We start from the raw sequence: 115,343 nt of genomic DNA on the forward strand, positions 1-115,343 counted from the left end.
AGCCTGCAATCGCTGCCGCGGCGCCTCGCACTTGATTTCCGCGACGTGTTCTCGGAGGGCTTTGCCTTCGACGGCGTGACGGCGACGGCGAACATCGCGCAGGGCGTGGCGAAGACCGACAACTTCAAGATGCGTGGCTCTTCCGCCACCGTGCTGATCGACGGCAGTGCGGACATCGACAAGGAGGTGCAGAATCTGCACGTAGTGGTGATCCCCGAGATCAATGTCGGTACCGCATCGGTGGTGTACGGCCTGGCCGTCAACCCGGTGATTGGCGTGGGCAGTTTCCTTGCGCAACTGTTCCTGCGCGACCCGCTGATGAAAGCCTTCACCTTCGAGTACCAGGTGACGGGGCCATGGAAGGATCCCGTGGTGACCAAGCTGCTGCGCAAGACGACTGCCCCTGCAACGGAAGCAGTCGGCAATTCCGGATAGGACGATCGAAACATGACGCTGAGCAATCCCGTGAAAGTCGCCGCCGTACAAATGGTTTCCACACCAGTTGTGGAAGAGAATTTTGCCGCCGCGCGCCGTCTGATCGGCGAAGCGGCTCGACAGGGTGCGGAGATGGTGCTGCTGCCGGAATACTGGCCGATCATGGGCATGAAGGAATCGGACAAGGTGGCGCATGCGGAAAAACTGGATGCCGGGCCGATGCAGGAATTCATGTCGGAAATTGCGCGCGAACACCGCATCTGGCTGATCGGCGGCACACTGCCCATGGTGGCGCCCGAAGCCAGCAAGGTGCTCAACACGATGATGGTGTACAACCCGGCGGGCGAACATGTGGTGCGCTACGACAAGATCCATCTGTTCAGCTTCGCCAAGGGCAACGAATCCTACGACGAGGCGCGTACCATCGTGCATGGAACGAAGGTCGCCACCTTTGAAGCGTCGTTCGGCAGGGTCGGCCTGTCGGTATGCTATGACCTGCGCTTTCCGGAGCTCTACCGTACCATGGGCGATTGCGCCCTGATCGTGGTGCCTGCGGCCTTCACTTACACCACGGGCAAGGCGCACTGGGAAATCCTGCTGCGCTCGCGTGCCATCGAGAACCAATGTTATGTACTCGCTGCTGCGCAAGGAGGCAATCATCCGAACGGACGCCGTACATGGGGCCACAGCGTGCTCATCGATCCATGGGGCGAAGTCAAATCGGTGTTGCCCGAAGGCGAAGGAATCGTCGTCGGCGACATCGACCTCGCGCATTTGCAGTGCGTGCGCGAGAGCTTGCCGGCCTTGAAGCATCGCAAGCTGTAACGCATTACCGCAAGAAAAGGATTTCAGTCCGGGCATCGTTTTTCGTCAGTATCGCCGCTGAAGAACCAGACGGCAGGCAGATGCTCTACAATCTACTGAATTTACCCATCCGAATTCGCGCCCCTGGCGCGCATCAATCACCATGAATCTGTTCGAACCGAATCTCCAGACCCTTGCTGCTGCCCGCGATATCCTGCTTGCGCCCTTCGGCCTGGACGAAGGCAAGCTGATCAAGGCGCTCGATGCAATTTTCACTCACCGCGTCGATTACGCCGATCTGTACTTCCAGTTCACCAAGAACGAGGGCTGGAGCCTGGAAGAGGGCATCGTCAAGACAGGCAGCTTCTCCATCGACCAGGGTGTCGGCGTGCGCGCCGTGTCCGGCGACAAGACAGCATTCTCTTATTCGGACGAAATTTCCGAAGACGCACTCCTGCAGGCTGCAGAGGCCACGCGCACCATCGCGCGCCAGGGCGCAGGCAAGATCCAGGTTGCATCATCGATACAGGCTGCGGGCGGACGTTCGCTGTACCTGCCGAACGATCCCCTGGCCTCGCTCGATGCCACTGCAAAAGTGAAGCTCCTCGAAAAGGTCGAGCGCATCGCCCGCGCGCGCGATCCTCGTGTAGTGCAGGTGATGGCTGGCCTGGCGGGTGAATACGATGTCGTGCTCGTGGTGCGAAGCGACGGCGTGCTGGCTGCGGATATCCGGCCGCTGGTGCGTGTCTCGGTAACCGTCATCGCCGAGCAGAACGGACGTCGCGAAATCGGCTCCAGCGGCGGCGGTGGACGCTACGATTATGCTTACTTCAGCGACGAACTGCTGGAACGTTATGCCACCGAAGCGGTTGAGGCAGCCATCGTCAATCTCGACGCGCGTCCTGCGCCGGCCGGGACCATGACCGTGGTGCTCGGGCCGGGCTGGCCGGGCGTATTGTTGCACGAGGCGATCGGCCACGGCCTGGAAGGCGATTTCAACCGCAAGGGTTCCAGCACCTTCTCCGGCCGCATTGGCGAACGCGTGGCGGCGAAGGGCGTGACCGTCGTGGACGACGGCACCATTTCCAACCGTCGTGGTTCGCTCAACGTCGATGACGAAGGTAATCCGACCCAGTGCACGACACTGATTGAAGACGGCATCCTGAAGGGGTATATGCAGGACACCATGAATGCCCGCCTGATGAAGATGGCAGTGACCGGAAACGCACGGCGCGAATCCTATGCGCACTTGCCGATGCCGCGCATGACCAACACCTACATGCTGGCCGGCGACAAGGATCCGGACGAGATCATTGCTTCAGTCAAGAACGGCCTGTATGCGGTAAATTTTGGCGGCGGCCAGGTGGACATCACCAACGGCAAGTTCGTCTTTTCCGCGAGTGAGGCCTACATGATCGAGGACGGCAAGGTGACTTATCCGGTCAAGGGCGCCACCCTGATCGGCAACGGTCCGGACGTCCTGAACCGTGTATCGATGATCGGCAAGGACATGCGGCTCGACAGTGGTGTGGGCGTCTGCGGCAAGGAAGGGCAGAGCGTCCCTGTGGGCGTCGGCCAGCCGACCCTGCGGATCGATGGCGTGACGGTGGGTGGAACGGCCTGACGATGAATGCCGTCAATTCGGCCCAGGTTCTGCCAGCGTTTCGGGGAACAGGAGCGGAAAGACGGCTCTCAAGACAAATTTCGCCCTGATCCCTTGCCAAAACCCTTTATTTATTGCACTATTCATCTAGATTTGCTGTAAAACCTCTGAAAAACATGACTTTCGCGCGCTTTTACTTTTATTTCCACTTTAGCTATTCCAGCCCCATGGCGGTGGAAAAGCGGTAAGCGCACGAATAAAAGAGAGCCCAAACCGAATTTCTAGAAAAAACCGCCAGCGATGGCGGTTTTTTCTTTTCAGCTTTATGTTTTGAAACTTTTGACCCGGAGAAAGAATCATGCCGCGCACAGATGACCTACGGATACGAGAATTGAAAGAACTCGCGCCGCCTTCACACCTCATTCGCGAATTTCCTTGCTCGGACAAGGCATCAACCACCGTCGCCAACTCCCGCACCGCCTTACACCGCATCCTGCACGGCCAGGACGACCGCCTGATGGTCGTGATCGGGCCGTGCTCGATTCACGATGCCAAGGCGGCAATGGAGTACGCACGCCGCCTGGCGGAGCAGCGCGAGCGCTTCAACGGCGACCTGGAAATTGTGATGCGAGTGTATTTCGAGAAACCGCGCACGACGGTAGGCTGGAAAGGCCTGATCAACGACCCCTACATGGACAACAGCTTCCGCATCAACGAAGGCCTGCGCATGGCGCGCGAGTTGCTGCTGAATATTAACGAGCTGGGCCTGCCGGCGGGTACCGAATTCCTCGACGTGATCAGCCCGCAATACGTGGCCGATCTCATCAGCTGGGGCGCGATCGGCGCGCGTACCACCGAATCCCAAGTCCACCGCGAACTCGCTTCCGGCCTGTCGTGCCCGGTCGGGTTCAAGAACGGTACCGACGGCAGCATCAAGATTGCAGTCGACGCTATCAAGGCAGCCTCCCAGCCGCATCATTTCCTTTCCGTCACCAAGGGCGGCCACTCGGCTATCGTGTCGACCAATGGCAACGAGGATTGCCATGTCATTTTGCGCGGCGGCAAGGCGCCGAATTATGATGCGGCGAGTGTGGATGCCGCATGCAAGGACATCGCAGCGAACGGGCTCGCGTCGCGCCTGATGATCGATGCTTCCCATGCCAACAGCTCCAAGAAGCCGGAAAACCAGGTTCCCGTCTGTGCCGATATCGGTCGCCAGATTGCAGGCGGCGACACGCGCATCGTTGGCGTGATGGTTGAATCGCACCTGGTTGGCGGGCGACAGGATCTGCTCCCCGGCAAACCGCTGACATATGGGCAGTCGATCACCGACGGCTGTGTTGACTGGGAGTCCAGCGTGAAGATCCTGGAAGGACTGGCTGAAGCAGTAAAGCAGCGCCGCCTTCATGAATCGGAGTAACTCGCTTGCGCAAGCGGCGCCGCATTGCTTGCAGCGCTGAAAAGCATGTCCCGGACTGCGGCGAAATTGCCTGAGATTTGCCTTTGATGATCGAAGCGGCTTTGCTATAACGGAGCTATTCGCTGCGTCAAAAGGAGGCAATCATGCGTCGCAGACTCTATTTCATGCTGCCTGACGTTCCCGGCGCCCGCAGCCTGCTGGATGAATTGCTGCTTGCCCGTATCGAGGAGCGGCATATTCGTTTCTGTGCCAAGGACGGAACGCCGCTTCCCGATATGCCGGAAGCTAACTTTCTGCAGAAAACCGATCTGGTACATGGTGCCGAGTCGGGCATGCTGGTTGGTGGCGCGATTGGCTTGATCGGCGGCGCGCTGCTTGTGATGTTTCCGCCCGAGGGAGTGCGCCTGCAGATGATTGTCGTGCTGGTGGCAGGCATTGTCGGTGCGCTGTTCGGCGCCTGGGCATCCGGCATGGTGGCAGCGGCCATCCCCAATTCTCGTCTGAAAGCTTTCGAGGCGGCGATGGAGCGAGGACAAGTCCTGCTGATGGTCGACGTACCGTACCGGCGCACCCAGGAAGTCGAGCAACTGGTGCTCAAGCGTCATCCGGAAGCCAGGTTCGGCGGCATGGAGCCACACATTCCCGCATTCCCGTGATGCTGTGATGCCGCGAAAGCGGCATTCAGAAACGCTTGGTCAGCACCATCTGGTCGCCTTCGCGACGCATCTCGGTGCGGTTGAGGAAGGACATGCCGAGCAGGATGAAGGGAAGGCCTTGCTCCTGCACGACGGCATCGACCTGGTTGATTTCGATATCGCCAACCTTGACCGTATTGAGTTTGACGACATAGGCCGGGGCAACACCATTGGCGGTGTTCATGTAGGCCGCGCGGCCTTTCTTGTAATCGATCCCGAGCCGCGTCGCATCGGATGCAGGAAGGGCGATCATGGTTGCGCCGGTGTCGAGCAGCATGCGCACGCTGCCGCCATTGATCTGGCCCTGCACCATATAATGTCCCTGACTATCGGACTTCAGAGTCACGCTGGCCCGTCCGGTCCCTGCGTTCCGGTTCATGTATTCACCAAGCGCAATGACTTGACGCTTTCCGTTGGCTTCAATGGTCGCTGAGGCCTTGTCGGCCGACACCAGGGTTACGCCTTCGGAAATGGTCGTGCCGACAGAATAGGTTTTCGGCGCGCCGCCATCCACCACCAGCACTGCCTTGTTGGGAAACAGGCCGACCACGTTGATGTCGGCGGCGTCTGCGTTAGCGGCAAGCAGGAGCAGGCTGGCTGCAAGAATGGTCGGGCGCATAGTAAGGAAAGTCAGTCGAACATGCCGGCGAAATGCCGTGAGGCAAATGTGTGTGAGCAGAATAGCACCTCCTGCTTCCGACAGACAACATCTATCCCGATGCGCCCAATGAGCAGACGATTTGTGTTGCGTCAGTCGCGGAAATTGTTGAATTCCAGCGGGAGGTCCGTCACTTCCTTGCGCAGCAGGGCGATGGCCGATTGCAGGTCGTCGCGCTTGGCCCCAGTCACACGCACGGCATCTCCCTGGATGCTGGCCTGGACCTTCAACTTGCTGTCCTTGACAAGGCGTACGATCTTCTTGGCAGCGTCGGATTCGATGCCGTTGCGGATCTTGATGATCTGCTTGACCTTGTCCCCGCCGATCTTCTCGATCTTACCGATGTCGAGGAAACGGACGTCGACATTGCGCTTCACCATTTTACCGGTCAGCACGTCGCGCACCTGGTTCAGCTGGAATTCGCTGTCTGCATACGCAGTGAGTTCGCGTTCCTTTTGCTCTACGCGGGCGTCGCTGCCCTTGAAGTCGAAGCGAGTTGAAATTTCCTTGTTCGACTGGTCGATGGCATTCTTGACTTCGACGAGGTTGGCTTCGGATACGACATCAAAAGATGGCATGGCTGATCTCTCTTTTCGCGTTTGGCAACAGGCCTGTTGTCATTCTTGTCTGGCAGGCCACGTTGTGGTTCGATTAACCGGGGCATTCTAGCCGACAAAAAATCGTGTGGCTAGGTTCTGTCCGCCCACGCCTATATAATGCCGCGCTATGACTCCTGTCCTTCCCATTCAGTACGATTTTTCCCTGCAGGGCCTGAATACCTTCGGCGTCGCTGCAACGGCCAAGGCTTACCTGCGCGTTACGTCGGCTGACATGCTGAGGCAGGTGAGGAACGACGATTTCCTTGCGCGCCTGCCACGTCTGGTGCTCGGCGGCGGCAGCAACCTGCTCCTGACGCGCGATTTTGCCGGCCTGGTGCTTCACATGTGCACTAGCGGCGTGGAAATCATCGGCGAGGACGCCGGCGCGAAGTACGTCAAGGCTGCCGCGGGCGAGAACTGGCACCAGTTCGTGCAGTGGACGATTGGGCAGGGAATGGGCGGACTGGAGAACCTGTCGCTCATCCCGGGCAGCGTGGGGGCTGCGCCAATCCAGAACATCGGCGCTTACGGTGTTGAAATGAAGGACTACTTTCACTCCCTGACAGCATTCGATCTCGACACGGGCGAAATCTTCATGCTCGACAAGGAGGCCTGCCGCTTTGCTTATCGCGACAGCATATTCAAGCACGCATTGCGCGACCGTGTGGTGATCCTCGATGTGACCTTTGCCTTGCCGAAAAAATGGCAGGCGCACACGCAGTATGCCGATGTCGCCCAGGAACTGGCCTCCTGTGCCATTGCATCCCCGGGGCCGCAGGATATCGCCGATGCGATCATTGCCATCCGTACCCGCAAGCTGCCGGACCCCGCCAAGATTGGCAATGCAGGCAGCTTCTTCCAGAATCCGGTGGTATCGGCTGACTTGCGCGACGCGCTGCTGGCCAGCCATCCGAAGCTGGTCAGCTATCCTCAGCCTGACGGCAGCTACAAGCTTGCTGCAGGATGGCTGATCGACCAGAGCGGATGGAAAGGAAAGAGCATGGGCGCCGCAGGGGTGTACGAGAAGCAGGCGCTTGTGCTGGTGAATCGAGGTGGCGCGACAGGGCAGGAGATCGCCGCGCTGGCCAACGCGATTCAGATGGACGTGATGTCCAGGTTCGGTGTCATGCTGGAACCGGAGCCGGTTTTCATCTGAGTATTCGGCAGCGCGCCGCGCACGCTACCGTCCGCGTCAATCAATCTGCGACAATCAGGCCACGACAATCAGGCCGCGATGAAGTGGCACACATAGTCCAGCGTCTCCAGCGTTTCGATATCGAAGCTGGAATTGCCCGGCACGTCAAAGCTCTGGCCGCCTTCGTAGGTCTTCCATGCGTCTTCGCCCTTCAGACGAATGCGGCATTTGCCGGCATTGAGTTCCATGCGTTCCGGCGCGCCGGTATTGAAAGTCAGCGAGGACGGGAAAATCACGCCGAGGGTTTTCTTCGTGCCGTCGGCAAACAGAACGGTGTGCGAGACGCACTTGCCGTCGAAGTAGATGTTGGCTTTCTTGACGGCGGAAACGTTGTCGAATTGCGTAGTCATGTCAGGTCCTATTCGGAAGATTGGAAAAAATCGGGCAATGCATAAAAAAGGACCCGGAGCGGGTCCTTGCATGCGGGGCATGGCCACGGCAAGTTCGCCAGGCCACGCATCTCGCGCAGGTCAAACCTTCAATACTGCCTGCAGGATCTCCTTGGCGACGAAACCGAACATGCCGACAGACAGCACCAGGAACAGGACAAATGTCCCGCGCTTGCCGGCTTTCGAACGCCAGGCGATTTCGCCGATGATGAACAGCATGAAGAGGATGAGTCCGCCAATGCCCCAAGTGGTACCGAAGTGCGCAATCTGGTCTTCAGTGAAGCCGAATACAGTTCCCATCCATCAGTCCTTCTTGTCGAGGCGCGGCAGTGCGACGGAAGAGCTGGCGGAGAGCAGGCCGGCCTTGCTGTAGATGCCAAGTTTTTCGCGGGTATCGGTGATGTCCAGGTTGCGCATCGTGAGTTGACCGATGCGGTCCTGCGGCGTGAACGCGCCTTCGCCTTTTTCCATCGTCAGGCGTTCCGGCTGGTAGGTCAGGTTGGGCGATTCGGTGTTCAGGATCGAGTAGTCGTTACCGCGGCGCAGTTCGATAGTGACTTCACCGGTGATGGCGCGCGCGACCCAGCGCTGCGACGCTTCGCGCAGCATGATCGCTTGCGGGTCGAACCAGCGGCCTTGGTACAGCAGGCGGCCGAGCTTGCGGCCGTTGTCACGGTACTGCTCGATCGTGTCTTCATTGTGGATGCCGGTGATCAGGCGTTCGTAAGCAATGAACAGCAGCGCAAGGCCGGGAGCTTCGTAGATGCCGCGGCTCTTTGCTTCGATGATGCGGTTTTCGATCTGGTCGCTCATGCCGAGGCCGTGACGGCCGCCGATGCGGTTCGCTTCCATCATCAGGTCGACCTGGCTGGCAAATGTGATGCCGTTCAGTGCGACCGGACGTCCTTCCTCGAAGCGCACGCTGACTTCCTCGCGCTTGACTTCGACGTCATCGCGCCAGAATGCAACACCCATAATCGGTTCGACGATCTTCATGCCGCTGTTCAGGTGCTCGAGGTCTTTTGCCTCGTGCGTCGCGCCCAGCATGTTGGAGTCGGTCGAATAGGCCTTCTCGACGGACATCTTGTAGTCGAAGCCGGACTTGATCAGGAACTCCGACATTTCCTTGCGGCCGCCGAGTTCCTGGATGAACTGCTGGTCGAGCCAAGGCTTGTAGATGCGCAGTGCCGGATTTACCAGCAGGCCATAGCGATAGAAACGCTCGATGTCGTTGCCTTTGAAGGTGCTGCCGTCGCCCCAGATGTCGACCTGGTCTTCCTGCATCGCGGCGACCAGCATGGTGCCGGTCACTGCACGGCCGAGCGGCGTCGTGTTGAAGTAGGTAACGCCCGCGGTCGAGATGTGGAAGGCGCCGCTTTGCAGAGCGGCGAAGCCTTCCGCGACGAGCTGCTCGCGGCAGTCGATCAGGCGGGCCTGTTCGGCGCCATACAGCTTCGCCTTTTTCGGAATGGCATCGTAATCGGGTTCGTCGGGCTGGCCGAGGTTCGCGGTGTAAGCGTAAGGAATGGCGCCTTTTTGGCGCATCCAGTGCAGGGCCGCACTGGTATCGAGGCCGCCGGAAAAGGCGATGCCCACTTTCTGATTGACAGGGACGGACTGAAGTATGGTCGACATGATTTTGCTTCGCTTGTGATTTTGGGAAAGACGATGAGGAACCGGTCAGGCTGTGTCAGATCAATCCAGCTTGCCCAGGACCAGGTATTCAAGCAGCGCCTTCTGGACGTGCAGGCGGTTCTCGGCTTCGTCCCACACGACCGACTGCGGGCCGTCGATGACTTCGGCGGAGACTTCCTCGCCGCGATGCGCGGGCAGGCAGTGCATGAAGAGGGCGTCGGGGTGGGCGCGCTTCATCTTTTCGCTGTCCACGATCCACCCGTGGAAGGCCTTCAGGCGCACCGCGTTTTCTTCCTCGTAGCCCATGCTGGTCCACACGTCCGTCGTTACCAGGTCCGCGCCGTCGCAGGCGTCGGCTGGATTGGCGAAGGTCGTGTAGTTCTTGTTGTCCGCCGCGACGAGCGACTGATCGATCTCGTAACGCTTCGGTGTCGACACGTTGACGTGGAAGCCGAACACCTGCGCTGCCTGCAGCCAGGAATACAACATGTTGTTGGCGTCGCCGATCCATGCCACGGTCTTGCCCGCGATGGAACCGCGATGCTCGATGTAGGTGAAGACGTCGGCCAGGACCTGGCAGGGATGGTGTTCATTGGTCAGGCCATTGATGACCGGCACGCGCGAATGTTTCGCAAAGCGATCGATGATGTCCTGGCCGAAGGTGCGGATCATGATGATGTCGCACATGCGGGACATCACCTGCGCGGCATCTTCCACCGGCTCGCCGCGGCCAAGCTGGCTGTCGCGGGTGTTGAGGTAGATGGCCGCGCCGCCGAGCTGGTGCATGCCCGCTTCGAACGACAGCCGGGTGCGCGTCGAATTTTTTTCGAACACCATCACCAGCGTGCGGTCAAGCAGCGGGTGGTAGGGTTCGTAATTCTTGAACTTGCGCTTGATGAGACGGGAACGTTCGATCAGGTACTCGAACTCTTCAAGCGTAAAGTCAGAAAACTGAAGGAAGTGTTTGATTGCCATAAATGAAAACGGCGGCAAGTTGGCGCCTGCCGCCGGACGGACGTTTGTAACTTGTTCAAGTATAAGGGATTTTTCCTGAAAAAGATAACCGTTGCCAAGGAATCGCCATTGCTTGGCGTGGATCAATATAGCTTCTGCGAGGATTCATGCACGAGCTGCTGGTAAAGCGCGTGCCGCATGGGGGAAATGGCTCCCGCGTCGACGGCGGCCAGCACGGCGCAGCCCGGTTCGTTCAGGTGATGACAGTTATAGAATTTGCAACTTCCAAGGTGTGGTCGGAATTCCCGAAAAGCACGCTCCAGCATGCCTTCGGTCAGGTGATACAGACCGAATTCCTGAAATCCGGGGGAATCGATGATCGATGTTTCCTCATCCAGCATGAACAGGCGGGTAAAGGTCGTGGTGTGCTTGCCCGAATCCAGCGCTGCCGAAATTTCCCGCGTGGCGAGTTCCGCGTCCGGCACCAGCAGGTTGATCAGGGAGGACTTGCCCATGCCCGACTGGCCGATCAGGATCGTCGAATGGCCTTTGAGCAGGGGATTGAGAATGGCGCAGGTCTTCTCGGGCATGGTGCGCGCCGAGACTTCGTGGACCGGGTAATCCAGTCCCGTGTACAGTGACAGGCGCTCGCGTGTCTTCGCCAGCGAGTCCGTGATGTCAATCTTGTTCAGGACGAGATGGGTCTTGATGCCCGCCGCTTCGGCCGCCACCAGGGCGCGAGAAACCAGGTCGTCCGAATAACCCGGCTCGGTCGCTACGACGATGAATAGTTGTGTGACATTCGCTGCGAGCAGTTTCGACTTGTACTGGTCGGAACGATAGAGCAGTGTCCTGCGTTCGTTGATCGCTTCGATCACGCCCTGGTCCGGCGAGGTCTGTTTCAGCCGGACGATATCGCCGACCGCGACATCGCTCTTCTTTCCGCGGGTAACGCATTGCAACTTCGCGTCACCCGCCTGGACCAGATAATGCCGGCCATGGGCCGCAATGACGGTGCCGTTGGTGTCGATACGCCCGCTCATCGGTCAGCGCGCGGCCTGCTGGAACACTGCATCGACCTTGGCGGCGCAGATGAAGTCGTTTTCCGATAAGCCGCCGCGCCCGCCATTGACCGAATGCGTGTCGAATTTCACCACGCAGCGGTTGTACGTCACGGCCAGTTCGGGGTGATGGTCTTCGGCATGGATGACGTAAGCAATCGCGTTGACGAACGCCAGCGTTTCGTAATAGTTCTTGAAGCTGTACGACTTGACGATCTTGCCATCCTCGAGCGCCCAGTCGTCCACGGCGGCCAGTTGTTCCTTGATCTCATTATCGGTCAATCCGGTCTCCAGATGCCGGCATTTCTTGTTCAGTAGTTCAGTGGCAGTCACCATGATTGACTCCTCATTGTTGTTCATTGGCCCGCCAGCAGATGCTGGATGCGCACTGTGGCAGGCGGGTGCGAGTCATAGAACGCGGAGTGCAGCGGGTCAGGCGTCAGTGTTGATGCATTGTCCTCGTACAATTTCACCAGCGCCGACACCAGTTCCTGCGCGTCGGTATGCTTCGCCGCGAACGCGTCGGCCTCGAACTCATGCTTGCGCGAGGTGACCGAAATCAGCGGAGAGAACAGAAAGGTGAACACCGGCAGCACCAGCATGAACAGGATCAGCGACATGGCGTCGTTGGCGCCGATCAGCAGCGGATCAACACCCAGCCCGGTGAAGAACCAGGTCTGTGTTTTCAGGTAACCGAGCAGGGCAAGGAATCCGAGCGAAAGCAGGAACATCATGGCGATGCGCTTGATGACATGCTTGAGCTTGAAATGCCCCAGCTCATGCGCCAGCACGGCCTCGATTTCCTGCGGGCCGAGACGCGCGAGCAGGGTGTCGAAGAACACGATGCGCTTGGCTGCGCCGAAGCCGGAGAAATAGGCATTGCCATGAGCACTGCGCTTCGAGCCGTCCATCACGAACAGGCCCTTGGACGCGAAGCCGACGCGATGCATCAGGCCCTCGATGCGGGCGCGCAATCCTTCATCCTGCAAGGGCGTGAATTTATTGAACAGCGGTGCGATGACGGTCGGATAAAGCACCAGCATCAGCAGCTGGAATCCGCTCCAGACGAGCCAGGCATAGAACCACCACAAGTTGCCTGATTTTTCCATGAGGGTGAGAATGACCCAGGTCAGGGGCAGGCCGATGACGATGCCGACCAGCGTGTTCTTCAACAGGTCGGAGATGAACAGGCGCAAGGTCATCTTGTTGAATCCGAACCGGGCCTCCAGCACGAACTGCTTGTAATAATCAAAAGGCAGGTCGACCGCCGCGGTGATGAATGCGAATGAGGCAAGCAGGGCGAGCTGGTATGTCATGCCCGACCCGAACAGCTTGAACAGGTTGACGGACAGCGCCTGCAATCCGCCCAGCAGGGTGAAGCCGATCAGCATGGTGGCATTGACCAGCATGGTCAGCACGCCGAGTCTCGTCTTGGCAACGGTATAATCCGCGGCCTTCTGATGGGCATACAATGGGATCTTTTCGGCGAATTCAGCGGGCACGGCGCTGCGATGTGCGAGCACATGACGGATGTGGCGCGAGGCAAGCCAGAAGCGTACTGTCAGGGTTACAACGAGAAAAGTGACAAACAAAACCGAAAACGCAAGTGATGACATTCTGTGCCTGTGAGAAAATGGCGGGTTTTGGAACGGCCCAACCGATTCGGATATCCGTTCATCCCCGGGGCGCATGCCGTGGGCCATTAATGGCATCGCAAGTGCCGGCTGGCTCCGTGGGCAGCACCCTGTGGAATGAACCCGGAGCGAACGGGTCGCATGCATTGCAGCCCGGCCTTGCCGGTGCGCGGCACTCCTGAATAAATTGATGGCAGCCCCCAAGGAAAACAATTATGTCACAAGCCACCGAATCTCAAGCCCCGATCAATGCGCCTGCTCGCCCGAACGAATTCAATCTTGTCTGGGTGGATATGGAAATGACCGGCCTCGACCCGGATAACGACCGCATCATCGAGGTTGCCGTCGTCGTCACCGACTCGGAACTCAATGTGCTGGCCGAAGGCCCCGTCTTTGCGATCCATCAGCCGGATGAAGTGCTGAACCGCATGGATGCCTGGAACAAGGGCACGCACGGCCGTTCCGGGCTGATCGACCGCGTGAAGGCTTCGACCATCAGCGAAGCTGACGCGGAAAAGGCCTTGATCGATTTCCTGAAGCACTTTGTTCCGTCCGGCAAATCGCCGATGTGCGGGAACTCCATCTGCCAGGACCGCCGCTTCATGGCACGCGGCATGCCGAAGCTGGAGGCGTTTTTCCACTATCGCAACCTTGACGTCTCGACACTGAAGGAACTGTGCAAGCGCTGGAAACCGTCCATTGCAAGCGGCTTCAAGAAGCACCAGAAGCACACGGCGCTGGCCGACATCATCGAATCAGTCGAGGAACTGCGTTACTACCGTACACACTTCATTCAGCCCTGATTCATCTTTCGGCCTTGTGCGGGAATCGGACATCCCCACATGATGCCAGTCAACCAGAACATTTTTTAAGGCGCAACATGGCCTCCGTAACAGATTTGCCGTCGAACGACACGCTCGACACCGCACCAGAAAACCGCAAGGTTCCGACCGAGCTGATTGCGCGCGAAGTCGCGCGCCGACGCACCTTCGGCATCATCTCCCACCCGGACGCGGGCAAGACCACTCTGACTGAAAAGCTGCTGCTGTTCTCCGGTGCGATCCAGCTCGCCGGCACCGTGAAGGCGCGCAAGAGCGGCCGCCATGCGACGTCGGACTGGATGGAAATCGAGAAGCAGCGCGGCATTTCGGTTGCCAGCTCGGTGATGCAGTTCGAATATCGCGACCACGTGGTCAACCTGCTCGACACGCCAGGTCACCAGGACTTTTCCGAAGACACGTACCGAGTGTTGACGGCAGTGGACTCGGCGCTGATGGTGATCGATGCCGCCAAGGGCGTGGAAGAGCAGACCATCAAGCTGTTGAATGTCTGTCGGATGCGGGCTACACCGATCCTGACCTTCATGAACAAGATGGACCGCGAAACCCGAGATCCGCTGGAACTGCTCGACGAGGTCGAATCGGTACTGAAGATCCAGTGCGCGCCGGTGACGTGGCCGATCGGAATGGGCAAGAACTTTCGCGGCGTGTACCACTTGTTGCGCGACGAGATCCTGCTGTTCAAGGCCGGCGAGGAACGCGCCGACCAGGAATTCGAAGTCATCAAGGGCATCGACAATCCGCGCCTCACGGAGATGTTCCCGCTCGAGATTGAACAGCTGAGAAATGAAGTTGAACTGGTGCATGGCGCTTCGCATCCTTTCGACCTCGATGCCTTCCTGGCGGGGACGCAGACGCCCGTGTTCTTCGGGTCAGCGATCAACAACTTCGGCGTGCGCGAAATCCTCAACGCACTGCTCGACTGGGCGCCGCAGCCACGCTCGCGTGACGCGACCGTGCGCGCGGTGGAGCCTGACGAAGCACCGTTTTCAGGCTTCGTGTTCAAGATCCAGGCCAACATGGATCCGGCGCATCGCGACCGCATCGCGTTCCTGCGCGTGTGTTCCGGGCGCTTTGAGCGCGGCATGAAGATCAAGCACCTGCGGCTGAATCGCGAAATCAAGGTATCGAGCGTGGTGACCTTCATGGCCTCCAGCCGCGAGCAGGTGGAAGAGGCTTATGCGGGCGACATCATCGGCCTGCCTAATCACGGCAACATGCAGATCGGCGACAGCTTTTCCGAAGGGGAAATGCTGCAGTTCACCGGCATTCCGTATTTCGCACCGGACTTTTTCCGCACGGTACGCATTCGCAATCCGCTGAAGATCAAGCAGTTGCACAAGGGATTGCAGCAGCTGGGCGAAGAGGGCGCGGTGCAGGTATTCAAGCCGGTGCACGGCGGCGACCTGATCCTTGGCGCGGTCGGCGTGCTGCAGTTCGAAGTGGTGGCGAGCCGCCTGATGAACGAATATGGCGTCGACGCGGTGTTTGAGGGCACCAGCATCAGCAGCGCGCGCTGGATCACCTGCGAAGACAAGAAGGCCCTGGCGGATTTTGAAAAATCTTCGGCTGGCAGCAACATTGCTTTCGACGCCGCCGGAAACATGGCCTACCTTGCGACCTCGGGCGTCAATCTCAAGCTGACGCAGGAACGCTGGCCGCAACTGACTTTCCACACGACACGCGAACACGCCGTCAAACTCGGCTGAGCAAGTCCCATCTCGTCCTTCCTTGCCCGGGGGTTGTTTTCCAAATGAAAATGATCCCCGGAAGCATTCATCTCCACTGGCTTTCCCATTGCTCCGCAGACCTTCTGTGATTGTCCGCGCATGTTGCGGTTTCGCTGCAGATAGTCCCAAGTTCGGTTCAGTAGATACGTCGATCGCCGCAATTCCAGGGGCTGTTTGAGAATTATCAATGGCCTCCAAAGACAAAAGCCTATACTCACCCAACACATTTTTTCGGCATCCTCTTCCCGGTTTTCGTGGTGCAGCCGTAGCGCCGCGTTCGGAATCCGACAAGTTCCGAAACGTTTCTTTGGCAGTAAAAAGATCAAGGAGCACTCATGCTGACTTCCACCTATTCGCTCGTCGCCATTGGCGCCGAACAGGACAAAGCACGAAGCATGCTTGGCCGTTTGAAACAGTATTTCCAGGCGACATGGCGCGGGCTGCAGGGCTTCGACTTCGCTTTTCTGGAAACGGCTTTCAACAAACTCGTGCAATTCGACAAGTTCTGCCGCAATCGCAAGATCGAGCTGTATCTCATTCCTGCGATGCACGGCGTGTCGCAGGAGGCTGAGGCATTGATCGAGGAAATCGAGGCCTTGAGCGCGAAGGCGGCACGCCTGCTTCATTTCGTGAGCGATCATCTCGCGGGCGCATTCGATCTCGGCAGCGCCAAGGTCAATGAGGTCTTCCATGCCATGGAGTCGTACTGCGAGAAGATCAGCATGCGGATCGACAGGGAAGAGAAAGAACTGCTTCCGCTGGCGCAGCGCCTGTTTTCCATCGAAGACTGGTTTTCGATTGCGGCAAAATTCCTCGCCGAGGACGCGGCCGCATTCGGCCGTCGGCGCCAGGTGATCCCGGCGCGCGTGTCGGCGCCGCCCAGGGCGTCTGCCCTCAATACCCGCTAACCTAAAGTCCTGTCGCCGCTCTCCCAGCCCTTGCGCCGCCGGGGATTTCTTGGCATGGTGTGACCGATGATTTCTATCGGGACACACATGCCAAAGATCCTCAAATTTTCCAGGTTTTCATTGCATGATTTGCTGGTCGCCGCCGGGCCGGCGGCCATTGCGATTGCCGTGACCTGCCTTCTTGCGTATTGGTGGGTCGATCCCTCTCCGCCACGGTATGTCACGCTCTCCACCGGACAGGAAAACAGCGCATATGAAGCCTTCGGAAAGAAATATGCGGCCGCGCTTGCGAAAGTCGGCATCAGCGTAACGCTGAAACCCTCGCTCGGTTCTCTGGAGAATCTGCAGAGGCTGAGGGATCCGTCGTCCGGCGTCGATATCGCCTTTGTACAAAGCGGCTCGACAGAGCAGGAGGAGGCGGAGCGCAAAGGCCTGGTTTCGCTCGGCAGCCTCTTCACCGAGCCGGTATGGCTGTTCCTGCGCGAGACAAAACATGTCCATCAGCTCACGCAACTCAAGGGCCTGAAAATCAATGTCGGGCCGGAGGGTACGGGCGTCCCGAAGCTGTTCAAGGAAATCCTGTCGGTCAATGGCGTTGAGTCCGCCGACCTGACGCTGGGCGCGCTGGAGAATACGCCGGCTACCGTCGAATTGCTGGCGGGCCGTATCGACGGCCTGGTGTTCAGCTCCGCGCCGGATGCGCCCCTGATTCAGATGCTGCTGCAGACGCCAGGCATCAGGCTGTTCGATTTCACGCAGGCCGAAGCCTACACGCGGCGCTTTCCTTTTCTCTCCCATGTGGTTCTGCCGCGCGGGATCGTCGACCTGGGGCGCGACATTCCGCCCAAGGACTACCATCTGATCGCGCCGATGGCGACGCTGGTGGCGCGCGAAGATCTTCATCCGGCACTGGTCGAGCTGTTCGTGCAGGCGGCTTCGGATATCCATGGCAACGCGGGGTGGTTCCACCGCAAGGACGAGTTTCCAACACCCAGTTATACCGAGATTGCCGTGTCGCCGGCGGCACAAAAGTTCTACAAGGGCGGGGCGCCGTTGCTGCAGCGTTACCTGCCGTTCTGGGTCGCCAACCTGCTGGAGCGGATGTGGGTGGTCGTAGTGGCGCTGGGCGCACTGATCCTGCCGCTGTCGCGCATCATTCCGCCGCTGTATGTGTGGAAGGTCCGTTCGCGCGTCTACCGCTGGTATGGGCAGTTGCGTGCCGTGGAGCAGGCGATCGAGGACGTCTCGCAGGAGAAGCGGGAGAGCGTGTATCGCGCACAGCTGGAACGGCTGAACGATATCGAGGATCGGGTGAACCGCATCTCGATTCCGCTATCGTTCGCCGACGAACTGTACGGGCTGCGCAGCCACATCAACTTCGTGCGGCGACGCATTGCCGGGCTCATGAAGCCGGAATAGGGGGAACGCCTCCGGTTTCGGGGGAACGCCTCCGGCTTTGGCGGGGCGTCTCAGGCTCCGACCCAGGGCAGGCCTGCCTTGCACCAGCCGCCGACCGTCTTGCGATGGCCTTCCGCGTCCTTGTCGCCCTCGAAACCTTCAAGGATATCGAAACAGTTCAGGTAGCCGTGCTCTGTCGCCAGCTTCGCGGCATGGCGCGAACGCACGCCGGAGCGGCAGAGGAAAAGCAGGACATTGTCTTTCGAGGCAAGCTGGGCCAGCTGGTCAAGGAAGTCCGGATTGGGCGTGCCGCCCGGATAGAGGTTCCATTGCACGGCAGCGTGCTGCGTATCGGGGATGGCGACGCGTCCCACCCAGTCGCGTTCGGCATCAGTGCGCACGTCGACCAGCTTCACCGTGCTGCTCTGCTGGAGCAAGGCATAGGCCTCGGCTGGCGTGACTGCGCCGGCGTAGGGCAACTGTTTTTCCTGCCCGCGCTGGCGGGCTGTTTCAAGAATATCCATCGGAATCTGCCTTCGAAAGTGGGATTGACAGCATTTTATCGCGCCACCAGGTGCCTGGGCCTAATGAAAGGCGATGCACCGGGTTGGTGCGAAAATTCCACCGAAGACTCGTGGAGCACTGGATTGGTGCGTTCGCTTAGATTTGCACTATTATGGTGCGTGATGTTAAGGCGCCTTTTTGCCCCAAATCCGTTTCAAATCCGCATTATTTCCGCGAATTCGGGGGCTTTGCCACAGAGTGGAGAGCTTGTGATTTCTCAAGGTGGTGGCATGGAATCTGCTATCATTGCCGGTTGAGTTTCTGGTCGCACTTCGGCATGTTTTGCATTCACCGTGATACGGCCAACACAGTCGGCTCAAACCAATTCCACAATATCCGTACCACTTCTCACATTAGGAGATTCGCATGGCAATGACGGCCGCAGACGTCTTGAAGATGGCGAAGGACAACGAGGTCAAGTTCGTTGATTTTCGCTTTGCTGACACCCGGGGCAAGGAGCAGCACGTTACCGTTCCGGTTTCGCAATTTGGCATGGACAAGTTCGAGTCCGGCCATGCGTTCGACGGCTCCTCGATCGCCGGCTGGAAGGGCATTGAAGCGTCCGACATGTTGCTGATGCCGGATCCGAACACTGCCAACATCGACCCGTTCATGGAAGAGACCACCCTCTTCATGCAGTGCGATGTGATTGAACCGTCCGATGGCAAAGGCTATGACCGCGACCCGCGCTCCATCGCCAAGCGTGCCGAAGCCTACCTGAAGTCCTCCGGCCTGGGCGACACCGCCTACTTTGGCCCGGAACCCGAATTCTTCATCTTCGACAACGTGCGCTGGAAGATCGACATGTCCGGCTGCTTCGTGAAGATCGGCTCCGAAGAAGCGTCCTGGTCCACCGGCAAGGAACTCGAAGGCGGCAATACCGGCCATCGCCCGACCGTCAAGGGCGGCTATTTCCCGGTTCCGCCGGTCGACAGCTTCCAGGACATGCGCTCCGAAATGTCGCTCATCCTCGAAGCGATGGGCATTCCGGTTGAAGTGCACCACCACGAAGTCGCGGGCGCCGGCCAGAACGAACTCGGCACCAAGTTCTCCACGCTGGTGGAGCGCGCCGACTGGACCCAGAACATGAAGTACGTGATCTGGAATGTTGCGCATACCTATGGCAAGACCGCGACCTTCATGCCGAAGCCGCTGGTTGGCGACAACGGTTCGGGCATGCACGTCCACCAGTCCGTCTGGAAGGATGGCCAGAACCTGTTCGCGGGCGACGGCTATGCCGGCCTGTCCGAGTTTGCGCTGTACTACATCGGCGGCATCATCAAGCATGCACGTGCACTGAACGCGATCACCAACCCGGGCACCAACTCCTACAAGCGTCTGGTTCCGGGCTTCGAAGCACCGGTCAAGCTGGCTTATTCGGCGAAGAACCGTTCCGCATCGATCCGTATTCCGCACGTTGCGAATCCGAAGGGCCGTCGCGTTGAAGCGCGCTTCCCGGATCCGCTGATGAATCCGTACCTCGGCTTCGCCGCACTGCTGATGGCAGGTCTGGACGGCGTGCAGAACAAGATTCACCCGGGCGAAGCGGCATCGAAGGATCTGTACCACCTGCCGCCGGAAGAAGACGCGCTGATCCCGACCGTCTGCCATTCGCTCGAGCAGGCGCTCGAGTACCTCGACAAGGACCGCGAATTCCTGACCCGTGGCGGCGTCTTCAGCGACACCATGATCGACGCTTACATCGAACTGAAGATGGCAGAAGTGCAGCGCTTCCGCATGACGACCCATCCGATCGAATTCGACATGTATTACTCGCTGTAATCAGTCTTTCGCCGCAAGGCGGAATCCATCTCAAGGCGGGGAAAACTTCGGTTTTCCCCGCTTTTTTTATTCTGCATTGCCCCGACATGGCAACAAGGCGCAGTGTTGCGGCTTGACGTGTTTTATCTTGTAATGTTTGTAAAGCCTTGATTCTTACCCTAGACTAGTAAGCGCTCCCTAAGGTATCCATAAATAAAGATGATGAAGCGACAAATCACCGGGCTGCTCCTGCTGGCGGCTGCAGCGGGTTACGCGCACGCGCAGAGCGATGTGTACCTGTGCGTCGACGAGCACGGCAAGAAGGAGTACAAGAACACCGGTCCGACCAAGGGTTGCAAGAAGGTGGACCTGCCGGGCATTACCATGATTCCGGCGCCGGCGAAGAAGCCGGCAGTGCCGGCGGCATCGAGGCCGGCCAGCGCGCCATCGGATTTCCCCAAGGTCGACAACGGCACGCAAAAGGCGCGCGACAGCGACCGCAAGCAGATCCTGCTGGATGAGCTGAAAGGCGAAGAGCAGAAGCTGGCAAACCTCAAGAAGGATTACAACAACGGCGAGCCCGAGCGTCTCGGCAGTGAACACAATTACGCGAAGTACCAGGAGCGTGTGGCGGCGATGAAGGAAGACATTGACCGCACGGCAAAGAATATCGAAGCTTTGAAGCGCGAGATCAATAACCTGAAGTAGGCGTGACAGAAACGTGACCGAAGCGTGACAGAACGCAGGTATGACGCTTGCATGAACGGGGCCGCGCGATGCGGCCTTTATTTTTCGGCGACTTGTTTGTGGAACCCCTGTGAAGACATCAGCAAACCCGTTCAGCGGCCTTGACCTTCTTTCTTCGGCCGTGGTGATCCTGGATGCCGACGCACGGATCAGGTACGCCAACACGGCGGCGGAGCACTTGTTCGAAATATCGGTCAAGGCGCTTCGCGGGCAAAGGCTGGATGCGCTGTTCCTGAACGGCGAGCATCTCAACGAAGTGTTTCGGGAGGCCGTGCAGCATCACTTTGCCGACAAGCGCCTCGACCTGGCGCTGGAGCGTGTCGGGCGCGAGACCTTGCAGGTCCATGTGATCGTCACCCCGCTGGATAATCCGGATACGCCGGTGCTCATCGAGCTGCGCGAGAACGTGCAACAGCTCAAACTGGACCGCGAGGAACGCCTGCTCGACCAGAGCCAGGCCAACAAGGAACTGATCCGCAACCTGGCGCATGAAATCAAGAACCCGCTCGGCGGCATCCGTGGCGCCGCGCAATTGCTGGAGTTCGAGCTGCCGGAGCGGGACGCGAAAGACCTGCGGGAATACACCCAGGTGATCATCAAGGAGGCGGACCGCCTCCAGACCCTCGTCGACCGCCTGCTCGCACCGCACCGGCATCCGCACATTGTGGGTGACGTCAATATCCATGAAGTGTGCGAGCGGGTGCGCAGCCTGATCATGGCGGAGTTTCCGCACGGGCTGACGATCAAGCGCGACTATGACCTCTCGGTGCCGGAATTCCGTGGCGACAAGGAACAGTTGATCCAGGCGGTGCTGAACATCGCGCACAACGCGGCGCAGGCGCTGTCGGAGCGGATCAAGGCTGGCGATGCGGTGCTGACGCTGCAGACGCGAATCGCACGCCAGGTTACGCTCGCGAAGGTGCGCTACAGGCTGGCATTAGATTTGCATATCATCGACAATGGGCCGGGTATTCCGCCCGACATCCGGGACCGCATTTTCTATCCGCTGGTGTCGGGAACGGACGGAGGCAGCGGGCTCGGGCTGACCCTGGCGCAGAACTTTGTGCAACAGCACCTGGGTGTCATCGAATGCGAAAGTCGCCCGGGTTATACCGACTTCCGGATACTGATACCGCTGCCTTGAACCCTTGCCGTCGATGCGGGACACTGAACACATATGAAGCCAATCTGGATTGTTGACGACGATGAATCGATTCGCTGGGTGCTCGAAAAGGCGCTCGCCCGCGAAAACCTCGCCACCAGGAGTTTTTCCAGCGCACGAGAGGCGATGAATGCTCTCCAGACCAGCGATCCGCAGGTGCTTGTTTCCGATATCCGCATGCCCGGCGAATCCGGCCTCGAATTGCTGCAGGCCGCGAAGGCGAAGCATCCCGGCCTGCCGGTCATCGTCATCACCGCATTCTCCGACCTGGACTCGGCGGTCGCCGCGTTCCAGGGCGGCGCGTTCGAGTATCTTGCCAAGCCCTTCGATATCGACAAGGCGGTGGAGCTGATCCGGCGCGCGCTGGACGAAAGCCTGCGCGAATCTAATGTCGAACAGGCCGCTGCCGAGACGCCGGAAATCCTCGGCCAGGCGCCGGCCATGCAGGACGTATTCCGTGCCATCGGCCGCCTGTCGCAATCCAACGTGACCGTACTCATCACGGGCGAGTCGGGCACCGGCAAGGAACTGGTGGCGCGCGCGCTGCACAAGCACAGTCCGCGCGCTGCGCAGCCGTATATCGCCTTGAACACGGCTGCGATTCCCAAGGACTTGCTGGAATCCGAACTGTTCGGCCATGAACGCGGCGCCTTCACCGGCGCGCAGGCGACGCGCCGCGGCCGATTCGAGCAGGCTGAAGGCGGCACGCTGTTCCTTGACGAAATCGGCGACATGCCATTCGACCTCCAGACGCGCCTGCTGCGGGTACTGTCGGACGGGCATTTCTATCGCGTCGGCGGACATCAACCGCTGAAGGCGAATGTGCGCGTGATCGCCGCCACGCATCAGAACCTCGAGCATCGCGTGAAGGAAGGCTTGTTCCGCGAGGACTTGTATCACCGCCTGAACGTGATCCGCCTGCGCCTGCCCAGCCTGCGCGAGCGGCGCGAAGACATTCCGCTGCTGACACGCCATTTCCTGACGCAGAGCGCCAAGCAACTCGGCGTCGAGGCCAAGCGCATGTCGGATGCCGCCATGCATTTCCTCGCCAGTCTGGATTTTCCCGGCAACGTGCGGCAGCTTGAAAACCTGTGCAACTGGATTACTGTGATGGCGCCCGGTCAGGCGGTGGAGGTCAAGGACCTGCCGCCCGAGCTGACGCGCGGGCAAGAGTTCATTCCGCCTGCTGCCACGAACGCGCCGGCTCAGGCTTCCGCCCCGCAGCCGATCAGCCAACCACAGATGTTTCTTTCGCAGCCGGAGGCCTCCGGCCTGCAGACGGCAATCACCGGTGCTGCAGTGCTGGTGCCGCCCTTGCACGCGACCGGAAACGGCAACGGAATGGGCAACGGAATGGGCAACGGAATGGGTGACAAGGCGAGCTGGGTTGCCTTGCTCGAGACGGAAGCCGCGCAAATGCTCGCGGCCGGTCAGCCGGAAGTGATGGATGCACTGGGCCGGCAGTTTGAATCAGCCCTGATCAAGACCGCACTGAAGCACACGCACGGTCGCAAGAACGATGCCGCAATCCGCCTCGGCATCGGCCGCAATACCATCACGCGCAAGATCCATGAGCTCGGGATCGACGGGGCGAAGGACGAGTGATTCTTGACTGAGGCACTAAAGCGTTTGCCCACGGAAAACACGGAAGACACGGAAAATTTTTGTGTCTCTTTTTGTCTACTGTGGACAAATGATTCTCGCGGATGATGTCTTGCGTTACACCTCGGATATGCTGCATGCGGCCCAAGGCGGCCACAAAAGGCACAAGAATTTTTCGTGTTTTTCGTGTGTTCCGTGGACAAAAATTCTTGCGTTGCGAACGCTCAACCGTGTGTCAAGCCCACCCTCAGGACTGCCTGCGCGGATAGCCTTCCGCGGTGATCCTCGCCCATATGCGTTCCTTTTCCTCTTCGGACATGAACACCCAGTTGGCTACTTCGGCGACCGTGCGTCCGCAGCCGCGGCACACGTCGTCGAAGGTGGTGGTGCAGACCGCGACGCAGGGCGTGTCGGGACGGGAGGAATTCTGTGTCATGGCAAGGTCGCTACGGAAACTTCGGACATGCAATGATAGGGCAAATCGGAGGCCGTCATGTCGGCGCTGCCGGATCGCCCTTGCTTAGTTTTCGCCATAAGGTGGTGCGACTGATGCCGAGATATTTTGCTGCCGCTTCGCGGTTGCCGTTGAAGCGCGCGAGGACTTCCTCGATGGATTCCGATGCCAACGCGACGACCGGTTGGAGCGAGGGGGGCTGTTCCACTGTCTTGCCCAGTTCCGGCGCCGCTTTCATCATGAAACTCGGCGAGAGCGCCTGCAGCGGTTCCGCGGCGAGGAACAAGGCGAGCCGCTCCATCAGGTTGCGCAGCTCGCGCACATTGCCCGGCCAGGCATAGCTGGACAAGAGCGCTGCGCAGGCGGTGATCTCCGCATGCAGGTTCGCATGCGGCCGCGCGCCGAGCGAAGCGAGTGCATTCTTCAATCCCCATTCAGCCAACTGAACCAGGTCTTCCTTGCGCTCGCGCAGGGGTGGCAGGGTCAGGCGCAATACGCCGAGGCGATAGAACAGGTCGGCGCGGAAACGGCCGTCCTTCACGCGCTGGTCGAGATCGCAGTGCGTGGCGCTGATGATGCGCACGTTGACGGGAACGGGCCGGGTGCCGCCCACGCGCACCACTTCGCGTTCCTCCAGCACGCGCAGCAGGCGCGTCTGCAACTGCAATGGCATCTCGCCGATTTCATCGAGGAACAAGGTGCCGCGATTGGCTGCTTCGAACAGGCCGGCATGGCCGCCGCGCCGCGAGCCGGTGAACGCGCCTTCCTCGTAGCCGAACAGTTCGGATTCCAGCAGCGACTCGGCCACTGCACCGCAGTTGATTGCCACGAAAGGCTGGCGCGCGCGCTGGCTTTCACGGTGGATGGCCTGTGCTGCGAGTTCCTTGCCGGTGCCGGTTTCACCCTGGATCAGCACGGTGGCGGGGGATTTCGCGAACAGTTCGATCGAGTGGCGCGCCGCCTGCATCGCCGGCGAATCCCCGCGCAGATCATTCAGGCCATGCTTGGCGCGCAGCGTGTCGGACACTGGCTGGTTGCGGCTGCGCCCGGACTCCAGCTGAGTGAAGCGCGCGATTTCGAGCGCGTCCTCGAAGGCTTGCCGGATCGACGCTGCCGAATAGACGAAGATTCCGGCAAGTCCCGCTTCCTGCGCCAGGTCTGTAACGAGGCCGGCACCGACGATGGCCCGGATTCCGCTCGCCCTGAGTTCGTTGATCTGCGCGCGCGCATCTTCTTCGGTCGTGTAGGTGCGCTGTGCGATCTTCAGGCCGAAGGTGGCCTGGAAATCGGCCAGCTCGGGCATGGTTTCCTGATACGTGACAAGGCCAATTTCCGGCGAGATCTTGCGCGCGCGGGCAAGTGCCTGCAGCACGTCGAAGCCGCTGGCCTTGGCGATCACCACCGGCAGGGATAGCCGGCTCTTCAGGTAGGCGGCGTTGGAACCGGCGGCGATGACGGCGTCGCAACGCTCGGTTTCGAGGCGCTCGCGGATGTGGCGCACTGCATCTTCAAAGCCATGATGGATGGGCTCGATGATGGCGCGGTCGTCGTATTCCAGCGTGATGTCGCGGAACAGGTCGGACAGGCGCGAGATCGAGACAGTCCAGATGACTGGTTTGTCAGGCAGGTCAGACGTGGGGCGGGGTGGGAGTCTCATGTTTCATGAACGTTTCAACGTTTCAAGTGTAACACAGTATGAAACAATTCCGAAAAATTGATCCAGGATAAGTCTCCGCATAAGCCATTGAAAAAACGTGTTTTTCCCGGCCATGGGAAAAGCGCTAAAGCACAGTTACCTGATGGCACGCCGATTGCAATAGGGGACGCAGCTTCTCTGACTGAAACAGTTCCCACAAGGTGAAGAAATGACAATCCATTCCGCAGGTGCCGCCTTCCGCAAGGCGGTCAAAGAAGAATCCCCGCTGCAAGTCGTTGGAGCAATCAATGCCAATCATGCATTGCTGGCAAAACGCGCCGGTTACCGTGCAATCTACCTGTCCGGCGGCGGCGTTGCGGCCGGCTCGCTCGGCCTGCCCGACCTCGGCATTTCCAGTCTCGATGACGTGCTGACCGATGTGCGCCGCATCACCGACGTATGCGATCTGCCGCTGCTGGTCGACGTCGACACCGGCTTCGGTTCCTCCGCGTTCAACGTGGCGCGCACCGTGAAGTCGATGATCAAGTTCGGCGCCGCCGCGATCCACATCGAAGACCAGGTCGGCGCGAAGCGTTGCGGCCATCGTCCGAACAAGGAAATCGTGAGCAAGCAGGAAATGGTGGACCGCATCAAGGCCGCCGTCGATGCGCGCACCGATGAAAACTTCGTCATCATGGCCCGCACCGATGCGCTCGCCGTCGAAGGCCTGGAAGCCGCGATCGACCGCGCGCAGGCCTGCGTCGAAGCCGGCGCCGACATGATCTTCCCGGAAGCGATCACGCAGCTCGACATGTACAAGACCTTCGCCAATGCGGTGAAGGTGCCGATCCTCGCGAACATCACCGAGTTCGGCGCAACGCCGCTCTATACCGTCGAAGAGCTGAAGGGCGTGGACGTCGGCCTGGTGCTGTATCCGCTGTCGGCCTTCCGCGCGATGAACAAGGCTGCGGAAAACGTCTACACCGCGATCCGCCGCGACGGCACGCAGAAGAACGTGGTCGACACCATGCAGACCCGCATGGAACTGTACGATCGCATCAACTACCACGATTTCGAACAAAAACTCGATGCGCTGTTTGCGCAACAAAAGGCTAAGTGACCACCTGGAGGCTATATGAGCGAACAACAAATTACGACCGGACCGAAACCCAAGAAATCCGTGGCGCTGTCGGGCGTCACCGCGGGCAACACCGCGCTGTGCACCGTCGGCAGGACAGGTAACGACCTGCACTACCGAGGCTACGACATCCTCGACGTTGCCGAGGCGTGCGAATTCGAAGAAATCGCCCACCTGCTGGTGCATGGCAAGCTGCCGACGGCTTCCGAGCTGAAGGCCTACAAGGCCAAGCTGAAGTCGCTGCGCGGCCTGCCGGCCAACGTCAAGGCCGTGCTGGAATGGCTGCCTGCTTCGTCGCATCCGATGGACGTGATGCGTTCCGGCGTGTCCGCGCTGGGTTGCGTGCTGCCGGAAAAAGATGACCACAACACGCCGGGCGCGCGCGACATCGCCGACCGCCTGATGGCCTCGCTGGGTTCCATGCTGCTGTACTGGTACCACTACAGCCACAACGGCAACCGTATCGACGTCGAGACCGACGATGATTCCATCGGTGGCCACTTCCTGCACCTGCTGCACGGCAAAGAACCGTCGGAACTGTGGGTCAAGGCGATGCATACCTCGCTGATCCTCTACGCAGAGCACGAATTCAACGCTTCCACTTTCACCGGCCGTGTTATCGCCGGCACGGGCTCGGACATGTTCTCGGCCATCACCGGTGCGATCGGCGCGCTGCGCGGTCCGAAGCATGGCGGCGCGAACGAAGTCGCCTTCGAAATCCAGAAGCGCTACGACAATCCGGACGAGGCGGAAGCCGACATCCGCCGCCGCGTGGAGAACAAGGAAGTCGTGATCGGCTTCGGTCACCCGGTGTACACCGTGTCCGACCCGCGCAACAAGGTCATCAAGGAAGTCGCGCGCAACCTGTCGAAGGATGCCGGTTCGATGAAGATGTTCGACATCGCCGAGCGCCTCGAAAGCGTGATGTGGGACATCAAGAAGATGTTCCCGAACCTCGACTGGTTCTCCGCCGTGTCCTATCACATGATGGGCGTGCCGACCGCGATGTTCACGCCGCTGTTCGTGATCTCGCGTACTTCCGGCTGGGCTGCGCACATCATCGAGCAGCGCATCGACAACAAGATCATCCGCCCGAGCGCCAACTATGTCGGTCCGGAAGATCTGAAGTTTGTGCCGATCAACAAGCGCAAGTAACATCGTCGACATAATGCTACTGCGCACCCCAAGGACAGGCCTGCGATGCTCACCGTACATCGCGTACGGCTCCGCTTCTCGGCCAGCCCTTGGGTCGCTCGCGACGCATTCTGTTCGACGCTGAAAACCGTAGCGGCAGAAACAGGGCGCGCGCAGCGCACCCTGCGCATTCTGTGGAAAAAGCGGTGCGCATGGCGCACCCACTTCGACTCATCTTTTTCACTATCGATCCCATGAACACCGCATACCGCAAACCCCTTCCTGGCACCAAACTGGACTACTTCGATGCCCGCGCCGCGGTCGAGGCCATCCAGCCCGGCGCCTGGGAAAAACTGCCTTATACCTCCCGCGTGCATGCCGAGAACCTGGTGCGCCGTTGCGAGCCAGCAATCCTCACTGACTGCCTGAAGCAGCTCATCGAGGTCAAGCGCGAGCGCGACTTCCCCTGGTTCCCTGCACGCGTCGTCTGCCATGACATTCTCGGCCAGACTGCGCTGGTCGACCTCGCCGGCCTGCGTGACGCCATCGCCGACAAGGGTGGTGACCCGGCGCTGGTGAATCCGGTCGTGCCGGTGCAATTGATCGTCGACCACTCGCTGGCAGTGGAATGTGGCGGTTTTGATCCGGACGCCTTTACCAAGAACCGCGCAATCGAGGATCGCCGCAACGAAGACCGCTTCCACTTCATCGACTGGACCAAGCAAGCGTTCAAGAACGTCGATGTGATCCCCGCAGGCAACGGCATCATGCACCAGATCAACCTGGAGAAGATGTCGCCGGTGATCCATGCGATCGATGGCCTGGCTTACCCTGACACCTGCGTCGGCACCGACAGCCATACGCCGCATGTTGATGCGCTGGGCGTGATCGCCGTGGGCGTGGGCGGCCTCGAAGCCGAAAACGTCATGCTGGGTCGTGCGTCCTGGATGCGCCTGCCGGAGATCGTCGGCGTTGAGCTCACTGGCAAGCGCCAGCCCGGCATCACCGCCACCGACATCGTGCTGGCGCTCACCGAATTCCTGCGCAAGTCGAAGGTGGTCGGTGCTTACCTTGAGTTCTACGGCGAAGGCGCTTCCTCGCTGACGCTGGGCGACCGCGCTACCATTTCCAACATGGCGCCGGAGTATGGCGCCACCGCAGCACTGTTCTCGATCGACCAGCAGACGCTCGATTACCTGACGCTCACCGGCCGCTCCGCGGAGCAGGTGAAGCTGGTCGAGACCTATGCAAAGCAGGCAGGGCTGTGGTCCGATACGCTGAAGAACGCGCAGTACGAGCGCGTGCTGAAGTTTGACCTGTCGGCTGTCGTGCGCAACATGGCCGGTCCGTCCAACCCGCACGCACGTGTGGCAACGAGCGATCTCGCATCGAAGGGCATTGCCGGCAAATGGGAAGAAGTTCCCGGCCAGATGCCGGACGGCGCGGTCATCATCGCGGCCATTACGAGCTGCACCAATACCTCCAATCCGCGCAACGTGATCGCCGCCGCGCTGCTGGCGCGCAATGCAAACCGCTTCGGCCTGACCCGCAAGCCGTGGGTGAAGACCTCGCTCGCGCCCGGTTCGAAGGCGGTGGAACTCTACCTGGAAGATGCCGGTCTGAAGTCGGAACTTGAAAAGCTCGGCTTTGGCATCGTGGCCTTCGCCTGCACGACCTGTAACGGCATGTCCGGCGCGCTCGATCCGAAGATCCAGCAGGAGATCATCGACCGCGACCTGTACGCCACCGCTGTCCTGTCGGGCAACCGCAACTTCGACGGCCGCATCCACCCGTACGCGAAGCAGGCGTTCCTCGCATCGCCGCCGCTGGTCGTGGCTTACGCGATCGCAGGCACGGTGCGCTTCGACATCGAGCGCGATTCCTTCGGCACCGACAAGAACGGCAAACCGATCACCTTGAAGGACCTGTGGCCGACGGATGAAGAGATCGATGCCATCGTCAAGGCCAGCGTGAAGCCGGAGATGTTCAACAAGGTCTACGTGCCGATGTTCGACCAGCGCACCGGTACGACTGCGTCGGTGAGCCCGTTGTACAACTGGCGCCCGATGTCGACCTACATTCGTCGCCCGCCGTACTGGGAAGGCGCGCTGGCCGGCGAGCGTACGCTGAAGGGCATGCGTCCGCTGGCGGTGCTGCCGGATAACATCACGACGGACCACCTGTCGCCGTCCAACGCCATCCTCGCGGCTTCCGCAGCCGGTGAATACCTTGCCAAGATGGGTCTGCCGGAAGAGGACTTCAATTCGTATGCGACGCACCGCGGCGACCATCTCACCGCGCAACGCGCAACCTTCGCCAACCCGACCTTGAAGAACGAGATGGCTGTGGTCGACGGACAGATGAAGCAGGGCTCGCTGGCACGCGTGGAACCGGAAGGCAAGGTCATGCGCATGTGGGAAGCGATCGAGACCTACATGGAGCGCAAGCAGCCGCTGTGCATCATCGCTGGCGCTGACTACGGTCAGGGTTCATCACGCGACTGGGCGGCCAAGGGCGTGCGTCTCGCAGGTGTGGAAGCGATCGTTGCGGAAGGTTTCGAGCGCATCCATCGCACCAACCTGATCGGCATGGGCGTGCTGCCGTTGGAGTTCAAGTCGGGCGTGAACCGCAAGACCTTGAACATCGACGGTACCGAAACCTATGACGTAGTGGGCGAGCGCAAGCCGCGCGCCGATCTCACGCTCGTGATCCATCGCAAGAACGGCGAGCGCGTCGAAGTGCCGGTGACCTGCCGTCTCGATACCGCGGAAGAAGTATCGATCTACGAAGCGGGCGGCGTGCTGCAGCGCTTTGCGCAGGACTTCATCGAGTCGGCGAAGGCAGCGTAAGTAGCAATACGTGCAGGGCTCCTTCCCCCTTTGGAGGGGGAAGGTCGGGATGGGGGGAGTGGTTGAGCCGATTCTATCTGTAGCACGACCACTCTACCCCCACCCTGGCCCTCTCCCCGCAAGGGGGAGGGAAACGGCAAGCACATAGAATTCAGGAAAGACATCCATGGCCCACGTACCCCAAATCAGAATCCCCGCCACCTATATTCGAGGCGGCACCAGCAAAGGCGTGTTCTTCCGCCTGCAAGATTTGCCCGAAACCGCGCAAGTCCCGGGCGCGGCGCGGGATGCGCTGCTGATGCGCGTCATCGGCAGCCCCGATCCCTACGGCAAGCAGATCGATGGCATGGGTGGCGCGACCTCCAGCACCAGCAAGACGGTCATCGTCTCGAAGAGCAGCAAGCCGGATCATGACGTTGATTACCTGTTCGGCCAGGTGTCGATCGACAAGGCCTTCGTCGACTGGAGCGGCAACTGCGGCAATCTGTCTGCCGCCGTCGGCCCCTTTGCCATCAGCACCGGCCTGGTCGATATTGCGCGCATTCCGAAGGACGGCATGGCCACTATCCGCATCTGGCAGGCCAACATCGGCAAGACCATCATTGCGCATGTGCCGATGACGAACGGCAGCGTGCAGGAAACCGGCGACTTCGAGCTCGACGGCGTGACTTTCCCCGCCGCCGAAGTACAGCTGGAATTCATGGACCCGGCTGCCGAGGAAGAAGGTGCGGGCGGATCCATGTTCCCCACCGGGAACCTGGTCGATGACCTTGAAGTGCCCGGCGTCGGCACGTTCAAGGCGACGATGATCAACGCCGGCATTCCGACCATCTTCGTGAATGCGGAAGCGATCGGCTATACCGGCACGGAGTTGCAGGATGCCATCAATGGCGACGCCAAGGCACTCGCCATGTTCGAAACGATCCGCGCCTTTGGTGCGCTGCGCATGGGCCTCATCAAGAATGTCGATGAAGCCGCCAAGCGCCAGCATACGCCGAAGGTGGCCTTCGTCGCGAAGCCTGTCGACTATGTCGCCTCGAGCGGCAAGCAGGTCAAGGCAAGCGACATCGACCTGCTGGTTCGGGCGCTGTCCATGGGCAAGCTGCACCATGCAATGATGGGCACGGCAGCCGTGGCCATCGGAACGGCCGCCGCGATTCCGGGCACGTTGGTGAATCTCGCTGCCGGTGGCGGCGAGCGCAATGCGGTGCGTTTCGGCCATCCCTCGGGTACGCTGCGCGTCGGCGCAGAAGCCAGCAAAGTCAACGGTGAATGGACCGTGACCAAGGCCATCATGAGCCGCAGCGCACGGGTATTGATGGAAGGATGGGTGCGCGTTCCAGGCGATTCCTTCTGAGGAACAAGGTCGCCAGCGGCGGGTCATATTGACATGGAGACAGCCGGGTCATTCGACATGAAAACAGCCAAACGCCCTGACTGGGACAAGGTCCTGGTCGATATCGTTGATTACGTGCAGGGCTACGAGATCACATCGCCGCTCGCCTATGAAACAGCGCGCAACTGCCTGATCGACACGCTGGGCTGCGGTCTCGAAGCGCTCGAATACCCGGCCTGCACCAAGCTGCTCGGGCCCATCGTGCAGGGCACGATCGTACCGAACGGCGCCAGGGTGCCGGGCACGCAGTTCCAGCTCGACCCGGTACAGGCTGCATTCAACATTGGCGCCATGATCCGCTGGCTGGATTTCAACGATACCTGGCTGGCAGCAGAATGGGGCCATCCTTCGGACAATCTCGGAGGCATTCTCGCAGCCGCTGACTGGCTGTCGCGCAACGCGGTGGCTGCCGGCAAGAAACCGCTGACCATGAAGGATGTGCTGACCGGCATGATCAAGGCCCATGAAATCCAGGGCTGCATCGCGCTCGAAAATTCCTTCAACAAAGTCGGCATCGATCATGTCGTGCTGGTAAAGGTGGCATCGACCGCGGTTGTCGCGCAGATGCTCGGGCTGTCGGGCGAAGAGATGCTCAATGCGGTGTCGCTCGCTTGGGTCGATGGCCAGTCGCTGCGCACGTATCGCCATGCGCCGAACACCGGCTCGCGCAAATCATGGGCCGCAGGCGATGCGACCTCGCGTGCAGTGCGTCTCGCCCTGATGGCAAGGACCGGCGAAATGGGCTATCCCTCAGTGCTGACGGCGAAGACCTGGGGCTTCTACGATGTGCTGTTCAAGGGGCAGCCCTTCAAGTTCCAGCGTGACTACGCCAGCTACGTGATGGAAAACATTCTGTTCAAGATTTCCTTCCCGGCGGAGTTCCATGCACAGACCGCAGTGGAAGCGGCGATGACCTTGCATGAACAGTTGACGCAGGCAGGGCGGCAGGTCGATGACATCGCGAAGATCACGATCCGCACGCACGAGGCCTGCATCCGCATCATCGACAAGCAAGGCCCCTTGAGCAATCCGGCTGATCGCGACCACTGCATTCAGTACATGGTGGCGGTGCCGCTGATCTTTGGGCACCTGACCGCTGCCGACTACGAAGATGAAGTCGCCGCTGACGCACGCATCGATACCCTGCGCGCGAAGATCGTTTGCGTGGAAGATCCGGCCTTTACTAAGGATTATCACGATCCGGACAAGCGTTCCATCGCGAATGCGCTGACCGTCGAATTCAGGGACGGCACGACGATGAAGGAAGTCGTCGTCGAATATCCCATCGGCCATGCACGCCGCCGCAAAGAAGGTATTCCGCTGCTGGAAGAAAAATTCAGGATAAACCTGGCGCGGCGCTTTCCTGCAAGGCAGCAAACGATGATTCTCGATGTATCGCTCGACCAGCAAAGACTGGAGGCGATGCCGGTGCACGAGTACGTCGATCTCTACGTGATCTGATCGGCGATCATGGTTCGGGAAACACGCGCATCGACATTCTTGTCCTTGCGCTTTTTTTGAGGTTTTTTCATTGGAGCGTAAGTGCTCAGTAAGTCGCAGTACGCATACTAAAACTATCCTGTGCCGGAAAAAGCGGCATGGACCCACTGACTGGAGGAGCTATGAACTTCGCGGATTTCTACAAGCAATCGGTCGATAACCCGGAGGCATTCTGGGGCAACGAGGCGAAGCTGATCGACTGGAACGAGCCGTACAAGCAGGTGCTTGATCATTCCCGTCCGCCGTTCACGAAATGGTTTGTCGGCGGCATGACCAATCTTTGCTACAACGCGGTTGACCGCTGGGTCGAGAAGCAGGGCGACAAGCCTGCGCTGATTGCGATTTCGACCGAGACGAACAGCGAGAAGGTCTATTCGTTCCGGGACCTGCAGGACGAAGTCACGCGCGCCGCAGCGATGATGCAATCGCTCGGCGTCGGCAAAGGCGACCGCGTCCTGATCTACATGCCGATGATTGCCGAAGCCGCGTTCGCGATGCTGGCTTGCGCGCGCATCGGTGCAATCCATTCAGTGGTGTTTGGCGGCTTCGCATCGAACAGCCTTGCCACCCGCATCGACGATGCGAAACCGAAGCTGATCGTGTCCGCCGATGCCGGATCGCGCGGCGGCAAGGCCGTGCCCTACAAGCCCTTGCTGGATGAGGCGATCAAGCTCGCGGAGCACAAGCCCGCCCATGTGCTGCTGGTGAACCGCGGCCTGGTGCCGATGTCGACAGTCGAAGGGCGCGATGTCGATTACGCGACGCTGCGTGAGCAGAACCTGCGCGCGCAAGTGCCGGTGACATGGCTGGAGTCGAACGAACCTTCCTACATCCTCTACACCTCGGGCACGACAGGCAAGCCGAAGGGCGTGCAGCGCGACGTGGGCGGCTATGCCGTCGCGCTGGCTTCATCGATGAAGCACATTTTCTGCGGCAACGCGGGTGAAACCTATTTTTCCACTTCCGACATCGGTTGGGTGGTGGGCCATTCCTACATCGTGTACGGCCCGCTGCTCGCCGGCATGGCGACCGTCATGTATGAGGGCTTGCCGATCCGCCCGGATGCGGGCATCTGGTGGAGCATCGTCGAGAAATACAAGGTGACGCGCATGTTCTCGGCGCCGACCGCAGTGCGCGTGCTGAAGAAGCAGCCGGCCGAGTTCATGAAGAAATACGACCTGTCCTCGCTCAAGGCGCTGTATCTTGCCGGCGAGCCGCTGGATGAAACGACATCGGAGTGGATCTCGTCCGAGCTGGGCGTGCCGATCATCGATAACTACTGGCAGACCGAGACCGGCTGGCCGATCCTGTCCATCGCCAAGGGCGTGGAAGACAAGCCGACGCGCCTGGGCAGCCCCGGCGTGCCGATGTTTGGCTACAAGGTCAAGCTGCTCAATGAAACGACCGGCGAGCTGTGCGGTGCCAATGAGAAAGGCGTGGTAGTGATCGACGGCCCGCTGCCGCCCGGCTGCATGCAGACGGTGTACGGCGACGACGAGCGCTTCGTGAAGACGTACTGGGCGAATTTCAAGGAGCAGGTGTACTCGACTTTCGACTGGGGCATTCGTGACGAGGACGGTTACTACTTCATCCTCGGCCGCACCGACGACGTGATCAACGTCGCGGGCCATCGCCTCGGCACGCGCGAGATCGAGGAAAGCATTTCCAGCCATCCGAATGTGTCCGAGGTTGCGGTGGTGGGCGTCGAGGACAAGCTCAAGGGGCAGGTCGCCGTCGCGTTTGCCATTCTGAAGGATGCGACGCCGGCCGCGACGCCTGAAGGGCGCAAGGCGCTGGAAGCGGAAGTCATGGGCGTGGTCGACAAGCAGCTCGGTGCTGTGGCACGCCCGGCGCGCGTGCACTTCGTCACGCTGTTGCCGAAGACACGTTCTGGCAAGCTGCTGCGGCGATCGATCCAGGCCATCTGTGAAGGACGCGATCCGGGCGATCTCACCACGATCGAAGATCCAAGCTCGCTGCAACAGGTCAAGGCTGCAGTCACCGAGGCTTGAACCATGCTGTAACGCATCGCATCACGCCGTGCCGGGTGGTATTCTCCGGCACGGCGTCCCTTCCCTGATGCAATATGGGCGGCATGCTTGCCGCCCATCATTCCCGCTGCCGTCCTTCCGCTGCCGTCCTTTCTGCAAAGTGCCTGTCGGCACAGCACGTATCGTGATACCCAAAACTATCCACACTGCGCTTGCGCAAGATCCTGCGCGGCATCTTCCCGCCCATGCATGAATGCGGGGAACATCCATTGGCTTTGTCCGTCGAAGTTGATTGACACCTACACAATGCCAACACCGCCGCATGCCTCCGTGCTCATCGTCTGTCACATTCGGTATCGCGTGCTGTGAAGATAAGTGTCTCATGCATGTCGCCTGACCGTCCGGCGGTTTGTCGGCGAGCAGGGGATGCCATGTCATCCGTATGCGTTTTGCCGCAACGGATTGTGCACAGCTGCAACGGCAGGGAGCGTGATACCAGTTTATGGAGACAATGTGCCAGGCGGGAATGCAACTACAGCAAGCCTTTCGTACTCTTCATCACACGCTGACACTGCGCCTGGCGGGATGTAAAACCGCGTTCGCCGAGCGCGGTTTTTTGCTTTTGGTGCAACGTGAAACGACTGTGACTGAAGACCGACCGAATTTGCCCGCAAGGCTTTCCCATGAACGAAGCTGACGAGATCAGAGTCCTCCTCGTAAACGACGATCCCGGCTCGCTGTTCGCACTGAGTACGATTCTCACTGATCTGGATGCCAGCATCGAGACCGCATCTTCCGGTGAAGATGCCCTGATGCGCCTGCTCAGACAGGATTTTGCGGTCATCATCCTTGATGTAAAGATGGTGGGCCTCGACGGTTTCGAGACCGCACGGCTGATCCGGCAGCGCCCGCGTTCGAGATACACCCCGATCATCTTTCTGACATCGCATCGCGCCACCGATCTCGACCGCGCGACCGGCTACGAGCTGGGTGCGGTCGATTACCTGTTCATGCCCGTCGCACCCGAAGTGCTGAAATCGAAGGTGCAGGTCTTCATTGACTTGGCGAAAAAGAATCGCCGCCGCGAACGCAAGGACGTTGAACTGGAGTATCTGAACCAGGCCCTCAAGCGCGAGCTTGAACATGTGACGCGATTGAACGAAGCATTGCGCCTGGAGATCGCCGCGCGCCAGCAGGCCGAGGATACGGCGCAGCGCAGCGAGATCGAACGCCTGATCGTGCAGCATGCGGGCGATTATGTGGCGCTGCTCGACGCGCAGGCAGGATGGGTGTATGCAAGCCCTTCCTATAACACCGCCTTCGGCATCGGGATCCATCCTGGGGAGCCGTATTTCGACATCGTCCATGGCGATGATCGCGAGCGCGTGCGCGCCGCGTTTTCCCGCATGATCGAAGGCGGGCCGCACACACGGCTGCAGTATCGCGTGCAGGTGCAAGACCATGGCGTGCGTCATCTCGAATCCGAGACCAGCCTGATCCGCAATCCGGGCGGCATGGTGGAACAGGTGGTGATGGTGTCGCGCGACATCACCGAACGCAAGGAAATGGAAGCCTACATCCTGCACCAGTCCTTCCACGACGCGCTCACCGGGCTGCCCAATCGCCTGCTGCTGGAAGACCGGATGAAGCAGGCGACTGCCCACTCGGGGCGCCAGCATGAAACGGTCGCCGTGCTGTTCATCGATCTCGACCGCTTCAAGGACATCAACGATACCCTGGGCCACGCCGCCGGCGACCGCCTGCTGCAGGAAGTGGCGGAGCGGCTCGGCCGCTGCGTGCGTGAAGAGGATACGGTGGCGCGCTTGAGCGGCGATGAATTCGTGGTGCTGCTCGCGGGTTTGCATGACGTGCAGGACGCAGCAGTGGTGGCCGACAAGATCGTGACGACTGTCGCAGAGCCGTGCCAGATCGCGGGCAGGGAGTTGCGCGTGTCGCCGAGCATCGGCATTGCGGTGTTTCCCAACGACGGCCAGAACATGGATCAACTGCTGCGCAATGCCGATACCGCGATGTACCATGCCAAGCAGGAAGGGCGTGGTCGCTTTTCCTTCTTCACGCCGGCCATGAACGAGGCTGCCGCGCGTCGTCTCTCCGTTGGCGGCGCACTGCAGCGCGCGATCCAGGAAGGTGAATTCATCCTGCACTACCAGCCGAAGATCAGCGCGGCGAGCGGCGAGATCTGCGGTTTCGAAGCGCTTATCCGCTGGCCGCAGGCAGAAGGGGAGTGGATGCCGCCGGCGCAGTTCATTCCGATCGCGGAAGAGACTGGGCGCATCGATTCCATCGGCAAATGGGCGCTGCATGAAGCGGCATCGCAAGTGCAGCGCTGGCGCGCCGAGGGCGTGCGCGGGTGCCCTGTCGCCGTCAATGTTTCGGCGCGCCAGTTCCGGCAGGACAGCGTGGCGCGCAGCATCGAGGAAGCTTTGCAGGAAACCGGCATTCCGCCTGCCATGCTCGAGGCGGAACTGACCGAGTCGGCGGTGATGAGCGACCCGGCCAAGGCCATCCAGGCATTGCACCAGATCCGCGACTTAGGCGTGCCGATTTCCATCGACGACTTCGGCACCGGCTATTCGTCGCTTGCCTACCTGAAGCGATTTCCGCTCGACAAACTGAAGATCGATGCGGCCTTCGTGCGCGACATCGTGACCGATCCCGAGGATGCCGCCATCGTGAAGGCCATCATCACGCTCGCGCACAGCCTCAACCTGACCGTGATTGCCGAAGGCGTGGAGACCGAGGAGCAGATGGGCTTTCTGATCGAACATGAATGCGACGAGTTGCAGGGCAATTTCTTCAGCGTGCCGGTGCCCACGGAAGAGGCGGCCGAACTTCTCAGGCGCGGGTGCTTTGATGTCGTCAACGAAGCCAGGAAAGGAGTCAAACGTGACGCAAGAGTCCGTAACGCATGACCGGCGCATGCATGCCAGGCGCGCAACCGACCGTCTTCCGCCCGGCATGGAACACATCGAAACCGGCATGCTTGACCGCGGCGTGTTGCTCCAGACGCTGATCGCGGTCCGCGACGGTGATTTCAGCGCGCGCCTGCCGGTCGACTGGGAGGGCATGGATGGCAGGATTGCGGATGCATTCAACGAGATCGTCTCCTCCAATGAACGCGTCGCCAGGAGCATCGAACAGGTGTCCTTCACTGTCGGCACCGAAGGTCAGCTGGGCCAGCGCATCGTGTTCGACAACTACAAGGGCGCATGGGGGGCGAAGGTCAGTGCGGTCAACACCCTGATCGATCGCCTGGTGCAGCCGGTGCGCGATGCGGGGCGCGTAATCGGCGCCGTGGCGCGCGGCGTGCTCACCGAGAACATGGAACTCGAAGTGGAAGGTCGGCCGCTGAAAGGTGAATTCCTCAAGAACGCGAAGACCATCAACACGATGCTGGACCAGCTGAACAGCTTCTCCAGCGAAGTGACGCGCGTGGCGCGCGAAGTGGGCACCGAGGGCAAGCTCGGCGGCCAGGCGGAAGTGCCCGGCGTTGCCGGCGTGTGGAAGGATCTGACCGACAACGTGAACGCCATGGCCGGCAATCTGACCGTGCAGCTGCGCGATGTGTCGAAAGTCGCGACGGCGATCGCCATGGGCGACCTGGGGCAAAAGATCACGGTCGATGTCCGGGGCGAAATCCTGCAGATCAAGGATGTGATCAACAGCACGGTGGACCAGCTCAATGGCTTTGCCGGCGAAGTGACGCGCGTGGCGCGCGAAGTCGGCACCGAAGGCAAGCTGGGCGGCCAGGCGGAAGTGCGCGGCGTGGCCGGCGTGTGGAAGGACCTGACCGACAATGTCAATGCGATGGCCGGCAACCTGACCGTACAGTTGCGCGATGTATCGAAGGTGGCCACCGCGATTGCCAACGGCGATCTCACACAGAAGATTACGGTCGATGTGAAAGGCGAGATCCTGCAGATCAAGGACGTGATCAACACCATGGTCGACCAGCTCAACAGCTTTGCCGGCGAGGTGACGCGGGTAGCGCGTGAAGTGGGCACCGAGGGCAAGCTCGGCGGGCAGGCGCAGGTACCGGGCATTGCCGGCACCTGGAAGGACCTCACCGACAACGTGAACGCGATGGCGAGCAACCTGACCGTGCAGTTGCGCGACGTATCGAAGGTGGCGACGGCCATCGCCAGCGGCGATCTCGGGCAGAAGATCACGGTCGATGTGAAGGGCGAGATCCTGCAGATCAAGAACGTGATCAATACCATGGTGGACCAGCTCAACAGCTTTGCCGGCGAGGTCACGCGTGTCGCTCGCGAGGTCGGCTCGGAGGGCAAGCTCGGCGTACAAGCGGCCGTGCCGGGCGTGGCAGGCATATGGAAGGACCTTACTGACAACGTGAACGCCATGGCGGGCAACCTGACCGTGCAGCTGCGCGATGTATCGAAGGTCGCCACCGCGATCGCCAACGGCGATCTCGGCCAGAAGATCACAGTCGATGTGAAGGGTGAGATCCTGCAGATCAAGGACGTGATCAACACCATGGTGGACCAGCTCAACAGCTTCGCTGGTGAAGTCACGCGGGTGGCGCGCGAGGTCGGCACCGAGGGCAATCTCGGCGGGCAGGCGCTGGTGCCGGGCATCGGCGGTACCTGGAAGGACCTGACGGACAGCGTTAACCTGATGGCGAGCAATCTCACGGCCCAGGTGCGCAACATCGCGGCGGTCACCACGGCGGTGGCCAACGGCGACCTGTCGCAAACCATTACGGTCGATGTGAAAGGCGAGATCCTCGAACTCAAGAACACCATCAACATCATGGTGGACCAGCTCAACAGTTTCGCCGGCGAGGTCACGCGCGTGGCGCGCGAAGTCGGCATCGAAGGCAGGCTGGGCGGGCAGGCGCAGGTCAAGGGCGTGTCCGGCGTCTGGCGCGGCCTGACGGACAACGTCAACCTGATGGCCAGCAATCTCACCGACCAGGTGCGTGGCATCGCCACTGTCACTACCGCGGTGGCCAACGGCGACCTGTCCAAGAAGATCACGGTCGACGTGCGCGGGGAAGTGCTGCAGCTCAAGGAAACCATCAACACCATGGTCGACCAGCTCAACGGATTCGCGGGCGAGGTCACGCGCGTCGCGCGCGAGGTGGGCACAGAGGGGCGCCTGGGCGGGCAGGCCTATGTGCCCGCCGTGGCAGGCGTGTGGAAGGACCTCACCGACAACGTCAACCTGATGGCCACCAACCTGACCGCGCAAGTGCGCAACATCGCCGCCGTGACCACGGCCGTCGCCAATGGCGACCTGTCGCGCAAGATCACGGTGGATGTGAAGGGCGAGATCCTGGAGCTGAAGAACACCATCAACATCATGGTCGACCAGCTCAATGCCTTTGGCAGCGAGGTGACGCGCGTGGCGCGCGAAGTGGGCACCGAAGGCAAGCTGGGCGGCCAGGCGAATGTGAAGGGCATTTCCGGCATCTGGAAGGACCTCACCGACAGCGTTAACCTGATGGCCGATAACCTGACCGACCAGGTGCGCGGCATCGCCAAGGTCGTGACGGCGGTGGCCGTCGGCAACCTGAAGCAGAAGATGATGGTGCCGGCCAAGGGCGAAGTAGCCTCGCTCGCCGAGACCATCAACAACATGGTCGATACGCTCGCCACATTCAGCGACCAGGTGACGCGCGTGGCCCGCGAGGTCGGCGTGGAAGGCCGCCTCGGCGGCCAGGCCGTGGTGCCCGGCGCGGCCGGCAGCTGGAAGGACCTGGTCGACAACGTGAACGAACTTGCCGCCAACCTGACCACGCAGGTGCGGGCGATCGGCGAGGTGGCGACCGCCGTGACCAAGGGCGACCTGACCCGATCGATCCAGGTCATTGCACGCGGCGAGGTCGCCGACCTCAAGGACAACATCAACCAGATGATCCGCAACCTGCGCGAGACCACGCAACGCAATACCGAACAGGACTGGCTCAAGACCAACCTCGCGCGCCTGACGCGCATGCTGCAAGGCCAGCGCGACATCATCACCATGTCGCGCACGCTGCTGTCGGAACTGGCGCCATTGGTCGGCTCGCAGCACGCCGTGCTGTACGTCATGCAGTCGGGGCAAAACAACCCCTTGCACCTCAAGCTGATGGCCAGCTACGGCTACCAGGAGCGCAAGAACCTGTCCAACGAATGGAGCATGGGCGAAGGTGTGGTCGGCCAGGCGGCGTTCGAGAAGCAGCGCATCTTGATGACCAACCTGCCGGACGATTACATCCAGATCGTTTCCGGCCTGGGGCAGGCTGCTCCGCGCAACATCGTCGTACTGCCGATCCTGTTCGAAGGACAGGTCAAGGCCGTGATCGAGCTTGCCGCGTTCGAGCGCTTCCAGGCGATCCACCTTAATTTCCTGGACCAGCTCGCAGAAGGGCTCGGCATTGTGTTCAATTCCATTGAGACGGCCTCGCGCACCGAGGCCTTGCTGCAGCAATCGCAGTCGCTTGCGAACGAGCTGAAATCGCAGCAGGATGAACTGCAGAAGACGAATGCGGAGCTGGAACAGAAAGCGCGCCAGCTCTCCGAGCAGAATGCGGAGGTCGAGCGCAAGAACCGCGAAATCGAAATCGCGCGCAGCAACCTGCAGGAAAAGGCCGAGCAGCTGTCGCTCACCTCGAAATACAAGTCCGAGTTCCTCGCCAACATGTCGCACGAGCTGCGCACACCGCTCAACAGCCTGCTGCTACTGGCCGAGCAGTTGCGCCAGAATCCGGAAAGCAACCTGTCGTCGAAGCAGCTGGAAATGGTCAAGGTGATCCACAGCGCCGGCAGCGAACTGCTGCACCTCATCAATGACATCCTCGACCTCTCCAAGATCGAATCCGGCAGCGCCACCCTCAGCATCGAGGATGTGCCGATGGCCGACATTTCCGAGCATGTGGAACGCACCTTCCGCCATCTCGCCGAAGTGAAGGGGCTGGCATTCGGGGTGGAATTCGCTCCGGATCTTCCGGCAATGCTGCACACCGACGCGCAGCGCCTGAAGCAGGTACTCACGAACCTGTTGTCGAATGCCATCAAGTTCACGTCCCGCGGCAGCGTGACCATTTCCGCGCACGTCGCCCGCTCCGGCTGGAGTTCCGAGCACAAGGTCCTCAGCCATGCGCCGCAGGTGATTGCGTTTTCCGTTGCCGACACCGGCATCGGCATCCCCGAAGACAAGCAGAGGCTGATTTTCGAGGCCTTCCAGCAGGCCGATGCGAGCACCTCGCGCCGTTACGGCGGAACCGGGCTGGGGCTGGCCATCAGCCGTGAAATCGCACATCTCCTGGGCGGTGAGCTTCAGGTGAACAGCAGAGAGGGCGAAGGCAGCGCCTTTACCTTCTACCTGCCGCAGCAGTGGCCGGACGGCACGGAAGCGCGGATTGAATCCAAGGCGCCGCCAAAGCCCCAGGCAGACAAGAATAAGGAGCCGCCACAGCGCCCGCGTGCGCCGCAGCTCCGGTCGGTTCCGACCGGAGAGGCATCGGCTACCGTGCCACAGACGGTTTTCGCAGATGATCGGACTTCGCTCACGCCACAGGACAACGTGCTGCTGATCATCGAAGACGATCCGGTGTTCGCGCGCGCCCTGCAGGAAATGGCGCATGACCGCGGCTTCAAGACGCTCGTGACGCCGAGCGGCGAGGAAGGTCTGGCACTGGCGCGTCGGCACCGGCCCGACGCAATCACGCTCGACCTGAACCTGCCCGACCTGGAGGGTTGGGATATCGTTGACCAGTTGAAGGCCGTGCCGACGACGCGCGAAATCCCGATCCATATCATTTCCGTGCGCGACCGACCGGCATCGACGGAACGCTTCGGTATCGCCAGCTATCTTGCCAAGCCGGTCGATGTCGCCACGCTGGCGCAGGTCTTCAGCCAGATCATGAAGGAAGCCCATCGCCCTATACGCGCACTACTGGTCGTGGAGAACGATCCGATGAAGCGGGAAGCCATCCTCAACGAGCTCAAGGGGGCGGATGTGGAACTCGACGCGGTGTCGAACGCCGGCGATGCGCGCGTTGCGCTGCAAAGCCGGCCTTACCAGGGCATCGTGCTCGACCTCGATCTGCCGGACATGGACGGCCAGGCGTTTCTGAAGGAAATCCGCGACGATCACCAACTTACGCATATCCCTGTCGTGATCTACACCGGCCGCCCGCTCGACCGCAGCACCGAAGATCAGCTCAGGCAAATGGGCGCGACCGTCGTCGCCGAGGGAGCGCGTTCGCTCGACCGTCTGGTGGTGGAAACCGAGCAGTTTCTGCAGCGGATCAAGACCGGGCTATCGGAACGCAAGCGCGCCATGCTGGAACAGCTCGCGCCGACCAGCCATCTGCTGGAAGGGAAGAAGGTGCTGCTCGTCGACGACGACGTGCGCAACCTGTTCGCCCTGACCGGACTGCTGGAAGACCACGGCATGACGGTGGTGACCGCGGAGAATGGCAGGCAGGCGCTGGAACAGCTCGAGCAGGCGAGCGATGTCGACATCATCCTGATGGACATCATGATGCCGGAAATGGATGGCTACGAAACCATCGGCAGGATCCGCAGCAATCCCAGGTTCCAAGATGTGCCGATCATCGCGCTCACAGCCAAGGCAATGAAAGGCGACCGGGAGAAATGCATCGACGCAGGCGCCTCGGACTACGCGTCGAAACCCATCGACTCGGAACAACTGCTATCACAGCTGAAATTGTGGTTGTTCAAGTAGGGGGGGTGTCCACGGAAGACACGGAAAGCACGGAAAATTTCTTGGCCTGTATTTCGGCCTTTTCCCTGTTTTCTGTGGATAGACACTGGCTGTCGGCGCGATGGTGTTGCTTGCCCGACTACAGGCCACAGAAACCACGAATGCATGGAAGAAAAACCATGAATTTTTCGTGCCTTTCGTGGGGCACGCCGAGTGTTTTTCGTGGCCTACCAAGAGGCGGACTGCGATCCTGTCCACGAAAAACACGAAAGGCACGAAAGGCACGAAAGGCACGAACAGCCTTTTGGTGGACATCTTCGTGCTTGTCGTGGGCAACCTGGACTAGTCGAGCGTTGCCACCACCGGCGCATGATCCGACGGTTGTTCCCATTTCCGTGGAACCTTGTCGACGATGCAGCCGCTGCAGCGTCCTGCAAGCGAAGGCGTGAGCAGGATGTGGTCGATGCGCAGGCCCATGTTGCGACGGAATGCCATCATCCGGTAATCCCACCAGCTGAAGATTTTTTCCGGCTGTTCGAAGAGGCGGAAGGCATCCTTGAAACCGAGGTCGAGCAGGCGCCGGAATTCGGCACGTTCCGCGTCCGACACCAGAACCTGCCCTTGCCATGCGACCGGATCGTGCACGTCGCGGTCTTCCGGCGCGATGTTGTAATCGCCCAGCAGCGCGAGGCTCTCGTGGCTCTTGGTTTCATCGGTCAGCCAGTCGTGCAGGGCATCCAGCCAGCGCAGCTTGTACTGATATTTGTCGGAGCCCACCGCCTGGCCGTTCGGCATGTAGGCGCATACCACGCGCATGCCCTCGACGGTGGCGCTGATGATCCGCTGCTGCTCGTCTTCGAAGCGCGGATTGTTGCGCACGACTTCGCTCATCGCATGCTTCGACAGAATGGCGACGCCGTTGTAGGTTTTCTGCCCGCTGAAGATGACCTGGTAGCCGATCTTCTCGATGTCCGCGACCGGAAACTTGTCATCGGTCAGCTTGGTCTCCTGCAGGCACAGCACATCGACCGGATTGTCCGTCAGCCACTGCACGACCTGTGGCAGGCGGACTTTCAGGGAATTGACATTCCAGGTGGCTAGCTTCATGCCGCTTGTTTTTCCGCTTACTTGCTGCTCGCGCGATTCAGCAGGAAGGTGGTCAGCAAGGGCACCGGACGGCCGGTTGCGCCCTTGGCAGCGCCGCTCTTCCATGCCGTGCCGGCGATGTCCAGGTGTGCCCAGGTGTACTTCCGCGTGTAGCGTTCAAGGAAGCACGCGGCCGTGATGCTGCCGCCCGGAGGACCGCCGATGTTGGCCATGTCGGCGAAGTTGGATTTCAGCTGCTCCTGGTAGGCATCCTCGATCGGCATGCGCCATGCGGTGTCGCCCGCGGCCTTGCCGGCTGCGAGAAGATCGTTGGCCAACTCGTCATGGGCTTCGTCATGGCGCGTGAACAGGCCGGTGTTGTGATGGCCGAGCGCTGTGACGCAGGCACCGGTGAGGGTGGCGATGTCGACCACCGCTGCCGGCTTGAAGCGTTCGACATAGGTCAGCGCATCGCACAGGATGAGGCGGCCTTCGGCATCGGTGTTCAGGATTTCAATGGTCTGTCCGGACATCGAGGTCACGATGTCGCCGGGTTTGGAGGCGCGGCCGGACGGCATGTTTTCGCAGGTCGGTATGACGCCGAAAACGTTCATCTTCAGGCCGAGTTCGCCGATCGCGCGGAAGGTGCCGAGGACCGAGGCGGCACCGCACATGTCGTATTTCATTTCGTCCATGCTGGCGCCCGGCTTGAGCGAAATCCCGCCGGTGTCGAAGGTGATGCCCTTGCCCACGAGGACGACTGGCGCGTCCTTGGTCTTGCCGCCCATATGCTTGAGGACAATGAACTTGGGCGGTTCTTCGCTGCCCTTGGTCACGGAGAGGAAACTGCCCATCTTCAAGGCTTCGATCTGCTTGCGGTCGAGCACCTCGACGCCGAACCCGAATTCCTTCGCCAGTCTCTTTGCCGTGTCGGCAAGATAGGTCGGCGTGCAGATGTTGCTGGGAAGGTTGCCAAGGTCCCGGGTCAGGTCCATGCCGTTGGCAATGGCAACGGCTTGCGCGGCGGCGGCCTTGGCGGCCGGTGCATCGGCGCCGGAGGCCAGGAAGCTGACCTTCCTGACGCCGCCCTGCGCCGGTTCCTTCTGGCTCTTGGTGGTATCGAAACGGTAAGCGGCGTCGCGCATGGCCAGCACGGCGGCGCGCACTGACCAGGCAGCATCGCGCGATTTGACCGCATCGAATGGCAAGGCGACTGTGCCCTCGGCCGCGCCAAGCGTCGCGAATACCCGCGCCGTTGCCTGTACCGCCGACGAGAAATTCTTTTCGGTGAGCGCTTCGTCCTTGCCCAGGCCGACCAGCAGGATACGCTCGGCCGCGCCGCCCGCCACGCCGCGCAGGAGCAGGGTGGTGCCGGGCTTGCCGGTGATGTCGCCGGATTTCAGCGCAGCGCTGATTTCGCCCTTGCGATCCAGTTCCTTGGCGGCCTGCGAAAGTTTCTTGTCTTCAAATACGCCTACTGCAATGCAGCCCGTCTTCACGGCAGCCAGGCCGGTTTTGGCGTCGATCGGTTTTATGCTAAAGTCCATAAGTCTCTCCTTCTCCAGACGCAATTATAGTCTTCTATTCAATGATCTTTCAGCGCGCACTTCGACGCGAACTGGTCAGCACCGCTGGCGCCGTCTTTACCACGCTTTTCACCATCACTATCACTGTCATGCTGATCAAGATCCTCGGCCAGGCCGCAGGTGGCAAGATCGGCTCGCAGGACGTGGTCGCACTGATCGGCTTCGCTGCGCTGCGCTATCTCTCGATCATCCTGATCCTGACCGGTTTCATTTCGGTCCTGGCCGTCGTCACCCGCAGTTATCAGGACTCCGAAATGGTGGTCTGGTTCGCATCCGGCCTGAGCCTGGCGCGCTGGATCAGGCCGGTGATGACGTTCGGCGCGCCGATTGTCATCCTGATCACCGCCCTGAGCTTTGTCGTGACACCCTGGTCGAACCGCAAGAGTGCCGAGCTGCGGGAGCGCTTTGAAAAGCAGAACGACGTCTCCAAGGTGGCGCCCGGCAAGTTCCAGGAATCGGCGTCGGCCGAACGCGTCTTTTTCGTCGAGGCGGTCAGCGGCGATGCCAGCAAGGTCAGGAACGTGTTTGTGAATACCGTGAAAGATGGCCGGGCGAGCGTGGTGGTGGCAAGGGAAGGCACGATCGCGCTCGATGAGCGCGGCGACAAGTTTCTCGTCATGAACCAGGGTCGCCGCTACGATGGACTGCCGAACCAGCCGGATTTCCGGGTCATGGAGTTCGAGCGTTACGGCGTGCTGGTGGCGCGCCAGTCGCAGGCGCTGGTTGGCGACAATTCGGCACGCGCGCTCTCAACGCCGCAATTGCTGGCCAACATGAACGATCATTTCAACCGCGGCGAGCTGTTGTGGCGGGCATCGCTGCCCATCATGGGTCTGCTGCTGATGTTGCTCGCCATTCCGCTGAGCTTCGTGAATCCGCGTGGCGGGCGTTCAGCCAACCTGCTGATTGCGCTTTTGCTCTATGTCGTTTACAGCAACATGGTCAGCGTGCTGCAGTATGCGGTGCAGCAGCAGCGCATGCAGTTGTCGGTGGCCTGGTGGCCGATACATCTGGTGGCGATTGCCATGGTCGCCGGGCTTTTCTCCTGGCGCCTGTTCATCAATAGCCCTTATCATCCGGCAACCATATGGGGAGCGATGAAGCGCTCCCGTCAGGTTCGAAAGGCTGGCGCGAAATGAAAGTGCTGGATCGCTACGTCGCGCAGGAGATCGTGAGCGCAGTGCTGTTCGCGCTGATCGCATTTCTTGCGCTGTTTGCCTTCTTTGACCTGATCAACGAGTTGCCGCAGATCGGACGCGGCGGCTATCAGCTGCAGCATGCGTTTCTCTACGTGGCACTGGGCTTGCCCGGCTATGTGTACGACCTGATGCCGATCGCAGCCCTGATCGGGACCATCTATGCGCTCGCCCAGCTTGGCGCCCGTTCCGAATTCACCATCATGCGCGCCTCAGGCCTGTCCACAGGGATGGCGGGATGGATGCTGGCGAAGATCGGCATCGTATTTGTGCTGATCACTTTCCTGTTCGGCGAATTCATTGCGCCGGCCAGCAGCGAGATGGCGGAACGGTGGAAATTGCAGGCGCAGGGTTCCAACCTGTCCCAGCAATTCCGCACTGGCCTCTGGACCAAGGACCTGATCCGTGAAAACGGACTGACCGGGAAACCCATCGGCTCGCGCTTCCTGAACGTCAGGACGGTTAATCCGGAAGGGCAACTGCAGGGCGTGAAGTTTTACGAATTCGATCACGACTTCCACATGACCGGCGTTATCACGGCAGACCATGCCGATTACCAGGGCCACAATGTCTGGCGCCTCGCGAACGTCACGGAAACCAGTTTTTCCACCCGCAGCCCCGACATTTCTTCAACCGTCTCGACTGTCAATGAGCCCTACAAGGACCTGGTATCCGAGATCACGCCGGACATCCTGTCGGTGCTGTTCGCCGATCCCGACCGCATGTCCGCTTACGGCCTGGCGACCTACATCAAGCATCTCGCGGAGAACAGCCAGAACACGCAGCGTTATGAGATTGCGTTCTGGAAGAAGCTGATCTATCCGCTGGCGGTGATGGTGATGATGGCGCTCGCCTTGCCTTTCGCCTACCTGCACTTCCGTGCTGGCGGCGTGAGCCTGAAGATTTTCATCGGCATCATGATCGGCGTCAGTTTCCAGTTGCTCAACAGCCTGTTCTCGCATCTCGGCCTGCTCAACACCTGGCCGGCGTTCGCCACCGCGGTGCTGCCGAGCGCAACCTTCCTGCTGGTGGCGATCGGATCGCTGCTCTGGGTCCAGAGGCATTAGGGGGCTTCATGACACAACGCGCGCTCATCCTGTTTGCCCACGGCGCCCGAGATCCGAGGTGGGCGGAGCCGTTCCGCCGGCTGCAGCAGATCACCCAGGCGCAAGCACCGGACGCGAAGGTCGAGCTGGCTTTCCTGGAACTGATGTCGCCGCGGCTGCCCGAGCTGGTGCGCAAGCTGGTGAACGACGGGTGCGCGGATATCTCCGTCGTCCCGGTTTTCTTCGGGCAGGGCGGGCATGTGCTGCGCGACCTGCCGCTGATGGTTGAACAGCTGAAAAAGGAAAACCCCGGCCTGAACCTGAGAACGGCTGCGGCAGTGGGCGAGGATGCGGATGTCCTGAATGCGATCGCGCGTTACTGCATCACATCGCTGGGTATCTGAAAGATTCACGGGGCGTGCGGCCCCGATTCATGGCAGGTTCAGTGAGCTTCAATCGCGCGGCGCGAGCGCTTCGCCGATCATGACCAGCACCGGGCCATGGCATCCCGCCAGGCCGTTTTCCAGCTCACCAAGCTGCAGGCGCAGCACACGCTCATTATCGCGACTGCAATTTTCCACCACCACGACAGGCAGCGTGGGCGGCTTGCCTTGCCCCAGCAGTTTTCGCGCAGTCGTGACGGCTTCCTTGCCGCCCATGTATTGGATCAGCGTATCGCAGTCGGGGAGCGTGGTTTGTTCCGGATGACCGGGTGCGGTGCTGGACGTGAAAAAGCCGACGCTGCGTGCAATGCCGCGCCTGGTCAGGGGTTGTTTCGTTGAAGCGGCGGCCGCGAGCGCGGCCGTGATGCCGGGAATAATCTCGACCTCAATGTTTTCTGCTTCCAGCGCGCGCAGTTCCTCATCCGCACGGCCGAACATCATCGGGTCGCCACCCTTCAGGCGAACCACCAAGGCATATCGTCGTGCGCACTCGACCAGCTTGTCGTTGATCTCCGCCTGCGCAGTGGAACGCTGTCCGGAGCGCTTGCCGACGGAAATCTTCTCCGCCTGCGGACAGAGCTGCAGCATCTCGTCGGTGACCAGCGCGTCGTACAACACGACTTCGGCTTGCGCAAGAAGGCGCGCGCCGCGTACCGTGACCAGGTCCGCGGCGCCGGGGCCCGCACCCAGCAGGATAACCTTGCCGGTCTTTTTCCGTGCGGAGGAGGAAGGCATGGGCGGATTCAGGCAATCCGGATCATGCCGGCTGCCACCGTCTGGTGCGTCACTTCATCGATCAGGATGAAGGCGCCGGTCGAACGGCTTGCGTCATACGCATCCGCGGCGAGCGGCTGCTGCACGTTGATCGACACAGCGGCAATGTCGTTCAGCTTCAGCGAGTCACCGGGGCGGCGCTCCTGCGTGTTGACGTCGAGCAGCGTATCGATCTTTGCGACGCGGGCCGAGACCTGCCTGGTGGTGTGCTTGAGCCAGTACTTGCGGCGCATGTCGAGCGGCTCCTCGGACAGCCAGCACACATCCGCAGTTACGGTTCGCAGCAGCGTAGCGGGCTTGTCGGAGGACGCCAGCATGTCGCCACGGGAAATGTCGAGATGCTCTTCGAGCAGCAGCGTGACGGACTGCCCGACGGAGGCTGATGCGTGCGAGCCCTCGAGGGTCAGGATGTCCTTCACGGTGGCAGTCTGGCCGCTCGGCTGCACCACTAGCGTGTCGCCCTTGCGCACTCGGCCGGCCTCGATACGTCCCATGTAGCCGCGGAAGTCGTTGGCTTCATGGCCGTTGTGGCGTGCCACGAGTTGCACCGGGAAGCGGAACGGCTCTTCATGCGATTCATCGTACACGGAGAGTGATTCCAGCAGGTCGATCAGGGTAGGGCCCTCATACCAGGACAACTTGTCGCTGGCCTCGACGACGTTGTCGCCGGCGAGCGCGGACAGCGGGATGGCGTGCACGTCCTGCAGGCCGATCTGCTGTGCGAATTTCTGGTAAGCGGCAACGATGCGGTCGTACACGGCCTTGTCGTAATCGACCAGGTCCATCTTGTTGACGGCGACGATCACATGCTCGATGCGCAGCAGGTGTGCGATGGTCGAATGGCGCTTGGTCTGCGTCAGGAGTTCGACGCTGCCATCCTCGCCCATCTTGACCTTCGATACGTCGATCAGGATGATGACCGCATCCGCAGTCGATGCGCCGGTCACCATGTTGCGCGTGTACTGCTCGTGGCCCGGCGTGTCAGCGATAATGAACTTGCGCTTGGGCGTGGCGAAGTAGCGATAGGCGACATCGATGGTGATGCCCTGCTCGCGTTCGGCCTCCAAGCCGTCGGTCAGCAGCGACAAGTCGACGGCGTCGCCCACGGTGCGCTTGTGCTTGGCGCGCGAGATCGCATCGAGCTGGTCGGCGAAGATGCCCTTGCTGTCGTACAGCAGGCGGCCGATCAGCGTGCTCTTGCCGTCATCGACCGAGCCGGCGGTAATGAAGCGCAGCAGGCCGCGCTCGGCGCTGGCGTTCATGAGTACTTGTTCTGCAACTGCTGCGTTCATCAGAAATATCCTTCCTTCTTGCGTTTTTCCATCGAAGCCTCGGATGTCTGATCATCCATGCGCGTTGCACCCCGTTCGGTAATCTGGGTCACTGCGGTCTCGGCGATGATCGCGTCGACCGTCGTCGCATCTGACGCCACCGGGCAGGTGCAGGAAATGTCACCGACCGTACGGAAGCGCACCTCGCGGGTTTCGACTGTCTCGCCTTCACGCGGTGGCGTCAAGTGCGTGAGCGGCACCAGCAGGCCGTTGCGCGGAATCACCTGGCGCTCATGCGCGAAATAGATCGACGGCAGCGCCAGTCTCTCGCGGGCAATGTACTGCCAGACGTCCAGCTCGGTCCAGTTCGAAATCGGGAACACGCGCATGTTCTCGCCCGGGTGGACGCGGGTGTTGTACAGGTCCCACAACTCGGGGCGCTGCGCCTTGGGATTCCACTGGCCGAACTCGTCACGGAAGGAGAAGATGCGCTCTTTCGCGCGGGCCTTCTCTTCATCGCGGCGTGCGCCGCCGATGCAGGCGTCGAAGTTGAATTCGGCGATGGTTTCGAGCAGCGTCACGGCCTGCGCCGCGTTGCGCGAATCGGTCTGCGGATTGCGCAGGCGCACCGTGCCGCGCTTGATGGAATCCTCGACCGAACGCACTACCAGGCGCTCACCCAGTTCCTTCGCCCGGCGGTCACGGAATTCGATCACCTCAGGGAAGTTGTGGCCGGTGTCGATGTGCACCAGCGGGAACGGGAATTTGCCGGGGCGGAAAGCCTTTTCGGCGATGCGCAGCAGCACGACCGAATCCTTGCCGCCCGAGAACAGCAGCGCCGGGTTGGTGCACTCGGCCGCGACCTCGCGCATGATGTGGATTGCTTCCGATTCGAGCCAGTCGAGATGACGGTTGCTCGCGGCATCCAGAAAGAGTTTGTCGACTACTGTATTCATGATGTTTGTGCCACTGATTTGATTCGGACAAGCTTGCCATCGACCACATGCAGGCCGCATTCCTTCGACTCGGGGTTCTCCCACCACCAGCGTCCGGCGCGGACGTCTTCGCCTGGCTGGATGGCGCGCGTACAAGGTTCGCAGCCGATCGACGGAAAGCCTTTGTCATGCAGCGGATTGTACGGCACCTGGTTGTCGCGGATGTAATTCCACACATCGTCTTCCGACCAGTCCGCCAGCGGATTGAACTTCGCCATGCCATGCGCTTCATCGTTTTCCTGCACTGCGAGCTCTGCGCGAGTGGTCGACTGCGCGCGGCGCTGGCCGGTCACCCATGCCTTGTTGCCGGCGAGGGCGCGATTCAGCGGCTCCACCTTGCGGATGCGGCAGCATTCCTTGCGCAATTCGACGCTGTCATAGAACGCGTTCAGGCCGTGCTGCTGCACGTAGGCGTCGACGGCGGGCTGTTCCGGTTTGTACAGCTGCACTTCATAGCCATAGGTTTTCCGGATGCGGTCCAGCATGCCCAGGGTTTCCTTGTGCAGGCGGCCGGTCTCCAGCGTGAAGATGCGGATCGGCAGCTTCGCGCGCAGGATCATGTCGGTCAGCACCATGTCTTCGGCGGCGAGGCTGGAGGCGAACACGGCAGGCGTGAAGTCGCCGGCGATCCTTGCCAGGGTGGCTTGCGTGGCCGCGACGAGCTTGTTGAGATCACTGTTGCTCATTGGATCACCCTTGTGCCGCGTTCTGCCCGCGCTCGACGCGCTGGTACAGGGGGAGTTTGCGGTCCCAGGCGGCCTGGTAGGCTTCCGAGAAATCGAACAGACCTTTCAATGCCTCATGGATGCTGCGGTCCGGACGCGTCGCGAAAGCGTTGAAGCCGACGCGCTGCATGTAGAACATCTGATCGCGCAGCACGTCGCCGATCGCGCGCAGTTCGCCGGTGTAGCCGAGGCGCTGGCGCAGATTGTAGGCGGTCGAAAAGCCGCGGCCGTCGGAAAACTTCGGGAAGTCGACGGCGATCACGGACAGCTTCGACACGTCTTCCTTCAGCACTTCCGGACGCTCGTGGCTGGCGAGCCAGACACCGATCTCCGCGCGCTTTTTCAATGCGGGGCGCTGCGCTTCCCACACAGCCAGGGGCACGATCACCTTGCCTTCGGGGACGCTTGCCGTTTCCGCCGTCTCGCCCTCGGCGAGGCGCAAGATGATCCAGTCATCGTTGATGATGGCTTTGTCCTTGATGATTTCACGCATATTCGTCTTCCCCTACCAATGCGCCATCCTCGATCGGTGTCGCGTACACATATTCCTTGAACGGCTCGATGCCAATGCGCCGCACCGTGTCGATGAAGCGCTCGCCCTGCACGCGGTCCCTGACGTAGACCTGCAACAGCCGGTCGATCACGGTCGGCACTTGTGTTGCCGAGAACGACGGCCCGATGATCTTGCCGACCGCGCTCTCGTTGCCTTGCGCGCCGCCGAGCGACACCTGGTACCACTCTGAGCCATCCTTGTCGACGCCGAGAATGCCGATGTTGCCGATGTGGTGATGGCCGCAGGCGTTGATGCAGCCGGACATGTTGAGATCGATCTCACCGATGTCATGCTGGAAGTCGATATCCTCGAAACGCTTGGTAATGGCAGCGGCGATCGGGATCGACTTGGCATTCGCCAGCGAGCAGAAGTCGCCACCGGGGCAGCAGATCACGTCAGTCAGCAGGCCGATGTTCGGCGTCGCCAGGTGATGCGCCTTCGCTTCCTGCCAAAGCGCGAACAGTTCGGATTGCTTGACGTCGGCCAGCACGAGGTTCTGTTCATGCGTGACGCGCAATTCGCCGAAGCTGTAGCGATCGGCCAGGTCGGCGATGAAATCCATCTGCTCGGCGGTGCAGTCGCCCGGCGGCACGCCCGGCTTCTTCAGCGACAGCGTGACGATGGCATAGCCCGAAACCTTGTGCGCCCGCACATTGCGCTTCATCCAGTTGTCGAAGGCCTTGCTCTCCGCGCGCTGCTGCTTGAGCTTTGCGTCCTCGTTCTCCAGCGTTGCATAGGGCGGCGGTGCGAAGTAGGCAGCGATGCGGTTGAATTCGTCGGTGGTGACCGTGCCGGGGCCATCCTTCAGATCGGCCCATTCTTCTTCGACCATGCGTGCGAATTCCTCGACGCCGGTTGCCTTCAGCAGGATCTTGATGCGGGCCTTGAACTTGTTGTCGCGGCGACCGTACTGGTTGTACACGCGCAGGATCGCCTCGATGTAGGTCAGCATGTGCTGCCACGGCAGGAATTCACGGATGTAGCTGCCGAGGATCGGGGTGCGGCCCAGGCCGCCGCCGACCAGCACCCGGAAGCCGACTTCGCCTGCCTCGTTCTTCACGATGTTCAGGCCGATGTCGTGCATGTCGAGTGCGGCGCGGTCTTCCGCCGATGCATTGAAGGCGATCTTGAACTTGCGCGGCAGGTAGGCGAATTCCGGATGGAAGGTGCTCCACTGGCGCACGATCTCGGCGTACGGACGCGGATCGACGAGCTCGTCCGGCGCAACGCCTGCGAACTGGTCGGTGGTGGTGTTGCGCACGTCGTTGCCCGAGGTCTGGATCGAGTGCATTTCGACCGACGCCAGGTGCTCGAAAATGTCCGGTACGTCTTCCAGGCTGATCCAGTTGAACTGGATATTCTGGCGCGTCGTGAAATGGCCGTAGCCGCGGTCGTACTTGCGGGCGATGAATGCTAACTTGCGCAGCTGCTCGGAGCGCAGTGCGCCGTATGGAATGGCAATACGGTACATGTAGGCATGGCGCTGCATGTACAGACCGTTCTGCAGGCGCAGCAGAAGGAATTCTTCTTCGGTCAGCTCGTCCGCGAGGCGGCGGCGGACCTGGTCGCGGAACTGCGCGACGCGTTCCTTGACGATCAGCCGGTCATAGTTGTCATAGCGGTACATGTGTCATCCAATCCTTAAAAAACCAGTTTCGCGGCAACGCCTGTCAGCGTGGTGGCCAGCAGGCCGCGCAGAATCTTTTCCGGGACTGCTTTCGCAGCCAGAGAGCCGAGCGTGATTCCTGGTACGGAACCCAGCAGGAGGGTGGCCAGCAGTTGCCAGTCGATCGAGCCGAGGTACCAGTGGCCGAAGGCGGCAATCGCGGTCAGCGGCACCGCGTAGGCGATGTCGGTGCCGGCGATCTCGGCCGGCGTCAGGCGCGGATACAGCAGCACCAGGATTGTGGCGCCGACCGCGCCGGCGCCGATCGAGGAGATCGTCACGAGAGTGCCGAGGATGGCGCCGACCAGGACGGTGGCGATGCTCAGCCTTGCGCCATGCAATTGTCGCCCGGGGCTAGCAAGGACCCAGTCCAGCAGCTTGCCCCTGAACAGCAGGGCGACGACGGTGAGCAGTACCGAGCCGGCAATCGAAAAGCGGATGATATGGGCAATTTCCTGGTTCAACGCGCCAAAATACTTGAGGGCAATCGTGGCCAGCAGCGCCGCCGGCAGGGCGCCGAGGCAGAGGCGCCGCACGATGTCCCAATGCACGGTGCCGCGGTGACGATGCGCAATAGTCCCGGCCGTCTTGGTCGCGGAGGCGAACGCCAGATCGGTGCCCACCGCCACGGAGGGCGAGACCCCGAACAGCAGCGTCAGCAGTGGCGTCATCAGGGAGCCGCCGCCCACACCGGTCAGGCCGACCAGCAGCCCGACGCCGAAACCGGAAACTACATAAGAAAGAGTCATGTCACCTCGCGCAAACGAGTGTGAATCGTAATAAACTTGACCCTTATTCCAAACTACATAGTATTTATTTGCTTATATGCCCTCCGGGTATAAACCAGAAGAAAAATAATTGGCAAATAGTCAAGGGAAACAATGAACCTCCATCAACTCCGTTTCGTGCGGGAAGCCGTCCGGCAGAATTTCAACCTGACAGAAGCCGCGAAAGCGTTGTACACCTCACAACCTGGCGTTTCCAAGGCCATCATCGAGCTGGAAGAAGAATTGGGGGTGGATATCTTCACCCGCCACGGCAAGCGCATCCGTGGTTTGACGGAGCCGGGCAGGGCAGTGCTGCGCTCGGTCGAGCTGATCATGCAGGAGATTGACGGCCTGAAACGAATCGGCAAGGAATTCGCCGCGCAGGATACCGGCAGTTTCACGATTGCCACCACGCATACCCAGGCCCGCTACGCGCTCCCCAAAGTGGTGCAGGCTTTCACGCAGAAATACCCGAAGGTACGCTTGTCCTTATTGCAAGGCAGCCCGAAGCAGGTGGCGGAGATGGTTCTGAAAGACCAGGCGGACATGGCGATCGCCACTGAGTCCATCACCAGCGTGGACGGATTGATCAGCGTGCCTTGTTACCAATGGGAACATGTGGTTGTCGTGCCGCACGATCATCCCTTGCTGAAATCCAAGGCCGTCACGCTCGAAGAGATCGCAACTTATCCGTTGATTACCTACGACTCTGCATTCACCGGCAGGGCAAAGATCGACCATGCGTTCGCGATCCGCGAACTGAAGCCGGACATCCTGCTGGAAGCGATCGATGCGGACGTGATCAAGACTTATGTCGAGCTCGGCATGGGCGTGGGCATCATTGCCGGCATGGCATTCGATGCCGAGCGTGACAAGGGACTGGAAGCGATTTCGGTCGGCCACCTGTTCGGCTCCAATGTCTCGCGCGTGGCGCTCAAGCAGGGCGCCTATCTGCGCAGCTATGTCTACAGCTTCATCGAACTGCTCTCGCCCACCCTCAGCCGCAAGCTGATCGAGCAGCTCATGAGCGGCGCGAAGGAAAGCTACGAACTATGAAACCGCTGGCGCAATGGCCGCTGGAAGAACGGCGCAGGATACGCGGCGTGCTGAGCGACATTGATGACACGCTGACCACGCACGGCAGGCTGACGCCGGATGTGCTTGCCGCACTGGACAGCCTGCGCGCAGCGGGCTTGCAAGTGGTCGCGGTCACCGGGCGGCCGACATGGTGGGCGATGCCCCTGTTGCGCCTGTGCGGGTTCGATGCGGTGATTGCAGAAAACGGTGCAAGCGCGTTCTGGCTCGACCAGGACGGCGTACAGCGCTCATGGTTCTATGCCGACGCCGCAACACGCGTGGAACACCGGCACGCGCTGGAGGCATTTGTACCCGCGCTTCGGGAACGATTCCCGCAGTTGCACGTGGTCGACGATGCCATGCTTCGGGTCGGCGATATGGCTTTTGACGTTGGCGAAAGCGTGCCGCCGATGCCGTGCGAAGAAGTGGATGCCATCGTTGCGTTCATCCGCAGCTGCGGCTTTTATTCCACTGTCAGCAGCATCCATGTCCATGCATCAGTCGCGCAGTTTTCCAAGCAGGAAACGACGCAGCGCATCCTCTCGGACGTGTTCCATGTCAATGACGCACTGGCGCGCGACAGTTACGTTTTTGTTGGCGATTCCGGCAACGATGCGCCGATGTTCGCGCATTATCCGCACAGCGTTGGCGTGGCCAATGTACTTCGCCACATGTCCAGATTGACAGACCCGCCAGCCTGGATCGCTCCCGATTCCTGCGGCGCCGGTTTCGTGCAGGTTGCCCAGGCATTATTGCAGGCGCGTCAGTAGCGCCCGATGCAGGAATGCGGGTAAAATCCCTGCTGTCATTGGGGAGTAGCCGCCCTCCGATCCGCGAGAGGGGTTTGCGTCAACAGACTTGGCCGCGTCTATTGCAACGGTCATGGTGCAAGCGACTCCAGGTTTGGCGAGACCTTTGACCATGCCGCTTCGCTTCGGGCCGGAGGGCGCGCATGGTCATGGGTAATATCCGGCCTCGGAGCATGCATGGAAGCTTTTCTCGTTTCAACCGGCATCGTTGCCCTCGCGGAAATGGGCGACAAGACGCAGTTGCTGTCGCTCTTGCTCGCTGCAAAATTCCGCCGCCCCATTCCCATCATTGTCGGTATTCTCGTCGCCACTGCCCTGAACCATGCGGGTGCCGGCGCCATTGGCAGCTGGCTGACGGCTGTGGTCGGCAAGGACGTGCTGCGCTGGATTCTTGGCGTGTCCTTCATTGCCATGGCGGTATGGATGCTGATTCCGGACGAACTCGATGAAATCGAAACCGGGCATTCGCACTTTGGCGTGTTCGGCACGACGGTGGTGGCGTTCTTCCTTGCGGAAATGGGCGACAAGACGCAGATCGCGACGGTCGCCCTGGCTGCGAAATATTCCTCGCTCTTTGCGGTCGTGTCCGGCACCACGGTGGGAATGATGCTCGCGAACGTCCCTGCGGTGCTGCTGGGCGAACGGATCACGAGACTGGTCTCGATGAAGGTAGTCCATGCGATCACCGCGGCCATTTTCGCCGTGCTCGGCGTGCTGACCCTGCTGAACGCGGGCAGCCTCTTGTAGCGCCCTCTGTGGGATCCTCGTAATCGGGTCAGGCTGCCAGGCGCATGTTCGTGGTCTTGCAACCGTCGAGCAGGAAGGCAAGGCTGATCACCAGCACCAGTTCGCCTTCGGCGGAGCGCGCGGTGCCATTGATCCCGTTCACGGCAATCGCGGTCAGCGGCTTGATCACGAGGTCGGCGGTGCCATCCACTGCTTCCACTGCGAGTATGTATGGCTGCGGCGCGGCGATGACGATGCCGACCTTTTCGCGGCATGCCTCGTAGCCGAGGATGCCTGCCAGCGAGCGCACGGCCAGCGGGCGACCCTGGTCGCGCAATACCGGCGCGCCGCCGACTTCATCGAACGATTCCGGTAATTCCACCACGCGCTGCACCACGGCCATCGGCATCGCCAGCGCTGCACCTGCAGTGCGCACGAGCATGGTGGGCACGATCGAGAGTTCAATCGGCAGGCGGATGGTAAAGCGGGTTCCTTCGCCGAGCACGGAATCAATGCGGATCGCGCCGCGATGCTTTTCGACTGCCGTCTTCACCACATCCATGCCGACACCGCGTCCCGATACGCTGGACGCGACTTCCTTGGTCGAGAAGCCGGGCAAGAACACCAGCTGGAATGCCTCTTCCGCAGTTTGCGCCGCATTGTCGCTGATCAGTCCCTTCGCGAGCGCTTTCGCACGCAGCTTGTCGGGGTCCATGCCCTTGCCGTCATCGGACACCTCGATCATGACGCTGCTGCCTTCCTGCCATGCCTTCAGCAGGATGGTCGCCTTGGGCGACTTGGTAGTTGAGGCACGCTCGTCGGCGGTTTCGATGCCATGGTCGAGCGCATTGCGCAGCATGTGCACCAATGGATCGTACAAGCTGTCGACCACGACACGGTCAACTTCCGTTTCCGCGCCTTCGATCACCAGTTCGACGTTCTTGCCGAGATCGCGCGCGAGTTCGCGCACGAGGCGGGGAAATTTCTGGAATAGGCGGCCCACCGGCTGCATGCGTGTGGACAGCGTGGCGCGCTGCAGTTCGGTCGAGTAGCGCGATGCCCGGTTGAGCGTTTCCTGCAAGGTGGACATGAGGACCGCAGCCTGGCCGTCGAACTTGAACTGCAGGAGTTTTTCCAGCAGGACGGCGGCCTGGTTTGCGGCCTGCACGGATTCACCGGCAACTTCCAGCAGGGCGTCCAGCTTGACCGCGTCGATGCGGATGGTGTCTTCCTTGACTTGCGCCGTGATCGGTCGCGCGCCTTCTTCAATCGCCTTGACGGCGGAAGCGGGTGCAGGCGCAGCTGCGACCGCGACTGCAACCGCAGCCGCCGCCGCCGGTGCGGCAGGAACATCGGGCAGCGTCCCGGCGGGCACGACTGCACGGTACAGCGCTTCCCAGTCGAGGCCATCGCTGGTCGCAACAGTGCTTGCCGCAGCGGTGCCTTCGCCAGCGGCCGCCGCCGCCTCCGCTTTGGCGGGAGCGGCCGGCGTGGCAGCATTGCCTTCGATCGCCTGCGTCAGTATGTCTTCCAGTTCGGCGGGCATCGCGGGCAGGGCATCGGGCGACGCGCCATTGGCGAGGTTGCGCAGCTGGTCGCCGACGAATCCGCTGGCTTGCAGTCCAGCTTCGATGGCAGTGGGCGTGACCGGCACCTGGCCGGTACGCAGCGCGTCGAAGAGATTTTCAGTCAGGTGACAGGCGGATACGATCGCCGGCAGATTCATGAAGCCGGCGCCGCCCTTGATGGTGTGGAACGAGCGGAACAATGCGTTCAGCGTGTCGCTGTCGTCCGGCCGCCGTTCCAGCGAGAGCAGGTGCTCTTCCACGTTCGTTGCGAGATCCAGCGCCTCGACAACGAATTCCTTGAGCATATCGTCCATTAGAACCCCAGGTCGGCAAGCAGGCTGTCGACATCATCCTGTGCCATGGCGGCGCCAGGAGCGGACGGGCCTTGCATCAGTTCCACAGGCTTGCTTTCGGCAGCCATCGCCGCCTTGACTTCGGGCGGCGCATTGTCGCGCAGCAGTTGTGCGAGTTCGCGTTCGGCCGTGCTGGTGATGGTCACGATCTTCTTGATCAACTGCCCGGTGATGTCCTGGAAGTCTTGCGCCATCATTATTTCGAGCAGGCGGGCCTTCTCGGATTCGCTTGCCTCGATGACGGTTGCCGCGAACTGCTTCGAGTCGCCGGCCAGTGCCTTGAACTCTTCGATGCTGAGCTTGCCGTCGAACAGCATGGCCCAGCGGTTTTCCATGTCCTTCGCCTTCTTCGCGAGCGTCTCCTGCTCGGGGATGCTGCTATCGACGGTGTTCAATACCTTGTTTGCCGCCTGCTCGGTCAGTGCTGCGATATGCTCCAGGCGGCCTTGCGCATCGGTGATCTGGTCGGCGACATTGGACAGCGAGCGGTCGTAACCAAGCTGGCGCAGCGAGTCGTGCAGCATGCGCACGATGCCGCCGAGGCGTTCGTACATCGGCTTGTCCGACGAGCCTTCGCATGGGTCGAGCTCAACATCGGCCTCCATTCCAGCTTCCGCTGAAGCGAATGCAGCGTCGCCATTGTCGATCAGCGCCTCGCCGGACGCGGAAGCAGCAGGAGCGGCGGGCGCAGGGACGGCGGCCGTCTCGCTGGCGCGCTGCGCGGCCACTTCGTCAAACAATGCTTCAAGGTCATCTGCTGCGTCGCTCATGTCGGTGCTTCCCTGTCTACGTTGTCGGCGTTATTCCTACAAGCGCTTGCAGTGGCAAATCACCATGCTCGCATGCCCGAGGTTTGTATGATTATCAGCCACGCCTTTCTTCAGCGCAACAAAGACATCATAGCGTCTGCCTGTTTTTCCGGCAAAGCCTGTGCTTGCGACTGTTGTGCATGCGTCTATGCGGTCGCGTTGAGCAGTTCGATGCTTGCCGCATGCAAGGCATGGCCAGGCGTAGCGAAGGCGTCGCAGATTGTCAGGTGATTGGCATCGGGCAGGGCGACCTGGGTGCGATGCGCAGCCTCCCAGGCCGTTTCGAGCAACGCGGTTTGCCGCTTGAATTCCTCCGATTCCAGCCCGCCGCACGCAGTGACGAAAGGCGCGTCATGTGCTTGCGGCATTCTCGCTGGTGACAAAACATCAACATCATCTTCAGCCAGCTTGAGATCGACGTTGACGAAGTCCGTGTGAAGGATCGGATCGAGGTCGAACACGCCGGACATCAGAATCCCGCCCTTCACCAGGTCGCGCGGCAGGTCTTCACCGAATGCAGGCCAGATCGCGGCCATCATCATGGCGGCGAGATGCGCGCCGGCGGAATGGCCTGCCACCACGATGCGTCGCGGATCGAAATCATATTTCTCCGCATTCCGGTAAAGCCAGGCAAGCGCGCGCAATTGCTGCCGCACGATGTCGGAGATGGATGCCTGCGGCGCCAGCGTGTAATTGGTCAGCGCGACATTGAATCCGGCACGCGTATAGGCCGGCGCGATGAACGAGAAATCCGACTTGTCGAGCGAGCGCCACCAGCCGCCGTGGATGAAGACGAGCAGCGGCGCGTCGCTGCGTGGGGCGGGGAAGAAATCGAGGCGTTCTCCGCTGTCGTCGCCGTAGGTGAGATCCAGCAGTGCCGCGTGTGTACGGCGTGCGTGGGCAGAATCCTTTAGCCAGCGCGTGAAGACGTAAGGATGGTCGGGGATCATCGCGCGGGCGTTGTATTGCTGGGAATAATATTCGGCTTGGTTTTTCATGAGTAGCGGAAAAGAATGACTGGGCAGCGACAGCATCGACTCGAACATGGCCGGCCGGTTGATTGACGGATCGGCAATATCCCTTGTGCCGGGGCCGATTTTGTTGTCGCGGGTTACAGCAAAGCTTACAATGATAACGTTTTGGTGCCCGTCCGCGTGTTCACACGGACAGTTAAACGGGAAACACGACGCGTCCGCAGGCCGTGCAAGCCTTGCGAAGCCAACGTGTGCTGCCCCCGCAACGGTAAGCAAGCGTCATCGAGGATGCAATCATTGCGCATCCGGAAATGACAGACGGTCTTTCGATACCACTGTGCAGTCTGCATGGGAAGGTCAGCCGTCTCGCCTTGTCAGCCCGGATACCGGCCAGAACAGGTGGAAGTGTGCGGACGGGGATCTTCGCGGACACGGATCGGCGCCCTTGCGGCTTGCCCTTTTCGTTTTCGGTGCGCTCGTCACGCCTTCTGTTGAATCCGGTCTGCGGGGAAGCAGGCCGCGTGCTTTTCCGAAAACAACATCATGAATCGTTCTCTCTCGCGCAATGGCGAAGCGGCCTGGAAGCCGCTGGCCCTCGCGTCCGCATTGTCTGCATTGTTCGTCTCGCCGGTCTTTGGTCAGGCCGCTCCGGAAAAAAGCCTGGCGCCGGTGGTGGTCACCGCCACGCGTTTCGCCAGCGATCCCTCGCAAACCCCGATCGGGGCGTCCGTCATCACGGCGGAAGAAATCCGCGAAGCGGGCGTCAATAACGTCAATGAAGCGATCCGCAAGCTCGGCGGCGTCTATGGCCGCCAGAGCTTCAACGGCACGCAGGACTTCTCCATCGACCTGCGCGGATTCGGAACGAACAGCGGCCAGAACCTCGTCGTGCTGGTCGATGGCGTGCGGCTGTCGGAAAACGAATTGAGCACGGCGCTGATGTCGTCTATTCCGGTCGAACTCGTCGAGCGCATCGAAATCGTGCGAGGCGGCAGCAGCGTGCTGTACGGTGAAGGCGCCACCGGCGGCGTCGTCCAGATCATCACCAAGCGCGCCGCGGCACAGGGTACGCACGGCACCGTGGTCGGCGAAGTCGGCTCCTTCGGGCATCGCGAGCTGCGCGGCTCGGTGGCAAGAGGCGTGGGCGGTTTTTCGCTCGATGCGAACATCAGCGACCAGCAGGCGGATAATTTCCGCGACAACAATGCGGTGAAGCAAAAGAACTTCAGCGGCGGCGCACAATGGGCCTCCAACGAAGGACGCATTGCGGCGCGCATCGACATCGCGCGCCAGGATTCACGCCTGCCGGGCTCGCTCACGCTGGCGCAATTCGAAGCCAATCCGCGCCAGGCGAGCACGCCGAACGATTTTGGTTCATCCGATACCGATCGCGTCACCTTGCTCGGTGAGCGCCATCTTGGCGCGTTCGATGTCGCTGCGGAGCTGTCGCATCGCGAGAAGACGGTGAGCGCGGTGTATGTGTCTTCCTTCGGCACGACCAACTATCGCGCGGACAGCCGCATCACACAGTTCTCGCCGCGCTTGCGGCATCGGTCCGAGATTGGTGGCATGAACAATGAACTGGTCGCGGGACTGGACTTCGCCGACTGGGAGCGCAATTCGGGGACCTCCCACGCCACCCAGAAGTCGCAGGCGATTTACGCGCGAGATGAAATCCAGATCGGCAAGGCACGAATCGCCGCCGGCGCACGCCACGAGAAGTTCGACAAGGACTTCAATGATCCTTTCGGCTACGGCACGACAGCCTATAGCACGAAACCATCGCTCAATGCCTGGGAGCTGCAAGGCAAGTATGCCTTCCTGCCGCAGCTCGATGTGTTTGCGAAAGCGGGGCGCAGCTATCGCGTCGCCAATGCCGACGAAAACGGATTCACGCCGGTGCCCAACCAGCCGCTGGAACCGCAGACCTCCCATGACATCGAAGCAGGCATCACCGCAGGAGACGCCGCGCGCAAGATGACCGCGCGGGTATTCCGCCATCGTCTGAAGAATGAGATCTTCTTCAATCCGGTACTGTTCAGCAATGTGAACCTGGATCCGACGCAGCGCCAGGGCGCCGAGCTGGAGGCAAACCTTCGCCTGCTTGCCGAGTACACGCTCTCGGCGACGTTCCAGCATGTTTCCGCGAAGTTCACCGACGGGCCAAACGACGGCAAGGAGATGGTGCTGGTGCCGCGTAACACCGCCACACTTCGCCTGAACTGGCTGCCCGGCAGCGCGCAGAATGCGAGCGTCGGCGTGCAGTGGGCGGATTCACAGCGTTACGGCAACGATTTCTCCAATACCTGCTCGGGTCGCATTCCGTCCTTCACCACACTGGACGCACGCTATGCGCGACGCATCGGCGCGTGGGAATTCGCGGTCCTTGGCACCAATCTGACTGACCGTGACTATTTCACGAATGCCTTCGGTTGCCGCAGCGGAATCTATCCGAACAGCGGCCGCCAGCTGAAGGTTTCGGCGCGTCTCGACTTCTGACCAGGTTCGGCGGATATAGCATGCATACCATCGTCCTCAGCGTTGCGATATTGCGGGAGCGCCGCCGTGCGTTCGGCATCCTGACGGCACTGCTCGCGCTTGCCTGCGCCAGCATCCTGTTTTCCTGCGCCGTCGGATCGGTGGGCTTGTCGCTGCCGGAACTGTTTTCCGCCGTGGGCGAGCTGGTGCGCGGCGAGCCCTCGAGCCTGGCCGCAACGCTGCTGGAACTGCGGCTGGGGCGCGCGCTCTCCGCCTTCGTCACCGGCGCCACGCTGGCGCTGGCCGGCGTCATGATGCAGGCGCTGCTGCGCAATCCGCTCGCCGACCCGTACGTGCTCGGCGTATCGGGAGGCGCGGCGGTGGGCGCCTTGCTTGCGATGCTGTTCTTCACTACGGCGTGGCTGATCGATGTCTCAGCATTTGCCGGCGCCGTCGCGGTCGCCTTCCTGCTCTTTGCATTTGCCTATCGCGACTTGCGCAGTGGCGCCGGCTCGGAAGGCGGCGCGCCGATGCTGCTGCTCACTGGCGTGATCGTCGCTTCGGGTTGCGGCGCGCTGGTGACGCTGATGCTCTCGATGGCTCCGGACAACCGTTTGCGCGGCATGGTGTTCTGGCTGATCGGCGACTTGTCGTCGACACAATTGCGTTGGATGCCGTGGGCCGTGTGGCTGGGTGCGCTGGTGTTTGCGGTACGCGTGGCGCGCGCCGTCAACCTTCTTGCCATGCATGCGGAAGCGGCATCGACGCTGGGGATCCGGGTCGGCCGCTTGCGTCAAGGCTTGTTTCTGTGTTCCGCGCTGCTCACGGCAAGCGCTGTCAGCAGCGCAGGCAGTATCGGATTCATCGGCCTGATCGTTCCGCACGCCTGCCGCTTCGCCTGGGGGCCGGACCATCGCCTGCTCTTGCCGGCCTCCACGCTGGCCGGCGGCAGCTTCCTGGTGCTCGCGGATACACTAGCGCGCACCGTGCTCGCGCCGCAACAGCTGCCGGTGGGCGTGATCACCGCGCTGATCGGCGTGCCGGTCTTTCTCGTACAGTTGCACCACATTCACAGGAAATAGGCGATGCGCACCATCGATTTGTCATTGCGCGTCGGGGAGCGCCGCCTCGTGCAGTCGCTGGATTGGCAGATAGAAGCGGGCCAGTGCTGGTGCGTCATCGGGCGCAATGGTGCGGGCAAGAGCACCTTGCTGCGTACGCTTGCCGGCCTGCGTCAACCCGATGGAGGTTCTATCCATATCGCCGACCGGGCACTGCAGGACTGGCACCTGTCCGAACTGGCACGCCAGCGCGCTTACCTGGCGCAGGGACGCAACGATGCATTCGGTTACCGCGCCATTGAGACGGTGCTGGCAGCGCGCCATCCGTATCAGTCCGACCGCTACTGGGATAGTGCTTCCGATGCGAATGCAGCGCGTGCCGCCTTGCGCGCGCTGGACGTTGCGCACCTCGCCGAGCGCGACGTGCGCACGCTCTCGGGCGGCGAGCGTCAGCGCGTCGCGATTGCCGCCGTTCTTGCGCAGGATACGCCGCTGCTCTTGCTGGACGAGCCGGCCAGCGCGCTCGACCTTGCGCATCAGGTCAGCGTCATGGAATTGCTCGCGCGGTTGTGCCGCCAGCAGGGCAAGGCGGTGGTGATGGTGAGCCATGATCTCAACCTTGCACACAGCGTTTGCACCCATTCCTTGCTATTGCTGAACAACGGGCAATGGCGGGCAGGGCCAACGGAAGAGGTGATGCGCGCGCAGCTTCTGAGCGAGTGCCTCGGTCACCCCATCGAAACCGTGCGGCACGGCGATCGCACCATCTATATTCCTCTCGAGACCCGCTGACAAGGCGGGGTAAGCATGTATTCCTCTTCCTTTCCTTTCCGCACGCTGATGGTGCAGGGCACCACCTCGGACGCCGGCAAGAGCACTGTCGTTGCCGCACTGTGCCGCCTGCTGGCACGCGAAGGTGTCAAAGTCGCGCCATTCAAGCCGCAGAACATGGCGCTCAACAGCGCGGTCACGAGCGACGGTGGCGAGATCGGCCGTGCGCAGGCCTTGCAGGCGCTGGCCGCAAGGGTGGCGCCGCATACCGACATGAATCCCGTGCTGCTCAAACCCTCCAGCGACACAGTTGCGCAGGTCATCATCCACGGCAAGGTCCGCGCCGACATGAACGCGCGCGACTATCATCAATACAAGACGGTCGCCATGCAGGCGGTGCTGCAGTCCTACGGCCGTCTCTCGGAAACGTATCAGGCCGTCGTTGTCGAAGGCGCGGGCAGCCCTGCCGAAATCAACCTGCGCGAGCGCGACATTGCCAACATGGGTTTCGCGGAAGCGGTCGATTGTCCGGTGATCCTGGTCGCGGATATCGATCGAGGCGGCGTATTCGCGCACATTGTTGGCACGCTCGCCTGTCTCTCGGAGAGCGAGCGTCGTCGCATTGTCGGATTTGTCATTAACCGTTTTCGCGGCGACATCGGCCTGCTGGAACCCGGCCTGCAATGGCTGGAGGAACAGACCGGCAAGCCGGTGCTTGCGGTGCTGCCTTACCTGCATGGCCTGCAGCTGGATGCGGAAGACGCAATCCAGCCGGTCCAGCACGGGAAAGGTACGTTCCGGATCGTCGTGCCCGTGGTTCCGCACATCAGCAACCATACCGATTTTGACGCCTTGCGCGCACAACCCGAGGTGGACATGCAGTTCATCGGACCGGGGTGCGCGATTCCTCCCGCAGACCTCATCATCCTGCCAGGGAGCAAGAACACGCGGGCCGATCTTGACTGGTTGATTGCCCATGGCTGGCGCGATGGCCTGAAAAAGCATGTGCGCTACGGCGGCAAGGTGCTTGGCATTTGCGGCGGCTACCAGATGCTCGGCCAGACGGTATCGGATCCGCATGGCGTCGAAGGCGAGCCGGGCGTATCGCATGCGCTTGGGCTGCTGGACATCGACACCGTCCTCACGACAGACAAGACGCTCGCGCACGTGAGCGGCCACTGCGCCTTCGCTGACGCGGACGTGATCGGCTATGAGATTCACATGGGTGTTTCACACGGCGCGGACACGGCGCGGCCGGCATTCCATCTCGGCTCTCATGTCGATGGCGCGCGTTCGGCGGATGATCAGGTAATGGGAACCTATCTGCACGGCCTGTTTGACCTGCCGCAAACGATGGCAGCGCTGCTGCGCTGGGCTGGTCTCGCGGAGCTGGCGCCGGTCGATCTCGCCCAGTTGCGCGAGCAGAGCATCGACCGCATTGCCGATGCGGCATTGCCCTTGCTGGATGCGCTACGCAAGTTGCCTGCGTAGCACGGCATCCCTCGCTCTGCATCGTGCGCACGGCGCACGATGTCTGTTCGGCATCAAGCGGCTTTCTTCGAAGCGGCAGTGCGCCGTTGCAGCACGAAGATCGGCTGCGCCCAATGCGCTTCCTTTTTCTTCTTGCTCGTCACCAGCGTGAGTTCCGACGGATCGTAGACATCGGTGTTATGCGTCAGCGGCGTGGTCATCAGGTACTGCGCGTCGGTGTTCTTGAGGAATTCGCCGACCAGCTGGATGTTGCGGATGTCGAGATGCGCGAACGGTTCGTCGATGAAGACGAAGCCGCCCGAACCTTCGTCGGACTTCAGCAGCCCGATCAGCAGGATCAGCGACTTCATCACCTGCTGGCCGCCGGACGCTTCGCCGTCGTTCATACCGATCGGCCCCTTGCCGTCGAACTTGAAGCGCACATGCAGGCCGGCCTGCGCCAGTTGCACGTCGTCGTTCTCGAGCCGCACCGGATCGGTATGCACCTCGATGCCGGCCAACTCTCCCAGCTCCTTGATGTTGCGGCTGTAAGTCTTGATGGTGTAGCGCAGCCGTTCGATGTAGGCGGCGCGCGCATTGTCGGTCGCCTCGATCGCGCGGTTGTTCTGGTAGCGGCGCTCGTCGGTTTCCGCCTGCCGGCCCTGCAGCAATGCCGACAGCCGCGCATGCTGATCGACCACCGTGATATCGGTTTCCCAGTCGTCGCGTTCGAGGTCGTTCGCAAGGTGCTTCAGGCGCAGCTCGACCTGATGCGCGTTCTGGTGTTCTCCGACAAGCGCAAGGCGACGGGCGGGGCGGCGCCAGCCGGAAGGCAGATGGCGCCATGCGTGCCGGACATCCCCTAGCGAGCGGACATGCGCAGCACGATCTTCCTCATTGCGTTTCTTCGCCTGGCGCAGGTGTGATTCGCCGTCAGCCAATGCGCTCTTCGCGGCGTTCCATTCGCGATCGGCAAGCACGCGCGCCTCCGTTGCCGTCTTCAAAAGAGGATAGAGTTCGCCGAGGCGTGCGCCGACTTCGGTGCGTGTCGCCTTCAACGGCTTGGCTGAACCTTCCGCTTCCTCGAATTCGGTTTGTCGCGCGATCAATTCCTTCGCCGCATCGACGCCGGCCAATCGCGCCTTCAGTGCGCTGATTTCGCCGGCGAGCTTGTTGATCTTCAGGGTCAGGGTATCTTCCTCCGCCTCCAGCTTCGGCAAGGCCTGCTGCAAGGCGGCGAGCCGCTGCGCGCGCCCGGCCTGGCCGAAGCGATAACGAGCGGGTTCCACGAACAGCGAGCGGCCGCCGCGACGCTCGCGATGATAGGCCTCGGGCGTGATCCACTCGCCCGAAGGAGCATGGCGCATGCCGTCCTCGACCGAATCCACGCGCGTGATGCGGGACAGCTGATCGATCAGCCAGGCCGGGGCGAGCGCGGAGAAACGCAGAACGGACAGCAGACTCTGGTCCTTCGTCGTCGGGGCGGCGATTCGATCGGCAACGATGAAATGGCCGTAGCGTTCCTTTTCGGCGAGGCGATAGGCCTTCGCTGCATCCCCGCTATCCTGCAGCAGGACCACCGATGCATAGCTGCGCAGCACGCCCTCGACCGCACCCTGCCAGCGCGGCTCGGTGACTTCGACAATATCGGCCAGCATTTCGTGCGCGATCCCGGCGTCCGAGAGCGCGCGCCGCATGGCGCGCACATTCTCGGGCTCGGGCAGGGCGGACTTGCCCTCGAGCGCCGCGATGGCTGAGCGATCGGCGGCGAGCCGACTGGCGATCGCGCCGCGCGCTTGCCGCAGGGCGATGTATTCCGCTTCCTTCTGTTCCGCCTGCGCTGCGACGTCGGCAATATCGGCCCCTGCATCCGAGGCAAGCTTTTGCAGGCGCAGTTTCTGTTCGAGCAGATTTTCCAGCGGCTTGATTCTTCCATTGAGATCGGCGAGGCGCTTTTCCAGTACGGACTTTTCCTGCTCCAGCGCAGTCTCGTCCTGGCTTGCAGCACTTAATGACTTTGCACGTTCCGCCACCTGCGCGCGCTTGTCCGACAGTTGCGCATCCTGTGCCTTCAGCACCCGGCCGGCGTCGCGCAAGGCTGCGCTGGTCGCTCCAGCCTTTTCACGCACCTCATGATATTGCAGCGTCGGCAGGATCTCTTCCTGCAAGTCGCGCCGTTCTCTGTTCAGTCCGTCCCACTGATGGTAATTTGCCACCCGCAGGCGCAGCCGCTCGAGGTTCGCCTGCGAGGTGGACAGTTCCGCCTCGAAGCGTTGCAGCTCCGCTTCCGTGTCGCGCTGGTGCCGCCGTGCTTCATCGTAGGCGTCGAGCACTTCCTTGTCACCGAACACCTGGAACACTAGGTCCAGCAACTGGCGCGGCGCGTATTCGCACAGCTTGTCGGTCTCGCCCTGTTCCAGCGCCAGCACCTTCGCCATCGCCTGCGACAGGCCGGCATTGGCCAGCCGCTTGCGATAGGTTTCCAGCCCGAGCCAGTCGCCGGCGTCCTGCACTGCTTCGATTTCGACCACGCCGCCGCGCATCAGGTACTGGCGACGCCAGTCACCGCCGTTCTTCTGGATCTGGCAGAACAGCGTGACTTCGTCTTCGCTGAAAAAGCCGGACGCGCGGAACGGCCGGTTGGACATTTGTCTCCCGCTTGGGCGATTGTCGACCACTGCCCGCAGCCAGGCGGTCTGCTCGCCGGAGTGGCGCGCGTAGTGCTTGTAGGAGCGGCCCATCGAGCAGTCGAGGCCGAACAGCGTGCGTAAGGCATCCAGCAGGGTGGTCTTGCCAGAACCGTTCTGTCCGGCGATGGTGATGATCTTGGCATCCAGCGGAATGTTCTTGATGCGCTGCCAGTAATCCCAGTGCACCAGTTCGAGCGATTTGATATGAAACATGCGAGTCTTATGCCTCTTGCGGTGCGCGCTTGAAAATGTCGGCCAGCGCGCCGTTGACAATGCGTTCCTTGAGCGTATCGGTGTCCATCATCAGGTCGAGCAGGGGACCTTCATGGATCATGTCGCCCTTCATCTCGATGAAGCCGAGCCGCGCAAGCTGGCCAAGGTTGATGTTCATGCGCGTCTTCTTGCCGAGCTTGTCGCCGAAATCCGCGAGCAGTGCCTTGTATGAAATGCCGGTCGACGCTTCTTCCGCGCGCGGCAGGGGCTTTTCCTTGCCGAACATGTCGTCCTGGTCCTCCGCCGCGTTCTGGTGCGATTCCTGCCGTTCGCGCTTGGGCAGGATGATCAGTGCCCACAGCACGACCAGCAGCGCGACGCCATCGCGCGCAAGGCCGGCGTTATTGTTCTGCCAGGTGTCGCGCGCGCCGAAAATCTTCGGTTCGACCTCGCGCGTCAATGCCAGCGCGACGTGGTCGGCGTAGACGTTATCGAGGAATTTCAGCCCGCATGACGACAGGCGTTCGTCGAGTTCGGCGCGGAATGATTCATCCGACAGCGCGCGCTTCACCAGTTTGTTGTCGCGCGGGAGTGTCTGGTGCGTCAGCAGCTGGGCGATCAGGATTTGCGCTTCGTCGTTCATGGGTATCCGGTTGATGTTCTGGTTTGAGTGAAAGGGATGCGTTGGAGATGGCGGCGACATGCGGGTCGGACAAGGTGACCATGCCGTCTCCGGGCGCGAACACCAGCGGCAGGCGCGCCATGAGTGCCGTGCCGCCCTGCAGCGCGGATTCGCTTTCGTCGCCGAGCAGCGGCAGCAGCGAAGCGCGATAGGAGGCAACCGCGAAGCTGGCCGGGAGCAAGGTGTCCTGCACCGGTGCAGCGGTATGCGCGGGCAGCTCGAATGCCGAGAGGCGGCTCAGCCAGGTATCCAGTTCCACCGGCATCGCAGCCTCGTTGCTGTGCGTGACCGGCGCATCCTCGCCTGCAGGAAGCGTCGATGACACGGTTTTGCCCTTGTCGGCGAACAGTTCCGCTTCGGCGACGTCGATCATCTCCGACGGCGTGATGAACAGCGGCTTGACTGGCGTCGAGAACGCACCATCGGCCAGAACCGCAATGTCTTCCTGCTGCATGAGCCAGGTCTTGATGTCCGTGGTCGACAGGCCTGACTGACCGAGGTGCACGCGCTGGCGCTCGATCTGGTTGAGGGCACGCGAAAACATGCCCTGCATGTTCAGCAGGGCGCTCTGTGCGCGTCCGATCGCTTGCGCGGCGCGATGCGTGGTGGCGTCCGCCTGCGGATCGGTGGTGATCGCATGGATCACCTGCGATCCTTTTTCCACCCAATCGCAGGCCGTATGCCATTTCGTCTGCGCCGCACGCAGGCGGAATTCCGAGCCGGAAGCGATTGCATCGCGGAACTCCTCGGTGAGATCGACCAGGCGGCCGAGCAGGTGCTGCAACTGCTCGACATTGACGCCGCCGACGGCCTGCGCCCCGGCCACCTGCGAGAGAAGGAAGCCCATTTCGGCCTCGTCATCGCCTTGCGTCAGGCCGAACAGTCCGTCGAGGGCGGCGAGCACATTGCGCGCCATCGGTGTGATGCGGTAGACGCCTTGCGCGGCGTCCCATGCGAGCAACTGGTGCGAGCGCAGGCGAGCCAGCACGGTCTCGAGGCTTTCCGGTTCGAGGTAGGCGAGGCGCGTGTTGATGTCGGCGCGCGACAAGGCCGAGGCCTGCGTGTCAGCCGCAAGCTCCTTGAGCACCAGCAGCCGTACCAGCACGCCGTCCGAGCCGCCATGGAACAGGGCCGTGAATGCCTGCAACAAGGGCTGCGCCCGCTTCAGGCGGAAGACCTGCTCGATGTCGTCGGGGGAGATGTCAGGCTTGAAATAGGCTTGCAGCGACGCTGGAGCGCCGTCCTCTGTGGCGGCGGGGTAGTTCTGCGAATTGTTTTGCATTGCAGTATTTTAAGGTACTGCTCCGGGGAAAAGAAGAAATCGGCGGACCGGTTCGGAGTCCGAAAATCGGCATGCTATGCTTTCTGGAAATGTTAAGTCGGCAGCAGGGATGCCAAGCGTTGTAATCATGTCAACTCAATGGAGGGAACATGCCAGTCGTTGTCATCGCGAATCCGAAGGGAGGTGTCGGCAAGAGCACTGTGGCGACCAATCTCGCGGGCTATTTCGCCAAGCGGGGACACAAGGTCATGCTGGGCGATGCCGATACCCAGCAGTCGTCGCGCGCGTGGCTGGCGCTGCGTCCCGGCAGCCTGCCCCAGATCGCTTCCTGGGATATCGTCGATGGCCATGTCGCCAGGCCGCCCAAAGGCACGACCCATATCGTGCTCGATACGCCGGCCGGCCTTTCCGGCAGTCGCCTCGATGAAGTGTTGCGCATCGCCGACAAGGTGGTCGTGCCGCTGCAGCCCTCGATGTTCGATATCCTCGCAACCCAGGAATTCCTGCAGCGCATTGCCAGCCGCTCCGGCACTGCCAGCGTCGGCGTGCTTGGCATGCGCGTCAATGTACGCACGCGCGCCGCGGACCAGCTGGCGCATTATGTCGGCACGCTCGGACTCCCGGTGCTCGGCTACCTGCGCGACACGCAGAACTACGTGCAGCTGGCGGCACATGGCGCCACGGTGTGGGATGTCGCCCCTTCGCGCGTGGAGAAGGATCTCGAGCAGTGGCAGGAATTGGTGAAGTGGCTTGGCTGAAGATTTATTTGCAGACCTGCTGGCCGCGCTCGTCGAGCACCGACACGAGATACAGGCGCGCAGCAACATACTGGAACATGTAGACGCAGCCGTAGGGATCCTTGATGTACGACCCGTGCACAGCGGTCCTTGCCTGCGCAATCTGCTGCTTGCGCGCTTCCGCGGGCGACATGCTTTCCTGTGCCGCGAAGGCGTTAGTGATGGGCTGAGGGAGAACGCTCCTTGCCGCTTCCAACGCGGGCGGGAACAGGAACAGGACGGCCACCGCGCCGACGGCGCAACCGCCTGCGACGAGCATGACCCATTTCCACTGCCACGCATGTGGCCCGGGAATAGCAGGTTTTTCGTTCGAGAAGCCCATAAATTTCCACTGAATCTACGATGCGATAAAACCGGCCCCACGCGGAAGCGGTGTCCGGAGTCGAACTGACTGCTGGCAAGGCGTACAGCATGCCCTGCGGAATCGGTGGATTATATATGCGCTTGCGGCCGCGTCAATATGCACCGCGACAGGCTTGCTACGATGGCTTGCCCCCAACGACAGGAGCCGAAGATGATCACACCCGGATACGTACAGACCGTGGCGCGCTACAACCGCTGGATGAATGAAAAGATTGTCCAGGCCTGCGATCGGATTTCGGACCAGGAGCGCAAGGCCGATCGTGGCGCGTTCTTCAAATCGATCCATTCGACGCTGAATCACATCCTGTGGGGTGACACCACCTGGCTCGGGCGGTTTACTCATGACACGCCGCTGGCGAAATCCTATCCGAAGGCTGCCATCGGTAGCGACCTGTTCGAAGACTGGCATGTGTTCAAGGAGGCGCGCTCGGCCGTGGATGAGGACGTCCTCGCATGGGCAGCCTCAATCGACGCGGATTGGCTGGCGCGTGACTTTAGTTGGTACAGCGGAATCACGAGGTCTAACCGCACGCGTCCTGCCTGGCTGCTGGTCACGCATATGTTCAACCACCAGACGCATCATCGCGGGCAGGTGACGACGCTGCTGTCGCAACAGGGGATCGACCCTGGCGACACGGACCTGATGCTCATGCCGCTCTGAAAATACGACGACGGATTCAGCGCTGCTTCGAGCGCACTTCGTCAAGCTTTCGGCACAGGTTCTCCATGCCGTCGAGGATGCGCGGGCCGGAGCGGTTCAGCAGTGCGCCGTCGATCGTGACGAGGTTGCCGCGCGCGACGGCTTTCATCGCGGGAAAGCGCCGCCACAACGCGAACAGATCCTCCTGTTCTCCGCTGCTGGCGATGATGGCTTCCGGATTCGCCTTCACCACGGCTTCCACGCTTACCGTCGGCGCCAGTTGCGGCAGCTCGGCGAAAATGTTTTCGCCGCCGCAATGGCGTAACACGGACGAGACCATGTGCGTGCCATTGAGCGTCATCAGCGGCGCGCGCCAGATCTGGTAGAAGACAGTGACCGGGCGACGATGTTCGTAGGTTTCGCGTAGTTGCTTCAGCCTTGTGCGGAAGGCTGAAGCAGCCGCCTGGCCCGTGACCTCGGTGCCGGCAAGGTGGGCAAGGCTTTCGATAGAACGCGGAATCGCCTCCAGGCTGTACGGTTCACTCTTGTACACCGGGATGCCGAGCTGTTCCAGTTGCGCCAGCTGCGGCGCTGGATTGCCTTTGTTCCAGCCGACGATCAGGTCCGGCTTGAGCTGGATGATGCGCTCCAGGTCGAGCGACAGCGCGCTGCCAATGGTGGGAATGCGCTTCGCCGCCGGCGGGTAATCGCTGAATTCGGAGACGCCGACGATGTAGGGGCCGGCGCCTGCGGCAAATAGCAGCTCGGTGACATGCGGTGCCAGGCTGACGATGCGATGCGCCGGGGCGGGGAGGGTAACGGTCTGCCTGGTGTCGTCCGTGACCGAAATCGCTGCCTGCGCGACAGTCAGTGGGCCGAGCGCGAGCAGCCAGCATGCGAAGAAACGTCTCATCCATTCGCATGCCATGGAACGCCTCCGGTTGTGCCGCGCAGGGCTCAGATTTCGAGATTGTCGATCAGGCGTGTCACGCCGAGCTTTGCGGCGGCGAGCACGACCAGCGGTGAGCCTTGCGCGAGATCGCCTGCTGACGGCGGCTGCAGGTCGATGCGCTTGCGGATCGAGATGTAATCCGGCTTCCAGCCGCGACCGGCGAGCTTTGCCATGGCCTTGCGTTCCAGTTCGAACATGTCGAGATGGCCGGAGCGCACTTCGTCGGCGACTTCATTGAGCAGCTTGAACAGTTGCGGCGCTTCCGTGCGTTCTTCCGTGGAGAGGTAGCTGTTGCGCGACGAAAGCGCCAGACCATCGTCGGCGCGAAAGGTCTCGGCTGCAATGATCTCTGTCGGCAGCGCGAACTGGCGGGCCATGTTCCGCACGATCATCAGCTGCTGGTAGTCCTTCTTGCCGAACACCGCCACGCGTGGCTGCACGCAGGAGAACAGCTTCATCACGACCGTGGTCACGCCGGTAAAGAAGCCGGGGCGGAATTCGCCTTCGAGGATGTTGCCAAGGTCGTCGGGCGGACGTACGCGGTATTCCTGTGGCTCCGGATACATGTCCTTCTCGGTCGGCGCGAACAGCACATAGACGCCTTCCTTTTCGAGTTTTTCCACGTCGGCCTGAAAGGTGCGCGGGTATTTGTCGAAGTCCTCGTTCGGGCCGAATTGAAGACGGTTCACGAAGATCGAGGCCACGACCGGATCGCCGTGCCTGCGCGCCAGGCGCATCAGCGACAGATGGCCCTCGTGCAGGTTGCCCATGGTGGGCACGAAGGCGGTGCGCAGTTGTCCGCGCAACTGGTCGCGCAGTTCGTCAATGGAGGAAATGATTTTCATGGAACAGCCTTGCTACGTGATGTGCCGGTGCGGCCGGGGATAGTGAAGGTCAGGTCGGAGAATAAGCCAGTCGGACATAGATAGGCGCAAAAGCTTCCGCCTGTGTGATTTCAATCAGTGTTTCTTTTGCCAGTTCGAGCAGTGCGATGAAGTTGACAACCACTACCGGGACGCCGCGCGACGGATCGAACAGGTCGGCGAATTCGACGAACTTCGTCGTCTGCAGCCGGCGCAGAATGCTGGTCATGTGCTCGCGCACTGACAGCTCTTCGCGGCTGATGGTGTGGTGCGCGGTCAGCTTGGCGCGCTTGAGGATATCGTTCCAGACGGCCTGCAGCTCGGACATGCTGACTTCCGGCCAGCGCGTCACAACACTCTGCTCGATGAGAATCTGGGCGCGCACGAAGTCGCGTCCCACCTGGGGCAGGGCGTCAAGCTGTTGCGCGGCGAGCTTCATCTGTTCGTACTCGAGCAGGCGGCGCACCAGTTCGGCACGCGGATCTTCCGCCTCCTCGCCGGTGTCGCTCTTCTTCACCGGCAGCAGCATGCGCGACTTGATCTCGATGAGCATAGCCGCCATCAGGAGATACTCGGCGGCCAGTTCCAGATTGCGTTCGCGGATCTGGTCGACATATTCCAGGTACTGGCGCGTGACCTGCGCCATCGGAATATCGAGGATGTTGAAGTTCTGCTTGCGGATCAGGTACAGCAGCAGGTCGAGCGGCCCTTCGAATGCTTCGAGAAAAATCTCGAGCGCATCCGGCGGAATGTACAAATCCGTCGGCAGCTTGAACAGCGGCTCGCCGTACAGTTTTGCGTATGCCATGCCGTCCACCACGTCGGGCGTCGAGTCCGGTTGATTTGCAAGCGCAAGTTCGGGCGCGTCAGCCGGCAAGTGCGCGAGCAGCGCGTCCTGCTGCATCGTCATCAGTGCTTGGTCTGATAGACGTAGGCTTGCTGCTTGATGCGGGATTCTTCCGCACGACGGCGGGTGTCAAGGTCGAGCGGTGCCTTATCCCAATGAATCAGGCGGCCGAGGCGCTGCTTTTCTTCAAGCGCCGGGTTCTTCTGCTTCATCTCGGTGAGGAATTTCGTGTAGTCGGACACGTACTGCTTGTTGTGCTTGCTGAAACTCATGATGGCAATGGGTAAGGTGGGTAAAAGAGTACGCGCTATTTTACCCTGTCTTTGACGCTATTCCGTCAGTGCAATTGGACTTCCGGACGGGCGCCGGATTGATGTTGATGAATTGTCAATCGCCGTCGGAAATACTTGTGGCGAAATCGATTCGGAGTTGATATTATTTCCATCAAGTAACATTTCGCTCCGGTGCAATGCGATGTGCCGGCACCGCAGAGTGCAGAGTGAACTCGCGAACGATTGAGGCGCACGATGCTTGTGGCTGCTGAAAAGGAATTAGCCGATGTACTGGTGGTCGACGACACGGTGACCGACCGCGAGCTTCTGTCGGCCATATTGTCCGGCCAGGGGTACAACGTGCGCTCCGCAGCCAGCGGCGTCCACGCGCTGGAGCAGATCAAGCTTGCCCAACCCGATCTGATCCTGCTCGACATCCACATGCCCGAGATGGATGGCTTCGAGGTTTGCCGTCATCTCAAGCAGTCGAGGCAGCTGAGCGGCATCCCTATCATCTTTGTCAGTGTTTCCGACGACACTGACTGCAAGGTCGCCGCCTTCAATTGCGGCGGCATCGACTACGTCACCAAGCCATACAGATCAGCGGAAATCACGGCGCGCGTCCATGCTCACCTGCAGATGAAACGCGCGCGCGACCGCCTCGGTTTCCAGGCCGGGCACGACGCGTTGACCGGCCTGCCCAACCGCCATCTGCTCACCGATCGCCTGCAGCAGGCGATCAGTTTTGCGGAGCGCTACGGTGGGCAACTCGGGGTAGCCTATATCGACCTCGACAAGTTCAAGACCGTGAATGACCGGCTTGGCCACGAGGCGGGCGACCAGGTGCTGGTCGAAGCGGCATGCCGGCTGCAGGGCTGCGTGCGCGAGGCCGATACCATCGCGCGCATCGGCGGGGACGAGTTCGTTATCGTGTTCTACGACCAGAACTGCGAGAACGTCGCGACGAGCGCCATGCAGCGTATCCTGGATTGCATGTCCGAACCGATCGTGGTCGACGGTTATTCCATTGTGCCGGGCTGCAGCATCGGCTTTGCCTGTTTCCCGCAGGACGGCCGCGACGTCGACGCGCTGCTCAAGAATGCCGACACCGCGATGTATCGCGCCAAGGAACTCGGACGCAACAACTACCAGTTTTACACGACCGAGCTGAACCACCGTGTGAGTTCACGCATGGAGCTTGAAAAGAGCCTGTGTGCGGCCCTCGAGCGTGGTGAATTCGAACTGCACTACCAGCCGCGCATCGAATTGCGCAGTGGCCGCCTGGCCGGACTGGAAGCCCTGATCCGCTGGCAACATCCGGAACTCGGGCTGTTGCCACCCATGCATTTCATCCCGGCGGCGGAAGAAGCCGGCCTGAACGGTCGGATCGGGGACTGGGTGGTGCGCGCCGCCTGCACCCAGCACAAGGTGTGGGAGCAGGCGGGGCTGTCGCAGGTACCGATCGCGATCAATGTCTCGGCGTCCCAGTTCTTCAGCCCCGGTTTTGCGCAATCGATTTCCACAGCTTTGCGCGACACCGGTGTCGCCGCCGGCAGCCTGGAACTTGATCTCAAGGAATCCCTGTTGATGCAGGATCCGACCGAGACCATCCGCATCCTGCGCGAACTCAAGGTCATCGGTATCGGCCTGTCAATCGACGATTTCGGCACGGGCTTCTCCAATCTCAGCTACCTGAAGCGTTTTCCGGTGGACAGGATCAAGCTCGATCCGAGCTTCATCAGCGAAATCCACAACCATCCGGATGACCTGGCCATTGCGGACGCGATCATCGGGATGGCACATCGCCTGCGCCTGAAAGTGGCAGCTGAAGGAGCGGAAAGCGGGAGCCAGATCGCGCTGCTGGCCGCGCGCGGCTGTGATGAAATGCAGGGCGACTATTTCAGCCCGGCGCTGCCGGCGGACATGTGCGCCGCGCTGTTGCAGGAAAAGCGCGTGCTAGAGATCGAACGGTTCGGCATGTCGGCCGGGACGCGGACGGTGCTGTTGATCGACCAGGATCCCGACAGCCGGCGCGCCGTGTCATCCATGTCCGAGATTGCCGGGTATCGCTTGCTGGAAGCGCCGGGCGCGCCTGAAGCCTTCGACGTGCTGGCGACGGAGGAAGTGAGCATCGTCATGTGCGATATCGGCATGCCAGGAATGAACGGGGTCGAATTCCTGAGCCGGGCCAGGAAGATGTATCCGAACATCGTGCGCGTCCTGCTCAGCGGCTGGAGCGATGCAGGCATGGCGGCGGATGCGATCAACCGTGGCGGCGTCTACAAGTTCGTGCACAAGCCCTGGAACGAGAGTGAAATGATGGTGATGATCGAGGATGCTTTCACGCGTTACGAGAACAACGTTCGCGCGGCAGGCACCCATTGATGCTCATTTGCCCGAACTATTCTTCTGCGCCTTGACCGCCGTCAGGATGCCGCGAAGGATCTCGATCGGCGGCGGCGGGCATCCAGGCACGGTGACATCGACCGGAATGACATTCGACACGCGACCGCAACTCGCGTAGCTCTCGCCGAATAGGCCGCCGCTTGCCGCGCATTCTCCGACCGCCACGACCAGTTTCGGATGCGGCACCGCCTCGTAGGCATCCTTGAGCGCCGCTTCCATGTTTTTGGTGACTGGGCCCGTGACCAGAAGCATGTCGGCGTGGCGCGGACTGGCAACGAACTTGATTCCCATGCCTTCGATGTTGTAGTACGGATTGGTCAAGGCATGGATCTCGATTTCGCAGGCATTGCACGATCCCGCATCGACTTGGCGGATGCAGAGAGCGCGCCCGAGGATGGACAGGATATCGGCTGCGATCTGTTCGCGTTCGGTGTGCCACGCGTCGTTCGGCTCGGGCGCCTTTTCAGCCTGCAGGCCGACGCGGGCGATTTGCTTGAGAATGAACCACATCAGAGGTCGTGTCCCGAATAGCAGAGGTTGAACGATTTGTTGATCAGTGGGAAGTCGGGAACGATATTCCCCATGATTGCATGCTGCAGCACCGGCCAGTTCTGCCATGACGGATCGTGGCAATGGCAGCGCAGGATGTTGCCTTGCGCATCCGTTTCCAGCGCTACGAAGACGGCACCGCGCCAGCCTTCGACCCAACCCGAACCCAGGGCGTCGCCCATGGCCGTGGGGAAGGGAACGGCGATCGGTCCGCTCGGCAGTTGCCGCACGATCTCGCGCAGCAGGCGCATCGATTCAAAGACTTCCTCGAACCGCACGAAAACGCGCGCCGCGACGTCACCGTTGCGATGCGTCGCCATGTGTACGTCGAGCTGCGCGTAGGGCGCGATGGCCTGATCGGCGCGCGCATCCCACGCCTGGCCACTGGCGCGACCGGCCATGCCGCACAGGCCGAGTTCGGCGGCCAGCTTGGGCATGACGCGGCCGGCGGTCAGGAAACGATCCTGCAGGCCGGCGTGTTCGTCATAGATGTTGCGCAGCGCGCGGACTTCTGCTTCGACCTGGTTGCATTGCGCGCGCAGCAGGTCGACGCCGGCACCGTCGAGGTCGATGGTCACGCCGCCCGGGATGACACGATCCATCATGAATCGGTGGCCGAACAGCTGGTGGTTCAGGCGCATCCAGTCTTCCTTGAGCCGGGAAAACTGCGCAAGGCCGAATGCCAGCCCCGCGTCGTTGCCCAGTGCGCCAAGATCACCGAGATGGTTAGCGATGCGCTCGCGCTCCAGCAGCAGCGCGCGCAGCCATTGTGCACGCGCCGGTATCTCGCTGCGTGCCGCTCCTTCTGCCGCCATGCAATAGGCCCAGGCAAAGGCGACAGTCGAATCGCCGGAAACGCGGCCTGACAGCCGGGCACCATCCGCAAGCGTACGCCCGATGAACAGCTTGCCCGTACCCTTGTGCGTGTAGCCGAGGCGCTGTTCCAGCCGCAATACCTTCTCGCCGACCACCGAGAAGCGAAAATGGCCGGGCTCGATGGTGCCGGCGTGGATCGGGCCGACGGCGATTTCGTGCACGCCATCGCCTTCCACCGGCACGAAGGGATATTCTTCCAACGGGGTGTCGAACTGCTCCTTGCCGGAATGCTCGTGCCGCAACGGAAAATAATCCTTCGGCCAGCGGCCATGATTGATCCACGGGCGTTGATCTTCGGCGCCCTTGGCCCGTATGCCGAGCAGGTCGAATGCCGCGCGCTGCATCCTGTCCGCAGCGGGGAAGATGTGCGACAGGTCAGGATAGCCGTCCCGTTCGTTCGCGAGCAGGCGCAGCCAGAGCAGCCCTTCATCTGCGCAGTAGACCGCCGACATCACGCAGCAGTCGGCGAGAGGGCGGCGGTCCGTGCCCCAGATGGCGATCAGTCGTCCACCTTCGACCTTGACCATTTCCGCCACCCGCACCCACTCGTGTTCGGCGACATCCGACACGCACATCGGCACACTGCCCTGCAGCGACTTGAAGGGGAGTGAATAACGCTTGCTGAACCTTTCCGTATTCATCGCTTACCCGACGATCATCTGGACCGCCTGCCTGAACCACATGTTCAGGTAGACAGGAATGTACAAACCAAGCACCAGCGCAAGGCCGAGGTGGATGAACACCGGCAGCAGCGCGGGCGGATGCGCAAGCGGCTTGGCAGTCGTGTCGCCGAACACCATCGGCAGCACGCGTCCAAGGATCGAGGCGAACGCCACGCCGAGTGCCAGCAGCAGGACCGGTGTGGTCCAGGGCAATTCGCGCATGGCCGTGGTCACGATCAGGAATTCACTGGAGAACACGCCAAAGGGCGGCATGCCGAGGATCGCCAGGGAGCCGAGCAGCATGCTCCATCCCACGGTCGGGCTGACCTTCACCAGGCCGCGGATGTCTTCCATGACCTGTGTGCCGGCCTTCTGCGCCGCATGTCCGACGGCGAAGAAGATCGCCGATTTCACCAGGGAGTGCACCGTCATGTGCAGCAGTCCGGCATAGGTGGCGATCGGCCCGCCGATACCGAAGGCGTAGGTCATGAGGCCGATGTGCTCGATCGACGAGTAGGAGAACATGCGCTTCACGTCCTTCTGGCGCGAAAGCGAATAGGTCGCCACCAGCACCGACAGCAGGCCGAAGCCGACCAGCAGGCGGCCGGGAAGGCCGCTCATCAGGGCGCCATCGGCCAGCACCTTGAAGCGCAGCACGGCATACAGTGCAACGTTGAGCAGCAGGCCAGACAGCACCGCGGAGATCGGCGTCGGACCCTCCGCATGGGCATCGGGCAACCAGTTGTGCAGCGGCACCAGGCCCATTTTCGTGCCGTAGCCGACCAGCAGGAAGACGAAGGCAAGCGACATGACCGTCGGTTCGAGGCGCGCCTTCACGCCATTGAGATTGGTCCACAACAGCGACTCGCTGCCGCCGCCCAGTTCGCGATAGGCCGCAAGGTACAGCAGAATCGTGCCGAACAGCGCCAGCGCAATGCCGACGCCGCACAGGATGAAATACTTCCACGCCGCTTCCAGGCTGGTTGCGGTGCGATAGACGCTCACCAGCAGCACGGTCGCCAGCGTTGCGCCCTCCATGGCCACCCACAGCATGCCCATGTTGTTGGTCATCAGGGCCAGCAGCATGGTGAACATGAAGAGCTGGTACATGCTGTGGTACAGGCGCATACGGCGCGGCGTCATCTTGCCATGGTCGCGTTCGACGCGCATGTAGGGTCGCGAGAAGAGTGACGTGGTCAAGCCGACGAAGGCGGTCAGCGTGACAAGGAAAACATTCAGCGGATCAATGAACAGCAGCTTGCCGAAGGCGAAGGTCGGACCGCTGGCGATGATCTTCGCCGTCAGCATGGCGGCAGCGATGAAGGTCACCAGGCTGAAGCCGACATTGATTTCCGGTGCGGCCTCGCGGTCGCCGATCAAGCCCAGTATCAGGCCGCCGAGCAACGGCGTGACGAGAACCAGAACGAGGGCATCCACCAGGGCATCCATGTCAGTCTTCCTTCAGGCTTTCCAGGTTGTGTATATCCAGATTGTCGAAGCGTTCGCGGATCTGGAACATGAACACCCCGAGGATCAGGATACCGACCAAGATGTCGAGCGCGATGCCGAGTTCAACGATCATCGGCATGCCATAAGTTGCTGCCGTTGCGGCAAAAAAAAGTCCGTTCTCCATCGCAAGGAAACCGATCACCTGCGGCACTGCCTTGGAGCGGGTGATCATCATCATGAAGGAAAGGAGGATGCAGGCCAGCGCGATGCCGAGCGTGCCTCGCGCGATGGAAGAGGAGAGCTGCGCGATCGGCAGCGCGAGGTTGAACGCGATGATCACCAGCACGATCCCGATCAGCATGGTGGTCGGCACATTGATGAGCGGTTCCACGTCCCATTTGACGTTGAGGCGCTGGATCAGCTTGTGCAGGATCCACGGAATCAGGATGACTTTCAGCGCAAGCGTCAGCGCCGCGGAAAAGTAGAGGTGGGTTTCATGCGTGACGAACGCAACCACCAGCGTGGTGGCCACCAGCACCGCGCCGTGCAGCGTGAACAGGTAAATCAGCGACAGGATCCGGCGCTGGCTGAGCATGGCAAAGGTCAGCAGCAGCAGCGTGGCGGCAAACAGGTTCAGCACTTGTCCCGCGTAGTTCATCATCCTATGCCCCCAGCAGGAAGTGGACGAGCATGCCGATGACTGCCAGCAGGAAGGCGGCCGTCAGGAACTCCGGGACGCGGAAAATGCGCATCTTGGCGCTGCTCGTTTCGATCAGGGCAAGCAAGGCGCCGCCGATGGCGAGCTTGATCGCCAGGGCTGGAATCGCCGCGACGAGTTCGAACGGGTTGGCAGGCTCGGAAATGCCCCACGGGAAGAACAGCGCAATGCCGATGCAGGAATAGGCGAACAACTTGAGGCTGGCCGCCCATTCCACCAGCGCCAGGTGGCGGCCGGAATATTCGAGGATCAGCGCTTCGTGGATCATGGTCAGCTCAAGGTGCGTCGCCGGATTGTCGACCGGCACACGGGCGTTTTCCGCCAGTGAGACCATGGTGAATGCGACGCCCGCGAAGGCAAGGCTGGGATAGATCGCCAGCTCGCGATGCGTCAGGTTGTCCACGATGCTGGGCAGCAGCGTCGACTGCGTGATGAGCGATGCCGAAAACAGCACCATCAGCAATGCCGGTTCCGCGAGGAAGCCGACCAGCATTTCGCGCCGCGCACCCAGCGTGCCGAAGGCCGTGCCGACATCCATTGCCGCCAGTGCGATGAACACGCGCGCCAGCGCAAGCAGGCCGACCAGCGCAATGGCGTCGGCCGCCGGCGAGAGCGGCAGGTCGGTCGACAAGGTTGGGATGATCCCGCAGGCCAGCGTCATGCAGCCGAACACGATGTACGGAACCATGCGGAACAGCGGCGTGGCATGGGTGGCCAGCACCGATTCCTTGTAGAACAGCTTGTGCAGCATGCGGTACGGCTGGAAGATGCCTGGCCCCTTCTTGTTCTGCAGCCATGCGCGGCACTGGTTGGTCCAGCCTGTCAGCAACGGCGCCGCGGCGAGCGCGACGATGATTTCGAGGAGTTGAAGGAGCAGGCCGGAGAAATTGATCATCGTGTCACCAGCATCAACATCAGCAACAGGGTCAGGAAGCTGTAGAGCAGGTAGACCGCGATGCGCCCCTGCTGGAGCATGCCGACGACGCGCGCGACCCTTTCAGTGAGCCGCGCAATCGGGCGATAGATCAGCGCCCAGAACGGATCTTCCACCGTCACCTGGTAGCGCGGCGCCTTGTCGAAGGCTGTTGGCAGTTCTCGCGTCATGCGGAAAAACGGCCTGAAGATTTCACGGATCGGCTGGCCGAAGCCTTCGGCGGTGTCCTGCATCCGCGCATTCATGATGGGGAACCCGCATGCCCATGGAGCGGAACGACGGAAGCGGCCATGATAGAAACGGCGCACCAGCAGGAATGCCAGCAGGCAGCAGGCGAGCAGCATCATCACGAACACGGCGGGCGCAAAGCTGGCGCGCTCCGATGCCACCGGAACAAGGAAGAGCGAACCGTTCTGCGACACGGCCGACGCGATGCCGTCGCCGACCAGGAAGTTGGTGACGCGATCGATGGTCATCACTAACTGCACGGGAAACAGACCGAAGACGGCGCAGGCCGCGACCAGCCAGCCGAAGCCGGCACGCTCCAGGATATCCGCATCGTGCGCCTGGTTCAGCTTCGGCTCGCGCGGCTGACCGAGGAAGATGACACCGAAGAACTTCACCATCACATAGCCGGCCAGCGCACCCACCAGCGCAATCACCGCGGCCACGATCGGGATCAGCATGTTAAGGAAGGAATTCGGCAGGCCGGGGGTGAAAAGAAAACTTTGCAGCAGCAGCCATTCGGAAACGAAACCGCCCAGGGGCGGCAAGCCGGCGGCTGCAAGCGCGCCGACCAGGGCCGCCCAGCCAGTCCATGGCATGAAGCGCAACAGCCCGCCCAGCTTGCCGAGATTGCGCTCGCCCGTGGCATGCAGCACGGTGCCCGTGCCGAGAAACAGCAGGCTCTTGAAGGCGCCATGGCTGGCGACGTGGTACAGGCTCGCGGTGAGCGCCAGCGCCGCCAGGCCGGACATGCCATATCCGCGGAACAGGATTGTCAGACCGATTCCGACAAAGATCAGCCCGATATTCTCTATCGACGAATAGGCGAGCAGGCGTTTCATGTCGGTCTGCACGGCGCTCAGCACGACGCCGAACAGGGCCGTCGCCAGTCCGATCGCCATCGTGGTTCCGCCCCACCACCATATCTGGTCGTTCAGCAGGTCGAAGGTCACGCGCAGCACACCGTAGACACCGGTTTTCAGGACGAACGCACTCATCAGCGCTGAGATCGGTGAGGGCGCGGCCGGATGCGCTTCCGGCAGCCATACATGCAGGGGCAGGATGCCCGCCTTGGCGCCGAACCCGAACAGGGCGAGGAAGAATGCGATCGAGGCCCAGAACATGCTCAGGTGCTGCTGCCGCATGTTGGCGAAGGTGTAGTCGCCGGTATTGGCTTGCAGCAGGCCGAAGCACAGCAGCAGGCCCAGTGCGCCAACATGTGAAATGAGGATGTACAGGAAGCCGGCGCGGCGTACATCGGGTATGCGATGGTTGGCAATCACCAGCAGGGTGGCCGTCAGGGTCATGCATTCCCAGGCGATCATGAACACATACGCATCGTCTGCGACCAGCAGCAGCGCCATGCTGGCGAGGCAGGCATGGTATTCAAGGCAGAGCAGGCCCGGTGGCGTGCCTTCTCCCTTGCGGAAGTATCCGGCGGAAAAAATGGACACGCCGGTACTGACGATGCCGAAAACGAACAGGAAATAGGCAGACAGGCTGTCGAGACGCAGGTGGAAGGGCAGGTCCGGCAGGCCCAGCGGCAGGACCATGGTTTGCGGCGCATCGATGAACACGCCGGAGAGGCCGGCCGCACCGATGAATATGCCGAGAATGGCGCCGAGGGGAAACAGTACGCGCGCTACCAGCGTGGTGCGCTTGATCACAAACAATCCGCAGGCGCCGATGACGAACCATCCTGCTATCACGAAAAGTATGTAATCAAGCCGACCCAGGTATGTCACCAGTGTTCCTTGTCTCGATTCGCGAAGATTGATGCCTTACGCGACCATTATAAGGGCAGGGTTGGAACAAGGGGTATAGTTTTGAAAAGCTTTTTCGGCGGCGTGAGAAGCCTTTGACCGATGATAAGAACGAACTGGCGATGTGATGATTGCCGACGGAAGTCTTCGAAAATTCGCTAATATCGAAGCAATCGTCGCATCACTGTTGGCGCAGGTTCCTCCGGATTGGCATGCGTGTATTCCAGCTCGGGTGCCAGGTCGAAGCCAAGGGCGGCATAGAGATCAAGCAGCCGCGGCTGGTCGGCCCGGACGCCGAGCCGCAGTTCGATGACATCCGCAGCCTGCGCGCGATGGATGACGGCTTCGAGCAGAAACTCGGACAGGCGCTCGCCGCGCCAGGCGGGCAGCACGCCCATGCGCATGATTTCCCACACCTGGGGTTCGCTCTCGACCGGCACCCAGCGCACCGAGCCGATGGCTTCCTCGCCTTTCATCAGGATGAAGGCGCCGCCGTGCTGCAGGTGTTGCAGCACGCGTTCGGCAGCTTCGCGATGGCCGCTCGACGTCATCGCCACCTTGCCGGCCCACGCCGCGCGCGTCAAATCGGCGATCAGGGCAGCATCCTTGATGCCGGCTTCCCGGACCAGGAGATTCCGGGAGGTGCCGGGCGAAGGCGGCTTGCTACTGTGCGATTCCGCGGTCGGCATGTTTAATGCACGCGCATGCCTGGCTCGGCGCCTGGCCATGGATTGAGCACATAAATGCCCGGCTTTGCCTTTTCGTCGGCGGATGACGCGGCCAGCACCATGCCTTCCGACACGCCGAACTTCATCTTGCGCGGCGCAAGGTTGGCCACCATCACGGTCAGCTTGCCGACCAGGTCTTCCGGTTTGTAGGACGACTTGATGCCGGAGAAGACGTTGCGGTGGCGGCCTTCGCCGACATCGAGCGTCAGGCGCAGCAGCTTGTCGGAACCTTCGACGTGTTCGCAGTTGACGATCTTCGCGATGCGCAGATCGATCTTCGCGAAGTCGTCAATCTTGATTTCCGGTGCGATCGGCTCGATCGCACCGCCGTCCTCACCTTCCCCCTCGGAGGGCTGGGATGGTGCTGCGGCGGTTGCGCCTTGACTCTGCTCAGGCATTTCAAAAAGCGCATCCAGCATCTTCGGATCCACCCGCTGCATCAGGTGCTCGAAGGTGCCGATGGAGGTTGGGCTGTTCTGCAAATCAGCCCAGGTCAGCTCACGGTCGATGCCGAACAGGGTCGACACTTTGCGTGCCAGCGCCGGCAGGATTGGCGCGAGGTAGATGGTCAGGCAGTAGAAGGAGCGCAGCAGGTTGCTGCACACGTCCTGCAGTTCCTGGTTATTGGCCGGGTCCTTGGCCAGCTCCCATGGCTTTTTCGTGTCGACATACTGATTGACTTCGTCGGCCAGCGCCATGATCTGGCGGATCGCCTTGCCGTACTCTCGCGCCTCGAAGGCTTCCTTGATGGTCTCCTCGTGCTCGCCGAAACGCAGGCGCCAGCTCATTGCTTCGCCGCCGGTGACCGGATCGCTCAGCTTGCCGCCGAAGCGCTTGGTGATGAAGCCCGCCGCGCGGCTCGCGATGTTGACGTACTTGCCGATCAGGTCCGAGTTGACGCGCAAGACGAAGTCGTCCGGATTGAAGTCCACGTCTTCGACCTTCGCATTCAGCTTGGCCGCGATGTAGTAGCGCAGCCATTCCGGGTTCATGCCGATGTCCAGGTAACGCAGCGGCGAAATGCCCGTGCCGCGCGACTTGGACATCTTCTCGCCGCTGACGGTGATGAAGCCATGCACGAATACATTGTTCGGCACTTTCAGGCCGGAGAACTTCAGCATGGCCGGCCAGAACAGCGTGTGGAAATAGATGATGTCCTTGCCGATGAAGTGGTATTGCTCGGTCGACTGGTCGTCCATGAACGCCTGGTAGTCGCGGCCGGTCTTGTCGAAATAGTTTTTCAGTGAAGCGAGGTAGCCCACCGGCGCATCCAGCCAGACGTAGAAGTACTTGCCCGGCGCATCCGGAATTTCGATGCCGAAGTAGGGTGCGTCGCGGCTGATGTCCCAGTCGCCCAGCCCCTCGTCGCCTTCCAGCCATTCCTTGGCCTTGTTGATGACTTCCGGTTGCAGACGATTCGGCTCCTGCGTCCATTCACGCAGGAATTCCACGCATTTCGGGTTCGACAACTGGAAGAAATAGTGTTCCGAAGTGCGCAGCACCGGCGTCGCGCCCGACAGCGTGGAATACGGATTCTTCAGGTCCGTCGGTGCGTACACCGCACTGCACACTTCGCAGGAATCGCCGTACTGGTCCTTGGCGCCGCACTTCGGGCACTCGCCCTTGATGTAGCGGTCCGGCAGGAACATGTTCTTGACCGGGTCGAAGAACTGTTCGATGGTCTTGGTCGTGATCAGCTTGGCCTGGTCGCGCAGGCGGCGATAGATATCCTGCGACAATTGGTGGTTTTCCGGTGCATCCGTCGAATGCCAGTTGTCGAAGCTGATATGGAAACCGTCGAGATATTGTTGGCGGCCAGCGGCGATGCGCGCAACGAATTCCTGCGGTGTGATGCCGGCCTTTTCGGCAGCGATCATGATAGGCGCACCATGCGCGTCGTCCGCGCCAACGAAATACACCTCATGCCCCTGCATTCGCTGGAACCGCACCCAGATGTCGGCCTGGATATATTCCATGATATGGCCGATATGAAACGCGCCGTTGGCGTAGGGAAGGGCGGTGGTGACGAACAGCTTGCGATGCGGTGTGGTGCTCATTTGGCAATGCTTATTGAATGAAATAAAACCCCCATTTTAGCAGTGCGGGAGCGCATGTCGCAGGTGCGCGGTGTCAAAGGAGAAGCGGATCGGGTCGGTTGCTGACCTTTTCATAGGGTTAATCGGCTCGCCAGGGCGGGTTTGGTTTAGACTTGGCAGATCACTATCCAGGAGAAGTAATGACTATTACTGTTGAAGCCGTCAAGGCGGCCTTGTCCCAGGTTGTCGATCCCAATACGGGTAAAGACCTCGTTTCCGGGAAATCAGCAAAGAATATCCAGGTCAATGGTGCTGATGTCAGCTTCGATGTCGAGCTCGGCTACCCGGCCAAGAGCCAGATCGATGCCATTCGCAGCGCCGCTGTCCATGCTGTGCGCGCGGTTTCTGGCGTCGGCAATGTAGGGGCGAATGTGTATTCGAAAATCATCGCCCATTCGGTCCAGCGCGGCGTCAAGTTGATGTCGAACGTCAAGAACATCATCGCCGTTGCGTCCGGCAAGGGCGGCGTCGGCAAGTCGACCACGGCCGTCAACCTGGCGCTGGCGCTGGCCGCCGAAGGCGCCCAGGTCGGTATCCTGGACGCGGATATCTATGGCCCCTCGCAGCCGATGATGATGGGCATCTCCGGCCAGCCCGAGTCGCGCGACGGCAAAACCATGGAGCCGCTGGAAAATTATGGATTGCAGGTGTCGAGCATCGGTTTCATGATCGACCCTGACCAGCCCATGGTGTGGCGCGGCCCGATGGTGACACAAGCCCTGCAGCAACTGCTGGAGCAGACCAACTGGCGCGACCTCGATTACCTGATCGTCGACATGCCGCCCGGCACCGGCGACATCCAGCTGACGCTGTCGCAGAAAGTGCCGGTGACCGGTGCGGTAATCGTTACCACGCCGCAGGACATCGCATTGCTGGATGCCCGCAAGGGCCTGAAGATGTTCGAGAAGGTCGACATTCCGATCCTTGGCATCGTCGAGAACATGAGTACCCACATCTGCACCAACTGCGGTCACGAAGAGCCGATCTTCGGCTCCGGCGGCGGCGAGAAGATGTGCAAGGACTACGGCGTAGACTTTCTTGGCGCCTTGCCGCTTACCATCTCGATCCGTGAGCAGACCGACTCCGGCAAGCCGACAGTGGTTGCCGATCCGGACGGCGCGGTGTCGAATATCTACAAGGAAATCGCACGCAAGGTGGCGGTCAAGGTTGCGGAAAAGGCGAAGGACATGACGAGCAAGTTTCCGAATATTGTTATCAAGAACGACTGACAGTCTTTTAACGCACATTTCCCCGCTGTTGCCGACAAGGTAAAATAGCGGGACCTTCATTTGACACGGCTTTGGCGATCCAAGGCCGTTTTTATTTCAGTTGCCATGACAGTCCGTACCCGCTTTGCTCCAAGCCCGACAGGCTACCTTCATCTCGGCGGCGCGCGCACCGCGCTGTTTTCCTGGGCCTTTGCCCGCCATTTCGGCGGCACCTTCATCCTTCGCATCGAAGATACCGACCTGGAACGCTCCACACCGGAAGCGGTGCAAGCCATCCTCGACGGCATGGAGTGGCTCGGCCTGCAGCACGATGAAGGCCCGTTCTACCAGATGCAGCGGATGGACCGCTACCGTGAAGTCGTTGCGCAAATGCTGGAAGCAGGCACTGCTTACCATTGCTACTGCACGCCCGACGAGGTGGAAGCGATGCGCGAACGCCAGCGCGCCGCCGGTGAGAAGCCGCGCTACGACGGTACTTGGCGCCCGGAACCGGGGAAGACCTTGCCCCAGGTTCCTGATGGGCGCAAACCGGTGGTGCGCTTCAAGAATCCGCTTGACGGCGACGTGACCTGGAACGACATGGTGAAAGGGCCGATCACGATTTCCAACAAGGAACTCGATGACCTGGTCATCGCGCGCCCCGATGGCACGCCCACTTACAATTTCTGTGTCGCGATCGACGACTGGGACATGAGGATGACCCACGTCATCCGCGGCGACGACCACGTGAACAACACGCCGCGTCAGATCAACATCCTGCGCGCGCTCGGCGCCCCGCTGCCGGAATACGGCCATGTGCCGATGATCCTCGGCGCCGATGGCGAGAAGCTTTCCAAACGCCACGGTGCAGTCAGCGTGATGGAATATCCGGCGCAGGGCTATCTGCCGGAAGCGATGCTGAACTACCTCGCGCGTCTCGGTTGGAGCCACGGCGACGATGAGATCTTTACGATGGAACAGTTCTGCCAGTGGTTCGACGTCAAGCATCTGTCAAAGTCGCCGGCACAGTTCAATCCGGAAAAGCTTGCCTGGCTGAACAACCATTACATCAAGCTGGCCGACAATGCGCGCCTCGAAGGTCTGGTGCGTCCGCACCTCGTGGATGATGGCGCCGTGTTCGAAGGCGCGCCGGACGTGCAGGCGGTGATCGCATTAATGAAGGATCGTACCAACACGATCAACGAACTGGCGGACGCAGCCATGCTGTTCTATCGCGAGCCCAGGCCCGATGCGGAACTCGTTGCGCAGCATGTGACCGAAGCAGTGAAGCCAGCCCTTGCGCAGTTCGTTCAGAAATGCAAAACGATGGAATGGAACAAGGCGACGATTTCCGCGGCGATCAAGGAAGTGATCACCGCGCACAAGCTGAAGATGCCGCAACTGGCTATGCCCTTGCGGCTGCTTGTCACTGGTCAGTTGCAGACGCCGTCGATCGATGCAACGCTGGAATTGTTCGGCCGCGACATGGTCGTGGCGCGCCTCGAAAAAATTATTGGCTGATTTTTCGAAAGTGGATTTACACGGGAGAAAAAACTTTGCTATACTCCTGTTTCTTCGCACACGGGGGGTATAGCTCAGCTGGGAGAGCGCTTGCATGGCATGCAAGAGGTCAGCGGTTCGATCCCGCTTACCTCCACCAGCGTAAGTGTGCAACAAGAAGAATAGGCTACTGTGTTGACAGATTTCTGTCCCCATCGTCTAGAGGCCTAGGACACCGCCCTTTCACGGCGATAACCGGGGTTCGAATCCCCGTGGGGACGCCAAATAAAACGCCACGCAATCGCGTGGCGTTTTTCTTTTCTGGCGCTACGCGAAGCAATTCTGAATGCATAGGATGGCTGAGCATGAACCGGCCATGCTTGCTGGCGATTGTGGCCGTATTCATGCAAGAATACCCTCGTGCCGCGAAGTGAATCCGCGTCCGCGAAACCGCGGAACAGCATGATCGCAGGCACACGACCCTGATCATCGATTATGTTTCCCAACACAACCCCGCCAACATCCCTCGCCATCTTCTGCAAGGTTGTCGATAACTATGGTGACATCGGTATCTGCTGGCGTCTCGCCAGGCAACTGCAGCATGAACACGGCATCGCCGTTACCTTGTGGATCGACGACTTGCGGACGTTTCAGCGGATTTGTCCCGAGGTTATAGTTGACGCCGAGCAGCAGAAGGTCGCTGGCGTGATGGTGCACCATTGGCGCGACCAAGGGGGTGTGTTCGCGACGAGTGATGTGGCCGACATCGTCATTGAGTTTTTTGGTTGTGACATTCCGCCCGGCTATGTCGCTGCCATGGCAGAGCGCAGCTCGCGTCCAGTATGGTTCAATCTCGAAGGCCTGAGCGCCGAGGATTGGGTCGAAGGCTGCCACAGTTTGCCTTCGCCGCATCCACGTTTGCCAATCACGAAATATTTTTTCTTTCCGGGCTTTACTGACAAGACAGGTGGACTGCTGCGTGAATCCGGGCTCGACGAGCGACGCAGGCAATTCCAGTCGGACCAGACGGGGATGGCGGCGTTTCTCGCGCAGTTCGGTGTCACGCCGGCGGAAATGGCTTCGTTGAAGGCAAGCCTGTTCTGTTATCCGCATGCGCCGGTTTCGGCATTGTTCGAGGCGTGGCAACGCAGCGCCGCTCCCACCACTTGCCTTGTGCCCGAGGGTGTGGGGATCGAGCCGGTGCGCGCGTTCCTTGGCGCGGATGCAAAACCGGGTGCCGCACGAACGCGTGATGGACTCACGATACGCATCCTGCCTTTCGTTCCTCAACCGGAGTACGACAAACTGCTATGGGCGTGTGACCTCAACTTCGTTCGGGGTGAAGATTCCTTTGTGCGCGCGCAGTGGGCCTGCAAGCCATTTGTCTGGCATATCTACCCTCAGGACAAGAACCTCCATCACGTGAAGCTGCGCGCGTTCCTGCAGCGTTATTTGCCGGATATCGAAAGTCTCACTGCATTCTCCTTGTGCTGGAATGGTGTGACGACTGATGGTGCGCCGGACCAGACCCGATGGCAGGCGCTGTGGACGCAATTTCAAGCCGATTTGCCCAAAATTGCGCAAAGAACCACTGATTGGGAGCAGAAAATGCTTGAAAACGGGGATTTGGCATCCAATTTAATGAAGTTTGCAGGCTCCCTCAGGTCGGTGCGTGCCGAAAACAAGGTATAATGCGCGGTTAATTTTTACCGTTTGACGTCGGTCAAGCGTGAGCTTGCGGTGCTGTTGGCCATGCGGCGACAGATGATTTTTATGCAACTTATTTTTTACGTACTCTCTCTATGAAACCTGCAAAAGAAATTCGTGTTGGCAACATCATCATGGTTGACGGCAAGCCCTTCATCGTCCTGCGTTCCGACGTTAATGGTTCGAGCCGCACGGGCTTCACCTACAAGTGGAAGATGAAGAATCTTCTGACCAATGCACCGCTGGAAAACGTGTTCCGCGGCGACGACAAGTTCGACGTCGTCGTTCTCGACAAGAAGCCGGTGACCTATTCGTACTTTGCCGATCCGCTGTATGTGTTCATGGACACTGAGTACAACCAGTACGAAATTGAAGAAGAAAACCTGGGCGACGCACTGCACTACCTGAAGGACGGCATGGAATGCGAAGCCGTTTTCTATGACGGCAAGGCGATTTCCGTTGAACTGCCGATCACCATCGCACGCCAGGTTGTCTACTCCGAGCCTGCAGTCAAGGGCAACACCTCCGGCAACGTCCTGAAGGAAGCCAAGATCGAAAACGCCATCGAAGCGCATTGCTACAACGTTCAGGTGCCGCTGTTCGTCAGCCAGGGCGACGTAATTGAAATTGATACCCGTACCAACGAGTACAAGCGCGTAGTCCGCAACTAAGGCTTCGTGATATCAGCAAAAAGCGCTGTCGATGACTGGCAGCGTTTTTTTTCGCCTGTCGATCAGCCGATGGAATTGATGCCTCCCCGACGACCTTTGCATCCTTGGCATGGCGGGTTAAACTGGCGGCTGTTTTGCCGGGTTTTCGAAGGGAATGTGACGGTATTCGTCAATGGGAGAGGGAAGGGGAAATGAAGCGACTGCACTTGATTGCCGCACTGACTGTGTCGGCTCTGATGAGCGCATGCTCGATCGTGCCAAAGAGCCTCGGCGGCACTGCCACTTACTTCGAACCGGAGACGACCGCAGCCCCGCATGCCAATGTCGCGCGCAGTCCTGACCTGCCCGAGGAGCGTATCCAGATCCAGGACGCGGATGGCAGCGCAGTGGTACAGAAAGTTGCGTTCCGCTCCGGAGTGTCCTCTGCCACGGTGGAACGCCTGGCCAAGAGTTACGGCTGCACTGGTCGCACCGGCGCGGCGCTCCTTACGGCAAAGGGGCCGGTCGAGGTCTATCGTCTTCAGTGCGATAGCGGCGCGACCTTCATGGCGCAGTGCGAACTGCGTCAATGCCGGCGGATGCGCTGAACGATAAACCGCCGTACAATAGACGATAGGCAGCCCGTTCCCGATTGCGAGAGGGGCTGCCCGGTTCCAGATTACTCGTCTCCGGCAACCTGCAGGATCAGCTTGCCGAAGTTCTTCCCCTCAAACAGCATCAGCAAGGCTTCCGGGAATTTCTCCAGGCCGCCCTGGACGATATCTTCGCGCGTCCTGAAGCTTCCTTCCTTCATCCATGTCGCCATTTCCGCTGCGGCGATATGGTAACGGTCCGCATAATCAAAAACCACAATGCCTTCCATGCGTGCCCGGTTCACCAGCAGCGACAGGTAATTGGCAGGGCCCTTGACCGGCGTCGTATTGTTGTACTGGGAGATGGCGCCGCAGATGATGATGCGGGCCTTCATGTTGATGCGGGTGAGCACATCATCGAGGATGTCGCCGCCGACGTTATCGAAATACACGTCGACCCCGTTCGGGCAGTGCTTCTTCAGTCCTTCGCGCACGGAGCCGTTCTTGTAATCGATGCAGGCATCGAAGCCGAGTTCGTTGACGACGAAATCGCATTTGTCCTTGCCGCCCGCGATGCCGACTACGCGGCAGCCCTTCTGTTTCGCGACCTGGCCGACCGTCTGCCCGACCGCGCCCGCCGCACCGGAGACGACGATCGTTTCACCGGCCTTCGGCTGGCCGACATCCAGCAGGCCGAAATACGCCGTCATACCCGGCATGCCCAGCGCGTTCAGGTATTTCGGTAGCGGAGCCGCCTTCGGATCGACCTTGTAGAACGCAGCGGTCTTGTCGTCAGCAGGCCCAACCCAGTATTGCTGCACCCCAGTGCCGCCGGAGACATAGTCGCCGACTGCGAACCTGGGCGACTTCGATGCAATGATCTTGCCGATCCCACCGGCGCGCATCACTTCGTCGATCGCAACCGGACGGATATATGATTTGCCCTCATTCATCCAGCCGCGCATTGCAGGATCGAGTGATAGGTAAAGAATCTTGACCACGATTTCACCGTCGGCGATATCGCGCACCGGCTCCATGGTGAATTTCCAGTCGCTTTGTTTCGGCATGCCGACCGGGCGCGCAGCCAGGCGCACCTGCTGATTCGTCATCGTCATTTCATGTCTCCTTGGGGTTGTTGAGTGACCCTACTATACATGAAATGGAACGACCGTGCTTTTTTATTGAAAAGTGTAACAGATCAAAACAATGCCGGAACTTTCCACTCGTCATGCTGACCAAGTGGGGAGCCGCAACATTGCTGCGGCTCAAGAGGTGGGGAGGTGAGAGTCTATCTCGCTGATGCCAAGGTTCGCAGCAGGCCTTGCTCATCGGGATAGGCTCTTGTTCCTGCAGCGCAAACGCAAGTTAAGTGTTGCGTCGTTTTCGATGCGATGGAAATGTCCGGCACGTTTCCATGACATCGCAAAAATCACGTTCTAACTACGTCATCATTTTCAGGAGATCACATGCTTCGATCCGAAACGCTTTTTGGCAAGCGCGAAACCAATACGCCAAATTCTCCTCTCCATACTTCCAGCGGTATTGTTCCGAACGGTACGTCGGGTTTCAACAAGCCGGTTCCGCCTATCGGCACCACGAACAATGCCGACAACACGTCCAGCAGCACCAACGAGGGTGGCAGCAAGCTGATCGTCGGCCCGAACATCAAGCTCAAGGGCGTTGAAATCACCGACTGCGATACGCTCGTGGTCGAGGGCCGTGTCGAAGCCACGATCGATTCGCGCGTGATCCAGATTGCCGACCGCGGCGCATTCAAGGGCTCGGCTGAAATCGACATCGCCGAGATTCGCGGCGAATTCGATGGCGAACTGACGGTGCGCCAGAAGCTGGTGATCTACGCGACCGGCAAGGTGTCGGGCAAGGTCCGTTATGGCAAGGTCGTGATCGAAGAAGGCGGTCAGCTGTCCGGTGACATCCAGGTTGGCGCTACCAGCGCGAAGAGCAGCCTGTCCGTCGCCAAGGTCGGCTAAGCAACGAACGCAATCATTCATCAATGAAATAGCAAGAATGGAGTGGATGACACTGCTTGGAGTAACCGCACTGCCGATTTCGCTCCTATAACAAGTTACCGCCAGCGGCCGCTCGCGGTTATTGCGAAGCGCCCATGTTGTGCTTCACCTGCCCCGGATCACGCATCGCGTATCCGGGTTTTTTGTTTTGTGATGCAGATGATGCGACAATAGGCGAGTTTGTTTCGTCGCAATATTCATCATGACGCATCCGGAATACATTCTCACCTTGTCCTGCCCCGACCATCGCGGCATCGTCCATCGCGTATCGGGATTCCTCGCCGAGCACGGCTGCAACATCATCGACTCGGCCCAGTTCGGCGACGCGCAGTCGCAGCTGTTCTTCATGCGCGTGCATTTCGCCGCCGAGGATCCAGCTGTGAATGACGTGCAGCTGCGGTCCGATTTCGCGGCCGTGGCGAAGGAGCTGCGGATGAATGCGCAATTGCACGACGCGCACAAGAAGCCGCGCATGATGATCATGGTATCGAAAATCGGCCACTGCCTGAACGACCTGCTGTTCCGCTACAAGAGCGGCCTGCTGCCGGTGGAGATTCCTGCGATCGTCTCCAACCACACCGATTTCTACCAGCTCTCCGCAAGCTATAACATTCCGTTCCACCACCTGCCGCTGGCCGCTGGCGCCTCGCCGGAGGCCAAGCGCGCGCAGGAAGAGCGCATCCTGGAACTCGTGAAAGCCAACGATATCGACCTGGTGGTGCTGGCGCGTTACATGCAGATTCTCTCGCCGACCCTATGCGATACCCTGAGGGGCAAGGCGATCAACATCCATCACTCTTTCCTGCCCAGCTTCAAGGGCGCGAAGCCCTACTACCAGGCGCATGAGCGCGGCGTCAAACTGATCGGCGCCACCGCGCACTTTGTGACTGGCGACCTGGATGAGGGGCCGATCATCGAGCAGGATGTGGAGCGCGTGGACCACGCAATGGAACCCGACACGCTGACGGCGATCGGCCGCGACGTGGAATGTGTGGTGCTGGCACGGGCGGTGAAATGGTTTGTCGAACACCGCATCCTGCTCAACGGTCACAAGACCGTGGTGTTCAAATAGGGATCACCCTACGGCCTCACTCAAGCCAGTACGCGCTTGAGCCAGGCGCTGATGTCTTCGAGTTCCTCTTCGCACACGGCATGCTGCATCGGGTACGCATGCCACTCCAGCTTGTATCCCAGCGCAAGCAGCATATCGCGCGACTGTTCCGCACGATGGATCGGCACGATCGGATCATCGTGGCCATGTGCCATGAAGATGGGCGTATCGTGATTGGCGCTGTGCCGCTCCATCGGAAGCGTGGCATGCAAAGGCAGGTAGCCGGACAGGCACAGCAGCCCCGCGAGCCTTTCGGGATGGCGCAGGCCCGTTTGCAGGGTCATCGCGCTTCCCTGCGAAAAGCCCGCAAGGACGATACGACGTGAATCGATGCCCCGCGCCTTTTCCTGCGCAATGAGGTGTTCCACCATGGTCTGCGAGCGGCGCAGCCCGATTTCATCCTCGCGCTGTATCAGATCCAGCCCGAGGATGTCGTACCACGCCCGCATCATGTAGCCGGCGTTGATGGTGACAGGCATGACCGGCGCATGCGGGAAGACGAAGCGGATCGACGGGCAGTCGGCGAGGTCGAGTTCCTGCACGATCGGCACGAAGTCATTGCCGTCGGCGCCCAGGCCGTGCAGCCAGATGATCGACACCACCGGGTCGGGCGCCGTCTCGATTTCGATGGTGTCCAGCGGTTTGTGTGTCATGTGCCTGCCTCGGCGATGCGTGGATTACTTCTGACGGATGGCTGATTTGGGGCGGAATGCCTTGCAGACCGCTTCATTGGTTTCGATATAAGGCCCGCCGATCAGGTCGATGCAGTAAGGCACCGCCGCAAAAATTCCCGATACGACCTGCTTGCCGTCTGCATCTTTCAAGCCTTCCAGCGTTTCCTTGATCGACTTCGGCTGGCCGGGCAGGTTCATGATGAGCGCTGCATGATCCGCCGTTTCGCGGATCACGGCGACCTGGCGTGACAGGATGGCCGTCGGCACGAATTTCAGGCTGATCTGGCGCATCTGCTCGCCGAAACCGGGCATCTCCTTGGTGCCGACCGCAAGCGTTGCCTCCGGCGTCACGTCGCGCCGTGCGGGGCCGGTGCCGCCAGTGGTGAGCACCAGGTCGCAGCCGACTTGGTCGACCAGGTCGATCAGGGCCTTTTCAATTTCGGCACGTTCATCCGGGATCAGTCGGGATTCCATTTTCCATGGACTCGTGAGGGCGGCCGATAACCAGTCGCGCAATGCGGGAATGCCCTGGTCTTCGTAGGTGCCGCTCGATGCACGATCGGAGATGGAGACCAGCCCGACCAGGAGTTCATCCGGATTAGTCTTGGTCTGTTTCGTCATGCTGTTCTTCCGTGGGAGTGGCGGGTTGCGGCTGTAACTGCTTCAGGATCTGGAAGATCTCGCGATACGCCTTGGGCGGCTTGTTCTCCGCCTGCTCCTTGCGGGCATTGCGGATCAGCGCGCGCAATTGCTGAACATCGACCTCCGGATGCTGCGCCTTCAGTTCCGTAAGCGCCTGATCGTCGGCCAGCAGTTTCTCGCGCTGGCGCTCCAGCGCATGCATGGCCGCCGTTTCGCTTCTGGACGCGCCTTTCCATCCGTCGAGCACCCGCTGAATGGCCGCGACTTCTTCCTCTTCGAGCGAGCGCATCTTCTTGCCCACGAACTGCAACTGGCGCCGGCGTCCTTCGTGATCCTTGATTTTCTGACAATCGAGGATTGCTTCGCGCACGTCTTCCGGCATCGGCACGCGCATGACGCGGTCCTTCGGTTGCGCAACCAGTTCTTCGCCCAGTTCCTGCAATGCAGTCATTTCACGCTTGAGCTGGGATTTGGATGGGCGATCGTACTTCTGTTCGAACTCGCTCGACTGAAAACCGACCGCACCTCTGTTGGGATTAACCATGATGAATCAAAGCCATTCTGTAAACGACTGTTATGATAACTGTTTTGATCGACTTCCCAAAAAAACAAGCCCATGAGCAACCCAGTATTTACCCATAGCCAGGACCAGCTGAGACAACTCGCACAGGACGTGCTGCGTTTTGCGAAGGAAAAAGGCGCCACCGATGCTGCTGTCGAGATCAGCGAGGGCAACGGCCTGGCCGTGACGGTGCGCAAAGGCAATATCGAAACCATTGAGCAGAACAAGGACAAGGGCATTGGCGTGACCGTCTATCTGGGCGAGGAACGGCATATCCGGCGCGGCGACGCCAGCACATCCGACTTTTCGCAGAAGTCCTTGCAGGATACGGTGGACGCGGCGTACAACATTGCGCGCTTCACGGCGGAAGACGATTGCGCCGGTTTGCCGGAGGCCGACACGCTGGAGATGAACCCACGCGACCTGCAGCTCTGTTATCCGTGGTTGATTTCCACCGAAGAAGCAGTCGAGATTGCCAAGCGCTGCGAAGCGGCGGCCTTCGCCGTCGACAAGCGCATCAGCAACAGCGAAGGCGCCAGTGTGTATGCGCAGCAATCGCACTTCGTTGCCGCCAACACGCGCGGCTTCATGGGTGGATATCCCTATTCGCGTCACACCATTTCCGTCGCGCCGATCGCGGGCAAGGCTGCGAACATGCAGCGTGACGATTGGTATTCCTCCACCCGTGATCCGAACAAGCTTGCCAAAGCGGAAGACATTGGCCGTTACGCAGCGGAACGCGCGCTTGCGCGCCTGAACGGCCGCAAGCTGAACACACGCAAATGCCCGGTGCTGTTCGAAGCACCGCTGGCGGCCGGGTTGCTCGGGTCATTCGTGCAGGCGGTATCCGGCGGCGCCTTGTACAGGAAATCGAGTTTCCTGCTGGGTTCGCTCGGCAAGCAGGTCTTTGCGCCACACATCCAGATCGTGGAAGACCCGCATGTCATCGGCGCGGTCGGTTCTTCGCCCTTCGACGAGGAGGGCGTCAAGACCAGTCGCCGCGACGTGGTGAAGGATGGCGTCGTGCAGGGCTATTTCCTTTCGACTTACTCTTCGCACAAGCTCGGCATGAAGACTACCGGCAACGCCGGCGGCTCGCACAACCTGTCTTTGGTGTCGTCCCTGATGCAGGCCGACGACAGCTTCGTGGCGATGCTGAAGAAACTGGATACCGGCTTGCTCGTGACGGAGTTGATGGGGCAGGGCGTTAACTATGTGACTGGCGATTATTCCCGTGGTGCATCCGGTTATTGGGTGGAGAAAGGCGTGATCCAGTATCCGGTCGAGGAAATCACGATCGCCGGCAACCTGAAGGACATGTTTATGCAGATCGTGGCGGTGGGCGCAGATACGCTGATCCGCGGCACCAAGCAGACCGGTTCGATTCTGGTCGAGAACATGACCGTGGCCGGCAACTGACACGTGCTGCGGGTTTTCCGCAGCGGCCGGTGGTTCGTCACGCATCAATCTGCGGTTTATGCCAAGGCAATCGTCGGCGAGTGTCCGGAAGAAACCGTAAATTTGGGTGTGACCAATCATCAGGTCGCACAAGCAAAAACAGCCCGCGCGCGCGCTGTTCTTCTATGGCGTGAATAAATTCAGGCTGCCTTTCCGCTCGCCTGACCTTGAGGCGCGACCGTCTCCAGAAATTCTTCGGGCGCCTCGGCTTCTTCCGTTGCCTCGTTATTGAGATGCTGCTGCAGCCGCGCCATGTCGACATCGCGCGTCCATTTGCCGACCACGACCGTCGCGACCCCGTTGCCGATCAGATTGGTGAGTGCGCGCGCTTCGGACATGAAACGGTCGATGCCGAGGATCAACGCCAGGCCGGCGACCGGCAGGCCACCCACGGCGGAGAGAGTGGCGGCGAGCACGATGAATCCGCTGCCGGTGACGCCGGCAGCGCCTTTCGAGGTCAGCAGCAGGACGGCAAGCAATGTGATCTGCTGCATCAAGGTCATCGGCGTATCGGTGGCCTGGGCGATGAAGACGGCTGCCATCGTCAGGTAGATTGAGGTGCCATCCAGGTTGAACGAGTAACCGGTCGGGATCACGAGCCCGACGACCGACTTCTTTACGCCAAGGTTCTCCAGCTTGGCCATCATGCGCGGCAACACCGATTCGGATGAGGACGTGCCGAGTACGATGAACAATTCCTCTTTAATGTATTTGATGAATTTCCAGATGCTGAACCCGTGGGCCAGGGCAATGGTGCCGAGCACGAGGAAGATGAACACCAGGCAGGTCAGGTAGAAGGTTGCCATCAGCTTGCCGAGTGAAAGCAGGCTGGCGACGCCATATTTTCCGATGGTGAAGGCCATGGCGCCGAATGCGCCGATCGGCGCGATTTTCATGATGATGCCGACGATGCCGAAGAATACCTGCGAGATCTTCTCGACAAAATCGAACACCAGCGTGCCGCGCCCACCGAACCTGTGCAGCGCGAAGCCGAACAGCACGGAGAACAGGAGCACCTGGAGAATATCGCCTTTGGCGAAGGCATCCACCACGCTGTTGGGGATGATGTTCATCAGGAATTCGGTCGTGGATGCCATCTTGCCGGGGCCGGTATAGGCAGCAATGCTCCTGGTATCGAGTGCCTTCGGATCGACATGCATGCCGGCGCCGGGCTGGATGACGTTCACGATCAGCAGGCCCACGATCAGAGCAATCGAACTGACGACTTCAAAATAGAGCAAGGCCAGCCCACCTGTCTTGCCGACCTTCTTCATGTCTTCCATTCCTGCGATGCCAGTCACGACCGTGCAGAAGATAATGGGCGCGATGATCATCTTGATGAGCTTGATGAAACCGTCGCCCAAGGGCTTCATTTCAGCGCCGAGCGCCGGGTAGAAATGCCCGAGCAGGACGCCGGCGATGATCGCCGCAAGAACCTGCGCGTAAAGTGATTGATAGATCGGCTTGCGTGCCATGTACTTCTCCAGAAGATGAAATCTGCTTGCCCGGACAGGGGGCAATACGGCGGCGACGGCGGCTTATGCGAATGAATGAGCAGGACTCATTCATCGGCCACGAGAGCGGTTGGGCGGCATTGTGCGTGTGCTGGCAACTGCACTCAATTGTGGACATCCGCAGGGCGTGCGGGCGCCTGTCTTGCCGGAACTTGATCCTGGACAGGGATTTGATCTTCGCAAATGACCTTCCTGCCCGAAGCCGCTTGCCCTTGGAAGAATGGGCCGCAGTGGGCGTCGCCTCTCGTTCCCGAGAGAGCGGCGCGTGTTCATCGCGCGATGGCGAATTGTGCCCAATTTAATGACGGTGTTTATCCTACGCAATACTACCTAAGCATTCGTACGTGAAAAAGGAATTAATATTGCTAGGAAGAACATCAGGCTTCTAGAATCATGAGATATTGCACGCTCGTTCTATACTGGTCGCGTGTGAACACAATCATGCTTCTTCAGGAGGAAACTCAGTGGGACGCGGTTCGTTCATCGACAATGCATCGGCCGGCACAGCGGTTGCCATGGTGCCGATGATGAAGCGAGCCTTGCATTTCGTCGGCAACGGCGTTGATCGCGCATGTGGTACCCGCATTGATGGCGGCTTGCGAACGGGCCGGCGCATCGCTGAACTTCCTGATGAATGATATTGCCCGCGGCGCGCACAAGCGAAGCGGGTTTTTTTATGGCCGCACGAGACTTGCAGGCCACTGGGCAACGAAACGCAAATAGGAGCGAGTCTTTTTGTGCCATGCTGCGTTGCGCATCCTCGCGATAGCGAAGGCTACCGTTGGATGCGCGCCGGGCCTGGCACAAAACCCATTTCTTTTATTTGCCTGTTCCGTTGCCCGTTGATCTGCTAGCGGCCGGAAACGGCAGGGACTGCATGTGTGTCCAAGCACAATCTGCCGTTGTCCTCCTCATGCATCGGGGCAGGCGACCGAGTTGAGTTAACGCTGCGTATGGCAACGTGCTGCGCTTGCAGTGCGTTGGCTTGCGTGGAAGTTTTGGTGCTTCATTTCAACAGGAGAAAAAATGGAACGTCGTTCCTTTCTAAAAAAAGCGGCTGTAGGTGCATCGGTCGGGGCTATTGCTGCACCAGCGTTGGCGCAATCGCAGCCAACCATCAACTGGCGCCTGGCGTCAAGCTTTCCCAAGTCCCTTGATACCCTGTTCGGCACTGCTGAGGTGTTCAGCAAGCGCGTGTCTCAGCTGACCAACAACAAGTTCAATATCCGTGTCTTCGCCGGTGGCGAAATTGTCCCGGCATTGCAGGTCGTTGACGCCGTCCAGAGCGGCACTGTTGAAATGGGCCATACCGCGCCGTACTACTTTTTCGGCAAGGATCCGACCTTCGCATTCGACTGCGCCGTGCCCTTCGGCATGAACTCCCGCCAGCAGACTGCATGGTACGAGCAGGGCGGCGGCAAGCAACTGATGCGCGAGTTCTACAAGGACTACGGCATCATGAACTTCCTGGGCGGTAACACCGGCGCGCAGATGGGTGGCTGGTTCCGCAAGGAGATCAAGACCGTCAACGACCTCAAGGGCCTCAAGATGCGTATCAGCGCATTTGCAGGCAAGGTCCTGCAGCCGCTCGGACTCGTGCCGCAGCAGCTCGCCGGTGCCGACATTTATCCTGCACTGGAAAAAGGTTCGCTCGATGCGGTCGAGTGGACGGCGCCTTACGATGACGAGAAGCTCGGCTTTTACAAGGTGGCTCCATACTACTATGCCCCGGGCTGGTGGGAAGCCGGCGCGCAGCTGACCTTCTATGTCGGCATGAAGGAATGGGAAAAGCTGCCGAAGGAATACCAGTATGCGATCGAGACGGCTTCCTACGAGGCGCACGTCTACATGCAGGCCGAATATGACGCCAAGAATCCGGCAGCGCTCGCACGCCTGATCAAGAACGGCGCCAAGCTGCGCTTCTTCTCCAAGGAAATCATGCAAGCCTCCTACAAGGCAGCCGTGGCGACGATGGAAGAAGAGGCTTCGAAGAACGCCAAGTTCAGGAAGATCTACGAGCCTTACAAGCGGTTCCAGAACGACCAGAACCAATGGTTCTCGGTCGCCGAAGCACCGATGCAGAACTTCATGTCCAGCCACAAGTAAGACATGGATTGTGGCAGTTCGCAGCGTACCTGCGCGGCGAACTGCCGCTTGTGAGCGGCCAATGCACGTGCCGTGCGCGAGGCATGGCGACAAGATGGTTGAATTATTTTCAGCAACAACGGTTTCTGTGCGGATTCGGTGCTTTCATGGAAAACGTTTGTTCCGCATGAACAGGCACATCGCTTGAAGGAGATGTGCGCTACGGATCAATAATTTTCATGTGCGACGATTGATTCGATCATTCATGCTGTACCTCGGTAGTATCCCGCATTGCATGGCTTTCAACCGCCTCATACAATTTGCTTCAGTACACGATTGCGCAGAAGTATCGCGCGAGATCTCACAAGGATTTTTGATGTGTTCAACCCGGAGGAGGCAAAATGGAACGTCGTTCGTTTCTTAAGAAAGCAGCAGTAGGCGCGTCGGTGGGCGCAATCGTAGCACCCGCACTGGCCCAGGCGCAGCCGACCATCAACTGGCGCCTCGCGTCCAGTTTCCCGAAAACGCTCGATACGGTTTTTGGTGCAGCAGAAGTTTTCAGCAAGCGCGTGTCTCAACTGACCAGCGGTAAATTCAATATCCGCGTATTCGCAGGCGGCGAGATCGTACCCGCACTTCAAGTGATGGATGCAGTACAGGCAGGCACCATTGAAATGGGCCATACCGCACCGTACTACTTCTTCGGCAAGGATCCGACCTTCGCCTTCGACTGCGCAGTTCCGTTCGGCATGAATTCCCGCCAGCAGACCGCGTGGTACGAACAGGGCGGCGGCAAGCAGTTGCTGCGCGATTTCTACAAGGATTACGGCATCATCAACTTCATCGGCGGCAACAGCGGCGCGCAGATGGGTGGCTGGTTCCGCAAGGAGATCAAGAGCCTGAACGACATCAAGGGCCTCAAGATGCGTATCGGTGGCTACGGTGGCCGCGTGATGGCGAAGCTCGGCCTGGTTCCGCAGCAGATTGCCGCAGGCGACATTTACCCGGCACTGGAAAAGGGCACGATCGACGCCGCTGAATGGATCGGTCCGTACGACGATGAGCGCCTCGGCCTGTACAAGGTTGCGCCGCATTACTATGCCCCGGGCTGGTGGGAGCCCAGCACCCAGTTCTCCTTCTATGTCGGCATCAAGGAATGGGAGAAGCTGCCGAAGGATTACCAGGCTGCGATCGAAGCCGCATCCTATGAAGCCCATGTCTACATGCAGGCAGAGTACGATGCCAAGAACCCGGCTGCGCTGGCGCGCCTGCTGCGCAACGGCGTGAAACTGCACAGCTTCTCGAAGGAGATCATGGAAGCCTGCTACAAGGCGACAAATGAAGTGAACGAGGAAGAGGCCAGCAAGAATGCCAAGTTCAAGAAGATCTACGAGCCGTGGAAGCGCTTCCGTCAGGACCAGAACCAGTGGTTCTCCGTGTGCGAAGCGTCCATGCAGAACTTCATGATCAGCCACAAGTAACTACAATCTGAGTAACGCCTTCAATCCGCAGTGTGCAAGCACTGCGGATTTTTGTTTTTCGGCTTTCGCATCCCGCTCAATGCCTGCAACGGGTGGCTAGGGACCATTGCTGCTGGCGGCATCGTCCCTTCGCCCCACTCAAATCTCACATGCGAAATGTCTGTATGAAAAACACTACCTGGATGCGTGAAAGTTCCTCATTGCAATAAATGTATTCCACAAATACAATTTGCCTGGCGTAAGCCACCTTATTACACCGTAATAGGGCGAGTTTCCGTTAAGTCTTACAGACTTTCAATACCTACATTCAGGAGACAATCACATGCAACGTCGTTCCTTTATCAAGAAGGCTGTAGCTGGCGCATCTGTCACCGCGATTGCGGCACCCGCAATCGCCCAATCGCAACCCACCATCAACTGGCGCCTGGCGTCGAGTTTCCCGAAATCCCTCGACACGATTTTTGGCGCTGCGGAAGTCTTCACCCGCCGTCTGTCGGCTATGACCAACGGCAAATTCAATGTTCGCGTATTTGCCGGCGGCGAAATCGTACCGGCGTTGCAGGTGATGGATGCTGTGCAGGCAGGCACGGTGGAGATGGGTCATACCGCGTCGTACTACTACTTCGGCAAAGATCCGACCTTCGCGTTCGATTGTGCTGTCCCGTTCGGCCTCAATTCACGCCAGCAGACAGCATGGTTCGCCCAGGGAGGCGGACGCGAGCTGTTGCGCGCCTATTTCAAGGACTACGGCATCGTGAACTTCCTGGGCGGTAATACTGGCGTGCAGATGGGCGGCTGGTTCCGCAAGGAGGTCAAGACGGTGCAGGACCTCAACGGACTCAAGATGCGCATCGGCGGTTTCGCCGGAAAGGTCATGCAGCGTCTTGGTCTGGTGCCGCAGCAAATTGCGGCCGGCGATATATATCCGGCGCTGGAAAAAGGCACGATTGACGCGGCAGAGTGGGTTGGCCCGTATGACGACGAGAAGCTCGGCTTCTACAAGGTGGCTCCGTACTATTACTCTCCGGGCTGGTGGGAAGCCGGCCCCCAGTTGTCCTTTTATGTCGGCCAGAAGGAATGGGAGAAACTGCCGAAGGACTACCAGAATGCGCTGGAAGCGGCCACCTTCGAGGCACACGTCGTGATGCAGGCGGAATACGATGCACGCAATCCGGCCGCGCTGGCGCGCCTCCTGAAGAACGGCGTGAAGCTCCAGACCTTCTCCAAGGAAGTCATGGACGCCTGCTACAAGATGGCGCACGAGGTGATGGAAGAGGAAGCCTCGAAGAATGCCAAGTTCAAGAAGATCTACGAACCCTGGAAGCGTTTCCGCCAGGACCAGACGCAATGGTTCTCGGTGGCGGAAGCCCCTCTGCAGAACTACATGATCACCCGCATGAGAGCCGGCGGCTGATCCGGAAACCTGCTGACCCGATCAACCCGCAGCGCGCAAGCCCTGCGGGTTTTTTGTTGCCTGTCCTCGCAAAGGGGGCGGGCAAGGTACCAATAAAAAACCCCGCAGGGCGAACCGTGCGGGGTCTGGTTTCGAGGAAAGCAGGTTATTTCTTGTCTGCGTCCGTAGAGAAGTTCAACTGCGGAGCATCCTCGCTCTGCGTATTGCTGTCCGTTGAGAAATTCAGTTGCGGCGATCCCTCTTGCTCGCTCGATGGAGTCGGAATATCGATCTTCAGTTCGATCTGTTCCTTCATGTCGGTCTTTTTGCCGATCGACACAACCTGCGGGAAGAGGATGATCAGCGCCACCATGATGATCTGGATCAGCACGAATGGAATTGCGCCCCAGTAGATGTCCGAGGTCTTGACGTCCTTCGGCGCCACTGAACGCAGGTAGAACAGCGCAAAGCCGAACGGCGGGTGCATGAACGAGGTCTGCATGTTCACACCGAGCAGCACGCCGAACCAGATCAGGTCGATGCCGAGCTTGTCCGCCACCGGGCCGACGAGCGGCACAAGAATGAATGCCAGTTCGAAGAAGTCCAGGAAGAAGGCCAGGCCGAAGAACAGCAGGTTGACCACGATGAGGAAGCCGGTCGTACCGCCGGGCAGCGAGGTCAGCAGGTGCTCGACCCACAGGTCGCCGTTCACTGCGCGGAATACCAGGCTGAACACGCTGGAGCCGATCAGGATGAACACCACGAAGCACGATAGGCGGGTGGTGGAATCCATGGCCTGCTTCATCAGCGACCAGGACAGGCGGCGGTTCATCAGGGCCAGAACCAGTGCGCCGAACGCACCCATGCCGCCGCCTTCGGTCGGCGTGGCGATGCCGACGAAGATCGTGCCCAGCACCAGGAAGATCAGGGCCAGCGGAGGAATCAGCACGAATACGACTTTTTCTGCCATGCGCGACAGCATGCCGAGCTTCAGCTTGCGGTTCAGCAGCGCCAGGATAAATGCGCCGGCAATGCCAACGGATGCGGCAAAGATACCCACTTCATCGCTCTCGGCTTTCGGATGGCCAGCACTGTAGTACGTGGCGAATGCATAGGAGGCGGAGACGGCCAGAATCAGCAGCACCAGCAGCGAAACGACGCCGCTCCTGCCATTCGCTTCACGCAGGTTGCGCGCTTCCGGCGGCAGCGCCGGAACCGACTTCGGCTTGAAGATCGACACGGCGAGCACGTAGCCGGCATACATCACGGTCAGCAACAGACCGGGCACGAACGCTGCCTTGTACATGTCGCCGACGGAGCGACCCAGCTGGTCGGCCATCACGATCAGCACCAGCGACGGCGGGATGATCTGCGCCAGTGTGCCGGACGCGGCGATCACGCCCGATGCCAGTTTCTTGTCATAGCCATAACGCAGCATGACCGGCAGGGAGATCAGGCCCATCGAAATCACCGATGCGGCCACCACGCCGGTAGTTGCCGCGAGCAGGGCACCGACGAAAATCACCGCATAGGCGACGCCGCCACGGATCGGGCCGAACAATTGGCCGATCGTATCCAGTAGGTCTTCAGCCATGCCCGAGCGCTCCAGGATCAGGCCCATGAAGGTGAAGAACGGGATCGCCAGCAGCGTGTCGTTGGCCATGATGCCGAAGACACGGTTCGGCAGCGCCTGCAGCAGCTCAGGCTTCAGCAGGCCGAACTCGATGCCGAGCAGGCCGAAGAACAGGCCGTTCGCAGCGAGCGAAAACGCTACCGGAAAGCCGGATAGCAGGAATACCACGAGCGCGGCGAACATCACCGGCGCCATATTCGCAATCAGGAATTGCTCCATTATCTAGTCTCCGACGATCAGTTGATTTTGTTTGCGGCTTTGATCGCCTCGATTTCTTCTTCCGGCGTCGTGGCGTGTTTTTCAAATGCGCTGGCATCGACCTTGCCTTGCAGGAAGCCGACGCGCTTGATGATTTCGGAGAAGCCTTGCAGAGTCAACTGGAGGAAACCGATCGGGATCAGGATCTTTGCAGGCCAGACGATCAGGCCGCCGGCATTGCTGGAGACTTCCTGTTCCTGGAACGAGGTAATGAAATACGGGACTGCGTAGTAGAGGATGATGATCGCCATCGGCAGCAGGAAGAAAGCGAAGCCGAAAATGTCGATCCAGACCTGGGTACGTTTCGACAGATGGCCGGCGATCACGTCGATGCGGACATGTTCGTTGCGGCGCAACGTGTACGAGGTCGCGAGCAGGAAGATCGCGGCAAACAGGTACCACTGGATTTCAAGCCATGCATTCGAGCTGGTGTTGAAGGTGTAGCGTACAAGCGCGTTGCCCGTGCAGATGAGAACAGAGAGAAGCAGGGCCCAGCTCACGCCGAGTCCGATTTTCTCATTGATTTTGTCAATGAGTCTCGATAACGAGAGTAAGAATGACATGGTTATGTCTCCAGTGATGAAAGAGAATCAGTGGTTTCGACCGCTTGTTTTTATATGCGACCGTCATGCCTCACCGTGGGGGGGCATTCATGGTTCGGGGGGAGTATATGCCATTTCAAGTTGCAAGCGAACCACGAGCCTGACAGCATAATATTCTTTTCATGCTGCGACGCAAAGTCACGTGTTTTTTTCATCTATAGCGTGTCACTGCGTACGTACAAACACGTATCAAGTGTGATTGCTATTGCATGTCGCTGCGATGCGTGCAGCGTGATTTGCAGGAAGGAGGGATGGCAGATAGTGCGGAATTGAGTGTACGCGCTTTCGGAAATTCCTGCTGAGGACAAAGTCTGTGCTGCCGGCGGGCGTTCCGCCGGCAGCACAGGGCAAACGCTTCAGGCGAGCTGCGTGCGCCAGTACGCGATCGCTGCGCGCACCTGGTTTGGCGCAGTGCCGCCGATGTGATTGCGTGCTGCCACCGACCCTTCAAGGGTGAGAACGCCGAAGACGTCCGCTTCGATCAGCGGCGAGAATGCGCGCATCTCGTCGAGCGACAGATCGGTCAGGTCGCAGCCGCGCTGTTCACAGGTGCGCACTGCACGCGCGACGGCTTCATGCGCATCGCGGAAGGGCAGGCCTTTCTTTACCAGGTAATCCGCCAGGTCGGTCGCGGTGGCGTAGCCCTGCAGTGCGGCCGCGCGCATTGCTTCCGGCTTGACCGTAATGCCGCGCGCCATGTCGGCGAAGATGCGCAGCGTGTCGGTCACGGTATCGACGGTATCGAACAGCGGTTCCTTGTCTTCCTGGTTGTCCTTGTTGTAAGCGAGCGGCTGGCCCTTCATCAGTGTCAGCAGGCCGACAAGATGCCCGTTCACGCGGCCGGTCTTGCCGCGCGCGAGTTCGGGGACGTCGGGGTTTTTCTTTTGAGGCATGATCGACGACCCGGTGCAGAAGCGGTCGGCGATATCGATGAAGCCGACACGCGGGCTCATCCAGATCACCAGCTCTTCCGACATGCGCGAGATATGCGTCATCACCAGCGCAGCGGCTGCGCAGAATTCGATGGCGAAGTCACGGTCGGACACTGCGTCCAGCGAGTTGCGGCACACTTCCTCGAAGCCGAGCGTTTTCGCGACGCGTTCGCGGTCGATCGGGAAGGTCGTCCCGGCCAGCGCGGCGGCGCCGAGCGGAAGCCGGTTCACGCGCTTGCGGCAATCGAGCATGCGCTCGGCGTCGCGGCTGAACATTTCGACATAAGCCAGCATGTGGTGGCCGAAAGTGATCGGCTGCGCCACCTGCATGTGGGTGAAGCCGGGCAGGATGGTGTCGGCATGCTGTTCCGCCAGGTCGAGCAGGGCGAGGCGCAGGTCGCGCAACAGGCCGGCGATGTCGTCGATCGCCGAGCGCAGGTACAGGCGGATGTCGGTGGCGACCTGATCGTTGCGGGACCGCCCGGTGTGCAGGCGCTTGCCGGCGTCGCCGACCAGTTCGGTCAGGCGCTTTTCGATGTTCAGATGGACGTCTTCCAGGTCCAGCAGCCATTCGAACTTGCCGGATGCGATCTCGGACTGGATCTGCGTCATGCCGCGCTGGATGTCGGCGTGATCCTGCGCGCTGATGATGCCTTGGTGTGCCAGCATTTCTGCGTGTGCGAGCGAGCCCTGGATGTCCGCGTCGGCCATGCGCTTGTCGAAGAACACCGAGGCAGTGTAACGTTTGACAAGATCGGAGACGGGTTCGGAAAAGCGGGCCGACCAGGCCTCGCTTTTTTTGGAGAGTTGTGCTGTCATAATCGGATTCCGGTGAATATGTGATTATAAAACAAGCCTTGCCTATGCCGATATCCATTGCGCCCGTCAAGGCCGATCGTCCGACTGAGATACTCATTCCGGACTGTTGCAATATCGGCGTGGTGTTCCGGACGCTGCTCGCAGTCAATGCCGTGGTGCTGACAGCGGTGCTCATTCAGGCCAGCGACTGGAAGCGCGGCCTGCTGGAGTTTGTCGAAGCGTCAATGGTGGTCGAATTGTCATGCCTCTGGTCCCTGTTCGCGCTATGCGGCCTGCGCCGGGCGCTGCCGCGCGCGGGTGCCGCCGAGGCGGTTGGGCGCTGGGCACAGCGTGCGGCCTGCGCCGCAGTGCCTGCCGCCGTCACGGCAACCGTCATTTACCTGCTCTCGACGACGGATTGGTTGGCTGGCACTTTTGCCCACCTGACGGTGCCCAAGGGGGCTGTTGCGGCGGCGCTTCTCGGCGCAATGATGCAGCACTATTTCGAGTTGCGGACCCGCGCGCATTCGCCGGCCCTGGTCGAGGCGCGGCTGCAGGCGCTGCAAGCGCGCATCCGCCCGCATTTCCTGTTCAACAGTCTGAATGCGGTCCTGGCGCTGATTCGCACGGAGCCGCGTCGCGCGGAAACGACGCTGGAAGACCTGGCTGATCTGTTCCGGGTGCTGATGAGTGATCCACGCAACATGACGACGCTAGATAATGAGATCCGCCTCTGCCAGCAATACTTGTCGATCGAAAAGATCCGGCTGGGGGAGCGCCTGCAGGTGGCATGGGAAACCGGTGGCGTGAGTGACGATGTGCTGCGCAAGGCACAGATTCCTGTCCTGTTGCTGCAGCCCTTGCTGGAAAACGCTGTGCATTACGGCGTGGAACCGGCGGCGCAGGCGTCTCCGGTCAAGGTCCAGATCAGCCGCTCCATTGATCGCATTGAAATCCTCGTCGTGAATGCCTATCACGGACAGGCGCCTGTTGCCGCAGGCAATCAGATGGCACTGAACAATATCCGCGAGCGCCTTGCGTTGCTGTATGACGTGGAGGCGCAACTCACCACCAGCATTGCGCAGAACTGCTTCGAGGTGCGGCTGCGCTTTCCCTACGTGAAGGGGGGCGCATGAAGCCGCGCCTGTTCATCGTCGACGACGAAGCTCCGGCCCGCTCGCGGCTGAAGACCCTGCTGTCGGACATTGCGGAAGATTGCCCGCATGAGCTGGCGGGGGAAGCGGCCAGCGCGCAGGATGCGCTCGACGGCATCGCAGCGACGAAACCGGATATTGTCCTGCTCGATGTGCAAATGCCCGGCATGAATGGCATTGAACTGGCAACGCATCTCGTGAAGGGTGGCACGGTTGCGCCGGCAGTGATCTTCGTCACCGCCTTTGACCAATTCGCGGTGAAAGCCTTCGAGGTCCATGCGCTGGATTACCTGCTGAAACCGGTTCGCGCCACACGCCTGGCAGAAGCGATTCGCCGGGTGGACGCATGGCGTACAGCACCGGCGTCCCAGGCCGATGCGATCGCGGAAACGGGCAAGATAATGCAGGCCGGACGTCAGCATTTCTCCGTGCAGGAACGAGGGCGCCTGTTGCTGGTGCCCGTGGACGACGTTCTCTATCTCAAGGCTGAACTCAAATATGTGACCCTGCGCACGAGGAAGCAGGACTACCTGATTGAAGACTCGCTGACCTCGATCGAGGA

The 115,343-nt window shown here is 60.6% G+C and carries 96 protein-coding genes, 2 tRNA genes, 2 pseudogenes and 2 riboswitches (2 of these 102 cut by a window edge); of the genes and pseudogenes, 51 read left to right on the forward strand and 49 right to left on the reverse strand.

What is annotated here, in order from left to right:
* The 5 genes from VJ698_RS08285 to VJ698_RS08305 all read left to right on the forward strand — a co-directional run.
* Positions 1-435: the end of a YhdP family protein gene (locus tag VJ698_RS08285; protein WP_324102269.1), read on the forward strand. It extends 3,741 nt beyond the left edge of the window; 435 of the gene's 4,176 nt are visible here — the last part of the coding sequence; its start codon lies beyond the left edge, outside the window; it ends in the stop codon at positions 433-435.
* A 12-nt stretch (positions 436-447) separates the two neighbouring features.
* A complete protein-coding gene (locus VJ698_RS08290) occupies positions 448-1,260 on the forward strand; it encodes a carbon-nitrogen hydrolase family protein (RefSeq protein ID WP_414691133.1) in 813 nt (270 codons plus the stop codon).
* Between the two features lie 142 nt (positions 1,261-1,402).
* On the forward strand, positions 1,403-2,863 hold the full coding sequence (tldD, locus tag VJ698_RS08295; protein WP_324102270.1) for a metalloprotease TldD: 1,461 nt from the start codon (positions 1,403-1,405) through the stop codon (positions 2,861-2,863).
* A 337-nt stretch (positions 2,864-3,200) separates the two neighbouring features.
* On the forward strand, positions 3,201-4,262 hold the full coding sequence (gene aroG, locus VJ698_RS08300; protein WP_324102271.1) for a 3-deoxy-7-phosphoheptulonate synthase AroG: 1,062 nt from the start codon (positions 3,201-3,203) through the stop codon (positions 4,260-4,262).
* A gap of 143 nt (positions 4,263-4,405) precedes the next feature.
* Positions 4,406-4,918, forward strand: a complete 513-nt coding sequence (locus VJ698_RS08305) for a DUF1269 domain-containing protein (protein ID WP_324102272.1) — start codon at positions 4,406-4,408, stop codon at positions 4,916-4,918.
* A gap of 25 nt (positions 4,919-4,943) precedes the next feature.
* On the opposite strand, the gene VJ698_RS08310 is transcribed toward VJ698_RS08305, so the two are convergent.
* Both VJ698_RS08310 and VJ698_RS08315 read right to left on the reverse strand, forming a co-directional pair.
* On the reverse strand, positions 4,944-5,576 hold the full coding sequence (locus tag VJ698_RS08310; protein ID WP_324102273.1) for a retropepsin-like aspartic protease family protein: 633 nt from the start codon (positions 5,574-5,576) through the stop codon (positions 4,944-4,946).
* Positions 5,577-5,707: 131 nt separating this feature from the next.
* Positions 5,708-6,193 carry a YajQ family cyclic di-GMP-binding protein gene (locus VJ698_RS08315; protein WP_324102274.1) on the reverse strand — a complete coding sequence of 162 codons (486 nt, stop codon included), beginning with the start codon at positions 6,191-6,193 and terminating at the stop codon, positions 5,708-5,710.
* Positions 6,194-6,341: 148 nt separating this feature from the next.
* Here VJ698_RS08315 and murB point away from each other — a divergent pair, with 148 nt between their 5' ends.
* Positions 6,342-7,370 carry a UDP-N-acetylmuramate dehydrogenase gene (gene murB / locus VJ698_RS08320; protein WP_324102275.1) on the forward strand — a complete coding sequence of 343 codons (1,029 nt, stop codon included), beginning with the start codon at positions 6,342-6,344 and terminating at the stop codon, positions 7,368-7,370.
* A gap of 68 nt (positions 7,371-7,438) precedes the next feature.
* Here murB and VJ698_RS08325 read toward each other — a convergent pair whose 3' ends face one another.
* From VJ698_RS08325 to VJ698_RS08355, 7 genes are all read right to left on the reverse strand, one after another.
* Positions 7,439-7,759, reverse strand: coding sequence for a pyrimidine/purine nucleoside phosphorylase (locus tag VJ698_RS08325; RefSeq protein WP_324102276.1), 321 nt, complete (start codon positions 7,757-7,759; stop codon positions 7,439-7,441).
* Between the two features lie 120 nt (positions 7,760-7,879).
* Positions 7,880-8,098, reverse strand: a complete 219-nt coding sequence (locus VJ698_RS08330) for a DUF2788 domain-containing protein (protein WP_324102277.1) — start codon at positions 8,096-8,098, stop codon at positions 7,880-7,882.
* A 3-nt stretch (positions 8,099-8,101) separates the two neighbouring features.
* Entirely contained in the window at positions 8,102-9,433 is a 1,332-nt protein-coding gene (gene argG / locus VJ698_RS08335) for an argininosuccinate synthase (RefSeq protein WP_324102278.1), read from the reverse strand.
* A 60-nt stretch (positions 9,434-9,493) separates the two neighbouring features.
* Positions 9,494-10,408, reverse strand: a complete 915-nt coding sequence (gene argF / locus VJ698_RS08340) for an ornithine carbamoyltransferase (RefSeq protein ID WP_324102279.1) — start codon at positions 10,406-10,408, stop codon at positions 9,494-9,496.
* 122 nt (positions 10,409-10,530) lie between these two features.
* Entirely contained in the window at positions 10,531-11,430 is a 900-nt protein-coding gene (gene rsgA, locus VJ698_RS08345) for a ribosome small subunit-dependent GTPase A (protein WP_324102280.1), read from the reverse strand.
* Positions 11,431-11,433: 3 nt separating this feature from the next.
* Positions 11,434-11,784 (reverse strand): 4a-hydroxytetrahydrobiopterin dehydratase, encoded by a 351-nt coding sequence (locus tag VJ698_RS08350; RefSeq protein ID WP_324102281.1) that lies wholly within the window; start codon positions 11,782-11,784, stop codon positions 11,434-11,436.
* A 20-nt stretch (positions 11,785-11,804) separates the two neighbouring features.
* Positions 11,805-13,064 (reverse strand): M48 family metallopeptidase, encoded by a 1,260-nt coding sequence (locus VJ698_RS08355; RefSeq protein WP_324102282.1) that lies wholly within the window; start codon positions 13,062-13,064, stop codon positions 11,805-11,807.
* Between the two features lie 233 nt (positions 13,065-13,297).
* Between VJ698_RS08355 and orn the strand changes: the two genes are divergently transcribed.
* The 4 genes from orn to VJ698_RS08375 all read left to right on the forward strand — a co-directional run bounded on the left by orn (position 13,298) and on the right by VJ698_RS08375 (position 17,978).
* Complete coding sequence (gene orn / locus VJ698_RS08360) at positions 13,298-13,885, forward strand: oligoribonuclease (RefSeq protein WP_324102283.1); 588 nt, start codon at positions 13,298-13,300, stop codon at positions 13,883-13,885.
* A gap of 77 nt (positions 13,886-13,962) precedes the next feature.
* Positions 13,963-15,630 carry a peptide chain release factor 3 gene (locus VJ698_RS08365; RefSeq protein ID WP_324102284.1) on the forward strand — a complete coding sequence of 556 codons (1,668 nt, stop codon included), beginning with the start codon at positions 13,963-13,965 and terminating at the stop codon, positions 15,628-15,630.
* A 356-nt stretch (positions 15,631-15,986) separates the two neighbouring features.
* On the forward strand, positions 15,987-16,559 hold the full coding sequence (locus VJ698_RS08370) for a hypothetical protein (RefSeq protein ID WP_324102285.1): 573 nt from the start codon (positions 15,987-15,989) through the stop codon (positions 16,557-16,559).
* A gap of 87 nt (positions 16,560-16,646) precedes the next feature.
* Complete coding sequence (locus VJ698_RS08375) at positions 16,647-17,978, forward strand: TAXI family TRAP transporter solute-binding subunit (protein WP_324102286.1); 1,332 nt, start codon at positions 16,647-16,649, stop codon at positions 17,976-17,978.
* 50 nt (positions 17,979-18,028) lie between these two features.
* Here VJ698_RS08375 and VJ698_RS08380 read toward each other — a convergent pair whose 3' ends face one another.
* Positions 18,029-18,481, reverse strand: coding sequence for a rhodanese-like domain-containing protein (locus tag VJ698_RS08380; protein WP_324102287.1), 453 nt, complete (start codon positions 18,479-18,481; stop codon positions 18,029-18,031).
* A 406-nt stretch (positions 18,482-18,887) separates the two neighbouring features.
* Here VJ698_RS08380 and glnA point away from each other — a divergent pair, with 406 nt between their 5' ends.
* From glnA to ntrC, 4 genes are all read left to right on the forward strand, one after another.
* Entirely contained in the window at positions 18,888-20,303 is a 1,416-nt protein-coding gene (glnA, locus tag VJ698_RS08385; protein ID WP_324102288.1) for a type I glutamate--ammonia ligase, read from the forward strand.
* Between the two features lie 201 nt (positions 20,304-20,504).
* The gene (locus tag VJ698_RS08390; protein WP_414691142.1) at positions 20,505-20,990 is read left to right on the forward strand and encodes a DUF4124 domain-containing protein; all 486 of its coding nucleotides are present in this window, start codon (positions 20,505-20,507) and stop codon (positions 20,988-20,990) included.
* 109 nt (positions 20,991-21,099) lie between these two features.
* Positions 21,100-22,173: a nitrogen regulation protein NR(II) gene (gene glnL, locus VJ698_RS08395; RefSeq protein ID WP_324102290.1), complete on the forward strand. Its 1,074-nt coding sequence runs from the start codon at positions 21,100-21,102 to the stop codon at positions 22,171-22,173.
* 33 nt (positions 22,174-22,206) lie between these two features.
* Entirely contained in the window at positions 22,207-23,796 is a 1,590-nt protein-coding gene (gene ntrC, locus VJ698_RS08400; protein ID WP_324102291.1) for a nitrogen regulation protein NR(I), read from the forward strand.
* Positions 23,797-24,040: 244 nt separating this feature from the next.
* On the opposite strand, the gene VJ698_RS08405 is transcribed toward ntrC, so the two are convergent.
* Both VJ698_RS08405 and prpR read right to left on the reverse strand, forming a co-directional pair.
* Complete coding sequence (locus VJ698_RS08405) at positions 24,041-24,229, reverse strand: DUF1289 domain-containing protein (RefSeq protein ID WP_324102292.1); 189 nt, start codon at positions 24,227-24,229, stop codon at positions 24,041-24,043.
* Between the two features lie 55 nt (positions 24,230-24,284).
* Positions 24,285-25,904: a propionate catabolism operon regulatory protein PrpR gene (prpR, locus tag VJ698_RS08410; protein WP_324102293.1), complete on the reverse strand. Its 1,620-nt coding sequence runs from the start codon at positions 25,902-25,904 to the stop codon at positions 24,285-24,287.
* 208 nt (positions 25,905-26,112) lie between these two features.
* Here prpR and prpB point away from each other — a divergent pair, with 208 nt between their 5' ends.
* The 8 genes from prpB to VJ698_RS08450 all read left to right on the forward strand — a co-directional run bounded on the left by prpB (position 26,113) and on the right by VJ698_RS08450 (position 44,606).
* A complete protein-coding gene (gene prpB, locus VJ698_RS08415; RefSeq protein ID WP_324102294.1) occupies positions 26,113-27,003 on the forward strand; it encodes a methylisocitrate lyase in 891 nt (296 codons plus the stop codon).
* A 15-nt stretch (positions 27,004-27,018) separates the two neighbouring features.
* Positions 27,019-28,176: a bifunctional 2-methylcitrate synthase/citrate synthase gene (gene prpC / locus VJ698_RS08420; protein ID WP_324102295.1), complete on the forward strand. Its 1,158-nt coding sequence runs from the start codon at positions 27,019-27,021 to the stop codon at positions 28,174-28,176.
* A 233-nt stretch (positions 28,177-28,409) separates the two neighbouring features.
* Positions 28,410-31,004 (forward strand): Fe/S-dependent 2-methylisocitrate dehydratase AcnD, encoded by a 2,595-nt coding sequence (acnD, locus tag VJ698_RS08425; RefSeq protein ID WP_324102296.1) that lies wholly within the window; start codon positions 28,410-28,412, stop codon positions 31,002-31,004.
* Between the two features lie 166 nt (positions 31,005-31,170).
* Positions 31,171-32,361, forward strand: coding sequence for a 2-methylaconitate cis-trans isomerase PrpF (gene prpF / locus VJ698_RS08430; RefSeq protein ID WP_324102297.1), 1,191 nt, complete (start codon positions 31,171-31,173; stop codon positions 32,359-32,361).
* A gap of 57 nt (positions 32,362-32,418) precedes the next feature.
* A complete protein-coding gene (locus tag VJ698_RS08435) occupies positions 32,419-33,861 on the forward strand; it encodes a bifunctional 2-methylcitrate dehydratase/aconitate hydratase (protein WP_324102298.1) in 1,443 nt (480 codons plus the stop codon).
* A 161-nt stretch (positions 33,862-34,022) separates the two neighbouring features.
* A complete protein-coding gene (locus tag VJ698_RS08440; protein ID WP_324102299.1) occupies positions 34,023-35,912 on the forward strand; it encodes a propionate--CoA ligase in 1,890 nt (629 codons plus the stop codon).
* Between the two features lie 662 nt (positions 35,913-36,574).
* Positions 36,575-38,824: a GGDEF/EAL domain-containing response regulator gene (locus tag VJ698_RS08445; protein ID WP_324102300.1), complete on the forward strand. Its 2,250-nt coding sequence runs from the start codon at positions 36,575-36,577 to the stop codon at positions 38,822-38,824.
* A 46-nt stretch (positions 38,825-38,870) separates the two neighbouring features.
* Positions 38,871-44,606: a HAMP domain-containing protein gene (locus VJ698_RS08450; RefSeq protein WP_414691143.1), complete on the forward strand. Its 5,736-nt coding sequence runs from the start codon at positions 38,871-38,873 to the stop codon at positions 44,604-44,606.
* Between the two features lie 321 nt (positions 44,607-44,927).
* Here the strand turns inward: VJ698_RS08450 and xth are convergent, their stop codons facing one another.
* Both xth and VJ698_RS08460 read right to left on the reverse strand, forming a co-directional pair.
* Positions 44,928-45,692, reverse strand: coding sequence for an exodeoxyribonuclease III (xth, locus tag VJ698_RS08455; RefSeq protein ID WP_324102302.1), 765 nt, complete (start codon positions 45,690-45,692; stop codon positions 44,928-44,930).
* Positions 45,693-45,709: 17 nt separating this feature from the next.
* Complete coding sequence (locus VJ698_RS08460; RefSeq protein WP_324102303.1) at positions 45,710-47,218, reverse strand: leucyl aminopeptidase; 1,509 nt, start codon at positions 47,216-47,218, stop codon at positions 45,710-45,712.
* Between the two features lie 41 nt (positions 47,219-47,259).
* On the opposite strand from VJ698_RS08460, the gene lptF reads away from it, so the two are divergent.
* From lptF to VJ698_RS08475, 3 genes are read left to right on the forward strand one after another with little or no spacing between them, the layout of a single operon-like run.
* Positions 47,260-48,396 (forward strand): LPS export ABC transporter permease LptF, encoded by a 1,137-nt coding sequence (gene lptF, locus VJ698_RS08465; RefSeq protein ID WP_324102304.1) that lies wholly within the window; start codon positions 47,260-47,262, stop codon positions 48,394-48,396.
* Positions 48,393-49,520, forward strand: coding sequence for an LPS export ABC transporter permease LptG (lptG, locus tag VJ698_RS08470; protein ID WP_324102305.1), 1,128 nt, complete (start codon positions 48,393-48,395; stop codon positions 49,518-49,520). Before lptF ends, lptG begins: the two co-directional genes overlap by 4 nt.
* A gap of 8 nt (positions 49,521-49,528) precedes the next feature.
* The gene (locus tag VJ698_RS08475) at positions 49,529-49,903 is read left to right on the forward strand and encodes a CbiX/SirB N-terminal domain-containing protein (protein ID WP_324102306.1); all 375 of its coding nucleotides are present in this window, start codon (positions 49,529-49,531) and stop codon (positions 49,901-49,903) included.
* A 48-nt stretch (positions 49,904-49,951) separates the two neighbouring features.
* Here the strand turns inward: VJ698_RS08475 and cobA are convergent, their stop codons facing one another.
* From cobA to VJ698_RS08510, 7 genes are read right to left on the reverse strand one after another with little or no spacing between them, the layout of a single operon-like run.
* Positions 49,952-50,677: a uroporphyrinogen-III C-methyltransferase gene (cobA, locus tag VJ698_RS08480; RefSeq protein WP_324102307.1), complete on the reverse strand. Its 726-nt coding sequence runs from the start codon at positions 50,675-50,677 to the stop codon at positions 49,952-49,954.
* An 8-nt stretch (positions 50,678-50,685) separates the two neighbouring features.
* A complete protein-coding gene (locus VJ698_RS08485) occupies positions 50,686-52,008 on the reverse strand; it encodes a sulfate adenylyltransferase subunit 1 (protein WP_324102308.1) in 1,323 nt (440 codons plus the stop codon).
* Complete coding sequence (cysD, locus tag VJ698_RS08490; RefSeq protein WP_324102309.1) at positions 52,008-52,943, reverse strand: sulfate adenylyltransferase subunit CysD; 936 nt, start codon at positions 52,941-52,943, stop codon at positions 52,008-52,010. Before cysD ends, VJ698_RS08485 begins: the two co-directional genes overlap by 1 nt.
* On the reverse strand, positions 52,940-53,668 hold the full coding sequence (locus VJ698_RS08495; protein ID WP_324102310.1) for a phosphoadenylyl-sulfate reductase: 729 nt from the start codon (positions 53,666-53,668) through the stop codon (positions 52,940-52,942). Before VJ698_RS08495 ends, cysD begins: the two co-directional genes overlap by 4 nt.
* A 4-nt stretch (positions 53,669-53,672) precedes the next feature.
* Positions 53,673-54,200, reverse strand: coding sequence for a DUF934 domain-containing protein (locus VJ698_RS08500; RefSeq protein WP_324102311.1), 528 nt, complete (start codon positions 54,198-54,200; stop codon positions 53,673-53,675).
* Positions 54,193-55,887, reverse strand: coding sequence for a nitrite/sulfite reductase (locus VJ698_RS08505; protein WP_324102312.1), 1,695 nt, complete (start codon positions 55,885-55,887; stop codon positions 54,193-54,195). The genes VJ698_RS08500 and VJ698_RS08505 overlap by 8 nt, the downstream gene beginning before the upstream one ends.
* Positions 55,888-55,901: 14 nt before the next feature.
* The gene (locus tag VJ698_RS08510) at positions 55,902-56,675 is read right to left on the reverse strand and encodes a sulfite exporter TauE/SafE family protein (RefSeq protein WP_324102313.1); all 774 of its coding nucleotides are present in this window, start codon (positions 56,673-56,675) and stop codon (positions 55,902-55,904) included.
* A gap of 132 nt (positions 56,676-56,807) precedes the next feature.
* Here VJ698_RS08510 and VJ698_RS08515 point away from each other — a divergent pair, with 132 nt between their 5' ends.
* The 3 genes from VJ698_RS08515 to VJ698_RS08525 all read left to right on the forward strand — a co-directional run bounded on the left by VJ698_RS08515 (position 56,808) and on the right by VJ698_RS08525 (position 59,326).
* Entirely contained in the window at positions 56,808-57,749 is a 942-nt protein-coding gene (locus VJ698_RS08515) for a CysB family HTH-type transcriptional regulator (RefSeq protein ID WP_324102314.1), read from the forward strand.
* A complete protein-coding gene (locus VJ698_RS08520; RefSeq protein ID WP_324102315.1) occupies positions 57,746-58,540 on the forward strand; it encodes an HAD-IIB family hydrolase in 795 nt (264 codons plus the stop codon). Before VJ698_RS08515 ends, VJ698_RS08520 begins: the two co-directional genes overlap by 4 nt.
* A 28-nt stretch (positions 58,541-58,568) precedes the next feature.
* Positions 58,569-58,752: riboswitch (yybP-ykoY riboswitch) on the forward strand.
* Positions 58,753-58,756: 4 nt separating this feature from the next.
* The gene (locus VJ698_RS08525) at positions 58,757-59,326 is read left to right on the forward strand and encodes a TMEM165/GDT1 family protein (protein WP_324102316.1); all 570 of its coding nucleotides are present in this window, start codon (positions 58,757-58,759) and stop codon (positions 59,324-59,326) included.
* A gap of 28 nt (positions 59,327-59,354) precedes the next feature.
* On the opposite strand, the gene VJ698_RS08530 is transcribed toward VJ698_RS08525, so the two are convergent.
* The 3 genes from VJ698_RS08530 to VJ698_RS08540 all read right to left on the reverse strand — a co-directional run bounded on the left by VJ698_RS08530 (position 59,355) and on the right by VJ698_RS08540 (position 63,033).
* On the reverse strand, positions 59,355-61,187 hold the full coding sequence (locus tag VJ698_RS08530) for a chemotaxis protein CheA (protein WP_324102317.1): 1,833 nt from the start codon (positions 61,185-61,187) through the stop codon (positions 59,355-59,357).
* Positions 61,187-61,996 (reverse strand): protein phosphatase CheZ, encoded by an 810-nt coding sequence (locus tag VJ698_RS08535; RefSeq protein WP_324102318.1) that lies wholly within the window; start codon positions 61,994-61,996, stop codon positions 61,187-61,189. The genes VJ698_RS08530 and VJ698_RS08535 overlap by 1 nt, the downstream gene beginning before the upstream one ends.
* Before the next feature lie 185 nt (positions 61,997-62,181).
* Positions 62,182-63,033 (reverse strand): alpha/beta hydrolase, encoded by an 852-nt coding sequence (locus VJ698_RS08540; protein WP_324102319.1) that lies wholly within the window; start codon positions 63,031-63,033, stop codon positions 62,182-62,184.
* A 125-nt stretch (positions 63,034-63,158) separates the two neighbouring features.
* Positions 63,159-63,418: riboswitch (cobalamin riboswitch) on the forward strand.
* Positions 63,419-63,552: 134 nt separating this feature from the next.
* On the opposite strand from VJ698_RS08540, the gene VJ698_RS08545 reads away from it, so the two are divergent.
* From VJ698_RS08545 to VJ698_RS08560, 4 genes and pseudogenes are all read left to right on the forward strand, one after another.
* A complete protein-coding gene (locus VJ698_RS08545; protein ID WP_324102320.1) occupies positions 63,553-65,508 on the forward strand; it encodes a TonB-dependent receptor in 1,956 nt (651 codons plus the stop codon).
* A 20-nt stretch (positions 65,509-65,528) separates the two neighbouring features.
* Positions 65,529-66,569 (forward strand): iron ABC transporter permease, encoded by a 1,041-nt coding sequence (locus tag VJ698_RS08550; RefSeq protein WP_324102321.1) that lies wholly within the window; start codon positions 65,529-65,531, stop codon positions 66,567-66,569.
* 3 nt (positions 66,570-66,572) lie between these two features.
* Complete coding sequence (locus tag VJ698_RS08555; RefSeq protein ID WP_324102322.1) at positions 66,573-67,340, forward strand: ABC transporter ATP-binding protein; 768 nt, start codon at positions 66,573-66,575, stop codon at positions 67,338-67,340.
* Positions 67,341-67,388: 48 nt separating this feature from the next.
* Positions 67,389-68,786: pseudogene (locus VJ698_RS08560) on the forward strand (cobyric acid synthase); the annotation flags it as partial.
* A gap of 77 nt (positions 68,787-68,863) precedes the next feature.
* On the opposite strand, the gene VJ698_RS08565 reads toward VJ698_RS08560, so the two are convergent.
* Genes VJ698_RS08565 through VJ698_RS08575 form a run of 3 tightly spaced genes read right to left on the reverse strand, consistent with a single transcriptional unit; the run spans position 68,864 to position 73,656 of the window.
* Positions 68,864-71,692, reverse strand: a complete 2,829-nt coding sequence (locus tag VJ698_RS08565; RefSeq protein WP_324102324.1) for an ATP-binding protein — start codon at positions 71,690-71,692, stop codon at positions 68,864-68,866.
* A gap of 7 nt (positions 71,693-71,699) precedes the next feature.
* Positions 71,700-72,335 (reverse strand): hypothetical protein, encoded by a 636-nt coding sequence (locus VJ698_RS08570; RefSeq protein ID WP_324102325.1) that lies wholly within the window; start codon positions 72,333-72,335, stop codon positions 71,700-71,702.
* Positions 72,241-73,656: a hypothetical protein gene (locus VJ698_RS08575; protein ID WP_324102326.1), complete on the reverse strand. Its 1,416-nt coding sequence runs from the start codon at positions 73,654-73,656 to the stop codon at positions 72,241-72,243. The genes VJ698_RS08570 and VJ698_RS08575 overlap by 95 nt, the downstream gene beginning before the upstream one ends.
* Positions 73,657-73,805: 149 nt before the next feature.
* Between VJ698_RS08575 and VJ698_RS08580 the strand changes: the two genes are divergently transcribed.
* Complete coding sequence (locus tag VJ698_RS08580) at positions 73,806-74,414, forward strand: ParA family protein (RefSeq protein ID WP_324102327.1); 609 nt, start codon at positions 73,806-73,808, stop codon at positions 74,412-74,414.
* 4 nt (positions 74,415-74,418) lie between these two features.
* Here VJ698_RS08580 and VJ698_RS08585 read toward each other — a convergent pair whose 3' ends face one another.
* Positions 74,419-74,712: a hypothetical protein gene (locus VJ698_RS08585; RefSeq protein ID WP_324102328.1), complete on the reverse strand. Its 294-nt coding sequence runs from the start codon at positions 74,710-74,712 to the stop codon at positions 74,419-74,421.
* 255 nt (positions 74,713-74,967) lie between these two features.
* Between VJ698_RS08585 and VJ698_RS08590 the strand changes: the two genes are divergently transcribed.
* Positions 74,968-75,477, forward strand: a complete 510-nt coding sequence (locus VJ698_RS08590) for a DinB family protein (RefSeq protein ID WP_324102329.1) — start codon at positions 74,968-74,970, stop codon at positions 75,475-75,477.
* 16 nt (positions 75,478-75,493) lie between these two features.
* On the opposite strand, the gene VJ698_RS08595 is transcribed toward VJ698_RS08590, so the two are convergent.
* The 5 genes and pseudogenes from VJ698_RS08595 to VJ698_RS08610 form a co-directional block, all read right to left on the reverse strand.
* Positions 75,494-76,369, reverse strand: a complete 876-nt coding sequence (locus tag VJ698_RS08595) for a cobalamin-binding protein (protein ID WP_324102330.1) — start codon at positions 76,367-76,369, stop codon at positions 75,494-75,496.
* Between the two features lie 44 nt (positions 76,370-76,413).
* The gene (gene panC, locus VJ698_RS08600) at positions 76,414-77,253 is read right to left on the reverse strand and encodes a pantoate--beta-alanine ligase (RefSeq protein ID WP_324102331.1); all 840 of its coding nucleotides are present in this window, start codon (positions 77,251-77,253) and stop codon (positions 76,414-76,416) included.
* A pseudogene (locus VJ698_RS24590) lies at positions 77,250-77,327 on the reverse strand (hypothetical protein); the annotation flags it as partial. The pseudogene VJ698_RS24590 and the gene panC, both read right to left, overlap by 4 nt.
* Entirely contained in the window at positions 77,303-78,175 is an 873-nt protein-coding gene (locus VJ698_RS08605; RefSeq protein WP_414691144.1) for a segregation and condensation protein A, read from the reverse strand. The gene VJ698_RS08605 and the pseudogene VJ698_RS24590, both read right to left, overlap by 25 nt.
* Before the next feature lie 5 nt (positions 78,176-78,180).
* Entirely contained in the window at positions 78,181-78,390 is a 210-nt protein-coding gene (locus tag VJ698_RS08610) for a DUF3460 family protein (protein ID WP_324102333.1), read from the reverse strand.
* A 255-nt stretch (positions 78,391-78,645) separates the two neighbouring features.
* Here VJ698_RS08610 and VJ698_RS08615 point away from each other — a divergent pair, with 255 nt between their 5' ends.
* Positions 78,646-80,775, forward strand: coding sequence for an EAL domain-containing protein (locus VJ698_RS08615; protein WP_324102334.1), 2,130 nt, complete (start codon positions 78,646-78,648; stop codon positions 80,773-80,775).
* Between the two features lie 3 nt (positions 80,776-80,778).
* Here VJ698_RS08615 and VJ698_RS08620 read toward each other — a convergent pair whose 3' ends face one another.
* From VJ698_RS08620 to metG, 8 genes are all read right to left on the reverse strand, one after another.
* Positions 80,779-81,306, reverse strand: coding sequence for an NADH-quinone oxidoreductase subunit NuoB (locus VJ698_RS08620; protein ID WP_324102335.1), 528 nt, complete (start codon positions 81,304-81,306; stop codon positions 80,779-80,781).
* Positions 81,306-82,862, reverse strand: coding sequence for an NADH-quinone oxidoreductase subunit C (locus VJ698_RS08625; RefSeq protein ID WP_414691134.1), 1,557 nt, complete (start codon positions 82,860-82,862; stop codon positions 81,306-81,308). The genes VJ698_RS08620 and VJ698_RS08625 overlap by 1 nt, the downstream gene beginning before the upstream one ends.
* Before the next feature lie 3 nt (positions 82,863-82,865).
* Entirely contained in the window at positions 82,866-84,332 is a 1,467-nt protein-coding gene (locus tag VJ698_RS08630; protein ID WP_414691135.1) for a hydrogenase 4 subunit F, read from the reverse strand.
* Position 84,333: 1 nt separating this feature from the next.
* Positions 84,334-84,993 carry a formate hydrogenlyase gene (locus VJ698_RS08635; RefSeq protein ID WP_324102336.1) on the reverse strand — a complete coding sequence of 220 codons (660 nt, stop codon included), beginning with the start codon at positions 84,991-84,993 and terminating at the stop codon, positions 84,334-84,336.
* 1 nt (position 84,994) lies between these two features.
* Positions 84,995-85,945: a respiratory chain complex I subunit 1 family protein gene (locus VJ698_RS08640; RefSeq protein ID WP_324102337.1), complete on the reverse strand. Its 951-nt coding sequence runs from the start codon at positions 85,943-85,945 to the stop codon at positions 84,995-84,997.
* A complete protein-coding gene (hyfB, locus tag VJ698_RS08645) occupies positions 85,942-87,954 on the reverse strand; it encodes a hydrogenase 4 subunit B (protein ID WP_324102338.1) in 2,013 nt (670 codons plus the stop codon). The genes VJ698_RS08640 and hyfB overlap by 4 nt, the downstream gene beginning before the upstream one ends.
* Before the next feature lie 176 nt (positions 87,955-88,130).
* Positions 88,131-88,661, reverse strand: coding sequence for a GNAT family N-acetyltransferase (locus VJ698_RS08650; RefSeq protein ID WP_324102339.1), 531 nt, complete (start codon positions 88,659-88,661; stop codon positions 88,131-88,133).
* Between the two features lie 2 nt (positions 88,662-88,663).
* Positions 88,664-90,757 carry a methionine--tRNA ligase gene (gene metG / locus VJ698_RS08655; protein ID WP_324102340.1) on the reverse strand — a complete coding sequence of 698 codons (2,094 nt, stop codon included), beginning with the start codon at positions 90,755-90,757 and terminating at the stop codon, positions 88,664-88,666.
* Between the two features lie 179 nt (positions 90,758-90,936).
* Between metG and apbC the strand changes: the two genes are divergently transcribed.
* The 7 genes from apbC to VJ698_RS08690 all read left to right on the forward strand — a co-directional run bounded on the left by apbC (position 90,937) and on the right by VJ698_RS08690 (position 96,469).
* On the forward strand, positions 90,937-92,025 hold the full coding sequence (apbC, locus tag VJ698_RS08660; RefSeq protein ID WP_324102341.1) for an iron-sulfur cluster carrier protein ApbC: 1,089 nt from the start codon (positions 90,937-90,939) through the stop codon (positions 92,023-92,025).
* Between the two features lie 105 nt (positions 92,026-92,130).
* On the forward strand, positions 92,131-93,525 hold the full coding sequence (gene gltX / locus VJ698_RS08665; protein ID WP_324102342.1) for a glutamate--tRNA ligase: 1,395 nt from the start codon (positions 92,131-92,133) through the stop codon (positions 93,523-93,525).
* Between the two features lie 63 nt (positions 93,526-93,588).
* Positions 93,589-93,664 (forward strand) — tRNA-Ala (locus VJ698_RS08670).
* 48 nt (positions 93,665-93,712) lie between these two features.
* Positions 93,713-93,788, forward strand: a tRNA-Glu gene (locus VJ698_RS08675).
* Between the two features lie 211 nt (positions 93,789-93,999).
* Positions 94,000-95,196: an elongation factor P maturation arginine rhamnosyltransferase EarP gene (earP, locus tag VJ698_RS08680; protein WP_324102343.1), complete on the forward strand. Its 1,197-nt coding sequence runs from the start codon at positions 94,000-94,002 to the stop codon at positions 95,194-95,196.
* A 110-nt stretch (positions 95,197-95,306) separates the two neighbouring features.
* Positions 95,307-95,882: an elongation factor P gene (locus VJ698_RS08685; RefSeq protein ID WP_324102344.1), complete on the forward strand. Its 576-nt coding sequence runs from the start codon at positions 95,307-95,309 to the stop codon at positions 95,880-95,882.
* A 191-nt stretch (positions 95,883-96,073) separates the two neighbouring features.
* Entirely contained in the window at positions 96,074-96,469 is a 396-nt protein-coding gene (locus tag VJ698_RS08690; RefSeq protein ID WP_324102345.1) for a hypothetical protein, read from the forward strand.
* Positions 96,470-96,540: 71 nt separating this feature from the next.
* On the opposite strand, the gene VJ698_RS08695 is transcribed toward VJ698_RS08690, so the two are convergent.
* Positions 96,541-97,563 (reverse strand): NADP-dependent oxidoreductase, encoded by a 1,023-nt coding sequence (locus tag VJ698_RS08695; protein WP_414691145.1) that lies wholly within the window; start codon positions 97,561-97,563, stop codon positions 96,541-96,543.
* A 357-nt stretch (positions 97,564-97,920) separates the two neighbouring features.
* Here VJ698_RS08695 and VJ698_RS08700 point away from each other — a divergent pair, with 357 nt between their 5' ends.
* Both VJ698_RS08700 and purU read left to right on the forward strand, forming a co-directional pair.
* The gene (locus tag VJ698_RS08700; RefSeq protein WP_324102347.1) at positions 97,921-98,445 is read left to right on the forward strand and encodes a polymer-forming cytoskeletal protein; all 525 of its coding nucleotides are present in this window, start codon (positions 97,921-97,923) and stop codon (positions 98,443-98,445) included.
* A 241-nt stretch (positions 98,446-98,686) separates the two neighbouring features.
* Positions 98,687-99,556, forward strand: a complete 870-nt coding sequence (gene purU, locus VJ698_RS08705) for a formyltetrahydrofolate deformylase (protein ID WP_324102348.1) — start codon at positions 98,687-98,689, stop codon at positions 99,554-99,556.
* Between the two features lie 20 nt (positions 99,557-99,576).
* Here purU and VJ698_RS08710 read toward each other — a convergent pair whose 3' ends face one another.
* Genes VJ698_RS08710 through yjgA form a run of 3 tightly spaced genes read right to left on the reverse strand, consistent with a single transcriptional unit; the run spans position 99,577 to position 101,455 of the window.
* Entirely contained in the window at positions 99,577-100,248 is a 672-nt protein-coding gene (locus VJ698_RS08710) for an alpha/beta hydrolase (protein WP_324102349.1), read from the reverse strand.
* Between the two features lie 24 nt (positions 100,249-100,272).
* The gene (mog, locus tag VJ698_RS08715) at positions 100,273-100,890 is read right to left on the reverse strand and encodes a molybdopterin adenylyltransferase (protein ID WP_324102350.1); all 618 of its coding nucleotides are present in this window, start codon (positions 100,888-100,890) and stop codon (positions 100,273-100,275) included.
* Positions 100,868-101,455 (reverse strand): ribosome biogenesis factor YjgA, encoded by a 588-nt coding sequence (gene yjgA / locus VJ698_RS08720; RefSeq protein WP_324102351.1) that lies wholly within the window; start codon positions 101,453-101,455, stop codon positions 100,868-100,870. Before yjgA ends, mog begins: the two co-directional genes overlap by 23 nt.
* Before the next feature lie 72 nt (positions 101,456-101,527).
* Here yjgA and pmbA point away from each other — a divergent pair, with 72 nt between their 5' ends.
* Positions 101,528-102,892 carry a metalloprotease PmbA gene (gene pmbA, locus VJ698_RS08725; protein ID WP_324102352.1) on the forward strand — a complete coding sequence of 455 codons (1,365 nt, stop codon included), beginning with the start codon at positions 101,528-101,530 and terminating at the stop codon, positions 102,890-102,892.
* 179 nt (positions 102,893-103,071) lie between these two features.
* Here pmbA and VJ698_RS08730 read toward each other — a convergent pair whose 3' ends face one another.
* Positions 103,072-104,406: a dicarboxylate/amino acid:cation symporter gene (locus tag VJ698_RS08730; protein WP_324102353.1), complete on the reverse strand. Its 1,335-nt coding sequence runs from the start codon at positions 104,404-104,406 to the stop codon at positions 103,072-103,074.
* Between the two features lie 503 nt (positions 104,407-104,909).
* Here VJ698_RS08730 and VJ698_RS08735 point away from each other — a divergent pair.
* The 4 genes from VJ698_RS08735 (at position 104,910) to VJ698_RS08750 (ending at position 109,425) form a co-directional block, all read left to right on the forward strand.
* Positions 104,910-105,083 (forward strand): hypothetical protein, encoded by a 174-nt coding sequence (locus VJ698_RS08735; protein WP_324102354.1) that lies wholly within the window; start codon positions 104,910-104,912, stop codon positions 105,081-105,083.
* A gap of 388 nt (positions 105,084-105,471) precedes the next feature.
* Positions 105,472-106,551 (forward strand): TRAP transporter substrate-binding protein, encoded by a 1,080-nt coding sequence (locus VJ698_RS08740; protein ID WP_324102355.1) that lies wholly within the window; start codon positions 105,472-105,474, stop codon positions 106,549-106,551.
* Between the two features lie 380 nt (positions 106,552-106,931).
* On the forward strand, positions 106,932-108,011 hold the full coding sequence (locus VJ698_RS08745; RefSeq protein ID WP_324102356.1) for a TRAP transporter substrate-binding protein: 1,080 nt from the start codon (positions 106,932-106,934) through the stop codon (positions 108,009-108,011).
* 322 nt (positions 108,012-108,333) lie between these two features.
* Positions 108,334-109,425, forward strand: a complete 1,092-nt coding sequence (locus tag VJ698_RS08750) for a TRAP transporter substrate-binding protein (RefSeq protein WP_324102357.1) — start codon at positions 108,334-108,336, stop codon at positions 109,423-109,425.
* Between the two features lie 145 nt (positions 109,426-109,570).
* Here VJ698_RS08750 and VJ698_RS08755 read toward each other — a convergent pair whose 3' ends face one another.
* The 3 genes from VJ698_RS08755 to argH all read right to left on the reverse strand — a co-directional run bounded on the left by VJ698_RS08755 (position 109,571) and on the right by argH (position 113,648).
* The gene (locus tag VJ698_RS08755; RefSeq protein ID WP_324102358.1) at positions 109,571-111,256 is read right to left on the reverse strand and encodes a TRAP transporter large permease subunit; all 1,686 of its coding nucleotides are present in this window, start codon (positions 111,254-111,256) and stop codon (positions 109,571-109,573) included.
* 17 nt (positions 111,257-111,273) lie between these two features.
* Complete coding sequence (locus VJ698_RS08760) at positions 111,274-111,858, reverse strand: TRAP transporter small permease subunit (protein ID WP_324102359.1); 585 nt, start codon at positions 111,856-111,858, stop codon at positions 111,274-111,276.
* Positions 111,859-112,253: 395 nt separating this feature from the next.
* Positions 112,254-113,648: an argininosuccinate lyase gene (gene argH / locus VJ698_RS08765; RefSeq protein WP_324102360.1), complete on the reverse strand. Its 1,395-nt coding sequence runs from the start codon at positions 113,646-113,648 to the stop codon at positions 112,254-112,256.
* Between the two features lie 44 nt (positions 113,649-113,692).
* Here argH and VJ698_RS08770 point away from each other — a divergent pair, with 44 nt between their 5' ends.
* Both VJ698_RS08770 and VJ698_RS08775 read left to right on the forward strand, forming a co-directional pair.
* On the forward strand, positions 113,693-114,763 hold the full coding sequence (locus VJ698_RS08770) for a sensor histidine kinase (protein ID WP_324102361.1): 1,071 nt from the start codon (positions 113,693-113,695) through the stop codon (positions 114,761-114,763).
* A protein-coding gene (locus VJ698_RS08775; protein ID WP_324102362.1) for a LytTR family DNA-binding domain-containing protein crosses the window boundary here: on the forward strand, positions 114,760-115,343 show its 5' portion. It continues 211 nt past the right edge of the window; 584 of the gene's 795 nt are visible here — the first part of the coding sequence; its start codon is at positions 114,760-114,762; its stop codon lies off the right edge, out of view. Before VJ698_RS08770 ends, VJ698_RS08775 begins: the two co-directional genes overlap by 4 nt.

It is taken from the genome of Noviherbaspirillum sp. (assembly GCF_035254685.1).
GTDB lineage: Bacteria > Pseudomonadota > Gammaproteobacteria > Burkholderiales > Burkholderiaceae_D > Noviherbaspirillum.

Coding starts and splice junctions, on each gene's coding strand:
- VJ698_RS08290 (WP_414691133.1), top strand. CDS start 448: ATGACGCTGAGCAATCCCGTGAAAGTCGCCGCCGTACAAATGGTTTCC.
- tldD (WP_324102270.1), top strand. CDS start 1,403: ATGAATCTGTTCGAACCGAATCTCCAGACCCTTGCTGCTGCCCGCGAT.
- aroG (WP_324102271.1), top strand. CDS start 3,201: ATGCCGCGCACAGATGACCTACGGATACGAGAATTGAAAGAACTCGCG.
- VJ698_RS08305 (WP_324102272.1), top strand. CDS start 4,406: ATGCGTCGCAGACTCTATTTCATGCTGCCTGACGTTCCCGGCGCCCGC.
- VJ698_RS08310 (WP_324102273.1), bottom strand. CDS start 5,576: ATGCGCCCGACCATTCTTGCAGCCAGCCTGCTCCTGCTTGCCGCTAAC.
- VJ698_RS08315 (WP_324102274.1), bottom strand. CDS start 6,193: ATGCCATCTTTTGATGTCGTATCCGAAGCCAACCTCGTCGAAGTCAAG.
- murB (WP_324102275.1), top strand. CDS start 6,342: ATGACTCCTGTCCTTCCCATTCAGTACGATTTTTCCCTGCAGGGCCTG.
- VJ698_RS08325 (WP_324102276.1), bottom strand. CDS start 7,759: ATGACTACGCAATTCGACAACGTTTCCGCCGTCAAGAAAGCCAACATC.
- VJ698_RS08330 (WP_324102277.1), bottom strand. CDS start 8,098: ATGGGAACTGTATTCGGCTTCACTGAAGACCAGATTGCGCACTTCGGT.
- argG (WP_324102278.1), bottom strand. CDS start 9,433: ATGTCGACCATACTTCAGTCCGTCCCTGTCAATCAGAAAGTGGGCATC.
- argF (WP_324102279.1), bottom strand. CDS start 10,408: ATGGCAATCAAACACTTCCTTCAGTTTTCTGACTTTACGCTTGAAGAG.
- rsgA (WP_324102280.1), bottom strand. CDS start 11,430: ATGAGCGGGCGTATCGACACCAACGGCACCGTCATTGCGGCCCATGGC.
- VJ698_RS08350 (WP_324102281.1), bottom strand. CDS start 11,784: ATGGTGACTGCCACTGAACTACTGAACAAGAAATGCCGGCATCTGGAG.
- VJ698_RS08355 (WP_324102282.1), bottom strand. CDS start 13,064: ATGTCATCACTTGCGTTTTCGGTTTTGTTTGTCACTTTTCTCGTTGTA.
- orn (WP_324102283.1), top strand. CDS start 13,298: ATGTCACAAGCCACCGAATCTCAAGCCCCGATCAATGCGCCTGCTCGC.
- VJ698_RS08365 (WP_324102284.1), top strand. CDS start 13,963: ATGGCCTCCGTAACAGATTTGCCGTCGAACGACACGCTCGACACCGCA.
- VJ698_RS08370 (WP_324102285.1), top strand. CDS start 15,987: ATGCTGACTTCCACCTATTCGCTCGTCGCCATTGGCGCCGAACAGGAC.
- VJ698_RS08375 (WP_324102286.1), top strand. CDS start 16,647: ATGCCAAAGATCCTCAAATTTTCCAGGTTTTCATTGCATGATTTGCTG.
- VJ698_RS08380 (WP_324102287.1), bottom strand. CDS start 18,481: ATGGATATTCTTGAAACAGCCCGCCAGCGCGGGCAGGAAAAACAGTTG.
- glnA (WP_324102288.1), top strand. CDS start 18,888: ATGGCAATGACGGCCGCAGACGTCTTGAAGATGGCGAAGGACAACGAG.
- VJ698_RS08390 (WP_414691142.1), top strand. CDS start 20,505: ATGAAGCGACAAATCACCGGGCTGCTCCTGCTGGCGGCTGCAGCGGGT.
- ntrC (WP_324102291.1), top strand. CDS start 22,207: ATGAAGCCAATCTGGATTGTTGACGACGATGAATCGATTCGCTGGGTG.
- VJ698_RS08405 (WP_324102292.1), bottom strand. CDS start 24,229: ATGACACAGAATTCCTCCCGTCCCGACACGCCCTGCGTCGCGGTCTGC.
- prpR (WP_324102293.1), bottom strand. CDS start 25,904: ATGAGACTCCCACCCCGCCCCACGTCTGACCTGCCTGACAAACCAGTC.
- prpB (WP_324102294.1), top strand. CDS start 26,113: ATGACAATCCATTCCGCAGGTGCCGCCTTCCGCAAGGCGGTCAAAGAA.
- prpC (WP_324102295.1), top strand. CDS start 27,019: ATGAGCGAACAACAAATTACGACCGGACCGAAACCCAAGAAATCCGTG.
- acnD (WP_324102296.1), top strand. CDS start 28,410: ATGAACACCGCATACCGCAAACCCCTTCCTGGCACCAAACTGGACTAC.
- prpF (WP_324102297.1), top strand. CDS start 31,171: ATGGCCCACGTACCCCAAATCAGAATCCCCGCCACCTATATTCGAGGC.
- VJ698_RS08435 (WP_324102298.1), top strand. CDS start 32,419: ATGAAAACAGCCAAACGCCCTGACTGGGACAAGGTCCTGGTCGATATC.
- VJ698_RS08440 (WP_324102299.1), top strand. CDS start 34,023: ATGAACTTCGCGGATTTCTACAAGCAATCGGTCGATAACCCGGAGGCA.
- VJ698_RS08445 (WP_324102300.1), top strand. CDS start 36,575: ATGAACGAAGCTGACGAGATCAGAGTCCTCCTCGTAAACGACGATCCC.
- VJ698_RS08450 (WP_414691143.1), top strand. CDS start 38,871: ATGGAACACATCGAAACCGGCATGCTTGACCGCGGCGTGTTGCTCCAG.
- xth (WP_324102302.1), bottom strand. CDS start 45,692: ATGAAGCTAGCCACCTGGAATGTCAATTCCCTGAAAGTCCGCCTGCCA.
- VJ698_RS08460 (WP_324102303.1), bottom strand. CDS start 47,218: ATGGACTTTAGCATAAAACCGATCGACGCCAAAACCGGCCTGGCTGCC.
- lptF (WP_324102304.1), top strand. CDS start 47,260: ATGATCTTTCAGCGCGCACTTCGACGCGAACTGGTCAGCACCGCTGGC.
- lptG (WP_324102305.1), top strand. CDS start 48,393: ATGAAAGTGCTGGATCGCTACGTCGCGCAGGAGATCGTGAGCGCAGTG.
- VJ698_RS08475 (WP_324102306.1), top strand. CDS start 49,529: ATGACACAACGCGCGCTCATCCTGTTTGCCCACGGCGCCCGAGATCCG.
- cobA (WP_324102307.1), bottom strand. CDS start 50,677: ATGCCTTCCTCCTCCGCACGGAAAAAGACCGGCAAGGTTATCCTGCTG.
- VJ698_RS08485 (WP_324102308.1), bottom strand. CDS start 52,008: ATGAACGCAGCAGTTGCAGAACAAGTACTCATGAACGCCAGCGCCGAG.
- cysD (WP_324102309.1), bottom strand. CDS start 52,943: ATGAATACAGTAGTCGACAAACTCTTTCTGGATGCCGCGAGCAACCGT.
- VJ698_RS08495 (WP_324102310.1), bottom strand. CDS start 53,668: ATGAGCAACAGTGATCTCAACAAGCTCGTCGCGGCCACGCAAGCCACC.
- VJ698_RS08500 (WP_324102311.1), bottom strand. CDS start 54,200: ATGCGTGAAATCATCAAGGACAAAGCCATCATCAACGATGACTGGATC.
- VJ698_RS08505 (WP_324102312.1), bottom strand. CDS start 55,887: ATGTACCGCTATGACAACTATGACCGGCTGATCGTCAAGGAACGCGTC.
- VJ698_RS08510 (WP_324102313.1), bottom strand. CDS start 56,675: ATGACTCTTTCTTATGTAGTTTCCGGTTTCGGCGTCGGGCTGCTGGTC.
- VJ698_RS08515 (WP_324102314.1), top strand. CDS start 56,808: ATGAACCTCCATCAACTCCGTTTCGTGCGGGAAGCCGTCCGGCAGAAT.
- VJ698_RS08520 (WP_324102315.1), top strand. CDS start 57,746: ATGAAACCGCTGGCGCAATGGCCGCTGGAAGAACGGCGCAGGATACGC.
- VJ698_RS08525 (WP_324102316.1), top strand. CDS start 58,757: ATGGAAGCTTTTCTCGTTTCAACCGGCATCGTTGCCCTCGCGGAAATG.
- VJ698_RS08530 (WP_324102317.1), bottom strand. CDS start 61,187: ATGGACGATATGCTCAAGGAATTCGTTGTCGAGGCGCTGGATCTCGCA.
- VJ698_RS08535 (WP_324102318.1), bottom strand. CDS start 61,996: ATGAGCGACGCAGCAGATGACCTTGAAGCATTGTTTGACGAAGTGGCC.
- VJ698_RS08540 (WP_324102319.1), bottom strand. CDS start 63,033: ATGAAAAACCAAGCCGAATATTATTCCCAGCAATACAACGCCCGCGCG.
- VJ698_RS08545 (WP_324102320.1), top strand. CDS start 63,553: ATGAATCGTTCTCTCTCGCGCAATGGCGAAGCGGCCTGGAAGCCGCTG.
- VJ698_RS08550 (WP_324102321.1), top strand. CDS start 65,529: ATGCATACCATCGTCCTCAGCGTTGCGATATTGCGGGAGCGCCGCCGT.
- VJ698_RS08555 (WP_324102322.1), top strand. CDS start 66,573: ATGCGCACCATCGATTTGTCATTGCGCGTCGGGGAGCGCCGCCTCGTG.
- VJ698_RS08565 (WP_324102324.1), bottom strand. CDS start 71,692: ATGTTTCATATCAAATCGCTCGAACTGGTGCACTGGGATTACTGGCAG.
- VJ698_RS08570 (WP_324102325.1), bottom strand. CDS start 72,335: ATGAACGACGAAGCGCAAATCCTGATCGCCCAGCTGCTGACGCACCAG.
- VJ698_RS08575 (WP_324102326.1), bottom strand. CDS start 73,656: ATGCAAAACAATTCGCAGAACTACCCCGCCGCCACAGAGGACGGCGCT.
- VJ698_RS08580 (WP_324102327.1), top strand. CDS start 73,806: ATGCCAGTCGTTGTCATCGCGAATCCGAAGGGAGGTGTCGGCAAGAGC.
- VJ698_RS08585 (WP_324102328.1), bottom strand. CDS start 74,712: ATGCTCGTCGCAGGCGGTTGCGCCGTCGGCGCGGTGGCCGTCCTGTTC.
- VJ698_RS08590 (WP_324102329.1), top strand. CDS start 74,968: ATGATCACACCCGGATACGTACAGACCGTGGCGCGCTACAACCGCTGG.
- VJ698_RS08595 (WP_324102330.1), bottom strand. CDS start 76,369: ATGAGACGTTTCTTCGCATGCTGGCTGCTCGCGCTCGGCCCACTGACT.
- panC (WP_324102331.1), bottom strand. CDS start 77,253: ATGAAAATCATTTCCTCCATTGACGAACTGCGCGACCAGTTGCGCGGA.
- VJ698_RS08605 (WP_414691144.1), bottom strand. CDS start 78,175: ATGCAGCAGGACGCGCTGCTCGCGCACTTGCCGGCTGACGCGCCCGAA.
- VJ698_RS08610 (WP_324102333.1), bottom strand. CDS start 78,390: ATGAGTTTCAGCAAGCACAACAAGCAGTACGTGTCCGACTACACGAAA.
- VJ698_RS08615 (WP_324102334.1), top strand. CDS start 78,646: ATGCTTGTGGCTGCTGAAAAGGAATTAGCCGATGTACTGGTGGTCGAC.
- VJ698_RS08620 (WP_324102335.1), bottom strand. CDS start 81,306: ATGTGGTTCATTCTCAAGCAAATCGCCCGCGTCGGCCTGCAGGCTGAA.
- VJ698_RS08625 (WP_414691134.1), bottom strand. CDS start 82,862: ATGAATACGGAAAGGTTCAGCAAGCGTTATTCACTCCCCTTCAAGTCG.
- VJ698_RS08630 (WP_414691135.1), bottom strand. CDS start 84,332: ATGGATGCCCTGGTGGATGCCCTCGTTCTGGTTCTCGTCACGCCGTTG.
- VJ698_RS08635 (WP_324102336.1), bottom strand. CDS start 84,993: ATGATGAACTACGCGGGACAAGTGCTGAACCTGTTTGCCGCCACGCTG.
- VJ698_RS08640 (WP_324102337.1), bottom strand. CDS start 85,945: ATGATCAATTTCTCCGGCCTGCTCCTTCAACTCCTCGAAATCATCGTC.
- VJ698_RS08650 (WP_324102339.1), bottom strand. CDS start 88,661: ATGCCGACCGCGGAATCGCACAGTAGCAAGCCGCCTTCGCCCGGCACC.
- metG (WP_324102340.1), bottom strand. CDS start 90,757: ATGAGCACCACACCGCATCGCAAGCTGTTCGTCACCACCGCCCTTCCC.
- apbC (WP_324102341.1), top strand. CDS start 90,937: ATGACTATTACTGTTGAAGCCGTCAAGGCGGCCTTGTCCCAGGTTGTC.
- gltX (WP_324102342.1), top strand. CDS start 92,131: ATGACAGTCCGTACCCGCTTTGCTCCAAGCCCGACAGGCTACCTTCAT.
- earP (WP_324102343.1), top strand. CDS start 94,000: ATGTTTCCCAACACAACCCCGCCAACATCCCTCGCCATCTTCTGCAAG.
- VJ698_RS08685 (WP_324102344.1), top strand. CDS start 95,307: ATGAAACCTGCAAAAGAAATTCGTGTTGGCAACATCATCATGGTTGAC.
- VJ698_RS08690 (WP_324102345.1), top strand. CDS start 96,074: ATGAAGCGACTGCACTTGATTGCCGCACTGACTGTGTCGGCTCTGATG.
- VJ698_RS08695 (WP_414691145.1), bottom strand. CDS start 97,563: ATGACGAATCAGCAGGTGCGCCTGGCTGCGCGCCCGGTCGGCATGCCG.
- VJ698_RS08700 (WP_324102347.1), top strand. CDS start 97,921: ATGCTTCGATCCGAAACGCTTTTTGGCAAGCGCGAAACCAATACGCCA.
- purU (WP_324102348.1), top strand. CDS start 98,687: ATGACGCATCCGGAATACATTCTCACCTTGTCCTGCCCCGACCATCGC.
- VJ698_RS08710 (WP_324102349.1), bottom strand. CDS start 100,248: ATGACACACAAACCGCTGGACACCATCGAAATCGAGACGGCGCCCGAC.
- mog (WP_324102350.1), bottom strand. CDS start 100,890: ATGACGAAACAGACCAAGACTAATCCGGATGAACTCCTGGTCGGGCTG.
- yjgA (WP_324102351.1), bottom strand. CDS start 101,455: ATGGTTAATCCCAACAGAGGTGCGGTCGGTTTTCAGTCGAGCGAGTTC.
- pmbA (WP_324102352.1), top strand. CDS start 101,528: ATGAGCAACCCAGTATTTACCCATAGCCAGGACCAGCTGAGACAACTC.
- VJ698_RS08730 (WP_324102353.1), bottom strand. CDS start 104,406: ATGGCACGCAAGCCGATCTATCAATCACTTTACGCGCAGGTTCTTGCG.
- VJ698_RS08740 (WP_324102355.1), top strand. CDS start 105,472: ATGGAACGTCGTTCCTTTCTAAAAAAAGCGGCTGTAGGTGCATCGGTC.
- VJ698_RS08745 (WP_324102356.1), top strand. CDS start 106,932: ATGGAACGTCGTTCGTTTCTTAAGAAAGCAGCAGTAGGCGCGTCGGTG.
- VJ698_RS08750 (WP_324102357.1), top strand. CDS start 108,334: ATGCAACGTCGTTCCTTTATCAAGAAGGCTGTAGCTGGCGCATCTGTC.
- VJ698_RS08755 (WP_324102358.1), bottom strand. CDS start 111,256: ATGGAGCAATTCCTGATTGCGAATATGGCGCCGGTGATGTTCGCCGCG.
- VJ698_RS08760 (WP_324102359.1), bottom strand. CDS start 111,858: ATGTCATTCTTACTCTCGTTATCGAGACTCATTGACAAAATCAATGAG.
- argH (WP_324102360.1), bottom strand. CDS start 113,648: ATGACAGCACAACTCTCCAAAAAAAGCGAGGCCTGGTCGGCCCGCTTT.
- VJ698_RS08770 (WP_324102361.1), top strand. CDS start 113,693: ATGCCGATATCCATTGCGCCCGTCAAGGCCGATCGTCCGACTGAGATA.